Origin of the sequence: Streptococcus sanguinis (assembly GCF_019928825.1) — a bacterium.
GTDB classification, from domain to species: domain Bacteria; phylum Bacillota; class Bacilli; order Lactobacillales; family Streptococcaceae; genus Streptococcus; species Streptococcus sanguinis_L.
Window position 1 is genome coordinate 173,014 of record NZ_JAHZOP010000003.1, and the last position, 115,343, is coordinate 288,356.

Genomic DNA, 115,343 nt, shown 5'->3' on the forward strand with positions numbered 1-115,343 from the left:
GTAAAATTGGTATAGTTTTCTTTAAGGAAAGTATGCTTGGATTCTCTCTTCACTAAACAGCCTCTTGAAGCATTTAGAAAAATGGACAGATATGATAAAAATGACTTTCTATATGACTGAAAATTTGGAAAATAGAAGTACAACATACCATAGCCCTGTCTCTAATAATTCTCGCAAAACAGTGCACAGAAAAAGAGACTCAAATGAGCCTCTTTCTTTTACCATTGAATTATTTAGCGATTTTCGCGAAGTATTCAAGAGTACGTACAAGTTGTGCAGTGTATGACATTTCGTTGTCGTACCATGATACAACTTTAACCAATTGTTTGCCGTCAACATCAAGAACTTTTGTTTGAGTTGCGTCGAACAATGAACCGTAAGCCATACCTACGATATCTGAAGATACGATTGGATCTTCTGTGTAACCGTATGATTCGTTAGCTGCTGCCTTCATAGCTGCGTTTACTTCATCAACTGTTACGTTCTTTTCAAGAACAGCAACCAATTCAGTAACTGATCCAGTTGGAGTTGGAACGCGTTGTGCAGATCCGTCCAATTTACCGTTCAATTCTGGGATAACCAAGCCGATAGCTTTAGCAGCACCAGTTGAGTTAGGAACGATGTTTGCAGCACCAGCGCGAGCACGACGAAGGTCACCACCACGGTGTGGTCCGTCAAGGATCATTTGGTCACCAGTGTAAGCGTGGATAGTAGTCATCAAACCTTCAACAACACCGAAGTTGTCTTGAAGAGCTTTAGCCATTGGAGCCAAGCAGTTTGTAGTACATGAAGCACCTGAGATAACTGTTTCAGTACCATCAAGAATGTCGTGGTTAGTGTTAAATACAATTGTTTTAACATCATTTCCACCAGGAGCAGTGATAACAACTTTCTTAGCACCACCTTTAAGGTGTTTTTCAGCAGCATCTTTCTTAGCAAAGAAACCAGTTGCTTCAAGAACGATTTCTACACCGTCTGTAGCCCAGTCAATTTGTTCTGGGTCACGTTCAGCAGAAACTTTAACGAATTTACCGTTAACTTCGAATCCACCTTCTTTAACTTCAACAGTACCATCGAAACGACCTTGAGTTGTGTCGTATTTCAACAGGTGTGCAAGCATTACTGGATCTGTAAGGTCGTTGATGCGAGTAACTTCAACACCTTCTACGTTTTGGATACGACGGAAAGCAAGACGACCGATACGACCGAAACCGTTAATACCAACTTTAACTACCATTCGTGATTTCCTCCTTATGAAAATCAAAAAATTTTTATGTGAAAAGAGTAACTTGAGTTGCTACAAATCACCTTTCAACATTTCTATTATATACTTAATTGAGGTAAAATGCAACTGATTTCATTGTTATTAACAAGTATTATGAATTCTTTCACTAACTTTCATTTCGACTTTCATTGATTTGAAAAAGCAAAGCAGTATCTTTTGAAAATGCGGGAATACAACTTACAAAATCAATCATTTCCCCTTTTTATTGAGGGGCAGTTCTCCAAAAATAGAAAAAGCACCCGCAAACGCGAGTGCCAAGGTTTGCTCAAAGCTTAAGCTTCACCTTTGTTTTTCTTAATGATTTCTTCTTGTACTGACTTAGGTACATCTTCGTAGTGGTCAAATACCATCATGAAGGTACCGCGTCCTTGTGATGCTGAACGAAGAACTGTTGCATAACCGAACATTTCAGCAAGTGGAACATAAGCACGAACGATTTGGCTGTTACCATGCGCTTCCATACCATCAACACGTCCACGACGAGCTGTTACGTGACCCATAACGTCACCAAGATTTTCTTCAGGAACAGTGATTGTTACCAACATCATTGGCTCAAGGATAGCTGGTTGTGCAGTCTTAGCAGCTTCTTTCAACGCAAGTGATGCCGCAACCTTGAAGGCTGTTTCAGATGAGTCGACATCGTGGTATGAACCATCGTAAAGTTTAGCTTTCACGTCAACTATTGGGTAACCAGCAAGGACACCGTTCGCCATTGACTCAACCAAACCTTTTTCTACCGCTGGGATGAATTCACGTGGAACCACACCACCGACGATAGCATTTTCAAACTCGAAGCCTTTTCCTTCTTCGTTTGGTGTAAACTCGATCCAAACGTCACCGAACTGACCTTTACCACCAGATTGGCGTTTGAAGAATCCACGAGCTTGAGTAGAAGCGCGGAATGTTTCACGGTAAGATACTTGAGGAGCACCTACGTTTGCTTCAACCTTGAATTCACGACGCATACGGTCAACAAGGACATCCAAGTGAAGCTCACCCATACCAGAGATAACTGTTTCACCAGTTTCAACGTTTGTTTCAACACGGAAAGTTGGATCTTCTTCAGCCAGTTTTTGCAGAGCAACGCCCATCTTGTCTTGGTCAGCCTTAGACTTAGGCTCAACCATCAATTGGATAACTGGTTCTGGAACGTTGATAGACTCAAGGATGATTTTAGCTTTTTCATCTGTCAATGAGTCACCAGTAGTTGTATCTTTCAAACCTACGGCAGCAGCGATATCACCCGCATAAACAGTTTCAATTTCATTACGGCTGTTAGCGTGCATTTGCAGGATACGTCCGATACGCTCACGTTTACCTTTAGAAGTGTTCAATACGTATGAACCGCTGTTCAGAACACCTGAGTAAACACGGAAGAAAGTCAAACGACCTACGAATGGGTCAGTCATGATCTTGAAGGCAAGAGCTGCAAATGGCTCTTCGTCAGATGCTGGACGAGTTTCTTCTTCTTCTGTATCTGGGTTGATACCTTTGATCGCTGGGATGTCAAGCGGGCTTGGCAAGTAATCAATAACTGCATCAAGCATCAACTGAACACCCTTGTTCTTGAAGGCAGAACCACACAATACTGGGAAGAATTCAACATTGATTGTCGCTTTACGGATAGCAGCTTTCAATTCTTCATTAGTGATTTCTTCACCTTCAAGGTATTTCATCATCAATTCTTCATCAGTTTCAGCAACTGCTTCCACCAATTTTTCACGGTATTCTTGCGCTTGCTCAAGGTATTCAGCTGGGATATCTTCTTCCAAAATATCTGTACCAAGGTCGTTAGTATAGATTTCAGCCTTCATCTTGATCAAGTCGATAATTCCGCGGAAGTCATCTTCTGAACCAATTGGCAATTGGATTGGATGAGCGTTTGCTTGAAGACGATCATGCAAAGTGCTTACTGAGTAAAGGAAGTCAGCACCAATCTTGTCCATCTTGTTAGCAAATACGATACGAGGAACTCCGTACTCAGTTGCTTGGCGCCAAACTGTTTCAGTTTGAGGCTCAACACCTGATTGTGAGTCAAGAACGGTTACCGCACCGTCCAAGACACGAAGAGAACGTTGTACTTCGATTGTGAAGTCCACGTGTCCTGGTGTGTCGATGATGTTTACACGGTGGTTGTTCCATTGAGCTGTTGTCGCAGCAGATGTGATAGTGATACCACGCTCTTGCTCTTGCTCCATCCAGTCCATTTGTGACGCACCTTCGTGAGTTTCACCGATTTTGTGGATTTTACCAGTGTAGTAAAGAATACGCTCAGTTGTTGTTGTTTTACCAGCATCGACGTGGGCCATGATACCGATATTACGAGTTTTTTCAAGTGAAAATTCGCGAGCCATTTGGTTATTTCTCCTATTAATTTATTTTACAGTTTATTATAACATTATTTAGCAAAAACGGATAGGCAGGACCTACCCGTTCTCAATGCTTATCTTGTTTTTGTTGGTCTCAACTTGTAGATGAGTTGAATTGAACTCGGGCTAAAAGCTCGGAAAATAGATAAGCTTTTCTAGAATCTTTGATTCTGCGTCAAGTTTCCTAATTTTCAGTCGCTTTTTTAACGCCCTTAGTATCTTATTCTTACCAACGGAAGTGTGCGAAGGCACGGTTAGCTTCTGCCATACGGTGAGTGTCTTCACGTTTCTTAACAGCTGCACCAGTGTTGTTAGATGCATCCAAGATTTCTTTTGCAAGGCGGTCAACCATTGTGTGCTCACCACGTTGACGAGCAATAGTTACCAACCAGCGAAGTCCAAGTGTTGTACGACGTTCTGGACGAACTTCAACCGGAACTTGGTAGTTTGAACCACCGACACGGCGAGCACGAACTTCAAGTACAGGCATGATGTTTTCCATAGCTGTTTCAAATACTTCCAGCGCATCGTTTCCAGTTGCTTCTTTGATTTGGTCAAAAGCTCCGTAAACGATAGAAGCCGCTGTACCACGCTTACCATCAAGCATAACGCGGTTGATAAGACGAGTAACTAATTTTGAATTGTAAAGCGGATCTGGCAATACTTCGCGCTTAGGCGCTTGGTTTTTACGACTCATTTATCTTTCTCCCCTTTCCTTATGCTTTTGGTTTTTTAGTACCGTATTTAGAACGGCCTTGTTTACGATCAGTAACACCTGCTGTATCAAGTGCACCGCGGACGATATGATAACGTACCCCTGGAAGGTCTTTTACACGTCCACCACGAAGAAGCACCACGCTGTGCTCTTGCAGGTTGTGTCCGATACCTGGGATGTAAGCTGTAACTTCAATCAGGTTGCTCAGACGTACACGGGCAAACTTACGAAGGGCAGAGTTCGGTTTCTTAGGTGTCATAGTTCCGACACGAGTTGCAACTCCACGTTTTTGTGGTGAAGATACGTTTGTTTGAACTTTTTTATGGCTATTGTAACCAACGTTCAAAGCTGGTGATTTAGATTTTTCTACTTTTGATTTACGCGGTTTGCGAACCAATTGGTTAATTGTAGGCATCTACATTCTCCTGTATTTTTTTAATTTTGGTGATGATACACTTGGTGACAGCTACCATCTGCGTGTACTTTTGCAACATTTGTCAGCACGTCTCTGTACACTTTTGAGAGACCAAAAGTAAAAAGTACCGTCTATCATTATAGCATGACGATACTTCTCTGTCAATACATTTTTTCTATTTTAAGCCTATCTCTGCTTATTAGATTGCTGCTAACACTTATTGCTGCGGCTGAGCCACTGCTTCTTCTGATGCAGCAGTTGGATTTTCAGAAACAGCGGCCTGAGCTGCTTCCGGATCAATCAAGACTGCTATCGCCTGAATACGGCTTTGGAATCTAGCCTTCGTCGCTGCATCCTTAACCTTCTCTACTGCAGTCTTAGCCAGCTGCAAATCTTCCAAAGTTTGCATGGTTTCAAGCTGTTTGACTGCTTCTTCTGCGGCCTGAACTGCTTGCTCCTCTTCCTGAATTTCTTTTTCCTGCGCTTCTTTTTGAGCAGAAGATAGCTGTAAGGAAGAGCTGCTCGATGCGATGCTGGCAGCTGAACTAACTGAATTTCTGGTGGAATTAGCCTGTCCCTGTACAAAAACCATGCCGGTAATCAGAATCCCAAATAAAATCGACAATACTCCTAAACGAATCCACAGCGGACTGTGGTCAAACTTTTCTAAAACTGTTTTCATCTATAATCTCCGCCCTTTTCCCTAATCAAAAATATTTCCAATTTCCACATCAATGGTATTCGCCTTGACATCAATATTGGTTACTTTCAAGAGCGATTTATAGTCCAGATAATCGCGATTGGCCTGCGCGTTGTCCGCAAAGACCGCTACACCTGCCAGCTCCGAGTCGAACTCAGATAAGAGACTAATCATCCCTGTAATGGTCCCTCCGCCTTTGAGGAAGTCATCTACAATCAAGACGCGACTGCCAGCCTTGAGACTGCGCTTGGACAAGAACATCTTTTCAATACGATCTCCGCTGGAGCCAGATACGTAGTTGACACTGACCGTTGACCCTTCTGTAATCTTTAAATCCCGACGAACGATGACAAAAGGTACATTGAGAACATTGGCTACTGCATTGGCCAAAGGTACACCCTTAGTTGCAACCGTCATGACAGCATCAATCTGTTGACCTTTAAAGCTTTTTGCAATGATCCGTCCGATATTATTCAAAATGGATGGAGTACTGAGCAAATCAGATAGGTAAATGTAGCCTCCCGGAAGAATCCGATTACTTTCAGACAGCTGATCACAAAGACCTTGCACAATGGTCTTAGCTTCTGTATCGGAGATGGACGGGCTGAAAATCACTCCTCCACCGGCACCAGTAATCGTTTCAATGGTCCCAATTTCAATCTCTTCAAAGGCTCGCTTAATAATGACAATATCTTCTGAAATAGAAGATTTGGCAGATTCATATTTTTCTGCAAATGTATTTAAGCTCGTTAATTCATAAGGATGGTTAATCAAATAATTGGAAATAACCACCATACGCTCACTTCTTCTTAATTTCATTTTTTCACCAATTAAAGTTATTTTATTCATTATACCATAACAGAAACAAAAAAACGAACATTCTTTTCCAAGTAATGTCCATTTTTCGTATTTTACTGTTCAAGTTTTGGTTTGTAGAAGGAACGGCCTTCAAGAGCGAATATTTTATTGCTCATTTGACCTGGATCAACAAGTCCCAAGGCAGCAGTCATCATCATCATCTCCGCATCCAGATTATCAATCATGTGCAGAATTTCTGCCTCCATAATCTTAGGCCGTACAGGACTGCCATATTCCAAGAGACCGTGGTGGCTGAGAAGCACATGCCGCAGGACGATTACTTCTTCCTTGCTGTCATCAATTTTCAGCTCCATCAGGGTCTTGGTCAACTCTTCATCAATCAAAGCGATGTGACCAATAAGATTGCCTCGCACGGTGTACTCTGTATTTTCCGGACCGCTGAGTTCAATAACCTTGGCCAGGTCATGAAGCATGATCCCAGCAAAGAGCAAGCTTTTATTAAGCTGAGGATAAATGTCTCCGATAGCATCTGCAAGCTTGACCATGGTAGCGGTATGAAAGGCTAGCCCCGACTCAAAAGCATGGTGATTGGTCTTGGCAGCTGGATAAGAATAAAACTCCTTGTCGTACTTGCTATAAAGCGAGCGGACCACGCGCTGCCAGACCGAATTCTCAATCTTGAAAATCATCTGAGATAAATAATCTCGGATTTCTTTCTGGTCTACTGGCGGTTTTTCCTTGAAATCCGCTGGGTCATTGGGCTCTCCAGCCTTAGGAAGACGCAGGGTCAGTTGATTTACCTGGGGTGTGTTATTGTAGACCTCTCGTCGGCCTTGCATGTGCACAACCTTGCCAGCAGTAAATTCTTCAACATTATGTGGCTGAGCATCCCAGAGTTTGCCCTCGATTACTCCTGTATCGTCTTGGAAAGTAAAGGCCAGATAATTTTTCCCAGCCCTTGTCTGACGGACTTCTGCTGACTTGATCAGATAGAAACCTTCAAACAGTTCATCTTTTTTCATTTGATTAATCTTCATTGTTTTCCCTTTCTTCTGAAAAATCAAGTAAGTTCAAATCGAGGTCTTGGTCAGACAGCTCAATATGGCGTAAGGTTCTTTCGATAGCTCCTGTCCGCCGGGTTAATAGTTCATCAATGTTGCCCGAAGCATGCTGCAAGTGCTTTTGTGCCTTGGTCAGAATGCCACCGAACTTGTTAAACTCGGATTTGACAGAACCCAGAACCTTGCTGATGTCGTCCGCACTTTTTTGGATATTGAGCGTTTTAAAGCCGACAGACAGTGAATTAAGCAAGGCAGATAGGGTAGATGGCCCCGCTACCACAATCTGCTCCTCCCGCCGCAAACTGTCAAAAAAGGCTGGGTTGCGGACAACTTCCGAATAGAGACCTTCCGTTGGCAGAAACATAATTCCAAAATTGGTCGTAGCTGGTGGTGCCAGATATTTACTCTTAATATCCTTGGCAAAGCGTTTAACACTTGCTAAAAGAGACTTGCGGTAGAGCTCAATTTCTTCCTTGCTGCCAGACTCATAAGCATCTTCCAAACGGTAGTAATCAGCCAGAGGAAACTTAGAATCAATGGGCAGATAGACATATTCATGCTCCGTCTGTCCCGGCAGTTTAATAGCATATTCGACACGTTCGCTGGATCCGGCCACGGTCACAAACTCTCGCTCATACTGACTAGCCGTCATGATATCCTCGATAATCTGGCCTAGCTGCAACTCCCCTAGAATCCCCCGAGTCTTGGTGTTGGAAAGGACCTTGTTCAGTGTGCCGACATCTCGGGCAACACTCTGCATTTCTCCCAGACCGCGATTAACAGACTCCAATTGCTTAGAAACGGTCTCAAAAGAAGTCTGAAGTCGAGTCTGAAGTGTCTTTTCCAGTTTCTCTTCAACGGTCTGCCGCATCTGCTCTAGACGGGTTTCGTTGGACTCTTGAATCTGCCGCATACGCTCGTCAGTTTTATCCCGATTCTTGGTCAGGTTGTCACTGATTTCCAAGCGCAGGTCTGTCAAGTTGCGGTGCAAATCTGCCCTGACCTCGCTCAAACGATCTCCCAGAGCTAATTCCAGCTCTTTCTGAGCCGTTTGCTTTTTCTGACTTTCCTGCTCCAAGCGATAGTCCAACTGATCCGATAGATGATCTGCCTGATTTTCCAAGACTTGCTTTAGCGTCTCAGTCTGCTGACTAAGCTTTTGCCATAAAAGAAAGGTCAGCACTAGGTTTCCCAAAAGAATGAGGATGATTATAAACTCCATATCAGCTCCTGTCTTTGCTGTAAATGACGACTGTATAGCCGCTATCAAAGTCCAAATAAATGGGCTTATCTATAAATTCGTTAGAAGCATACACTTTTTTGAAAAAAAAGTTATCTTTATTGAGCGGATATTTGGCGCCCTCAATCGTTAAGGCAGCATCATCCGATGGCAGAAAGGCCAGATAGCGCATGCCAGATACTGGTTTGATTTCATGGCGCCCCTTGGGAACATAGGTCAGCAGATTCTGTTCGTCTTCCAGAAAAATCTTTTCCATATATGGTGCAATTTTTTCATTACTAGGCAGGAAAACATTGGCCAAGGCATGATCCAGACGGCCACCAAAGGTGCCGAAAATGGTCAAACGGGCATCTGGATACCGTTCAAAACAAGCCAGAACAGCTAACTCCAAGTCTGTATCATCCTTTTCAGGATGGGCCTGAACGACTTCCTTAGCTCTATCTTTTATACGCAGCAATTCTTCCTCGGTCACAGAGTCAAAATCCCCGACAGCCAAGTCAGGACAAACTCCCTGCTCAAGCAGAAAGAGGCTTCCACGGTCTACTCCGACTAAAACATCAAAATCTAAGCTAAAATGCTCCAAATTCCCGCCAGCAAACAGCGCAACCTTAGTCATGCAGGGCATCCCGTAAGGTCTGAACTTGATGATTGACATCGCCTTTGAAGACATAGCTGCCAGCCACGAAGACATTGGCACCGGCTTCTTTAGCAATCCCAATGGTCTTGTCGTCAATACCGCCATCCACTTCAATATCAAAATTCAGCTGATTGACTTCGCGCAGAACGACCAGTTCACGGATCTTATCCATGGTTTCTGGCAGAAAGGCCTGGCCGCCAAAGCCCGGATTAACTGTCATCACAAGGACTTGATCAACCAAATTCAAAACATTTTTGACTGCTTCGACTGGTGTTCCCGGATTAATCACAACACTAGGCTTGACTCCCGCTGCCCGAATCTTCTGCAGTGCTCCATGGATATGAGGTGTCGCTTCAGCATGGATGCTGATAATATCTGCACCGGCACGAGCAAATTCTTCGATATGGTGCTCAGGATTGGAAACCATCAAATGGCAATCAAAGACTAGCTTGCTGTGAGGACGCATACTGGCAACAACCCCAGCCCCAAAGCTGATATTGGGTACAAAATGACCATCCATAATATCAATATGGGCATACTCAGCGCCTGTTGCTTCTAACTTTTTCAGTTCTGATTCAAAATTAGCATAGTCCGCACTTAAGATTGAAGGGGCAATTTTGAATGAAGTCATAGTTCTTCTCCTTATTTAGAATTTTTTTTGGCAACTTTTTTATAGGTCTCCCGACGATTTTCAATCTCGCTGAGAAACTGTAGGTAATTATCAAAACGGAATGACGCTATCTGGCCGGACTCAACTGCTGGCTTAACGGCACAAGCCGGCTCGTGGGTATGAGTGCAAGTACGAAACTTACAGGACTGGCTGAACTCAGCAATCTCTGGAAAAGCTTGATTGAGATCTTCAGCTGTAGCCACCTCGTAATCCAAGGACGAAAATCCTGGCGTATCAGCAATCTTCCCGCCGTTTAGATTGTAAAAGCTGACAGCCCGTGTCGTATGACGGCCACGGCCAAGACTTTCAGAAATCTCTCCTGTTTCCAACTGCAGGTCTGGAGCGATTTTATTGAGCAGAGTGGATTTTCCAACCCCAGTCTGTCCCATAAAAACAGTAATTTTCCCTGTCACCAGCGGCAGCAATTCCTCAGTCGTCTTAATGACCTCATAGCCGATGGACTGATAGGCCTGCACATAGACATCCAAGCTCTGCTCATCTTCAAGCAGGTCTAACTTGCTGATGTAGATAATAGGATGAATCCTCTTATGTTCTAGAAGCACCAGAAAGCGATCTAACAGATTGGCATTAAAATCTGGCTCTTTGGCGCTCATGATTACAACTGCCTGATCAATGTTGACAATGGGAGGGCGTACAAGACTGTTTTTACGTTCTGCTATTTTTAAAATATAGCCTTCCGAGTCTTTTTCTGCTGAAAATTCGACTTCATCACCGACATAGGGTGTCTGCCCTTTTTTGCGAAAATTACCCCGCGCTCTGGTTTGATAAACCTGTCCGTCCGACTCTACATAATAAAAGCCAGCTAGAGCCTTAATGATTTTTCCTTGCAAGATTGCTCCTTAAAAGTTAATACACTCATTATAACAAAAAATGCGAGATTTAGCTTGCTTGTTTTGCATAGAAGACATTTCTTAAGGTTGGCTTGTTTTTCCATAGAAAGCAGCTGCTTTAAAATACTTGAGATGAAACCTGCATGATAAAAGCGAACAAGTCCAAAAGAACCTGTTCGCTTTTTTATATCGAATGAGATGCTCACTGTAATTTTCAGTAAGTATCAAAACAAATTAGCTGCGTTTCGCCTTAGCCATCAGCATTCCTCCTGCGAGAAGAGCTGTTAAGAAGCCAAGAATAGTAACAAGAAGACTTTCTTCCTGTCCAGTACGAGGAAGAGCTTTTCCTCCGACTTTCGGAGCTTGACCGCCTGGCTTATTATTTACCGCTCCTTCAACAGTCACTTTCTTATTAGGGATATGACTGAAGGTCAGCTGAGTACCGTTGATCTCAAGCTTGTAGCCATCTACTGGATCAGCCGCAATGCTGTAGACAATTTCCTTGCCATCCTTGTACTTAGGAAGGCCGCTAAAGTCATACTGCCAACCATTTTCTCCTGACACAACCTCTTCTTTGATTGGTTTGCCATCTGCCAAGAGGCGAACAGTAATCTTAGAAGGTCGCACCTTATCTTGATTTTCAGCATCTGACCATACCGCAGTTCCCTTAACAGCAATCTGTGTTGGTTTATAGCTATTAGTCAAAGTGAAGCTGCCATCTGTTCCTTGTTCTTGGCTGCTGCTATACCCCTCAACCGTCACTTCTTCAAGGACTGTATAGTTGATTTTCTTGCCCTTCTTATTCTTAGGCAAATCCTTGGACTCAAACTTCCAATCAGTAGCAGCTGTCACTTCCAGCTCATCTACCACCTTATCTCCGTCCAAAATCTTGACCTTGATAGATGCTGGGCGCTTGCCATCTTGATTATTAGCATCATCCCAAACCTTTTTACCAGAGACTTTAACGGTTTCTGGAGTATAGGAGTTGGTAATGGTGAACTTATCAATCTTAGTTTCATACTGAGCAACAGCATCTTCCTTAAGTGTGTAGACAATCTCTTGACCATTTCTATATTTAGGCAGGTCTTTAGATTCAAACTTCCATCCATTAGCAGCTGTTACTTCAAGTGTATCAACAATAGTGCTTCCATCCATTACTTTAACTGTAATAGATGTTGGACGTTTGCCGTCTTGATCATCTGCATCATCCCAGACTTTCTGACCAGAAACTTTAACCTGCTCTGGAGTATGAGAGTTAGTAATCGTCTGACCTTCTACTTTCGGACTGTAACCTTTTTCTTTCAAAGCGGCTACTGTTGCATCATCCTCTTTGACAGAGTAGGTAATCTCCTGCCCCTTGTCAAATTGAGGCAGATTGGTGAAGCTTGCTTTCCAAGTGTCAGCTGCTACTTCATTATTAGCCGTCAAGGTCAATGTCTTACCTGCGACAGCAACTGGCTCTTCACCATTTACTGAGCGATACAGTTGCACTGTGATAGAAGCCGGACGCTTGCCGTCTTGGTTATCAGCATCATCCCAGACCTTAGTAACAGCATACTCCGTACTTTGAGGAGTGTAAGAATTAGTAATGGTGAATTTATCAATCTTAGTTTGATAGTCCGCAACTGCTTCTTCAGTAACAGTGTAGGCAATCTCTTGACCTGCTGCATACTTAGGAAGGGCTTTAGACTCAAACTTCCAATCGTTAGCAGCTGTTACTTCCAGCTCATCTACGACAGTATCACCATTTTTTACCTTAACCTTAACAGAAGCTGGACGCTTGCCGTCTTGGTTATTAGCATCATCCCAGACTTTTTGACCAGAAATCTTGATCATCTCTGGAGTGTAAGAGTTGGTAACTGTGAAATCTTTGATTTCTTTAGTGTAGCCAGCTACATCATCTTCCTCGATAGAGTAATCAATCTTCTGACCATTTTCATAAACTGGCAGATTTTCAAATTTGGTTTGCCATTGATCAGCAGCCGTCACTTCCTTGCTAGCGACTTCTGTCTTTACACCGCCGACTGTCTTCATCAGCTTAATGCTAATCTTAGTTGGACGCTTACCGTCTTGATTATCGCTGTCATTCCATGTCTTGCTGGCAGTGATTTCTGTCTTTTCTGGTGTATAAGAGTTAGTGATATTGTAGCCGTTGAGATTAGTTGAATACCCCGGTACAGCTTCTTCTGTCACTGTATAGGTGATCCGTTGGCCATCCTTGTAGACTGGCAAGCCAGTAAAGTTGTAAGACCAACCTTCTGCTTCACTGACTGTTTGAGTATTGACTTTTTGACCGTCAGCTAGCAGATTAACTGTGATAGAAGCTGGACGTTTGCCATCTTGGTTATCGCCATCTTCCCAAGTCTTGCTTCCAGACACAGTCGTTGTCTCTGGAGTGTAAGAATTGGTGATGTTGTAACCATCCACTTTGCTAGTATAACCTGGAACAGCTTCCTCACTTACAGTATAAGTAATTTCTTGGCCTGCTGCATATTTAGGTAAAGCCTTAGACTCATACTTCCATTCGTTAGCGGAAGTCACATTTTGCTCATCAACAACCGTATCACCATTCAGAATTTTAACCTTAACTGAAGCTGGACGCTTACCATCTTGGTTGTCCTCATCTTCCCATTTCTTCTGACCGGAAACCTTGACCGTTTCTGGGGTGTAAGAGTTGGTGATGTTGTAGCCGTCCACCTTGCTCGTGTAGCCCGGTACAGCTTCTTCTGCAACAGTATAAGCAATTTCTTGGCCTGCTGCATATTTAGGAAGAGGATTGGATTCATATTTCCAACCGTTAGCAGCCGTCACTTCCTGTACATCGACAATATCTTGACCTTTCAAAATCTTGACTCTAACAGCATTTGGACGCTTACCGTCTTGGTTATCCGCATCTTCCCACTTCTTCTGACCAGAAATCTTGATTGTTTCTGGCTTGTAAGTGTTGGTCACTACAAAGCCATCAGCAGCATTGCCAGTTACCTGAGATTGATAGTGAGGGACCGCGTCTTCTTCCAGAGAATAGACAACTTCTTGTCCCTTTTCATATTTGTTCAAGTTAGTGAACTCGGTTGCCCACTGGTCAGCCTCGGTCAGAGTTCGGTTCGCAACTTCTGATTTCTGACCGCCAACTTCTTTATAAAGTTTTACAACAACATTGGCAGGACGTTTGCCGTCTTGATTCTCGGCATCATCCCATTTCTTGCTGGCTTTGATGGAGATTTTCTCTGGCGTACGACTATTGGTAACAGTGAGATTTCCCTGATCTACTTCTGGAGCATCGTAGCCATCAAGCTGATCTTCACCGATTGTATAGGTGATTTTTTGACCGCTTGCATCAAAGATTGGTAAATCAGTTGTCTGAGCTGTCCACTCCGCATCTGTACTACCGCCAGTTACGGTCACTGTCTTATCAGCCAGTTTTTGACCGTTAGCGTAGACATCTACAGCAATAGAAGCTGGACGCTTGCCGTCCTGATTGCTTTCATCTTTCCAAATTTTCTTGACTGTCAGCTTTTTGCTGGCATTTGGATCTACCGTATTCTTGACTGTTTTGACTGCACCATCAGCCTTGATAGTCACTTTCATCGGATTGCTGTCCAGTACATAGCCTTCCGGAGCTGTGACTTCTTCTACTGTAAATTGGCCTTTCTTGATTTCTTCACTTGAGAAAGGCTGTGTAGAAACCCGCCCGTTAGCATCAGTCGGCGGCAGAGTAATCTCTTGGCCGCTAGGAGTTGTCACCTTAAAGACCGCTCCTTCCAGCATTTTGCCAGTCTTAGAATCTTGTTTGTATAGAACCAGACTGTTGCTGATATCTGCTGTGATAACACCACCTTCTGTAATTCGGCTGCTACGCTCTACTGTAGAGCTCGTCTGACCAGGACGATCATCTCTGAATGGCAGTTTTGTATTATCAACTTCCATCTCAGCCGTATTGGATACCAAAGAACCATCAGCTGGTGAAGTTGTCATATAGTTCAACATAAAGGCACGATTGCCTGGGTTATTGATGGTTAGAGTAAACTCTGTATAAGTGTCATTATAGGCAACCGTATAATCTTGACCTTCTTTCAAGATAACAGAATTCGCAATACTTGACAAACTTTGCGTGTACTCCCCTTGGCGAAGGACAAGTTGCTCCGGAACGAATTGCATTGGTGCACTGCTATCTGGAATGACGTCCTTGATAACAATCGGAGAATTATAAGTCTTTTGCTGAGTATTGATACGAACAGTCCAGTTATGCGAGTAGTCACCGCTCTTGCCTAGAATAGCCGAATTATATGGCTTCTTAGCAATGACCCCTCCAATCTTAGCGTAGTTTTCACCAGCTGTTGAAAAACTGTTTTGTTTGCGCTCGTTAATGGTTACCTTATGGCTCATCGCCCCTTGAGTTTCCTCAGGCTTATAATTCCAGTCTTGATCAGCACCTACTGTCGTCGCCTGAAAATCAAAGAAGAAGCTCCCTCTTACTCCACTAGCAGTTGTCTTAGACTTGTAATCTGCCAGATTTTGAATAGTAACCGTGATCAGACCACCCTTACCCGAACCATTCGACGTCATCTTAGCCGCTCCAAGTTGGACCTGCGTTTCATTATCCGTCAGAGTAAAAGTTGTACCATCAGCAATGGTTGCACCGTTCGGTACTGTAAAGGTAAAGGTATCCCCATCCTTGAGCTTGTTATCGTAAGCAGACAAATCAAAAACTAGCTCATAGCGATAATTCCCCCCTTGGACCAAATTGTAAGCACCGTTAACCTTGGTTGCTTCGCGGCCATTAGAGTGGTCCCAAATCTTAATATCTGTGATTGCATTCTTCAAAGCATCAGCTTGAGCAGTTGCTGTAAACAGCTTCAAATCCAGCAAAAACAGAAGGGGCAGCATCAAAAATAGCAGCCATTTTTTCAGTTTCATAACATTCTCCTTTTTTATTTCGTTACCTAAATAAGTAATTAATCTAATTGTAACAAATACTTGCTATAATGGCAATATCATAGAACTATTTTAGTAAAGAAAAAATAGAAATTTTTCTGCTTTTTTCACTGTATGAAAAAAACTGATATTCTCTATTGGCATTTTCACAAAAATAAGTTATAATAGAATCTCAAGCGGAGGTGGTGGAACGGCAGACACGCATGCTTCAGGCGCATGTGCCCGTACGGGTGTGAGGGTTCAAATCCCTTCCTCCGCATAAAAAAGCAATCCTATCATGATTGATAGGATTTTTTGTTATTATGAAGTAGAATTACACTGCAGAGAAAAGACAGAAATTTCACTTTCATATGTACCTCATTAGCAAAATAGAAGACCAGCTATGTAGAGCAGATCTTCTATTTTTTTATAATCCTTCAGACTTCAAAGCATCTGCCAGGCGCGCAAATTCCTCTAAACTCAGAGCTTCTCCCCGAACACTTGGAGATAAGTCAGCTCGTTCTAAAGCTGCTGTCAGTTTGCCTTTAGTCTCCTCTGACTTCCCAAAACAACTGGTCAGGTTATTCCAGAGAGTCTTCCGACGGTGGACAAAGCTAGCCTTGGAGACCTTGAAAAAGAATTTCTCGTCCTGTACCGCAACTGCTGGCTGGTCTCTGCGCACCATCTTGAGAATAGCCGAATCCACATTAGGCGCTGGCACAAAGACTGTCCTCGGCACGATAAAGGCAACCTTGGCCGTCATGTAATACTGCACTGCAATTGACAAACTGCCGTAGGACTTGGTATTCGGCTGAGCTGATATCCGATCCGCCACTTCTTTTTGCATCATAACAACGAACTCACTAAAAGGAATTCCGCTTTCAATCAAATGCATAAGAATCGGTGTCGTGATGTAGTAGGGCAAGTTTGCCACTACCTTGATAGGCAGGTCTGGATTCTTAAACTCTGCTATGTACTGAGCCAGATCAACCTTGAGAATATCCTGATTAACCACTGTCACATTGTCAAAATCGCGCAGGGTATCCGCCAAAATCGGCACCAGCCGATCATCAATCTCAAAGGCCATGACCTCCGCGGCACTTTCGGCCAAAAATTCCGTCAAAGCCCCAATACCGGGCCCAATTTCAATGACATTGACCTTTTTGTCAATCTCGGCTGTGTCCACAATCTTCTGGAGGATGTTGGTATCCGTCAGGAAATTCTGACCGAAAGATTTTTTAAAAGTGAAACCGTGACGCTCCAGAATGGCACGGGTCACACTATGGTCCGCAATTCGCATCTTTTCTCTTTTCTAATTCGTTATTCATTATCTTTTAAGGAGGTCATTTGCTCAAGCATGGTGTAGAGTTTTTTCTGTTCTTCTTCCTCGTAAGCAAATGTATTAGTCTTAACTTCTCTGCATTTTTCATCATACAAAAAGCCCTCATGGCCATCTTCTGTAGATAAGGCTATATAGACTTTCGCCATCTCTTCAGGACTAATCGAAAATCTCGACTTAATTTTATACAGATTTTTCATAAAAGCACTGAGGTGATCATAGCGGCTCATATCTACTTTGACATTGGTCACACGGATCGCCTGAACCTTGATACCTTTCCAATATTTCCGCATATAAAGCGACAACATCAACAAGGCCAGCTTATTCTGATAATAGGTCTTAGCAGGACTGTAATGTTTTTGACCGGATAAATTTTCAAAATCAAGCTTCATGAAAGGATAAAGCACCAGCCCTTGAGAAGAAATATTAATAATCCGACCACTTTCTGACTTTTCCAACAAACCTTTCAATAAAGAAGAAAGTAAGTACGGAGCGCCCACATTGGTCGCAAACTGCTTTTCTAATCCATCTTTGGTAATCACAGGACTTTTGATTGATAAATCAAAATCAGCCGCATTATTAATTAAAACATCTAAAGTCTCTTCTTTTTGGATATACTGTTCTACCGCTTGCCTGACACTTTTCATATCAGATAAATCAACCAAGATATAATCTACATGCGGATTTTCTGTTTGTTGACGGATTTTCTCACAGGCTTGCTCAGCTGCTTCTTTTCGCCGGCAAAATAGGGTCACTGACCACCCCTTCTCAGCTAACTGTTTAGCAGCTTGGTAGCCAATACCACTATTGCCGCCCGTAATAATTACTTTTTTCATTTCTTACTCCGTTAGTCTGAATATTTGAGCATGGTTTCTTCCACTTCCGCCAAGGTCACTCCAAACAATTCCAACCGCTTGAGCAGCTGCTTGCCATTAGAATAGCCGATGCGGAGCTGATCACCCAGATACTCTCGACGCTGACGGCTGTCTCTTCCCATAAGCAGGCCTAATCGTACGAGGTCGCTTTGGGTGATGTCAAAATTATCCTCATCATCGAAATATCCGACCAGCCCAGCTAACGCCTGCTGCAAATCTGCAAACGAAGCGTGCTCTACTCCCAGCGAGCGACCTTTGTTCTTAGACTTGGGAGCCGCCTCATCTCGACGGAGAAAGGCATGCTGAGCAGTAGGCACAGCCTCCATAATCATTCGACGGATACGCTCACCGTTGTAGTCTGGATCGGTAAAGACAATCACACCTCGCAGCTGGTGGAGTTTCGCTATCCGCTCTAGGTCTTCTTCATTGATAGCGGAACCTCTCGTCTCGTAAGTGTCAACTTGGTAAAATCGCTGAAGGTTAGCTGTATCATCCTTGCCCTCAACGACGATTACCTGAGGGATTTTTATCTTCTCAGTCAAGCCCAAACACCTTCTTTGCATTGTCATAGGTCGCCTGCGCTACTTCTTCGACAGTCAGCTCACGCAGATCAGCAATTTTCTCTACAACATAGCGGGTATAGGCTGTTTTGTTTTCCCGTCCACGCTTGGGAACAGGTGCCAGATAGGGTGCATCTGTCTCGACAAGGATCTTGTCCAAAGGTAGGTTCTGCGCAGCCTCCTGAATATCCGTCGCTTTCTTAAAGGTGACGACCCCAGAAAAGGAAATCATCATTCCCAGCTCAATAAAGCGCTCTGCCATTTCCAAAGAACCCGAATAAGAGTGCATAATACCGCCTCGAGGGCCGACACCCTCACTCTTGATAATCTCATAGGTATCCTCCAATGCGTCACGTGTGTGAACGACAAAGGGCAGGTTCAGCTCTTTGGAGAGCTGGATTTGGCGTCGAAAAACCCGCTCCTGAACATCCTTGGGCGCAGTCATCCAGTGATAGTCCAGCCCAATCTCGCCTAGAGCCACCACCTTGGGGTGACGAAGTTTATCTACCAAATAGGCTTCCACCGCCTCATCATATGTCCCAGCCTCAGTCGGGTGCCAGCCAATCGTAGCATAAAGCTGATCATAGCTGTCGGCCAACTCCAAGGCACGCTCAATGGTCGGTTGGTCAAAACCGACAATATTATGTGCAGCAACACTCATTTCTTTAGCTAATTGAAGCTCTTCTGTCTCTCGACCAGCAAATTCTTCCACATTTAAATGCGTGTGTGTATCAAAAATCTTCATGTTTTACTTCCTTGTATTTCCTGTCCTTTATTATACCAAAAATGACCTAAAAAATCAGAAGTCTCTTCAAAGCAGAAAAATAAGATAGCTGCCATTCAACAGCTATCCGAATCTGTCTTCAAGTTCTCCATTGGAATAATTAAGTAAAAAGACAGTGCCAGCATTAACACAAGCGGGAGGAGAATATAAATAATTCCCATGCTGCTGGCAAGAGCTATTAACAGCATAGATAAAACACTCGGAACAGCCATGCTAAATAGATTAATAGCTGACTGGATGGCTCCCATCGCTTCTTCTGGAATCATACTGAATACAGATTTCTGCAATCTTGGACTCAGCAGACCGACTGTAACAGAGCAAGCAAAGCTTGCTATCAGTATAAGTAAAAAATTTTGCCAGAAAAAACCGCAAAGAATAAAACCTTCACATACTTGGCTACTATACATAGAAAGCTTCGTCGAAAGTTTTTTCAGCAAACTGCCACTCAAAATATTCCCTAAGATCAGACCAGCGGAACTTAGAACAATTAACACGGCAATGGACTGACCAATCTGCAGATTCCAAAAAGGCCTTTTCAGCAATAAAAGAGTCGCCACTGGCGTCAGAATATTCAGAGTGACCTGCCCAAAGGTTGAAACTAATAACAACCTCACAACGTTTTTCAATCCCAGCAAGACTTTTAGAGAATCCAATAAATGCTGCCAATAATTCTCTTTATTTAGCTCCTTGGCACTGTTAAACTCCGGTTCTAAGTCCTGTAAGCTTTTACTAATATGCCCAAAACCAAGGTAAGCTAGCAAGAATGTCAGAGCATTCAGTCCTGCCAAAGCTCCAATACTCATCCAAGCGATGAGAAAACCGCCAGCTAGATTCCCCAAAATATGAACCAGACTCATACTAGCCTGCCGAAAGCCCATAGCAGAGGTCATATCTTGCTCAATCACTTTTACATAAACTGGGGTCAGCATGGCACCTGAAAAATAACTCAGACTATCCGACAGAAAGTTAATCAAGCAAATCAAAAGCAGAATCAAGAAGGAGAAATCTTGTTCAAGCAACAAAAACGTTACCAAGCTATATAAGAGCACCTTGCTAAACTGTATAAGCAGGTATTTATGGATACGATTCTTCTGAAAGTCCGCCGCAACTCCAGTAAAAACTTGAATTAACTGGGGCAGCGTTTCAGAAAGAGAAATCAATAAAACCGCAAGTGGAGCAAAGGAGTAAGCAGAAACATAGTTCATCAAAGCCAAATAAAAAACAATGTCCCCAAAACCTGAAATCCATTGATTAATTAGCAACTGGCGAAAATTTTTGTTTTTTGCAAAAACAATCATACGACATCTCCTTTACTCTTGTTAGATTTTTGTTTAACAAATCATAACAATAAATTAGATTATTGTCAAATTATTGTTAGGTTTTCATTTTACAAAATAAAGACCTAGAATGAATCTAGGTCTTCTTAAACTATTTTAGGTCCTGTTTGAACTTCTCTATAATTTTTTGAATCAGTTCTTTATTGACCGTGTATTTAACCGAATCATCATCCACCACAAGCTCCAGCAAGCCAGAATTTAGGAGCTTTTGCGTATGGAATGAGATAGAGGCTCTTGTAAGCCCCAATTTTTTAGCTATATCTTTATTCTTGGCATGCGGCTGAATCAATTCAATCAAGACTTTATAGCGGGTTTCATCTCCAAGAGTTTTTAAGGTCAGAGCCAATGTTTCATCGTTAAGCTCTGATTCCGCCTTTGATAACTGGGAACTTCTCGTCGAAAGGACTAAGGAATAGGAAGTGAAATCAGGAACCTTTTCGAGAAAAGAGTCAATAAACATGGGTGACAGAACAAAGACTTGAGTGGCCTTTTCAAGAAGCTTAGCGTTCTGCTCTTCATCATCCATCACATCTAATAGGCTAAATTCTTGTTCAAAAGCTAGAACTTCATGCTCAAACTGCTCATAAATAGGCTGATAGAGCTCGAACACTCTTTCTAGCAAGGAAACTAATTGATCCCGAAGCTTCTCTGGATACTGAATAGCTTGGTACCAGTACCATTTATTTTCTGGAGACTTGTCACTATTCTCTATAAAATCCAGCAGATTCTCAGGACGTCGCTTGGCAACTTCTCCAGCAGAAAGCTTAAGTGATAAGCAATAGATGATTTGCTCTGCGTCTAGTTTTTTCAAACATTCTAACAAGTCATGCGGATTGGCCGGATCTTCTCCTTTTTCTAGCAAGTAGAGGTAGAGGAGTGGAGCCAGTCCCACCGTAACTCCTTCAAACAAACTAACCGCAACAAGCTCATTTTTTAAGGGAAGTAAATCTTGATAGAGCTTATCATAGTGCGGCTGTATATCAAGAAGAAGCTCCTTTTGATTCTGCCGTAAATCCTTCCACATATGTTTATCATCCCTTGAAACGATGGCAGTCACCATGAGAAATTCATATAACTTACTACGATAATGAACAAGCTTTACACCCACAGATTCTTCCCTCCTTACACATACTCCGATTTTGACCAGAAAGAGTATACAATTCCTGTTTTTCATTATACCAAAAATCAGGCGAAATATTCATCGTCTTCTGCTCTGTTCATCTCCTGATAAGAAATCCATCTCTATAAAATAAGAACTTTTTAGAAACTTTCATCTAGTCCTTAAGACCGATTTTATCTTTTTTCGATATTTTATTATTGATTATCGATAACATTCGTGTTATAGTTACTAAGAAATGAAACGTTAGTCGGAGGAAATTATGACAGACAAAATGAAAAAGACTGCTGAAGATATGAGCATTACACTTACAAAAATCAGTATCAGCCTTTTATTTATTGCTTCCATTATCCTGATAGCTCTAGGACCTTGGGTCGTCAACCTAGTTATCGAATTTCCCTCTCCATTCTTTCAAGGAGAGACACGCTTTTGGGTCTTGCTGCTGCTCGGCTATGTCCTCGGCTGCCTGGCTCTGGCCTGCATTGTCCATCTCTATCGACTCCTAAGCCGCATCGGTAAAAATCAGGTCTTTATCACACAAAATGTTCAGTACATGCGCTATCTTGGCTGGGAAGTGGGCACTGTCGCTCTTATCTCCCTCTTTATGGGACTGACAGCCTATTTGCCTATGCTCTTAGTCACTGTTTCCTGTAGCATCTTGACCCTGATTATCCGTGTCATCCGCAATGCCTTTGGCAAGGCCATTGAGCTACAGGATCAAGTGGACTACACTATTTAGGAGGTCTTATGATTCAGATAAATTTAGACCTTGTCATGGCGCAAAAGCGCATCAGCGCTGGCCGTTTAGCAGAGTTGATTGACCTAACTCCAGCCAATCTATCTATCCTAAAAAATAATCGAGCCAAGGCTGTCCGCTTTTCAACACTCAACGCTCTCTGCCGTGAATTAGACTGCCAGCCTGGCGATATTTTGGAGTATATCCCTGACGATGAGGAGGAGAAATAATTATGGAATATCCAGCACAAGAACAGATGAATGTCCAGACTTGCCTGCCCGCAGAAGCAGAACGACAGACCATCTTCACAGGCCTAGAGGACAAGCAACTGCGATTCTTTAAAATCAGCTATCTAATCCTCTATCTTTTAACCTACTTTTACTCTGCAGTATTTTTTAATTATCAAACTGCATCCTTTTTCCCTTTTGCAATCGGTCTTATATTATTAAGCGAAGCCTTAATCAGGAAATTGGCCTATCCATCGCTACAAATAAAAAATCTTGACAGCAAGTTAGAGGCTAGAAGCTTTCTGATTATGACGCTAGCTCAAGCCCTAGCTTTAAGTCTCTGGGGACTTCATCGCCAGCTAGAATTTTTTCAATTTCTGGCCATCCACATCTCATTCGCCTTCTATATTCTGTCCCGTACCGGCTGGTTAAGCCAGGGACGTTTGGGGATTCTGGTCTGGTTTGACACCATTCAAGCCTTCTGCATCCTGCCCTTTAAAAATTTCATTGCTGCCATTCTAGTCTTTATAGAAGGCAAGCAGCAGGACTATTCCGATAGCTCTGACAGTCTGTCTTCAAAGAAAGCCCAACAGCTCGCAATTATCGTTAGCAGCTTCTTTGTCGCAGGAATCTTGGTCTACTTTGTCTGGTCCCAGCTGAGTCAGGTTTCAGACAGCTTTGCCTCCTTCTTCAGCAATACCGCTGATTTCATTGAGAATCTACTTGACTCCCTCTTTTCAAGTCTTGATAGCAGCATGATTCTCTTCAAGGCCTGCCTGGCTGTTCCTGTCAGTCTCTACTTGTATGGCCTCCTAGCCGGCAGTCTGTTAGGCAAAAAAGATACTAAACTTAGCTACAAAAAATTCCAAGCAAGTATCCGCCCTTTGCGAGTAGCACCCGCTTTCGCAGCCTACATTATCATCGGCAGCCTCTGCCTGACCTATGCGCTCTTTTTCCTGACGGGTCTGGGTGAGCTCGGTCAGCTCCTAAGCGCCGGAACAGTAGCTCAGTCTATTTCTCCGCAGAATGCTTCGACTGTTGCCGTAGCTGGCTTCTGGCAGCTGGTTCGGGTCTCTATCCTTAACTTTGCAGTCCTAGGCGTCTTCTATCTGATTGCCAAAAAACCACTCTGGGACCAAAAAGGGACGCGATTCGCAGCTACTATCCTTTTTATCTTTACGGGTCTGCTGGCCTTGCTAGCTGGCTGGAAATTATTTGGCATCTACATCTATCTCTATGGACCAACACCGCTGCGCTTGATTTCAGCATGGTTCATCCTAGTTCTCTTAGTCTGGTGCCTACTGACCCTGATTCGTTTCTATAAACCTATCCAAGCTATCCGCATCGGTATCTTTTACGCCCTGATAAGCTTTACCTTACTCTGCTATCTGTATCCAATACTTTTACCAGTAGCAAAATAAGCAACTGTACTTAACTATACACAAAAAACCAGAAAGAAAATCAATTTCTTTCTGGTTTTATTCTCTTTTTATATCATTTACCGGCATTCGATAATAGATCGCTCATCTTTCTAATTCAAAGGAAAAATGATTATATTCTAAAATCACAGCTCAGCAAATGATCATTGACCATGCCAATTGACTGCATAAAGGCATATACAGTCGTAGAACCAACAAAAGAAAAACCTTTCTTTTTGAGTTCTTTGCTAATTTTATCGGATAGATCCGTTCGAGCGGGCACCTCTTCAATACTGGACCATGAATTGATAATCGGTTCATTCTTTACAAAAGACCAAATATAAGAATCCAAACTACCATATTCTTCTTTTAGTTTTAAATAGGCTTTAGCATTTTTCATAACTGCCTTTATTTTAAGCCTATTTCGTATCACTCTTTGATCACTAAGCAATTCTTCAATCTTCTGCTCGTCATAGTTGGAGACTATTTCAGGATCGAAGTTTTCATAAGCCTCTGTCATAGCATCCATTTTTGACAAAATAGTTTGCCAGCTCAAGCCCGCCTGCTGACCTTCCAAAATCAACATTTTAAAGAGTTTATGCTCGTCATGCACAGGTCGCCCCCAGTCATGGTCATGATAATTTCTCTCAAGCTCACTATTTTCAGCCCAATCGCACCTTTTTATCTCAACCATCTATTTTCTCCTTATAGTTTAATTTTCTCAACTTGATTATTATCTAAGACCAAGAAAGCATCAGAAAAAGAGACTTCAAAAAGTTGCAAGGAGTTGCTATGCTGTTCAATAATATCTTGATAATAAGGATACTTCTGGATAAAAACGCTTCTTATATCCTCAATAGAAAGCTGGCTTTCTTTGACTCTCCCTTGAATTCGGATATACCTCCCATCACCTTTCGGGATTGTTGTAAGAGCTATACGATTATTGGTTGCCAACTCTTGAATTTTTTGACTATTTTTAAATGAGATAAAGAACAATTTCTTTGTATCCTTATCATAGTAAAAATTTACAATTCTTACATTTGGTATATCCTTTACAGAAGTTGCTAGGGCCATTTCTGTCTGTTCTGCCAATAAGGCCTTAAAATATTGATTCATATTTGACTCCTTTATTATTTTCTCTAAAACTAGTATAATATAAAAAGGTATCATTTTTTGAAACCATTTAATAAAAATATGGAGTTTCTCATGAATAAATCTCAAAGAATTAACGATATGCTTATTTTCCTCAATAAGAAAAGACAATTCAATCTAAAAGATATTATGAATCGATATCATATTTCAAAAAGCACTGCCCTTCGTGATATTGCCAGCCTTGAAACACTGGGAATTCCAATTTATTCTGACTTAGGTCGGAATGGCAGTTATAAAATTCTTAGCAACGACTTGTTATCTCCTATTATTTTCTCCATAGATGAAATTTCTGCCTTGTATTTTTCCATGCTGACTCTGGAAAACTACAATATGTGTCCTTTTGATATTGACCTGCAAAAATTAAAAGAAAAATTTGAAAACTCGATTTCAGAACAGCAGTTAAGCAAGATCACAAAAATTGAAAAAATCCTTCAACCAGAAGTCGGGAAAACAATCAACAACTCTCAGTTGCGAATCATTCTTGATATTTTATTGCACAGGCAGGGAGAATTTTTTCCAATTAAGTATGAACAGCAGGCTCTTCAGGTTCAATTTATCAAACTATTTAGCCACAAAGGAGACTGGTATGTAGAAGTCCTAAATAAAGACACTGGCCAAAAATGGGAACTTTCCTGCCAGTCTATTGACTTTTACCCGTAAATTTAACGCAAAAAAACCAGCGGTCTCGAGTCTCCGCTGGTTTCTTGATAAATCGTTTGGATTAAGCAGCCAAAACTTTGCGTCCTTTACGACGGCGAGCTGCCAATACACGACGACCGTTTTTAGTTGACATACGGTGGCGGAAACCATGTTTACGCGCACGACGGATTTTACTTGGTTGATAAGTACGTTTCACGATGAATACCTCCTCTTAGATTCTTGTATTCGTTTAGCCGGCTAGTTGTGATCAGTTACTAAACATACTTTACTATTCTATATGATTCCGGGGCTTTTGTCAATACTTACTTAAATAACTTTCTCTTTGTAAACGCAATCATATAACCCGAGTCGCTTCATAAAAGGGGATCAAGGCTGTCATGGCCTCCTGCAGCTGGGACAGCACTTGCTCTCTTGAAGCAGCCTGAGAAAGGGGAATATCGTATTTGACTAAGACCTTACGAACCTGACCGGCCGCTAACTGCCGAGTAAGAAACTGGCGATTTTCCTCTGTTCCTTCAAAGCGCTGACTCACACCATCTATCTGAGCAAAATAGTAAGCTGGCGGCTGAATAGGTAGCTCCAATACCCGATTTTGCTTGCTGAGGCTGTGCTCATCTTTCTTGCGCTCCATAAAGCTCACCTCCAGCGACACCCCAAAATCTTCTGCAGTTCCATACAAGCGCAGGGCAAACATCGGTTCTGTGATTTCTCCATAGCCTTTAAGATAATTCCAAAAATGGGGCCGCAGCATCTGTGCCTGATTCATCCACTGGCTGGTTCGCTCCAAGGTCAGCTTAGGATAGAGGCTCTGAAAATCCTTGACCAAATCCGCAAACTCCTTACGTGCCGCCTGGCCCTTAGCTCTCAACTCCAACATAGACTCACGCAGCTGCCCTGCCTTGTCTGGAGATATATACTTAGCCCCTTGATGAGGCAGATAACTTTCAATAGCTGGAAAAAGTGACATAAAAAATCCTTTCTATATACAAAAACCAGCATCTCTGCTGGCTTTCTTTTTATTCGCTATCAATATCCACAACGACATAGCGGTTAGGCTCGTCGCCTTCGGAATAGCTAGTCACGCCATCGATGCGAGAAATGATGCGGTGGATAATTTTGCGCTCGCTGTTAGACATAGGGTCTGTGTGCTGACCGCGTCGGTCTTCCAAAGCCCGCTGAGCCAGTTTCTGCGCATAGCTTTGCAGTACTTCTGCCCGATGCTCAACATAGTCATTGACATTAATGGAAATATAGAAGCTCTTAGAATATTGGTTATAAAGATAGTTTTGCGCTAATAGCTGCAGAGCTTTCAAGACTTTTCCGTGGTAGCCAATCACGCGCCCCGGTTCATTGGTATCAATCTGCATGTTGATAGTTCGGCGGTTGTGGCTGCTGGAAATACCCGCTTCAACATCCATCTCATCAACGATTTTCTGAACATAGTTCGTTACGTTTTCAACTACTTCTTCAATATCGTAGTCTGCTTCGACTTGGATGCCTAAGTCAGCAAAAGAGCTTTCTTCTGTTTCTGTCGGCTCAGCCTTGTCTTTAGCCGCTTGTTCAAAAGAGATAACCTTGCTATCGTCCGCTTCTGCTTGAGCAACTGCCTCATCAATAGCTTGATTGGTCTTGAGAAGATCAATGGTGCCAGTCTCTTCTAAAATCGTATTGGCTTGCTTGTCATTTTTGAGAATTTCAGCCTTGACCTCATCCGAGATAACTTCGCCTTCTCCTTCGACCTTCTTGATAGCAGCTACCACACGACCCAAATCAACCGTTGCTTCACTGACAGACTGCACAGGCTCATTCTGAGCGTTAATCTCTTCGGGAACACCTTTTACAGCCTTTTGATTGGCTTTAACAACTGTCGTCTCAGCAATCGGCTCGACATCCACCTGAGCTGGCTTCTTGCCAAACAGACCTAAAAAGCCTTTTTTCTCACGTGAAATAACAGTGATATGCGCTCTCATACGTGGAATATCCAACGTTTTCAAACCATTTTGAATGGCTTCTTCAACACTTGCTCCTGTAAAAATAACCATTGCAAGAGTCCTCCTTCTTACTTACTTTTTCTTTTTCTGTGCTTTTTTTAGGGCACGTTTCTTTTTCTGTTCCAATTGGCGCTCTGACCGTTCCTTGGCTTCCCGCTCGGCAATGATTTTAAAAGGATTGCTCAGCAGCAAGGTCTGAACCACCTGATAAGCATTTGAGACCGCCCAGTAGAGGGCCACCCCACTCGCTGCATAGAGGGCAAAAAAGAAAATCACAACTGGCATCAGGTACATCATGACTGTCATCCCGCCATTTCTCTCAGGCAAGGCTTTGTTTGAAAGCCATGTACTGAAGAAAGTGAAGAGAGCTGCCAACAGCGGAAGAATAAAGGTCGGATCTGTCGCTCCTAGATTGAGCCAGAGGAAGTGACCTGTCTTCATAAAATCAACCCGAGTCAGGGCTTGAAACAGAGCCAAGAGCACTGGCATCTGGATAAAGAGCGGAATGAATGAGGCATAAGGATTGACACCCATTTCCTTGTAGAGCTTTTGAGTTTCCTCAGCCAAGGCTGTTCTGCTCTCCATGTCCTTACCAGGATACTTTTCCTGCAGGCGCTTGATATGCGGCTGTACTTCCTGCAGCTTGCGTGAAGAAGTCGTCTGGAATTGGAAGACCGGCAGGAGAACTGTCCGGATAATCAAGGTAAAGAGAATAATCCCAATCCCCTTGCTTCCACCAAAGGATAGAAAACGAATGGTGTCGGCAAAGAAATAGACCAGCTTCTCCCAGAAGCCATTTGAATCGGCTGTTACTTGACTGGTTCCGCAGGCTGTGAGAAAGAGCAGAGAGGCAACCAGCAAAATCCCTAATTTACTTTTCTGTTTCACAAATGAATCCTTCCTGATAAAGTTTAGCAATTTTTAATACATGCAATAAATTTTGTTCAACTTGGTGGTAGTCCAGCTCTTCCACTCCTTTGCGAGCAATAACGACGAAGTCTGCCTGGACTAACTGTTTCTGATGCTGCATCAAGACATGGCGGATTTTTCTTTTAATACGATTGCGAACCACTGCATTCCCCAGCTTTTTACTGACAGAAATTCCTACCCGAAAATGCTTTTGCTCTTTTTCTAACATGTAAACGACAAATTTTCGATTAGCAAAACTCTGTCCTCTTTTAAAAATCGCATTAAAATCTTTTTCGCTCTTGACGCGATAGTTTTTTCTCAAAACTCAACTCCATCCACCAAAATTATATCTATTATACCATATTTTTCGAAAATGCCAATAAGTCCTGCTATGACGCTGTTTTTGCAAATATTTAAAAGGTCAATTCACATTAAAAACACCGCAATTCCCTTGCGATGTCCCTTATATCCTATTCCTTTTCCAGCTGTTTCTTCGCTCTTTCCAACTCCTGACGGATCTGTGCAAATCCCGTTCCGCTAAGGGAATTCCGCTTTTGTACAGCAGTCTGCGACTCAAGAGCTTGATAAATATCTTCCTCAATCAGCGACGACACTTCCTGATAGCGGTTCAGCGGGATATCCTGTAGATAATAGCCTGCCTTGCTGCATTCCAGCACCAACTTTCCGACAATCTCATGGGCTTCCCGGAAAGGCAGTCCTTTCTTGGCCAGGTAGTCAGCCAATTCCGTCGCATTGGAGAAGTCTTGCTGAGTTGAAACCAGCATTCTTTCCTTATTGACCGTCATGCTAGACAGCATACCCGCCATAATATCCAGCGATTTTTGGATGGTATCAACTGTATCGAACATGCCTTCCTTGTCTTCCTGCAGGTCCTTATTGTAAGCTAAGGGCAGGGATTTCATAACCGTCAGAAGACTGAAGAGATGGCCATAGACCCGGCCACTCTTACCCCGAATCAGCTCCGCCATGTCCGGATTTTTCTTTTGCGGCATAATGGAAGACCCGGTGCTAAAGGTATCTGACAGGCTGACAAAGCCGTATTCATAGCTGCACCAGTTAATCAGCTCCTCGCAGAGACGAGACAAATGCATGATGAGAATGCTGCTGTTAGATAGAAACTCCAAGATAAAATCTCGATCACTGACCGCATCCAAGGAATTGTGGTAAAGTCCTTTGAAACCCAATAAATCAGCCGTCAGCTCCCGGTCAATCGGAAACGTTGTCCCCGCCAGAGCCGCTGCTCCTAAAGGAGACAAATCCGTATGCTCCAGATTAAAGGCAAAGCGCTGACTATCCCGGCTGAACATCTGATAATAGGCCAGCAGATGATGAGCAAAACTAATCGGCTGGGCATGCTGCAGATGGGTATAGCCTGGCATGATGGTCTCTACATGCTCTTCTGCCAAGTCCAGCAGCACCTGTCGCAAATTCAAGAGTTTATCCGCAATCTGACCGAGCTGATCCTTGAGATAAAGGTGCATATCTGTCGCCACCTGGTCATTACGGGAGCGAGCCGTATGGAGCTTACCAGCTACTGGCCCAATCTCCTCGGTCAGAAGAGCCTCCATATTCATATGAATATCTTCATTAGCAACATCAAACTCAAGCTCTCCAGCTTGATAGCGCGCCAACAGCTTTTCCAATCCTGCCTGAATAGCAGCCGCTTCCTCTGGAGCAATGATTCCTGTCTGCCCCAACATTTTGACATGGGCTAGGCTGCCCTGCAGATCATAAGGAGCCAGACGATAGTCAAAGCCAATGCTAGCACCAAACTCTTCTACCCAGCCTTCCAGAGAGGCTTCAAAACGTCCGCCCCACAGTTTATGATTCGCCATAGGAAAGCCCCTTTCTATTTGTCTTTGTGAGCCTGAACCTCTGCGTGAACCTTAGATGGAAGCCCCCACAGCTTGATAAAGCCAATCGCAGCATCCTGGTCAAAAGTATCTGCACTGGTATAAGTGGCCAGACTTTCATCGTAAAGAGAATTGTCAGACTTACGCGCTACGACTGTCGCAAATCCCTTATAAAGCTTCACCTTAGCTGTGCCATTGACCACCTGCTGGGTGGACTTAAGGTAGGCAATCAGGGCTTCTGTCGCTGGATTAAACCAGAGACCATTATAGATGAGATTAGACAGCTCGTTTTCGATAATCGGCTTGAAATGGGCCAGTTCTCTGACTAGAGTCAAATCCTCGATTTCTTTGTGGGCAGCCAAGAGAGTCACAGCACCAGGGCATTCATAGATTTCCCGAGACTTAATCCCAACCAGACGGTTTTCCACATGGTCAATCCGCCCAACACCGTGTTGTCCTGCTATGTCATTTAGCTCAAGAATCAAGTCCGCCAGCTTCATCTTTTTGCCATCTAAAGCAACTGGGACACCTGCCTCAAATTCAATATTTACATAGACTGGGCTGTCTGGTGCTGCTTCTGGCGCAACTGTCAAATCATAGGCGTCTTCCGGTGCTTCATTCCAAGGATTTTCCAAGACACCACACTCATTGGCTCGTCCCCAAAGGTTTTGATCGACTGAGTATGGACTATCTAGATCCGCAGGAATTGGCACACCATTAGCTTTGGCATAATTGATTTCTTCTTCCCGAGACCATTTCCACTCCCGAACCGGAGCAATGACCTTGAGACTGGGATCCAAGGAGGCGATAGCCACTTCAAAACGAACCTGATCGTTTCCTTTTCCGGTACAGCCATGGGCAATAGTCGTCGCCCCCGTCTTGTGGGCAATTTCAACCAATTTCTTGGAAATCAAAGGTCGGCTCAGAGCGGACACCAGAGGATATTTTCGTTCGTAGAAGGTGTGTCCTTGCAGAGCAACCAAGACGTAGTCTTCCGCAAACTCGTCTTTAACATCAATAACATGTGATTCGATAGCGCCGACTTTCAGCGCCTTATCATGAATGAAATCTAAATCATTTCCTTCACCTACATCCATGCAAACCGCGATTACATCGTAATCCTTGTCCAGCCAAGTAATAGCCACCGAAGTGTCCAAGCCGCCGGAATACGCTAAAATGACTTTCTCTTTAACCATGCGATTACCTCTATCCTTCTACATTTTATTTTTAAACATTCTACTGTATGAAAATGCGAATGTCAAGAGGAAATTTAATATTTATTAAAATAAAAGAGTTTTATCAATTTTTATTCAAAATCAATATATTATATACTGGACTTAAAACAAGAAAAAAGAGCCTGTCAAGACTCCTTATTTTACACGGTAAAAAACATCAGGATGTTCGGAAACGCTTTGAGTAATGATGAAACGATCTTGACTGGTATCAGTCGGATCCGTCCCATTGACAGTCTCCCCAGCTGGCAGACTCTTTCCTGCTGGAATGATGAGAAAGGCCGCACCGGTTTGGTTTTTCCAACGAATCCCTGCTCGGTAAATCCCATTTTCATCTGGCTCAGAGTAATCTCCTGTCTCAAGCTTGGCAACATCTGACGCAATACCAGACGCATCGAATGTATAACTGTTCCCTTTGGCATCCTGCCAAGTACCAATCATGCTGGAAAAATCTCCAGAAACAATAGCCTTCATATCCAAACTAGAAGTTGATGCCGTCTCTTTCTCTCCTTTGCTAGTTTCCTTGGCAGACTTTTCAGCTTCAGTTTCCGAATTCTGCTGAGAGCCTGTATCAGAAGTTTCCTGATTGTCCGCTTGACCATCAAGTTCGCTCGAACTGGCCCCTCTTTCAGACTTTTTAGAAGATGCAGAACTAGTCGAACTTGCTTTAGAATTGTTGGAAGCAGGATTCGTCTGCTCTTTCTTTTGGTTACAGGTTACTAGCACGAGTAAGGCTACTAATCCTCCAATCAAGACGATGATCCATTTTTTCATTTTTCTCTCCTTAAGGTATTTTCTTATTACAATTGTGACATAAAAATAAAAATTTGCAAAGTAAAAACCAGCTTAAAAGCTGGTTTATCTTATTGAATTTGATTCAGCATGTTTTCGATATGCTGGATGGATTTTTCACGACCTAGCAGGTAAATCGTATCTGGCAGCTCTGGTCCATGCATTTCACCAGAAACGGCAATCCGAATCGGCATAAAGAGGTTTTTGCCCTTGATTCCTGTCTCTTTTTGAACAGCTTTGATTTGCGGGAAAATATTCTCCGTCACAAAATCTGCGTCAGACATAGCTTCTAACTTTTCTTTGAAGGCTGTCAACACGGTTGGTACCGTTTCACCAGCCATGACCTCACGCTCCGCTTCTGTCAACTCTGGGAAGTCCGCAAAGAAGAGGTTTGTCAGCGGCACAATTTCGTCTACAGACTTCATTTGTGGTTTGTAGAGCTCTACAAGCTTTTCTGCCTTATCTGTCAAACGGCCAGCTTCTTCCAGGTACGGCTTAGCCAGAGCAAAGATTCTTTCAAAATCCGCATTCTTGATGTATTCGTTGTTCATCCAGTCCAGCTTCTTCTGGTCAAAGGCAGCTGGGGACTTACTGAGACGTTTTTCATCAAAGAGCTCGATCAATTCTTGACGAGAGAAAATCTCATGCTCGCCGCCAGGATTCCAGCCCAGCAGTGCAATAAAGTTAAAGACTGCTTCTGGCAGGTAGCCCTTCTTGCGATAATCCTCGATAAACTGCAAGGTATTGGTATCGCGCTTAGACAGCTTCTTACCTGTTTCAGAGTTGATAATCAAGGTCATATGGCCAAATTCTGGCGCTTCCCAGCCCAGAGCTTCATAAACCATGAGTTGCTTAGGTGTGTTGGCAATGTGGTCATCTCCCCGAATAACGTGCGAAATTTTCATCAAATGGTCATCAATAACCACAGCAAAATTGTAAGTTGGGTAGCCATCTTTCTTCTGGATAACCCAGTCACCACCGATATTGCCACCCTCGAACTCAATTTCGCCCTTGACCATGTCAGTCCACTTGTAGACACCAGCTTCATTGACAGCCAGACGAACCGTCGGAATGATGCCCGCTGCTTCGCGCTCAGCGATGTAGGCTGCCTTTTCTTCCTCTGACATACCTAGAAACTCATTGATATAACGCGGTGTTTCACCAGCTGCCTCCTGACGTTCGCGTTCAGCCGCTAATTCTTCCTCAGTTACATAGGACTTGTAAGCCAAGCCCTTGTCCAAGAGTTCATTGACATATTTTTGGTAAATATCCAAGCGCTCAGACTGGCGGTAGTTTTCGTGAGTCTCAGGACTTTCATCCCAGTCAATACCCAGCCAGCGTAAGTTTTCAAGCTGTGAGCGTTCTCCGTCTTCTACATGGCGCTTGCGGTCTGTATCCTCGATACGGATAATGAAGGTTCCACCATAGTGACGAGCATAGAGGTAGTTAAAGAGCGCAGTCCGCGCATTTCCGATGTGTAAAAGTCCAGTCGGACTTGGTGCATAACGCACTCGAATCGCTTTTGTCAAAGTTCCATTCTCCTATTTGTATTTCGGGGAATCATTCCCACTCCGATTTTCAAACGTAATCATTATATCATACTCTGAGGGCAGAATACGACTTTACAGTCTATTTTTACGACAGGCGCTCTTCCAGCTGGAAGTCGATAGGAAGCCAGGCCAGCACATTCTCCAGCTGCTTTTCCCAGTAATACCACTCATGCTTACCTGGACTGTGGCTGTAAGTAATCTCCAAACCTAAGTCTTGCAGGTTTTTCACTGCCTCCTGATTGGCCTTGTAGAGAAAATCTTCTTCGCCACACCAAGCCCAAAGCTTGGTTTTTTTATCAGATTGTTTGGCTATACTTTCCAGCGAATGAGGGCTGCTGGTCCAGTCTTTATAGTCTCCAAAAACTCCTCGCCAATAGGCTGGCGTTGCCATCTCAGCATTGTCTGGACGAGCATCAAGAAAACTCAAAGCGCCAGAAAGACTAGCTGCGTATGAAAAGCGGTTAGACTTGAGAGCCAGCTTAAAGGCTCCATATCCGCCCATGGAAAGACCCGCAATAAAATTCTTCTCCCGCTTATCCGACATATTTGGGAAAAAGCGCTTGAGCACCCGAGGCAGCTCCTCAGCGATGGCTTCGTAATAGTTAAAACCGTACTGAGTATCGGTGTACCAGCCATTGCTAGTATTAGGCATGACAACAATCAAGTTGGTTGAGCGAACCAGACGCTCAATATTTGAGCGCTTGAGCCAGCTATTGTGATTCCCGTTCATACCATGAAGCAGATACAAAACAGGAATGTCCTTATCATCCGGCTTGTCCACGCGTGCTGCATCCGGATAGAGGATATTGACACCCCATTCCATCTCCAAAGCCTCAGAATAATACTCTATTTTCATCACTGCCATTCGCATTTCTCCTTCGTATCTTCCTGACAAGAAAAAGCCGAAACCCGACTTTTCTTGTATTTGTGTTGAGATTTTTACCGCACTTCCATAACAACCGGCAAAATAGCTGGGCGACGCTTGGTTTGATCAAAGAGATATTTGGCCAGACTGTCACGGACAGCACCCTTCAGCTCACCCCAGTCAAAGCTATCCTGCGCCAGATAGTCTTCCACGGTTTTATTGATAATGTCAGAGCTTTCACGCAAAATATCTCTGCTCTTCTTGACATAGACAAATCCACGGGTGTGTACTTTAGCCTTGGAAATGATTTTCTTTTCCTTACGGTTAACCGTGAGTGCTACGATGAAGATCCCATCTTCAGACAAGACCTTGCGGTCACGGAGGACGATATTGCCCACATCACCAATCGCATTTCCATCAATCATGACATCTCCAGCTGATACTGCACCAGCAGGCACAAAATCACCATGGTCGTATTCCATAATGCTGCCACGCTTAGGAATGAAGATATTTTCCGGCAGCATACCAACTTCCATGGCAGCCTTGGCATGAGCATCCAGTCCGCGGTACTCACCCTGAATAGGGAAGAGGTACTTAGGCTGCAGCAGGTTAATCATGAGCTGCAAATCACGCGCATTTGCGTGACCCGAAACCCGCAGGTTTTGGGTAATCAACTTGACAATGCCACCCGCCTGATAAATCATATTTTCCACGCGAGCCACGACCGCTTCCTTGGCAATAGACGGTGTCGTTACGATGTAAATCAAATCGCCTTCCTTGATTTCCACATAGCGGTGACGGCCGATCGACATCTTGCGCAGGCCATTGATAGGCTCACCCATCCGGCCAGTCTCCAAAATAATCAGCTCATGGTCTTCAAACTTAGACATTTCCTTGGGCTTGATCAAGAGGCGTTCATCCACCAAGGACAGCTTCTTGAGGCGGATAGCCGTACGAACGATGTTTTCAACATCAAAGCCTGTCAAAACCACTCGGCGGCCAGTCTCTGCAGCTGCATCAAAGACCTGCTGGATACGAGACAGGTTGCTGGCAACCGCTGCAACAATCACACGGCCATCCCAGTCAGCAATCGTATCTTCGATTTCCTTGCCGACCTCGCTCTCACTAGCCACCTGAACAGTGCTGTCTGCATTGGCTGAATCACTGAGCAAGGCCAGAACACCCTCGCGGCCAATCTCAGCCAGACGGCCAAAGTCTGTCGCATAGGACGGGCTGGCAGACTGGTCAAACTTGAAATCACCTGTATAAACGATACTGCCTTTTTTGGTCTTGATGACAACTCCCAAACTCTCAGGAATCGAGTGAGTCGTCCGGAAGAAGGAAACCACGGTTTTGCCAAATTCAATCTCAGTATTTTCGTCAATCACATGGAAATCATTGAACTTCTTAACCGCATCGTTATTTTTAACAAAAAGCTTAGCCAGCTCAATCGTCAATTCTGATCCAAAAACCGGCACCTTAGCATCTGCCAAAAGATTAGGCAGAGCACCGATCGCATCTGCGTGCCCGTGCGTCAGAAAAACACCCGCAATCCGCTTCTTGTTTTCAAACAAATAGTCCATGTTGGGAACGACATAATCCACACCCAACTGCTCATTTTCTGGGTATTTCAGCCCAACATCCAATACAAAAATGGAATCATCCACTTCGGCAACGTAGAGGTTTTTACCATTTTCACGCACGCCGCCTAAAGCAATCAGTTTAATATTGCTCTTGCTCATTTTTTCTCCTATTCAATTTTCAGAATTTCACTTTTATCAAAGATTCTTTATTTTATTACTAACGGTCCTTGGCTAGCCAAGTCGAATTACAGTCTTGCAAACCTAAGGTTCGCATATCTAACCTATTATAGCATTTTTTCATGTTTTTTCAAAGTCAAGTGTGCCTTCTTAGCGCCCTTGACTACAAAAAACGACCTCTAGCTTTACTCGGCTAGAGGTCTGGTTTACTTCGCTGGTATGAGGGCAATCAGTTCATCCAAGGTGTAACTGAATAACAATTTTTTGATTTATTGTTTTTATTATTTTTTATAAACTTTCAATTCCTTCAACCGCTAATGATTTTCTTTTTATCTTAGCATTGGAAATCTCTATAACATAATAAAGCACTATTGATTGAATTCTCGAAGTTTGAAAACCATCTAAAAGCTTCTACTTTCTATACTATCGTTACAATCAGGCAAGCTAAGCAGGCCTGTCTGACAATTCAACCAATATGTCAAGTAAAGCAACTACTTATGTATTACAAACAACTATACCAACAAAGTAAACTTTAAAGCGAATGAATTTGGCTTCCTTTCTTTTTATTTCCTTAGTTCTATTATAGTACTCTATTTTAATTTTTGCAAGCGTTTACAGCCAAGAAATTAAAAAACTTTTTAGCTAAAAAGAAGTCAAGCAAAAAAAGAAAGGAGACCTTAAAATGATCTCCTTTAAACTCTAGATAATTTTTATCAGTGACTATAGCTAACAAAGACTTTTTATAAGGAAAATCGACTATTGGTATTATTTAACGTCTTTATCGTCTTTCTTAACCATATTTTTAACGCCTTCGATTGCGCCTTCAACAGCATCTTTGGCATCTTCTGCAACTTCTTTAACTTTAGAAACTACTTTTTCAGCAGCTCCTTCTTTTTCTATTTTTTTATCACCAGTTAATTTGCCTAGGCCTTCTTTAACAGAACCTTTAGCTTGGTTGAATTTTTCTTCTGTAGACATAATTGATACCTCCGTTATTAGTTTCAATTTTTAAAGCAATGAAAGAATATAAGAATTCCTAATTTTAGTGAGAGAATTAACGAACGCGAGCTTTTTCACTTGATGCAGCGTCTTTAACAGCCTCTACACCATCGCCAACTTTTTCTTGAACAGCTGAGAAACCGCCGCTAATGCCAGATTTTGCTTTTTCGAATTGCTCTGAAGCAAATTCACCTGTTGATTCAGCAACATCTGTCACTCGGTCTTGAAGGCTTACTGAATCCGCTTCGTGTTGTTCTTTTGTTTTAATATCAACAACATTGACATTTACTTCAACAACTTCCAAATCAGTCATCTTAGAAACTTCTTCTGCAACGACTTTCTTGATTTCTTTGTATAAAGCTGGAACATTCTTTTGATATTCTGCAACCACATTCAGGTCAACAGCTACTTGTTCTTTACCAACTTCAACATTGACACCATGAGTGACATTGTCAGAGTTGACCAATTTATCTTTTATGTTAGAGAAGAAGCCACCGTCAACAGCCAGCAAACCTGAAACTTTCTCTAAAGAGAGACCGATAATTTTTTGAATGACCTTATCATCATAAGTCAATTCACCTTTTACTTCGTGAGCTGCTTGAGCAACTTCTTTTTTTGCAACATCTTTAACATCTTTATTTGACATGTTAAACTCCTTTATTCTTATTTAAATATATTTTTGTTTTGAATATAATATCCGATTCCTGCCCCTAGAGTAGCGCAAATCAAGACAAATAGAGTCTTAAAGAAGCCAAAGGATAGGATAAAACACGCTATAATAATGCCTGCTAATCCAGACAAGATTGGATATTGATATTTTTTAAACCATTCCATTTTTTACTTCCTTACTTTACACGACTAGTAGTTTTTTTAGCCGTTTCTTTTGGCTTGAAGTCTGAGACAGAGATTTTAAGCTTGACATTATGATTGATTCCGAAGAATTCTGTCAATCCAGACGCAATTTCTTCTTGAATCAACTGACTTCTCTTGATGATGTTTTCCGAAGGAACAATTGCCCCTTTAACGGAAACCATGCATTTGTTTTTACGGCTATTTACTGAAACTGTAGGATCTTTAATTAAACCGTGTTCTGTTAACAGACTACGAACAAACCCTTCAATGGCTGAATTTTTCAGCATCAGTTTCCCATCCGTATCAGCTAGCTGAATTTCCAAACGTCTCTTAGGATAAAAAACTATCACTAACATCAGTAGTAAGATTAAGCTTGCTAAAACCACAGTGCCCCAGAAAACATACCTAGAAAGATAGTAGCCCACAAAAGGGATCTGCTTCCAAGTGAATAACTTCCAGCTAAATAACTGGAGTCCCAGACCGCTGACTTTATGAAAATCTAGTAAAACAGGAATCAAAATTGTCAAGATTAAAATACAGAAAATAATGGAAAGTATTTTTCTTGATTTTGACATATTGAATCCCCTCATCATTAAATTTTAAATTGTATTTTGAATATAAAAAGAAAAATTACGCCTTTTTACCCAAAATAAATGATACAACAGCTACTACAATAACTGCGCCGATTATAGAAGGAATCAGAGCCATACCAGCCAAACTAGGACCCCAAGCTCCCAAAAGTGACTGACCGACAGCAGAACCAACTAAACCTGCAACAACGTTTGCAATAACACCCATTGAACCGCCTTTTTTAGTGATTGATCCAGCAATAAGACCAATAAGACCTCCAATAATAATAGACCAAAGCATATTGATTCTCCTTTCTAATTTTTTCTAAATCAAAATTGTTTAATAATATTTTTTACTATTATTTTTTGATTAACATAATTATATAATTTTCCAACTTGGAAACATAATAATTCAACTTGGTTTTCTTCCCGTTTATTTGCACTATAGATACGTTAAAATGAGAATGCATTGTTCTATAGGCTTTTATCAGCATTTTTAGATATATTTTTGAGTTGTTAAACGAGGTTAAATGCACAAAATATGGTATAATTGCCTGATAATAAAAACACTATATAAAGAAAGATAATATTTTAATGCGAGAATTACTGTCTAAAAAGAGCCACAGACAATTAGAACTACTAGAACTACTATTTAAAAACAAACGCTGGTTTCATATTTCTGAGTTGGCTGAACTATTGAATTGTACAGAACGTTCAGTAAAAGATGATTTATCTCATGTCAAGTCTGCGTTTCCTGAATTGATTTTTCACTCGTCTACTAATGGCATACGTATCATTAATACCGATGATAGTGATATTGAGATGGTCTATCACCATTTTTTTAAGCATTCAACCCATTTTTCAATTTTAGAATTCATCTTCTTTAACGAAGGATACGAAACTGAGAGTATTTGCAAAGAGTTTTATATAAGCTCTTCCTCACTCTATCGTATAATCAGTCATATTAACAAAATTATAAAAAAACAATATAATTTTAAAATTAGTCTCAATCCTGCTCGGATTATTGGAGATGAGATTGATATCCGTTATTTTTTTGCACAATATTTTTCGGAAAAATATTATTTTCTTGAATGGCCATTTGAAGATTTTTCACCAGAACCGCTCTCTCAATTATTGGAACTAGTTTATAAAGCAACATCTTTCCCGATGAATTTATCAACTCAACGAATGTTAAAATTGCTCCTCGTTACAAATTTATATCGAATAAAGTTTGGTCATTTCTTGGAAGTTGAGAAAGATTCTTTTAACAATCAATTGTTAGAATCTTTCATGCAGGCAGAAGGAATCGAAGACATTGTAGCGAGCTTTGATTCTGAATATCATATCTCTTTGAATAAAGAAGTGATAGGCCAACTATTTGTCTCCTATTTTCAAAAAATGTTTTTCATTGATGAAAATCTATTTATGAGCTACGCAAAAACAGACAGCTATGTAAAAAATTCGTATCAATTATTAAGTGATTTAATTGATCAGATAGAAAGCAAATATAATCTAAAAATAGACAATAATGACAATCTTATTTGGCATTTGCATAATACAGCACATCTGCACCGTCAGGAACTATCTACAGAATTTATTCTGTTTGATCAAAAAGGGAATACAATCAAGAACTTTCAAAATATTTTCCCTCAATTTGTTTCAGATATTAAAAAAGGGATTGAACACTACCTAGAGACTTTGGATATCCATAGCACACCAATGAAAGTCAACCACCTATCCTATACTTTTATCACTCACAGCAAACATTTAGTGCTGAATCTTTTACAAAATCAGCCTAAATTAAAGGTTTTAGTCATGAGTAATTTTGATCAGTATCATGCAAAATCAGTAGCAGAGACACTTTCTTATTATTGCAGCAACAATTTTGAACTTGAGGTTTGGAATAAATTAGAACTATCAATTGATTCTTTAAAAGAATCACCTTACGATATCATCATTTCTAATTTTATTATTCCACCCATTGAGAATAAGAGACTGATCTATTCTAATAATATTAATACGGTCGCACTCATCTCCTTACTTAACGCAATGATGTTTATTCGCTTAGATGAGTGATTTAGACTATTTTGATAACAAAAAACCGCAATCTAGCGGTTTTTATTAATCTATGAGTGCCTTTTGAACATTAATTGTCTAACTTTGTGGGAGCAGTACATTATTTAGTACATATTCTTTCTCTTGTTTTTACAAAACTCTGAGCAAGCCTATTCAAACAAGCCATAGTAATCTGCGATGGTCATCTTGGCTTTCTCGTCTTTGTTTAAGTCCTGAATAATCTGCCCGTCTTTCATGACGATTAGTCGGTTGCCATATTTGAGGGCATCCTCCATGTGATGAGTAATCATAAGGGCTGTGAGGCGGTCACGATTGACAAACTCATTGGTCAGCTCCATCAAGGCTACACTGGTCTTGGGATCCAGTGCTGCAGTATGCTCATCCAGAAGTAAAAGTTCTGGGCGCTTGAGCGTTGCCATGAGCAGACTCAAAGCCTGTCTTTGCCCGCCAGAAAGAAATTCAATCGGTGTATCCAGATGCTTGTCCAGGCCATTGCCGATTTTCTCAATCGTCGCCTGAAACTCTTCCCTATAACTGTTGAGCCCACGGGGCGCCAAGCCACGCTTTTCACCTCGGAATTTGGCAATAAGAAGATTTTCCGCCACTGTCATCCGCGGAGCCGTTCCCATCTTAGGATCCTGAAAGACACGGGACAGGTACTTGGCCCGCTTTTCTGGTGAAAAATGAGTGACATTTTCCCCCAAGATATGAATGCTGCCGCTGGTTAGGGGGAGAGTTCCGGCAATGACATTGAACAGGGTTGACTTTCCTGCACCGTTTCCGCCTAAAATCGTAATAAAATCATGCTCGTGAATGTCTAAAGAAACATCATTTAGGATGATTTTTTCTTCATCAAAGCCGCTCTTTACAAGCTTGGTTGCATTTCTTAATTCTACAATCGCTGTCATTTGCTTAACTTGGCTCCTTTAAAGAATTTATTTTTAAGGGTTGGAATCATGAGACAGACGGCCAGAATCACCGCACTGTAGAGACGGAGATAGTTGGTATTGAAGCCGAGAGCGATGACGCCCCAGATCAAAAACTGATAGGCAATCGCACCGACTACAATAGTGATTAGCCGCTCTGCCAAGGTCAGACTCTGGAAGAGTACCTCGCCAATGATAAGACTGGCCAGACCGACAACAATCACTCCAATCCCACGGGAAACATCTGCATAGCCTTCCTGCTGGGCAATCAACGCTCCAGCAAGAGCAATCAAGCCATTAGACAGAATCAGTCCCATCAACTCCATACGGCCAGTATTGATACCAAAACTGCGAGCCATGTCTGGATTATCTCCAGTCGCGATATAGGCCTGTCCTAGCTTGGTATCCAAGAAAAAGAGCAGGGCTGCAATCACTAGACTGACAAAAATCAAACCAGTCAAGAGGTCATTGACTTCTCCTGAAAAGGGCAGAACATCCTGAATTTTACTGCTGCCTAAAAGCCCCAGATTGGCACGACCCATCAGCATCAACATGATAGAGTGGCAGGAGGTCATGACCAAAATCCCAGAAAGCAGAGTCGGAATTTTCCCTTTGGTATAAAGCATACCTGTCACGGCACCCGCAGCACAGCCCGCTAAAACAGCTGCTGCTGTTGCTAGAAAAGGATTGACTCCCTTGGTAATCAAGGTAACTGCCACCGCCCCGCCCAAGGGGAAAGAGCCTTCTGTCGTCATATCAGGAAAGCCCAGAATCCGGAAGGTCATAAAAATACCTAGACCTAGGACGGCCCAAACCAATCCCTGAGAAATAATGGAAAGAATCATAACATTGTCCTAACTAATTAAAATCGTTTCTCTATTTTAACATAAAAAAGGAGCCAATTTCAATGCCGATGCGCAGACAAAGAAATTGACTTCCCAACTATTCCTCAACAACTGTCATCCGACCAGTATCTACATCATAAACCGCTCCAGATATTTCTACATCAGCTGGAATCAGCGGTGACTGTCGCAGCAAGGCCATGTCCTCGCGCACACTTTCCTCTACATCTGTAAAGGGCAAAAAGTCCTGATTGCTGACATCGACGCCTAGTCCTTTATGAAGATAGGCCGTAAACTCCTCATTCTTGAAGGTCTGTGCTCCGCAGTCTGTATGATGCAAAACTACGATTTCCCGCGTTCCTAGCTGCTGCTGGGAAATAACCAGCGAGCGAATCATGTCCTCCGTCACCCGACCGCCGGCATTGCGCAAGATATGGGCGTCTCCTAGTGCCAGTCCTAGAGCCTGAGCCACGTGGAGCCTAGAGTCCATGCAGGTCACGATGGCTACCTTGGTCTTGGGCTTGATCGGCAGATGTGCCGTTCCATGCAGATCGACATAAGCTTGATTGGCCTTCATAAAATTTTCAAAATATGACATTTTGACTCCTGACTAATTATATTATTTGATATTCAAACGAATTAACCTTATCATACTAGGTTTTGGCTTTAGAACTTCCCTAACTTCAAAAAAGAGAGAACCTATATGAACTGCTCTCTGTGCTAGCTTTTATCACCCACTACAGTTGACAAAGAGCCGTGAGTTATAACTTCTTAAAGTAGCGAGCAACGGGCCATTGTTCAAAACCAAAGTTCTCATAGGTTTTACGAGCCGGTGCATGACCTAGATCACCACCCGTCTCAACCATGACCATTTCCATTCCTTTTTGTTTAATCTGATCACAAACATAGGTCATGAGCGCTTTTCCAATACCTTGACGCTGATATCTTGGAGCAACAGCTAGGATATAAATCTCACCCATCTTATCCTCAGGGTGCAAGCGAATGTGAATCCATCCGACTAATTCTTCCTCCAGAAAAGCTAACCAGGCAAACTGACTCTCTATTTAAGACTGCTGTTAGATCATTGATTTGCCTTTTTTCCCACCCTTGAGAATAAAAATTATCATAAACAAACTTAGGAACTCCTTTTTCCATTTTTGGAAAAACTGGAGACCAAGCTTGAATTGATAATTCTAAAACAGCCTCTTTATCCAATTTCTGATAAGGTTTTATAGTAATTGTCACTTTATTCTCCTAACGTTTCTTTAATCCGCCAAAAATGCCACGAACGAGTTAGCATCCGATGGTGCTAACAGCTAAATCATAAAGGCGGCCGTTGCCTTTTCAAGGCTTGATTGGCCTTCATAAAGTTTTCAAAATATGACATTCTTTCCCCTTGCTGGTACTTTGATATTCAAATAATTTTATATTATCTTACCATCTTTTCTGCTATTTGTCAGTTCTCGACTTTGTTACAAAAAAATAGGACAGTCAAATCCAGCATCTAGCCTGATCTTCTGTCCTAGTTTTATTTCTTATGAGCTTCTTGGAATAAACTTGCTGAGTGAGCCTGCAAAGGTTTGAAGATTGAGACTTTGAACATAGACTTCACCAGTACCTTGGAAGGTGTTGACCACTCCTTCACCTGTTCCGATAGACTGCCAGAAGCCATTTTCCAGATGGATGTTATAGTTCAAAGATTGGCTCCAAGCTACTACATGGGCATTGTCGATTGTCACTTCTTGGTTATGAAGTTCAATTTTCTTAATAGAACCAAAGGCATTAGCCAAAAGAGTGCCCTGTCCTTGGGTCGTCATAACGAAGAGACCGCCTTGCCCGCCAAAGATAGCCTTACCAACAGATTGGCGCTCCATGGTATAGTAAGCCGTACCATCAAGAGCCAAGAAAGCACCGTCATTTAGGCGATATTGCTTTTCACCTAGCTGAAGAGGAATGACTTGACCAGGAGCGTCTGGTGCCAAAGCAAGGTAACCATTATCAGACTGGGCAACAGCCTGGGTAATGAAGGTACTTTCACCAGAAACCATCGAACGCCCTACAGCCTTGACAAAACGTCCCAAGCCAGAACCGCTGGCATTGAGCTGGGTATTCAGGGTCACATTCGGCGTGTGGTAGACCATGCTGCCACGCTGGATAAAGACGGTTTCTCCTTGATTGAGCGACAACTCAACCAAAGGAAACTGCATATTACTATCCATAGAAAATCGCATAAGAAATACCTCCTTCTTATTATGACTTGATTATAACATTTTCATATATTTTGGACAAAGGAAAACTGAAGCATCAAAAAAGAAGAGACAACCTGAGTCTCTCCTAGAAATTTTCAAGAATTGTCAATATTCAGGTGTGGGCGAAGAACATTTGCAAAGGTCTCAATATTGAGACTTTGGATGTAAATTTCCCCAGTTCCATGAAAGGTATTAACCACTCCTTCACCAGTTCCCATGGACTGCCAGAAACCATTTTCTAAATGAATATCATATTCCAGCTCTCGACTCCATGCTACTACGTGGGCATTGTCAATCGTTATCCTATCATTATGCAGTTCGACCTTTTGAATCGAGCCAAAGGAATTTACCAAGAGTGTCCCCTGACCTTGGGTACTCATCACATAAAAGCCTCCTTGGCCACCAAAGAGTGCTCGACCTACCGACTGCGTCTCCAAAGTATAAGAGGCAGAGCCATCCATAGCCAGAAAAGCCCCATCATTAAGGCGGTATTGCTTTTCACCTAGTTCCAGAGCAACAATCTGACCAGGTACATTAGGTGCTAAGGCTAGACGACCGTTATTTGATTGAGCAGTTGCTTCAGTGATAAACACTCCTTCGCCAGAAGCCATAGAACGTCCTACAGCTTGGATTGCCTTGCCAAAGATTGATTGAGACTCTGCATTCACTTTAGCATTCAGGACAACATTGGGAGTGTGGTATATCATGCTCCCAGTCTGAATACGAACAGACTCTGATACATCTAAGGCAATCTCCGCCAAGGGAAATTGAGCATTATTGGTAATAGAAACATTCATACGATGATCTACCATGGTTGATTATCCTCCTAAAAAGTCTAGAAAAGCAACTTATAGATGTTTTCCAGACAAATCCTATTTTTTCTGGCAATATTATAGCATGCACAACAACTTTTCGCAATACTACTTTAATCAAGAAAATACCTTCTTTAAGACTTCCCCAATCGTCGTCACACCAATTACTTGGATATTGTCTGGAACTTTGAGGCCACTCAGAGAGTTTTTAGGAGCGTAGACTTTGGTGAAGCCCAGCTTTGCTGCTTCGTTGATGCGCTGCTCGATGCGATTGACTCGACGGATTTCACCAGTCAGGCCAATTTCACCGATAAAGCACTCTTGAGGATTGGTAGGCAAATCCTTGTAGCTGGAAGCAATGGCTACCGCTACTGCCAAATCAATCGCTGGCTCATCTAGCTTGACGCCACCAGCAGACTTGAGGTAGGCATCTTGATTTTGCAAGAGGAGCCCCGCCCGTTTTTCCAGAACCGCCATGATAAGGCTGGCTCGGTTAAAGTCCAGTCCAGTCGTGGTTCGCTTGGCATTGCCAAACATGGTCGGTGTCACCAAAGCCTGCACCTCAGCTAAAATTGGCCTCGTTCCTTCCATAGTCACGACGATGGAAGAGCCTGTCGCGCCATCCAGACGCTCTTCTAGAAAGACTTCACTCGGATTGATAACCTCAACTAGCCCGCCAGATTGCATTTCAAAAATGCCAATCTCATTAGTTGAGCCAAAGCGATTCTTGACTGCTCTCAAGATACGGAAAGTATGCTGACGTTCACCCTCAAAATAAAGCACGGTGTCTACCATGTGCTCCAAAGTTCGAGGACCAGCTAAGGTTCCTTCCTTGGTCATGTGACCAACGATAAAGGTCGCAATATTATTAGTCTTGGCCAGCTGCATGAGCTCAGCCGTCACCTCTCGAACCTGAGAAACAGAGCCTTGAACACTGGAAATCTCCGGCGACATCACCGTCTGTATAGAGTCAATAATCAGAAAATCTGGCTTGTTTTTCTCAATCTCCGTACGGATATTTTGCATATTGGTCTCGGCGTAGAGATAAAATTCACTGTCAATATCACCGAGACGTTCCGCTCGCAACTTAATCTGCTCAGCTGATTCCTCTCCGCTGACATATAGGACGGTGCCCTGATGAGAAAGCTGAGTGGACACCTGCAGAAGCAGGGTGGATTTCCCGATACCGGGATCCCCGCCAATCAGGACCAGACTGCCAGGTACTACGCCACCACCTAGCACACGATTGAACTCGTCCATTTCCGTCTTGGTCCGATTGACATCAATAGAAGTGACCTCAGCCAGCTTCATGGGCCGAGTCTTTTCGCCCGTCAAGGAAACACGGGCATGCTTGACCTCAGCAGCCTCTACTTCCTCAACAAAAGAAGACCAAGAGCCGCAGTTAGGACAGCGGCCTAGATACTTGGGCGAATGATATTCACAATTTTGACAGACAAAGGTCGTTTTTTTCTTAGCGATGGTGATTCTCCTTATTTTCTAATAATCCAAACAAAAGTTGATAAAACCTGACACACTTGCTCTATATTAGTAAAGCCAGCCTCTTCCAGCATGTCTGCAACTTCTTGAGTCGAGAGGGAATTCATCAAACCAGCTTGATTCTCATAAGTACGCTGAACTTGTTGCTGATTAGCTCCTAGCTCTGAAGCAAGTGTTTTCCAATAGCCCAGTTGCTGGTTGGAAAAAAAGCTAAGAATCAGAAGGCCACCTTCACTTAAAGAATCATAAATTTTTCGAAGAAATAAGCTGGGATTCTCAACAAACTGCAACACTAGCAAGCAAGAACAAATCTGATAAGCAGAAGGCAGCACTGCTTCTTCAAATCGATTATTAAGATACTCCGCTTGAGGCAGATGAACCTGACTTTTAAGCTCTTGTAGCATCGCCTCACTTGGCTCCACAACCGTCAACCCTGCCTCAGGAAATAAGGATGCCAAACCATTTAACTCATCCGTCTGGCTTGCCAAAGCTAACACCTTATCGACTTTTAAACTGGGTGCTAACCTGAGCAATACTCCTCGGAAAATCACATCTAGCATCACATCATAGCCTGGAATTTTCTGACGAATTTCTGTTGCATAGTCCTTGTTCTTAAATTCTTTCATATTTTCTTTTATCTCTAAATCCTTTTATTAAGATTCTTTTTACAACGAAACATTAAAACTTCAGTTCACATTCAACAAACTGGCAAAAATCAATCTGCTGATCAGCTATAAACTGGCGGATGAGCATGCGATGTGCTACAAGAGCCACTGTCTCGTAGCCTCTGTATTTACCTAGGGTACGTAAAAAGCGGGCTTTCATCTGCTCAGCCGTCTCATACCGGACAAGACTTCCAGCAGGAAGAGAACCATTATTTTCAAAAAATAACTTCCGTGCCTGCTCAAACTTTTCTGTCCCACTCTCATATACCTGCCATTCATGCAGAAAAGGCTCCACAAAAAGCGGCAGTTGGCGGTCTCGAATCAAATAGGAGGCCGTCTCCAAAGCCCGCGTCACAGAAGAAGAGATCAGAATTTCCGCCTGTTCCAGCAAAGGATTATCAGCGGCCTCTGTCGCCATCCGACGACCAGCAGCCGACAAGGGAGCCAAATCTAGTCCAAAGCCAGTATAACCAGCCTCTTCCAAAAGTGAATAATCTGGCTCTCCGTGGCGGATAAAAATGATTTTCATACTAATGTCCTCATAAAGTTATCCAATCTTGATTCCGCAATCTTGCCATTGCTTCAGTGTTTTAGAGAATTTCTTCTGGTTAGCAACTCCGATAGCGGACAAATCGATGGAAACCTGATAATTCTCCTTGACAGCTGCCAAAACGGAAGCCTTGACACAGCCATTGCCATCGATCCCAATAAACTCTATGCTTTTAGCACCGTTTCCCTCTAAAAAATCTTTTAAATCCGGATTGGTAAAACAAGAAGCCCGACGCTTCTCAAAGATGCGAGAAGATACAACCTGCAAACCAGTCGCAAATTTCTTCTTCCTATCTTTTCTCTCCCAGAAAAAACGGTTGAGAATATAGATAACCCGATTGCTGGGATAGCTGGCAATTTTGTCATTTACAGCCACAGTCAGTGCTTCATTATCATATGCTTTTCCTACAGCAACATAATCTGACTGCATATCTACAACTAATAAATAGTCTGACATTTTCTTACTCTATTTCCCTGTCGAGCCAAATCCGCCGGTCCGCACACCTTCCGCTTCATCTCCATCCGCAATTAGAAATGGTGCAAAGACAGCCTGCACTACACGTTCGCCAACTTCAAGGACGACTTCCTGATCCGTGATATTCTTCATTTGGGCAAAGATATGGCCTTCGTTTCCAGGATTGCCATAGTAGTCGCCATCAATGACCCCAACGGAGTTAATCAAAACCAGGCCTTTTTTACGAGGGTTGGATGAGCGATCGTAAAGATAAAGCACCTCGCTCGGCTGCATATAGGCCTTGACACCAGTCGGAACCAGCTTAATCTCCCCTGGCGCAATGATTGTGCGCTCTGCCACTTTCAAATCGTAGCCCGCTGCGTGAGCCGTCTCTCTCTTGGGCAACAAATCTTCATTTGTAAAGCTGGAAACCAGCTCGAATCCGCGAATTTTCATGCATTTCTCTTTTCTATTTTTGCTGTCCCTATTATACTAAATTCGCAAAGAACAAGCAAAAAAACCGCCAATTGGGCGGTTCTTATAGGGAGATTATTATGAAAAAGAAAAGTTTTAGGATTTCTAAACAAAGTTAGGAGGTCTTTGTTTATGTACTTAGTATAGAACACTTATCTTAAATTTTCCTAAAAGTAACTTAAATAATTTAAATTTATTTTTACAGCTCTTGCAAAAGGTACTGAAACAGCTCCAAGTTGCCCTTTTCTTCGTTTATTAAAAACTCCGGATGCCATTGAAGACCTATGATACGATGATTGTCAACCGATTCAATCGCTTCGATGGTATTGTCTCTGGGGTCAAAGGCTGTCGCGCGGAAATTAGGTGCCAAGTCCTTGATGCTTTGGCGATGGACCGAATTAATCTGGCTAGCTTGACCAAACAAGCGCTCCACAACGCTATCTTTCTCCGTGCGAATGGAGTGCGAAGTTCCAAATGGCAAGCCCTGCCAGTGATTTTCGATATGCTGATTAAGAGTGCCTCCAAAAGCAACATTAACCAACTGCAGACCGCGGCAAATAGCCATGACTGGCTTGTTTTGGCGCAGAGCTTCTTTCAAGAGAGCCAACTCAAACTCATCGCGAACAATATTGTAGTCGTCACTGTCGATGGTCTTTTCTTCCCCATAAAACTGCGGGTGAACATTTTGCCCGCCTGACAAGATCAGCTTGTCAATCGTTTCTACGTAATCCTGAACTAAACTTTTATCGCCAACAGGAATCACCATCGGCAGACCACCAACCATTCGTACGCCATCCACAAACTTGCGTGAAACAGAGGTGTGAATATTCTTTCCAGCTTCATCTACTGGACAAAGATTGGCTGAAATTCCAACAATTGTTCTGCACATACCGTGATTCCTCCTTATTTGATATAGTATATCTTACCACGCCTTTTCTCAGTCGTCCAATAGATTTTTTTAAAGCTGGTTATAAAAATTTTTTATCAGAATATGAAACACTATAAATCTCTTTTTTAAAATTTAGAAAAACATTTCAGAATTATCAGAAAATTATTTACTTTTGACAGAAATTTGTTATAATAAGCAGTGTAAAAACTCATGACTTGGAGGTCCCTATGAGAAAATCAAATATTCTTCTTGCCGCAGGGCTCACTCTGCTCTCTGTCGGCTTACTTACTGCTTGCTCTGGAGGCGGAAGTTCCCAATCCAGCAAAAAAATCTACAGCTATGTCTTTACGTCTGATCCAACGACTTTGGACTACATCCAGTCGGCAAAGGTGTCTACCCACGAGCTGACTACAAATGGTGTAGATGGCTTGCTGGAAAATGATAAATATGGAAACTTAGCTCCGTCTATCGCAGAAGATTGGACAGTCTCTCCAGATGGTCTCGTCTATACCTATAAGCTGCGCAAAGATGCCAAGTGGTATACCGCTGATGGCGAAGAATACGCAGATGTCACGGCTCAGGACTTTGTGGCAGGTATCAAACATGCTGCTGATGTCAAATCAGACGCTCTCCCTCTTATCCAAGATTCTATCAAGGGGCTGAGTGAATATGCAGCCGGTACCAACAAAGACTTTTCAGCTGTTGGAGTCAAGGCACTGGACAATCATACGGTTCAATATACACTCAACAAGCCTGAAACCTACTGGAACTCTAAAACAACATCAGGTGTTATGATGCCGGTCAACGAGGCCTTCCTAGAAAAGCAAGGCAAGGAATTCGGTCAGGCAACCAAAGCCGATTCCATTCTGTATAACGGTCCATTTATCATGAAATCCATTACTTCTAAATCCTCTGTCGAATTTGAGAAGAACCCTAACTACTGGGATAAGGACAAGGTCAAGATTGATGGTGTCAAACTGTCTTACTACGATGGTTCTGATCAAGATTCATTAGCGCGGACCTTTGGAGATGGCGGCTACAGTTTGGCAAGACTCTACCCAGCCACTTCCAGTTATTCCTCAATCGCTGAGAAATACAAAGATAATATCTTCATGACAGAAGCAGGAGCGGGTGTCGGTCTAATCAGCTTTAACATTGACCGTCAAAGTTATAACCACACTTCTAAAACCAGCGATGAACAAAAAGAAGCTACCAAAAAAGCTCTGCTGAACAAGGACTTCCGCCAAGCTCTAGCTTTTGCCCTTAACCGCGAAAGCTATTCAGCTCAGGTCAACGGAGAAGATGCAGCCAAGCCAGCTGTCCGTAATCTCTTTGTTCCGCCAACTTTCGTTCAAGCCAATGGCAAGGAATTTGGCACTCTGGTCGAAGAATCACTGGCTTCCTATGGTGACGAGTGGAAAGGTATCAAGCTGGATGACGGCCAAGACGGTGTCCACAATGCTGACAAAGCCAAAGCGGAATTTGCCAAAGCCAAGCAGGCTCTTGCAGATGAAGGCGTACAATTCCCAATCCATCTAGACGTTCCTGTCGCTCAGAATTCTACTAACTTCGTCAACCGCATGCAATCTCTGAAACAGTCATTAGAAGAGGCTTTAGGAAAGGACAATGTCTCTGTAGATCTACAGATGCTGGCTGAGGACGAAGCACTAAACATCACCTTCAATGCTGAAGCTGCTAGCCAGGAAGACTGGGATATCAACGGTCTCGTTGGCTGGGAGCCAGACTACCAAGATCCATCTACTTACCTGGACATTTTAGTGCCAGGTAACAGCACTCAGACCAGAACCTACCTTGGATTTGAAGACAAAGACAATGCTGCTGCTAAAGCTGTAGGACTAGATGAGTATAGCAAACTGGTCGAAGAGGCCGGAAACGAAACACAAGATGTTGACAAGCGTTATGAAAAATATGCTGCAGCTCAAGCATGGCTGACAGATAGCGCCCTCGTTGTGCCAACTATGAGCAGCAGAGGAGCAGCACCGTTCATTTCTCGGATTGTACCATTTACCAACTCTTATGCTCAGACAGGTACAAAAGATGCCAACTATCATAAATACGTGGAAATCAGTGATGAGATTGTCACGACTAAAGACTATCAAAAGGCCCAAGAAAAGTGGAAAAAAGAAAAAGAGGAATCCAATAAAAAGACCCAAGAGGATCTGGCTAAACATGTGAAATAATCACTACTTTGATGTTAATTAAAAATCCAGCAGGAACAGAAACCTGCTGGATTTTTTAACTTTTCTATCTAATATTTTAAAAGCTTGGTTGATTATCCAGCTGCAAAACAAACCATCTACTCAAACACAAACTGGTTATGATAAAGTTCTGAGTAGAAACCGCCGAGTTTGAGGAGCTGGTGATGATCGCCCTGTTCAATGACCTCTCCATCTTTGAGGACGATAATCTGGTCGGCATTGAGGATTGTCTTGAGGCGGTGAGCAATAACAAAGCTAGTTCGGCCAGCTACAACGGCTTCCATGGCCTGCTGAATCTTACTCTCCGTCACCGTATCGACATTAGAAGTCGCTTCATCCAAAATCAAGACTTGCGGATCCGTCAGCAAAGTTCTAGCAATGGAAATCAGCTGTTTCTGCCCAGTTGAGAAAATATTCTGGTCATCATCTACCAGGGTATCGTATTTGTCTGGCAGACTTTCGATATAGTCATGGATATGAGTCGCACGCGCAGCCGTTTCGACCATCTCCTGACTGGCATCCGGCTCACCAAAGCGGATATTATCCCGAATAGTACCGCTAAAAAGCACCGAATCCTGCAAGACAATGCCCACATGACTCCGTAAGCTATCCAGCTCATAGTCTCGAATGTCGCGACCGTCAAACTCAATGCTACCACTATCCACATCATAAAAGCGATTGAGCAGGTTCATAATGGTCGTCTTACCTGAACCAGTAGGGCCAACAACAGCCGTCATCTTGCCCTTAGGGGCTAAAATAGATACGTCTTTGAGAATAGGCTTGCCTTCTACATAAGAGAAGTCCACATGCTTGATCTCCACGGAGTCTGTGAGCTCTGTGAAAGCAGGCGCATTCTCTGGCCGGACTTCCTCTGGTGCATCAAACATCTCCTGAATCCGGTCAGCCCCTGTAAAGGCCAACTGCAAACTGCCCCAGCTGGCTGCAATCTGGATGATGGGCTGATAATACTGCTGGGAAAACTGAGTAAAAGTAGTAATCAGGCCAACTGCAACAGCCGTTTCAACATTAGGATCGCTCAGTAAGACAGCCGATCCAACAAAAATAACAATGGCTGTATTAATCAAATTCATCCCGTTCATGATAGGGAAGAGAAGGCCTGAAAAGGTCCGGCCTTTAAAGGTTGCCGAGCGTACTCGGTCATTCTGCTCAATGAAACCTTTGATGACCTCCTCCTGCATCCCCTGAACGATAACAGCTTTCTGACCTGAAATAGTCTCGTCCATATAAGCATTGAGGCGGCCGACTTCTTTCTGCTGAAGATTGGTGTACTTCCGAGCCAGCCTAACAATGACCACTAGGAGAAGAAAAGCAACCGGTGTGCTGGCTACCGTTATCCAGGCCAATCTAGCATTTTGAACAAACATGATAATCACGAGGCCCAGATAGAGTAAGGCATTGCTCATCACCTGGATCATACTCTCATTTAGAGCCTGCAGGATGTTGTCCAAGTCGCTGGTAAAGCGCGACAGAATATCTCCATCCTGATGGCGGTCAAAGAAAGCAACTGTCATTTTGGATAGCTTGCCAAACAGGCCCTTGCGCATCTCATTGGTCGAATGGGCAATAACTCGGGTCATCAAAACCATGTAAATTAAGCTAGAAACAGACAGGCAGACAAAGGACACCAATACACTGCCCATGACACTGCCAAAAGTCGACAGAATCTGATCAGTCTCACCCTTCTCTGCAAAAGCACGTCCCAACTCAACCAAATGCTGAACAGCCTGACCGACATAAACCGGAAAAAGGACCTGAAAAACAGTCGCTGTTATCATCATCAAAAGGACAACGACAAAGGATAATTTGTAACGCTTAAAATATTGCCAGAAAAATGCAATCGTCCGCATCTTAGTCCTCCTTTCCTTTCTGAGTTTCGTAGATTTCACGGTAAACATCGTTAGTTGCGACCAATTCCGTATGCGTTCCTTGGCCAATCAGCCGTCCTTGATCCAAGACAAGAATCTTATCTGCATGAACGACGGAGCTAATCTTTTGAGCAATGATAATTGTCGTCGTTCCTTGCAGCTCTTTATTCAAGGCTTCTTGAACCAACTTTTCTGACTTGGCATCCAAGGCTGAGGTCGAATCATCTAAAATCAAAATATTGGGATTGTTGACAACACCTCTGGCAATGGACATCCGCTGCTTCTGACCGCCAGAGAAGTTGCTGCCACGCTCCTCCACTGCACTGTCAAAACTCTCTTCCATACGGCTGATAAATTCACTGGCTTGGGCAATACGAGCCGCCCGCTCCATCTCAGGCAGCGAAGCGTTGAGCTTGCCCTGACGGAGATTGTCCGCAATGGTCCCGCTAAATAGAATCGCCCGCTGCAGCACGATGGAAACATTTTTACGAAGCGTTCCCTGACTAAGCTTTCGCAGATCCCGGCCGCCAATCTTGACAGAACCTTCCTGCGGATCAAAAAGACGGGGAATCAGCTGGGCCAAGGTAGACTTACCAGCACCTGTCGCACCGACAACGCCAATCATTTGCCCCGGCTCAACCTCAAAGCTGATATCCTTTAGCATCGGCTCGTCATCATTGGGATAGGAAAAAGTCACATGCTCAAAGCTGAGGCTTCCTTCTAGTTCTTCATCTGGTGAGTCTGGGAAAGTCATAGCTGGCTCCGTCGCCAATACTTCCTTGATCCGACGGATAGAAATGATCCCCCTCGTCACGCCATTCCCCAAGAAACCAACCATAATGATGGTGAAAATAATCTGGCTCAGATAACCGATAAAAGAAGCGATAGAGCTAACCAGTCCTGGCTCCGCCTGAATCATGCCAGATAGAGTCCAGATAGCCAAGTAAACAGAGCTGTAGCCGACCAACATCATCAGCGGCTCAATGATTGAAAAAGCGTAGCCAATATAGAGATTCTCTGACAAAAGTTCATCAGACACCTGACTGAACTTATGAAACTGGTCTTCCTCCCGAACGAAGGACTTGACCACTCGCACACCACGAAGATTTTCCTTGGCAATGGCATTAATCTTATCCAAAAGAGTCTGGAATTTCTTAAAACGAGGACCCATCATCCCCATCATGACAGCCGTTAGACCAGCTATGAGCACAATCAGCAAGAAGATAATCCACCAAAGAGAGGGCATGGTCACAATGGCCAAGATGACTGATCCGATAAAAAGAATGGGCAGCCGAAGGAGGATTTGAAAGAGCATCATGGTCACATTTAAAATCTGATTGATGTCATTCGTCATCCGCACGACTAGATTACCAGCGTTGAATTCCTCGATATTGGCATAAGAAAAGGTCTGAATCTTGCGGAAAGTCTCCTCGCGGAGATCTGATGAGACAGCCTGGGCAATGTAAGCTGCCAAGGTCACATTAATCCCTCCTGCCACCAGTCCGACAAAACCGATGCCAATTAGCCAGCCGCCCATACTGTAGATGGTCTGGCTATTTTGCTCCTGCAGAGCATCTAAGATGTGCTTTAAAAACCAGGGCAGTAAAAGAGAGCTGGCAATCATCAGCGAGGTCATCAAAAGCGAACTCAGGGCATACCATTTATACCGTAATAGACTTTTAAAAAACATGCTTCCTCCTACTTTTTTCATATTTGACTTAGTTTCCTTACTATATCACACATAAAAACAATGTCAAGCAAGAAATTTCTTATATTATATGGTAAAATGAGATATAGACTCTAAAACCGATTTAAATTCAGACTCGGAATTTCATCATAAGGAGAAGATATGGATAAACAACGAGTTGCTGTGATTGGTCCTGGTTCTTGGGGAACGGCCTTATCACAAGTGTTAAATGACAACGGACATGAGGTTCGTATTTGGGGAAATATCGCTGAGCAAATCAACGAAATCAACGACGAACACACCAATAAACGCTATTTCAAAGATATTGTACTGGATGAAAAGATCAAGGCTTATCATGATCTGGAAGAAGCTTTAAAAGATGCGGATGCTGTACTTTTTGTCGTTCCTACCAAGGTAACCCGTCTGGTAGCCAAACAAGTAGCTCAAGCTCTGGACCACAAGGTAAAAATCATGCACGCCTCCAAGGGACTGGAGCCCAATACTCATGAACGGATTTCAACTATCCTGGAAGAAGAAATCCCTGCAGAGCTACGCAGCGAGATTGTCGTTGTCTCAGGTCCCAGCCATGCTGAGGAAACCATTGTACGCGATATTACCCTGATCACCGCTGCTTCTAAGGATCTGGAAACAGCTAAGTATGTGCAGGAGCTCTTCAGCAATCACTACTTCCGCCTATACACCAATACCGACGTTATCGGAGTGGAGACTGCCGGCGCTCTGAAAAACATCATCGCAGTCGGAGCTGGTGCTCTCCATGGACTAGGTTACGGTGACAATGCCAAGGCAGCTATTATCACACGCGGTCTAGCCGAAATCACGCGTCTAGGTGTCAAGTTAGGAGCCAATCCTCTGACTTACAGCGGCCTATCTGGTGTCGGTGACCTGATTGTCACAGGGACTTCTGTCCACTCCCGCAACTGGCGGGCCGGCAATGCTCTAGGACGCGGCGAGAAGTTAGCTGATATTGAAGCCAATATGGGCATGGTTATCGAAGGAATTTCCACCACCAAGGCTGCCTATGAACTGGCCCAAGAGCTCGATGTTTATATGCCGATTACACAGGCTATTTATAAGGTTATTTATCAAAACTGTAATATCAAAGAAGCCATTTATGAAATTATGAACAATGAATTCAAGGCTGAGAACGAATGGACTTCGTTCTAATAGAAAGGAACTGATTATGTCAAAAGTTAAGAAAGCCGTCATCCCTGCAGCTGGCCTCGGAACCCGCTTCCTTCCAGCTACTAAAGCTCTGGCCAAGGAAATGTTGCCGATTGTCGACAAGCCAACCATCCAGTTTATCGTTGAGGAAGCTCTCAAATCTGGAATTGAAGATATTCTAGTTGTCACAGGTAAGTCAAAACGCTCCATCGAAGACCACTTTGACTCAAACTTTGAATTGGAATACAACCTCAAAGAAAAGGGTAAAGACGACTTGCTCAAATTGGTCGATGAAACCACTGGTATCGGTCTGCACTTCATCCGTCAAAGCCATCCGCGCGGACTGGGAGATGCTGTCCTTCAGGCTAAGGCTTTCGTAGGAAACGAGCCTTTCGTTGTCATGCTGGGCGATGACCTTATGGACATCACCAATGATAAGGCTGTGCCGCTGACCAAGCAATTGATTGATGACTACGAAGCTACTCATGCTTCTACCATCGCTGTCATGCAGGTCCCTCATGATGAAGTTTCCTCTTATGGTGTGATTGCCCCTCAAGGTGAAGGTGTCAAAGGTCTCTACAGCGTGGAAACTTTCGTCGAAAAGCCAAAGCCTGAAGATGCACCGAGTGATTTGGCTATTATCGGCCGCTACCTGCTGACACCAGAAATTTTTGAAATCTTGGAAAAGCAAGCACCAGGTGCTGGAAATGAGATTCAGCTGACCGATGCGATTGATACTCTTAACAAGACGCAGCGCGTGTTCGCTCGCGAATTTAAGGGCGATCGCTATGATGTCGGTGACAAGTTCGGCTTTATGAAGACTTCTATCGACTACGCCCTCAAGCATCCGCAGGTCAAAGACTCCTTGAAGCAGTATATCATTGACTTGGGTCATACGTTAGAGAAAAAACAAAGTAAAAAATAATTGATTCAAACAACTAACTTTGAAAATAAAATTTTAGCTATAAAAAAGAGGTTCCCAACCTCTTTTTTTGATATTTCATCAGTTATTTTCTAAAGATTCATTAAATCAAGGAATGATGAAAGCCAAGAAAAATCAGAAGGGCAGCCAAGGCTAGATAACCAAATAGGACTAGCCAGCGCTGAGTAGGTTTAAAGGCATTGCTTGAGCTTTTGACAGGAAGAATGACCGCGCAGAGTATACCACCAATCAAACCACCCAAATGCCCAGCCAGACTGATGCCAGGCATGAAACTAAAGATGATATTGACCACAATCAAGGTCATATAAGACTGCCCCAGCTGCTGAATATAGCTGTCGCGAACGACATATTGCAGGGTCACGATAGAGGCAAAAAGTCCAAACAAGGCTGTAGAGGCTCCTGCTGACAGAGTATCCGGACTGAAAAAGAAGACAAAGATATTTCCCATCAGGCCTGACATCATATAAAGCAGAAAGAAATTTCGCGAGCCAAAAATATCTTCTGCCTGCCGTCCAATAAAATAAAGAGTAATAACATTTACCACAAAGTGCTCCAAGCCAATATGCACAAAGATAGCAGAAAAGAGGCGCCATATCTGAATGGGATTCATGATAATAGTTGGAGAATACACTGCTCCAAATTCAAAGACCGTTTGTGCTTCAGCATAAGAAAAGCCACGTAAAATAAGCATCCCCACAAAGACAAGTGTTGTCAAAATTAGCAAAATACTGGTCACAGGATATTTTTTATCATAGATGTAGTTCATAAGTCAACACTTCCTTTACTGCTATATCGTGATAATCGGGTTCAAAATCAGACTGTTGAAAACTATAGATGCTGCTGATAGACGCTCCAGCAAAATCAACCAGATAACGGTCATAGTAGCCGCCGCCGTAACCAATCCGAAAGCCTTGAGAATTGAAGACCACACCCGGCACATGAATCAGATCAATCTCCGTCTTCTCCACAGCCTCTTCGCTCATCGGCTCCATAAGGCCAAAAGAGCTCTTTTGCAGGTGGCTTTCATCATAATCCACAAATATCATCCGACCTTGGCCATAGGTTTTGGGCACTAAAACCCGCTTACCATCTAACTGAGCCTGCTTGATAAAGGCTGCAGTTGAGACTTCATGTGGCATAGAAAGATAGGTAGCGATAATCTGAGCTTTTTGATAAGCTGCTGAACTGAGCAAGTGCTGGGTCAGCCAGCTATCTGCCTGCTCTTTTTCTTTTCCAGAAAGTTTCTTCATCTGGTTCAGTACAGTTTGTCTCAGCTCTTTTTTCATGCAGCTCGTCCACCTTTTCCTTATCTTTCGTTGATTTTATAATCTAGGAACTTCCCAATCTTTTCAATAGCAAAGGGCAGTGCTGCCTCATCCGGTGTCATCTTGGGATGATGAAGGGCGTAGGGACTATCCACTCCCAGCCAGAACATGACGCCCTTGACCTTACTGAGCAGATAGCCGAAGTCCTCGCCTGTCATAGCCGGCGCAATATCAATCAACTGCACTCCTTCTTCCTTCTGGAAAAAGTCCATCAATTCGTCTGCCAGGTCAGGATGATTTTCTACAGGCAGGTAGCCACCTTGTTTAAGCTCCAAGTCCAATTCCAGACCGAAACTTTGGGCTAGGCCTTCTGCTATTTCCCGTAAGCGTTTCTGGGTCAAGAGGTTCATCTCCTGAGTCAGAGTCCGAATGGTACCATGCAAAAAGGCCGTTTCTGCGATGACATTGTTGGTCGTGCCAGCATGGAGCGAACCAAAGGTCACAACCGCTCCCTCAATAGGATCTACATCGCGGCTGACAATGGTCTGCACCTGGGTAATAAAGTAGCTAGCCGCCACCAAAGCATCATTGGCTTCATGAGGAAAGGCCGCATGCCCCCCTTTCCCCTTAAAGGTCAGCTTGACTTCACAGGTACCAGCAAAAAGCGTTCCTCTATTAGTGGCAATATCGCCAACTTTGAGATCCGGCCGCACATGGAGGCCGTAAAACTCATCCGGCAGCCAGTCGCCAAAGGCACCATCTTCATACATAAGCATTCCGCCAGCTTCATTTTCCTCAGCAGGCTGAAAGAGAAAAAGCAGATTGTGGGTAGGCTGAGTGCTCACAGCTTGTTCCAGCAGACCTAGAGCCACCGTCATGTGCATATCATGTCCGCAGGCATGCATGCGACCTTCATGAGTACTGGCAAAGTCCAGTCCTGTATCCTCCACAATCGGCAAACCATCAATATCTGTCCGCCAGCCAATCGTCTTATCTGGTGAACTTCCCTTGATAAAGACCAAAATACCAGTCCGCCAAGTTCGGATTTCCACAAAGTCTAGACCTGCTGTCAGTCCATCAATGACCTGCATCAGGTAGGCATGAGTCTTGTATTCTTCCAGACCGATTTCTGGTATCTGGTGTAAATCACGGCGAATTTTCAGATAATCAAGCATTGTTTCTTTCCTTTAAAATCTTGTTAGACCAGTTAGAGCGTTGAGCCGCACCCAATCAATTCAAATTTATGCTATTTTTAAAGAGTACGCAGAGCGTCTTCCAGAGCTGTCTTCTGCTGGGTCTTCTCGTCAATGGTCTTGATAACTCGTGCCGGAACGCCAGCAACCACTACGTTTTCCGGAACATCCTGGGTCACAATCGCACCGGCCGCAACAACGGAACCACTGCCAATTTGTACACCTTCGATCACAACCGCATTGGCACCAATCAGCACATTGTCTCCAACCCGAACTGGCTCAGCACTAGCAGGCTCAATGACTCCCGCCAGAACAGCACCAGCACCGACATGACTGTTTTTGCCGACAATCGCTCGGCCGCCCAGAATAGCACCCATATCAATCATGGTCCCAGCACCAATCTCCGCACCGATATTGATAACCGCCCCCATCATGATGACAGCATTGTCGCCAATTTCGACTTGGTCACGGATAATAGCGCCCGGCTCAATACGGGCATTGATATCGCGCTTGTCCAAAAGCGGCACCGCTGAGTTGCGGGCATCCTGCTCTACGACATAGGTCTTATTCTCCTCTAAGTTCGCTAGGAGCGGCTTAATTTCTTCCCAGTCTCCAAAAAGAACATTGCCTAACTTCACAACAGACCAAGGGATGGATCCGTGCAATTCTCCATCAAAGGTCACCTTGACCGGAGTTTTTTTCTTGGCATCAGCGATAAATTTGATAATTTCTTGAGCGTTCATTTTAGTAGCAGACATAGCTTTACCTCTCTGTTCTTTCCATTTCTTTATGTAGAGAAAGATACACTCTCTCCTAGCCATCTAATATTTATCTATTATAACACAATTCAGAAGTTTAGTTTGTACTTTCTTAGAACGATATTATTATTCCCTATTCAGAGGATTGAATATTTTTTAAATGACGTCTCCTATCTTTATCCTCTGCAAATTCCAAATGACAGTGGATTCTATCTAACATAGACTCAGATTAATGTCCCTTGATTCCTACTTTGTAATAAGTATTTGGAAGCTCCAAATGTTTTAGGGCACCCTAGATACCCGATTGTGATAAGGCCCATTGCGATTGGTTCCATCTATTCCTTAGACTTTTACTTCCCCAACGCCTTTCTGATACTCTCATCAGGATTTTTTTTAGTTCTATTTTCGCAAGCCTCTTGATTTTTAAAGAAGATTCTGGCGTTTCTGGTCTATCTTCTCAGACCGTGCTAGTCAACAAACTTTTTAGACGGTAAAGCCCATTCACTTCGTCAAAATACAAAGAAACAGTCATATTGTCTGTGGTTGAGTAACTTAGACTAATTGAATTAACTTGCCCCTTAACTGATTTAGAAGCATAAATAGTCTTAGGCATCCCCAGTTCTGCTATGGCCTGTTTTACTTCCAATCCTTCTTGCTTATCTTGAGGGATAAGAGTTCGGTAATCATCGACCGATTTCGTAACTGGCCCCCAAGCATTACGGAATAGTCTAACGTATACTAATGAGAGCTCTGTTCTACCCTCAACATCCCTAAACCTTAAGGTAATATCTCCTTTCTCTCCTATTAATTTATATGTCAGTTCAACTAATTGGCTGCCTTTAACGCTATTATCTATGCTACCGGAACTAGCTTTTCCATACTTCTCGACAACATCCTGTGGAAGCACATTAGGTTCTTTCATCGTTTTTACCATCTGTAATATATCTTCTATTTGGAAGTCTATTTGTCGATTCTCTTCTATAAGGTCAGAATAATCTTCAGTCAGCTTCTTTATGTTATCTTCTGATTCATTCTGAACTGTACTAGTAGACTGCTCTGATGACTGATTTCGTACTTGCTTGGACCTTGGCCACGTATATGATACAAGGATTGCAAAACAAGTAATTAGCACTAGACCTGTAGAAATTACTAACAAAGAGGCGTATCTAGACTGACCTAAACTTGATATAAGTTTAGGTTTTCGATTCTCAGCCAACTTTTTTTGCTGTTTTTCTTTAGCTGTAGCCTCAAAGACTTCCCCTTGAGGACTGCTATCAGAGAACACACTAGTTGCTTGTTTGTTTAATCCTGGCTTCTTTGACCATTCCCGTTGAACTTTCCGTCCTCTTCCCATGCTCTTCTCCTTAAATAAACCAAATTCCTATTTTTTCTAGCAATTATTTTTTCAAAACAAAGAATACCGTCTGCCTACTTTTTCAAAATCTGACAAATACTATCCATTCAATTAAAATGAACCTTGGTCACGCAATAGAGAATAGCTTCAGTTTTCCCCAATAATAAATACTCATAAGCGTCTCCGATTATTGCCTACCGATACTTTTCGCTCTCAAGGTATCTAACATCAGGTGATATGTTTTTCGTAAAGAAGATAGTCACCAGCCTGAGAAACGGTGAACCAAAGACTTACATATTTCCCATTCTCCAACTTATAAAAAACATTCAGCTTTTGACCACTCTCGCCACCGGAATCAATTTCTATGTATTTTGATAGGCCAAACTTCTCTAAAATTTCCTGATAGCTAGTTCCATCTTCGTTTTGAAACTCTTTACCAAGGACAAGATGTTCAAAATCTTCCTCTTTTAGATCTGTTCGGCTTTGAGCATGTTGCGAACTAGCAAGATTATAAGAATAAATACCTGACAATTGATATTCATTATTTATTTTTTCAAAGTAGAAAGACAAACGCTGCCGCGGTTCTTCTCGAGAATAGAAAAGACTCATGCGCCCATCAGTCTGATTCAGGAAAGGAGCTAGATTACCTGACTGCGCTTTACCAAATTTCTTAACAATATCCTTGGGTGTTAGTCCAGACCCGCTTCGCTCATCAACATCACTTTTTTTCTGTAGTTGAAGCTGACTAATATCCTCATAAGTCCAGTCAAAATGATTGTTCCCTTCATCCACATATTCATCCAATACTCTCTGAGGGGATAAGAAATATTCAAGCTGTTTCACCAAATAAGGAACTGATAAAAGCAAGAGGATAGACAAAAAACCTACTGATAACCACAGCACTTGTTTATTAACAAGCATACGTCCAAGAATTCCTTTCCCGTCTCTCTTGACCTGAGTAGAGCTCTTGTTTTCCACCCTATTCTTCGCAAATTCTTGGTACTCTGCTTCAGTAATAGCTAGATTCTGTTCTCCTTGAACTTTTCCTGCTCTCTTCTGACCCTGTTGAAATTTAGTTTGACGCTTCTGACGCAGACTCTCCCAGTCTTTTCTTGCCATCCTTCTCTCCTTTATGAACCAACTATCATCCCCAAACAAATAATTCTAAACCATAGAATAAGAATCTTCTTATCAATAAACATACTTCCGAGTCAGTCGATAATCTCCTGTCTTTGATAAGGCAAAGTCTAAGTAAAGATAGCTTTTATTCGTCAGCTTATATTTGAGATAGACAATCGTTCTGTCTTTATAGTCTACAGACTTGTTGATAACTTGTGGCAAACCAAAACGCGACACCACATCTGGAATGTGGGCACCTTGTCCAAATTCGTCTGCTTTCAAGTCCTGGAAATCTGCTTCAGTCAGCGTTTCTGAGCCACTTGAGTAAAGCGAGCTGCTCAGTTGGTTACCACGGATTGTGCTCAGTCGGTACTTGCCATCAATTTTTTTAAACAAAAGGCTAGCTGTTTGTTGTCCACTCGATTCACTATAAAAAAGATAAAGTGTATCATCGCTACCGTTGTTATTCTCTCCTCCTGAAGTTGCCTTCCCAAACCGTTCGATAATTTCCTCAGCAGTTGGGGCGTCTTGTCCACTTACTTGCTGCTCAGATGAATAGACTTGAAGAGCGAGAACATCATCAAATGTCCAAGTGAAGTTAGCTGCTTTCTTATCAACATAAGCTGTCGCTTCTTGAGAAGTCTCATCCTCGGGAACCTCCCATGAGCGAGACGATGCTTCCGAAAAAGAGTAACTCTCACTTGCCTCACTAGAAGACCAACTAGATTGATAGGTGTTGCGTTCCTGGCTTCCCTTATTTGAAGAAACATACCGAAAAATAGAAATAAGCACCAATATCAATAAAAGAATTGCCCCGCTTCTCCAGACCCACTTAAAATTTCTTCTTCGCTTCTCTACAAACTCCCCTTGCTTCCAATTATTTTTTGTTTCAGATTTCTGCTTTCCTGTTAGTAACTGTCCTGATTCTTTCTTCGTTTCATCAATATCAGGGCTTATTTGAGGTTGTCGCTGATCTTTCTTAGCTGACACCGATTTGCCTCCTGTAAATTTAGCCTTGTGCTGTTGTCTCAATGACTCTAAATCTCTTTTTTTCATCCATTCTCCTATTGTATTTTTTATTTAAACTCTATGTTTTTAGCACCTTGAACAAAATTAGCTTCTACATCGAGCGCTAAGTGTTTGTTTCTCCTGCTCCATCCTCTAAACCAGGACTTTTTTCTAATATATAATCTTGAGAATCAGAGACTTCAAAAGAAAGATTAACTATTTGGCCATCAGATAACTGGTAACTAATAGACACTTTGCTAGAAGATATGTAATTTGTATAGATAGAAAGACTATCTGGCAATCCCAATTGACCGACAACTTCTTGGTAGGATTTCCCTTTCTCTATACCAGAAAAATCTTGACGAGTTAATTGAGAATTTCGATTTGGTAAACTGTTGCTGCTAAGATGATGACTGAACAGAGAATCTAATTTAGGCGTTCCCACACTACCGTAACTAGAAAAAGAAATTGAAACCGAAGCATTTGATCCTGCATCAGGATAATCTAAATTCAGTGTTATTATTTGATTATCATAGTTATGTTCCCTCCCAGATTTTGCTTTTCCTAACTTAGCAACCACTTCATCTACTGTTAAACGAGAGGCAGTTCCTTTAAAATCCGTAAACAAAAGTGCGATATCATCATAAGTGATATGAAATTGATATTCTTCTCCAGCAATCAATTCTGAACGATTGGTAGAAGTTAAATCCTTTTCGCTGTTAGATGACGTTCCCCCCTGATAAATATCAAAAGAATCATTATAAATATTGTTTGTTTTAGAACTCGGATAGGAAACTAGCCCTGCAGCTCCTAGTCCTATGAGTAACATGAAAAACGCCCACATAAGTTTCCAACCCATAGAACTATCCGAAGAAGACTCCGAATTTTCCTTCCAAAAAGTCTCATTCTCTTCTTTTTTAGCGAGCTCCTCAGCACTAAATCTCGGACGAAGCTCATACTCTTCTGCTTCAGATACAAGTTCTGAGTCTGGACGACTAGTTTCATCCTTAAAATAGAGTGATTCTTTCATCTTAGATTTCAAGGATTCTAAAGCAAAAATAAGGCGAGATAACTCTCTCCCCCTCAGGTGCAAGAAGTCATCTGACTCAGCCGTTGAAACTCGTTTAATCTCTGTTTCAGTTCTCAAGCCGTCTGGAGTCTCTGAAACATCCTGATAGCTTAACTGAGCTCCACTATCTTTGTCGCTTACATTAATTGCTGTATTAGAAGAGGGTTCATTGTACTCAATGTTTTCTACAGATTTTTTGGATGGGGATACAGAATGATTGACGCCCCCTCTTTTAGGCTGAACCTTGTTAAATTTTGATTTATGTTCCCGTCTTAAGGCTTCCAGATTTCTTTTTTCCATATATTCTCCCAATCATATTTTTTTAACTAATCAGCATTAATAAGATAGCATTTGTCATTCATTTCGATAGAACTACTCGGAAAGACAGACACTAACTTCTCTTTCTTCAATAAGCTAAAAATACTATATCTGTATCAATAACTTTTTTAAAATATCATTTACTCTTTAGATTATTTTGCAATAAAATAACTGATATGAGACTTAAAATGAATAGTCCCTTTAACATCTTAGTTCAGACTTTCCCTAAAGACTCTGAAAAGGCAGTTCTTCGCTAAGATAATCTTGTTCCAGTATATCATATTTTGAACAGGTTTAGCTCTAAATCTACAAGGAAAAAGGCACGAACTTCCGTCCGTGCCCAACAAAGCAATTCCAAACTATATACCAACAATATTATTTGATCTTTCGTTCAAAATGTTCCCACTGTTGGCATCAATGGTCATTTTGATCTTTTGCGTACCGTTCAGAGTTTCCAGCTTATGAGACAAGAACTCCTATTCATTTATTCTATTTAGAAAGATTACTCAATAGATACTGTCCGTTTTCCTGACGGATAAAAGTCAAAGTTATCTCCTTATTTGAAGAGGTTTCATAGTTTACAAGCATCTTCGGCTCTGATTCACCATCCCCATAAACTGAGATATGTTGATATTCTGGGTATTCCTTGATTACTTCTTTAAAGGAAGAACCACCCTCGCCTGTTTCCGCATCACCCGTCTTTAAGTTCTCCGTAATCTGGCCAGATACCTTTTTATCATAGTCGTCACTACCGGGCATAATACTCATACCCTGAAGATGGTAGCTGCCATCCTCGTGTTTCATAAAGGTCAGAGTGGTATAACTAGAGTCAGGTAACCAAGACAATGAGAGCCCTTCTTCCTGAAACGTCACACTGCTGGCCAAGCCAAAATCTTTGACTACTTGTTCAGGGGTCAATCCTTCATCATCCGCACTAACAATGCTCAGCTTTTCAAGGTCTTTCACTTCCCACTCATACACATCCTCTTTTGACGGAGCCACAAAAGAAGCAACATCGCTTTGATGTCCCTTTCGAGACAGACTTGGCACACTTCCCCCACCCATAAAATCATTTAGGAAATAGCCGCCAAGACCTCCTAGCAATAGTCCCGCTGCCAAACCTATTCCTAAAAATCCTATCAGCTTGCCCGTACTATTTTTCTTTGGCTCTGGACTTGGCTGGGCAGCGAAGTTTGCAGCTTGCTGTGGTCCGGCAAAGTTCTGACCAGCTGGATTAAATCCCTGAGGAATTGCTTCTTGAAAAGCAGGATTTCCCCAATTATCCTGCTGAGGCATCTGCTGCTGAGGAGCATCAAAAATTGGTTGCTGAACACCAAAATCTTGATTAGGATTCGGCATTTCAGGACTGCCCCCTTCTACTGGGAGAGGCTGCCCCTCTGTTGAGTTAGCTACAAATTGTCCTGAGTCTGATGACTGGACTTGCTGCGGGTACGGAGCCAATCCTTCTAAAGATTGTTCCTGCGGTTTATTTTGTTCTGACATCGTTTCTCCTTTTATTATTTGAGTTCTATTTTATTTATTGGCAGTAGTGGACAAAAGATAGTTTCCGTCCTCCTGCTGAACGAAGAACAACCTATAAGTACCATCATTAGGAGCGTCATAAGCCGCCTCCATAATGGTTTGACTAGTATCCTCACTAAAATCTTCATCTACACGAATATAGATACTCCTCGGACTGCCATATTCCTTAAAAACTTCCTTATAGGAAATGCCGTCCTTACCAGTCTTTGCATCGCCTTTTTTCAGTTTTTCAAAGTAATCAGCCGCCATCGCTTCGTCCTCAGCATTATGCTTGCTTCCTTCAAAGCGAATATTGTAGATATGAAGGCTATTCAGATAGAAACCATCTTTTTTCTTCTCGAAATGCAGAGAAGCGGTTTGATCTGTATAATAAATCGGCCACTCTTCCTCATCATCAGAAGTTTGAAACGTTCCCCACTCTAAATCCAGACTCTTGCTAGAGATCTCCTCTTTTAAGGCCTTGCCATGCTTATCGAGAATATCTTCCACAGAAGTACCATTCGTATCTGTCTGAATAGTATTGAACCGTAACTCTGACAAACTATCAATATCCCACTTGAATTCAGTAGTATCTGGGTCAATGTACTGATCTGATTGATCTCTCTTTGATGCTCCGGCATCAGCCAAAGGATGCAGCACAGGATATTCCCCTTTGATAACATCCGCTACTCCCATTCTATAGCCCCAGATTCCCCCTCCGATTAGTCCAAGACCAAGAGAGAGCAAGGCTCCGCCTATCAGGATTCCTTTCCAAGATTTATTCTTGGCCAAAGGTGGGGTTGGTCCCTGCGGACTGAAAACATGGCCTTGCTGAGATTGAAAATGTCGCGGAATTCCTTCTTCTGGCCGAACATTCTTTGACGATTCAAAAGAATGCTGTGATTGCTGTTCTGTCAATCTTCTTTCCTCTTTCTTGTTTATTTCCAATAGTTTTATCAGTTCTCTTTTAATAACGAAATGCTTTGAAAGCAGTCAGTCACAAAAGATAAACTAAATAACTAAAAACTTACATTTCCTCTGACTTTATATATAAGAAATTTCCATCTGGCTGGCCTACAAACAATAGGTATTCATAACCATCTTCTGTTTTATAAGTTACCTCAGCAATCAGACGGTTGGAGATAATCTTATTATCTACGTCACGTTCGGTTGCGATGACAATTTCTGACGGAACAGGATGCTTCTTCAGGACCTCTGATAAAGCTATTCCTCCTTCACCCGTTTCCTTGTCTCCTTCTTTCAAACGTTCAAGGTCTTTGGGAGATAATACGCTCCAATCTGTCGTTTCCTTCCCTTTTCTATATTCTTTAAAAGAATCTCCAACTACCACTTGTCTCAGATAGTAGTTCTGGTCAACTTTATCAAATTGAAAAGAAATATTTTGCTCCTTATCCCTGACAGAAGGGCCCCATCGGAGTAACAGACGATTACGATCATATTCTGCTGAACTAGCCAAGCCATAAGTTTCAACGATTTGATCAGCCGTCAGGCCTAATCCCTCATCATTTGTATAGCTCAACCGTCCCAAGTCTTTCAAAGTCCAATTAAACTGAACCGACTGCCCGTCTGTAGTAAAGCTGTAACTCTTGTCTTTAGCTTCTTCCTGAGCCTTACTCAGACGCTTAATCCTTTGTATATCCTTATTTGTCTGCGCCTGCTTGCCGATAAAATAAGCTGAACCGCTACCAATCAAAAGACCAATTATAAGAGCAAAAACTGAAAGTCCTATGACTTTTCCGATATTGCCTTTCTTATCAGGTAATTCTTGCGACTGAAGCTGCTGGAAATTCCCTTGCATTGGCTGGCTAGTTTGATTTTCTTGCCAAGCCCCTTGCACTTGACCTTGTCCATCTTTATCTGACATGGTTTTCTCCTTATAAATTTTGTTGATTTGTCATATTGCGAAAATATTGAAAAATAATGACAAATTTTACAATATTATAACATAAATTATTCTTCCAATCAAAAAGGGAGTGGGAAAGAACTTCAAACAAGTTAAAAAGTTCGTCTTCCCACCCCCGCACAGTTGATCAGGCAATCTTTGGGGCTTAAAAAGCGAAGGAAGATGCCAATCAACCACTGCGTCATCTATTTTTTCTAATTTAGACCCAAAAGCCTGGACTTTTGCCCAGGCTCTGAATCAAGTTTTTAGACTCTTATTTTTCTAGTATTCTTATTTAGATATTTTATCCTACTTGAGCTACTTCAAAAATCTGAATGGTAGAGCCTTTTTCAATTACTACTGCTTGGTCTGCTGCGACATGGAGTGTACCAGGAAGGCTCCCCTCTTTTGAACCATCAAAAGAAATCGTGATATGGCCCAGTCCAGTTAAATTTTTTTCTACTACATTTCCCACGGAACTAATCGAATATTCCTGATTATCTACCACCAGCTTGCCGCCTTCTAGTATTGAACCTAGCAGATTTTTGTTATCAATCTTAAAACAATACTCTGCTAAATCTTCCGGTGCTTCTTCTCCAAATAAAATGAGCATATTGGCATCTTGAATCATATTCTGAGCTTCAGGCCCTACTTGAATTACTTTAGCTTCAAAAATTTTCTTCATCTAATTCCTATTTATCCTTTCTCTAATTTGTCTTAAACTTATGCTTATAGATAAGTTTAACATAATAGTTGCTCTGTTTACGTGCATCTATCAAAGGTCTATTGATAAAGACCAATACTAGCTATCCAAGCTACTAGCACCCGCGGAACACCATTGAGAAAGCGTGAATAAAGCACAGAAGGGACACCAACCTCAACTGTTTCAGACTTGGCTTCAGATAGACCGAGTGCTACAGGAATGAAATCACAACCGTTTTGAGTGTTGATAGCAAATATAGCTGGCAGAGCCATTTGGGGCGGAATATTCCCTTTTCCGATTTCGACTCCAATTAAGGTTCCGATAATCTGACTGATAACAGCTCCGGGGCCTAACAAAGGAGATAGGAATGGCAAGGAACAGATAAAGCCAATCAAAATGAGTCCCCAGATGTTCCCCGCTAGGGGAACCATTAATTTTGCCAGCCAATTTCCAACACCTGAACCTTGAATAACCCCAATCAGCAAGGAAACAAAGGCCATGAAAGGAATGATTGTGTTGAGCATTGTTTGGATGGCTTCACGAGCAGCCTGGTTGAAAGTCGCAACGACCTTCCCAGCGCCCATCCCAATTCTTGCTACAATACTTGTTTCAGCTTTTTGCTCTGTAATTTTTTTACTAGTATCGTAAGTTGGCTTTTCTGTTACCACAGTTGTCGCTTTTTCGTCTTCATTAGCAGCAGAAATTTGATTAAGGCCAACTGCTGACACATAGATTTCCTCGGTGATATATTGTGCTAGAGGGCCACTTTTCCCTGTAGCGACAATATTGATTGTAGGGATCCCCTTTTTAGGATAAATACCGCAGCGAAGAGTACCGCCGCAATCCACGATTGCTAAAGCAATTTCCTCATCAGGGATAGAAGTTTTAAACCCGTTAACAGCTTCCATACCGGTCAAATCAGCAATTTTATCTACAATATCTGGCTTTTCTCCGCCGCCAGTGATATAGATAAATTTATGCTTAGCCTCACTAGGTGTAATGACCAAAGGGCCTCCGAAACCACCATTTCCTTTAACAACTTTTATACTCTTATATGACATAATTTCACTCTTTCTATCAATCAAATGTTTTACTCAAGGTAACACCTTGCTGTTTTGCAACATAGGCAGTCGTAAAATCTGTTACCCATCCACCAACAAAGTTCATGATAATTCCTACAAGCATGTAACGGATTGCCAGGTCCATCTGACTTAAACCTAAAGTTTGAATTCCTGTCGCAATTCCCATCCATACAAACAATTCCCCAGGATTGATATGTGGGAATACACCATTTGAAGTATGGCAGAACTGCATCTGAGCTGCTACAAAACTAGGTTTATAATATTCTGGCAAGAAGCGTCCCATACTGATCGCCATCGGATTCCCCAGCATAAAGGCTGAAATGAAAGGTAAAATCATATAACGGCTAACAGGATTTTTGGCAGAAATCTTAGCCAAGGAATTGACCTTTTCTTCTCCCAAGAAAGCGATAAGGGTATTCATTGCAATCAATAGCATTAAGACAAGCGGTACAATATTTGTCATCCAGCTAATAAAGGTTTCTCCACCTAATTGGAAGAGTTTCATAAAACTCTCTGCAAATTTTGTAATGTGATTCATAAGGAACTCCTTTTCTTATTTTTTTTAAATAACTGTTTAATAGATAATTGTAAGTAATTCGTATAAAAGCCGAATCCCAGAAAAGAATCAGAAGAACTTGTCTCTTTCTCAATACCTGCCTCATGCCAAAGATAGACTTTTCTAGCATCTTCTATGACTGATTGCATCAACTTATTTTCTTTTCTCACAAGAGGATTATACTTGTCAAAATAATGGATGTCTTCTCCGACATAATCATCCATATTTTGAAAACGCGCTAAGATTGTTACTCCTTGCATTTTGCTAGCTTTAAGAACCCGACCGTTTTCATCAACCGCGAACATGACAATCGTACCGGATTTTATTCTTCCGGACTTCCTGCCAATCGCTACGCGCCCCAGTTTTCGGAGCATCGTATAGGTCTTATTGAAGTCTTTGAGTTGCTGCCAGCCGAGGAACATTTGAAATATATAAGCTGCCATGACAAACACAGCGAAAATTATTAGCGAATTCATTAAAATACTCCTTTGCTCTTAGAAAATGATAGAAACTCTGTCTCTGTTTCTACAGCCCTCAATGCTTCTTTTAGAGAAGGCTCTCCTGCAATTCGAAAAATATCGTCATACAATTCCAGCAATTCACTTTCCATTTTTCTTTCAATTTCTGAGGGTATGGCGACTAGAAAGATAAATTCAATCCATTCATCTCCTTTTTGATAAGGCTCTTCTAGTTTTCCGAACATTAAAATAGTCTTTGCATAACCCTGGTTAATTGTATGGGGGAAGGCAATTCCTCCACCAAAAATGGTTGATTGCTTTTTCTCCCTATCAATTATCCGATTTCTAAAACCTTCATCAATCATCTGAAGTTTCTCTAACTCTGCAACCATATTTAGCAAGTATTGCTGATAGGTTTTTTGGGGGCTCAACCGAAGAAAACGTAAGCTGACTGTTTCTAGATTTTTTTGATGAAAAGCATTGGCCCTCTGCCATTCTTCCTGCAGCCATTGATCATCAAAAAGATGATTAACTTGAATGACTGGAGATTTAGAATCTTTATATTTTAGAGGAACTGTCGTAAAAATCGCGAAATAGTCCTGATTCAAATCCACATTAAAATCCTCTTCAGAATACTGAGTAATGTCTACATCATTTCCAAGGACTCGTCTGAGTTGCTGAATAATCATCGTAGCAGTTCCTCTTCCTGTTGTGCAAACTACAGCTATCTGCTTGCGAGAACCCTTTACAGCAGAATTTTGCTTTCTTAAAATCATTTCAAAATACAAAGCCAGATATCCGATTTCAGATAATTCCAATTCAGAACCAAAAATTGCAGATAGTTCTTCTCCAGCTATTTTTGCCATTTCAAAAGCAAAAGGATATTGAGTTTGAACCTCGCCATGAAATATATCATTAGCTTGCACATGGAAAATCAGTCGATTGATTAAGGGGCCTAGATGAGATTTGATTTCTTCAAATAATTCTTCATCATCAAAGTGAACCAACATTGTTTCTTTGACTTTCTTGACAATCCCTTGAAAAATCTTTGCAAGCTGTTCAGATTGATAAGATGTCTTGCTTAAAGTGTCAATAAAACGGACATTAAACGGAAAACACAAAAAGTCTATCTCAAACTGACTGAGGGAAATCTTATAAGTCATTTCAATATGATAGATTAATTTCTCAGCTAAAGGTGTCTCTGTTAAATCATTCCTATAGTAAGGAATAGGACAATTCAACACTCTAGATGTATGAATACGCTCCACCATAATTGAAATGGTCTTTCGAAGGAGTTCCTGTGTTTCTTTAGGGATTTTATAGTCCTGGACTAGCGTCTCCAGAAAAGAAGATGTTGCCTCAGTGAGTGTCCTTCCTTCAAAGTAAGGAGCCACTTGGTGAATATAGAGCAAGCGCAAATTCAGCTCGCTCCCCAAGACCTCCAGCCCACGGTTGGGCTTTCCTGAAATAGTGATAGAGTAACTCTCTGCCAAAGATTTTACTTGTTTTAAATCCTTATTAAGGGTACTTCTACTAACACCTACTTCCTCAGCCAAGTCGTCAATAAGAAGAGGGGAGGTTGACTCAATTAAACGTTTTAGCAAATAGGCAATTCTTTTACTGGAAGAATTGAAGTCACTCTCCTGTTTTAAACTACCAGATAAAATCCTTTCCAACTCTGTATAGTCATACACTTCTAACATTAACTGATCATCTTGTGCGATAATCTGGATATTAGGAGCCAAAACATCATTTAATTGTTGGATACTCTTTTGCAAGGTTTGCAAGCTAATATCCAGTTCTGAGCGCATATCTACCAAGGAATAAGTTGGCTGCGAGACCATTTTATCTAAAATATTATACCACCGATTTACTAAGGTCAACTCTCTTCCCTACCTTCATTGTTTTAACCGCGAGTTTTACCTCCGGCAATATTTGTAGTGACACCTGTTATATAGCTAGAACGGTCTGAAATATAGAACGCTACAAGATCAGCTACTTCCCGTAGTTTCCCACTCCGTCCCAATGGAGTCGTTGAAGTTGAAGCATAACCAGCTCGAATATCTTCTACCGTCTTTCCACGGGTATAAGCAAGAGCTTCCTCGTAAGAAAGAGTTCGAAGACCCGTAGCTTCCATAATTCCTGGAGCAATTCCAACCACACGTACACCATGTTTCCCAAGCTCTTTCGCCCATGAACGAGTATAACTATAGACTGCCGCTTTCGTTGCAGCATAGGCACTTTGTCCTTCAGAACCTTCCAAGCCTGCTTCTGAAGCCATGTTCACAATTACACCTTTCCCATTTTTCACTAAAATACGTCCTACTGCCTGACTAACCAGATACAAACCTTTTTGATTAATCATTGTTACTTTTTCGAACGTCTCATCGTCCAACTCGTAAGGACCTTTAGGATTTTCTGCATCGATTAATAATCTAGGGACATTAATCCCCGCATTGTTGACTACCGCATCAATATTGCCAAATCTTTCAACTATTTTGGCAACACCCTCTTCTACTTCAGAGCGAGAAGTTACATCAACTTTTACAAATAATAGATTCGGGTGACGCAAATCGTTGTCGCTAAGATCAAAATTCGCTACATTGACTCCTAATTCCAACAATTCTTCGACGATTGCCTTACCGATCCCAGATGACGCACCCGTCACAAGAACTGTTTTGCCTTTAATGTCTAACCAATCATTCATTTTGATACCTCTCAAATTTTATTTACAAGGCAATTATACAGCGCTTTCATAAAAGAATTAAGACACTCTTTTTTTCACTGTTCAAAAAAATAATAAACTAATTAAGAGGCTTGTACTAAAAAATCCACAAGAAATGAACTTGTGGATCTTTTTATATTCTAAATGAACTCAAAGCATATGAGAATCAAAGGCGTGCATTCAACTCAGCACCCAGCTCTTCAAAGCCTGGTTTCCCAAGAAGAGCAAACATGTTTTTCTTATAAGCCTCAACTCCTGGCTGGTCAAATGGATTGATACCATTCAGGTAGCCAGAAAGAGCAATAGCTAACTCAAAGAAGTAAATAGTATAGCCCAAAGTGAACTCATCTTGCTCAGGCAGGGTCACAAACATATTTGGCACTCCGCCGTCTGTGTGAGCTAACAGCACTCCATCTGTTGCTTTCTTATTGACAAAGTCAACATCTTTTCCTTGCAGATAGCCAAGGCCATCCAAGTCTTCTGCTAATTCAGGAATCAACACATTTTTGCGAGGCTTATCTACACGAATAACTGTTTCAAAGAGGATACGAGTTCCTTCTTGAATAAATTGCCCCAAAGAGTGCAGGTCTGTTGAGAAGTTGGCTGAAGTTGGGTAGATACCTTTTTGGTCTTTACCTTCTGACTCACCAGCCAATTGCTTCCACCATTCTGAGAAGTATTGCAAAGATGGTTCGTAGTTAGCTAGAACTTCTGTCAGATAACCTTTACGGTACAAGATATTGCGTACAACTGCATATTGATATGCTTCATTTTCAGCCAACTTATCAGAAGCATAAGCCTTGCGAGCAGCATTTGCTCCTTCCATCAACTTGCTGATATCAGCCCCTGCAGCTGCGATTGGCAAGAGTCCCACTGCTGTCAATACTGTAAAACGACCACCTACACTATCAGGCACTACAAAAGTATCCCAGCCATTAGCATCTGCTTCAACCTTAACTGCACCTTTAGCGCGGTCTGTAGTTGCATAAATCCGTTTATTTGCTTCTTCCTGACCATACTTCTTAACCAAGAGTTCTTTGAAGACACGGAAAGCAATAGCAGGCTCTGTTGTTGTTCCTGACTTAGAAATAACATTGACAGAGAAATCTTTGTCTGATACATAGTCTACCAAATCAGCCAAATAGCTTGAAGAGATAGAGTTTCCAGCATAGAGGATCTGAGGTGCCTCGCGTTCTTCTTTGCTTTGCAAGTTTACAAATGAATTATTCAAGAAATCAATAGCTGCACGAGCTCCTAAATAGGAACCACCAATACCGATTACGATCAATACCTCACTATCAGATTGGATTTTAGCAGCAGCCTTTTGAATACGAGCAAATTCATCTTTGTCATATTCTTCAGGCAAGTTCAACCAGCCAGTCATTTCTGCCCCAGGACCTGTACCATTTCGCAGAGCAGAATCTGCTGCAGTCACTTGAGGCTGCATATAATCTAGTTCATGTGGTGCTACAAATTTATCTAATACCTTTGAGTAGTCAAATTTAATATGTGTCATGTTTATCCTCCAATTGTTCTTTTCTTTTATGATAACGCTTTAAGAAAAAATAAGCAAGTGCTTTTACTATTTTAAAACGTTTACATTTTTTATTATATACTATTTTTCTAAATAAGCTAATCCTAGGACATGACTGAGAGCAATCGTTTGCATTTATCTTATGAAAACAGGGTTAGCTATTGCCATTTCTTCCGAATAAATTCTTTATAACGTTTTACTAAAAATAAAAAAGACCAGCATGTAAATTCAACTGCGTCAATGTCTCTAAACTCATCTTCCTCCTTCGGAGTTGATTCGTTAAGAGCAATAGAAAAGAGCACACAGCTTACTTCGCTTAGGGCTGCTGGATTCCTCCCCTGACCCGCTTCACGCAAAACTGTTGCTCCACTAATTAGTATAACACAAACTTTTGATTTTGGCTAATTTTATTTTTTCCTTCTCTGTCTGAAAAATTCCTGCATAATTTGAGCGCACTCTTCTTGGAGAACACCTGTCTCCACTTCTACTCGATGATTCAGACGCTCATCTGTCAAAATATCATAAAGGCTGCCAGCTGCTCCAAATTTCTGATTTGCTGCTCCATAGACAACGTGAGGAATGCGCGCTAGACCGATCGCTCCGCTGCACATGACACAAGGCTCGATGGTCACAAAAAGCGTTGTATCAAGCAAGCGCCAGCTATTTTCGTGCCGATTCGCCTCTTCGATAGCCATTATTTCCGCATGCATAACAGCCCGCTGCAGCTCCTCACGTGCATTGTGACCGCGGCCGATAATCTTTCCCTCTTTAACCAAGACACAGCCGATGGGAATTTCATCATAAGCTAGGGCAATCTCCGCCTCCTTCAAAGCTTCCCGCATAAATGCTTCTTTTTCTTCAATCGTATAATTCATCATTATCTTTCTAAATCTCTAGTCGTCTATCCCATTATACCACAAGCCTGCCGCACTTCTCAGAAAAAGTAAAAGCCACCACTAGGGTGACTTTCAGGAGATTATTATGAAAAAAGTTTAGGATTTTTAAACAAAGTTAGGAGGTCTTTGTTTATGCTGTTAGTATAAAATATATATCTTAAATGAGTCTTAATATGAAATTTTCTTACAAAAAAGCACAAGAAGCAATTTCCTTGTGCTGACTTTTTTATAAATTTGACCAGACGCTTTCCAAGATGTTTGTCTGCTCGCGGCCAGGACCGACTGAGAAGGTAGAAATACGAACACCAACCAACTCACTCACTCGGCGAACATAGTTGCGGGCATTTTCTGGCAAGTCTTCCAGACTGCGAACACCTGTGATGTCCTCTGACCAGCCTGGCAGCTCTTCGTAAATCGGCTTGCAGCGCTTGAGCTGTTCTAGGCTAGCTGGATAATGGTCAATTCGCTGACCATCCAAGTCATAGGCTACACAGATCTTGACGGTATCCAGACCGCTCAATACATCGATGGAGTTAAGCGAAAGATTGGTAATCCCTGACACACGGCGGCTATGGCGCATAACAACCGAATCAAACCAGCCTACCCGACGCGGACGGCCAGTGGTGGTGCCATATTCGTGGCCGATATCACGAATGCGGTCACCAACTTCATCGAAAAGCTCTGTTGGGAATGGTCCATCTCCAACCCGACTGGTGTAGGCCTTGCAGACACCGACTACCTTGTCAATCTTGCTCGGACCAACACCGGAACCAATAGTCACTCCCCCCGCAACTGGGTTAGATGAAGTTACAAATGGATAAGTACCTTGGTCAATATCCAGCATAACCCCTTGAGCCCCTTCAAAGAGCACTCGCTTGCCCTGATCCAGCGCATCGTTGAGGATAACAGAAATATCGGTCACATACTGCTTGATTTGCTGGCCATATTCATAATATTCTTCAAAAATATCATCAAAGCTGATTGCTATACTATCGTACAATTTCTCAAAGAGGCGGTTTTTCTCAGCTAGATTCCGCTCCAAGCGCTCTCTGAAAATATCTTTATCCAAAAGGTCAGCAATGCGGATACCGACACGAGCAGCCTTGTCCATATAGGCAGGGCCGATTCCCTTGATTGTCGTCCCGATTTTATTGTCACCTTTTGCTTCTTCCTGCAGACGATCCAACTCGATATGGTAAGGCAGGATGACATGCGCTCGATCAGAGATACGAAGGTTGTCTGTCGTCACACCCTCTTCATGCAGATAGTTCAATTCTTTGACCAGAGATTTAGGATTAACCACCATTCCATTTCCTATAACAGAGATTTTTTCTGGGAAGAAAATCCCTGACGGAATCAGGTGCAGCTTGTACTTCTTGCCATCAATCACGATGGTATGGCCGGCATTGTCACCACCCTGATAGCGGGCAATCACTTCGGCATTGGCTGAAAGGAAGTCTGTAATCTTCCCTTTTCCTTCATCTCCCCACTGGGTTCCTACAACAACTACTGATGTCATAATTTTGTCTGAGCTGAAGCAGCTCTTCCTTTCTTGAAAAGCAGGCAGGAATCTCACCTGCGATTATATTTTATACCTCATTATATGAAAAATTTAACAATTTTTCAAGATGGGACCCATTCTTGATTTGCTTTTTCCCTTTTGAAAACGAATTAAATTTTCACAAAATCTGTATTTTCTGAAATTTAGCAGTTTATTAAAAATAAAAGTTCGGAATTTTTGTAAAATCGTAGCGGAAATTTGTTTTCTTTTTCCGTTTGTAATAGACTAAAATTACTACCATAGGACGGTGAAACGATGACGATTAATCAATTACTGCAGAAACTGGATACAGCAAGCCCTATTCTCCAAGCGACCTTTGGTCTGGAGAGGGAAAATCTGCGGGTGACAACTGACGGACACTTAGCTCAAACTGCTCATCCGAGTCAGCTTGGTTCCCGCAATTTCCACCCGACCATCCAAACAGACTTCAGCGAGCAACAACTGGAACTAATTACACCTATTGCTCACTCGACTAAGGAAGCACGGCGCTTACTGGGAGCTATCAGCGATGTGGCAGGCCGCTCGATTGACCAGAGTGAACGCCTCTGGCCTCTGTCCATGCCACCGCAGCTGACTGAAGAAGAGATTGTCATCGCCCGCCTGGAAAACGAATACGAACGCCACTATCGAGAGGGGTTAGCGAAAAAATATGGCAAAAAACTACAGGCCATCTCCGGCATCCACTACAACATGGAGCTAGGAAAAGATCTGGTCACTGCTCTCTTTCAGGTCAGCTCCCACCATTCACTCAAGGACTTTAAAAATGACCTCTATCTCAAGCTGGCTCGAAACTTTCTGCGTTTCCGCTGGATTTTAACCTATCTCTACGGGGCAGCCCCTTTGGCAGAAGCTGGTTTCTACAGTCAGGACATTTCCCAGCCTATCCGCTCTTTTCGTAACAGCGACTATGGCTATGTCAATGAAGAGAATATTCAAGTATCCTACGCTTCTTTGGAGCAATATGTAACCGATATTGAAAACTACGTTCAGTCAGGCGAGCTCAGTGCTGAAAAAGAATTTTACTCAGCCGTTCGCTTCCGTGGACAGAAGCACAATCGTGCCTATCTGGAGCAGGGTATCACCTATCTGGAATTTCGCTGCTTTGACCTCAATCCCTTTGACCATTTAGGCATTAGCCAAGAGACCTTAGATACTGTCCATTTCTTTTTACTGAGCCTGCTCTGGCTAGATGATGTAGAAAATGTTGATGTAGTATTAAAAGCTGCCCATGACTTGAACCAAAAAATTGCTTGCAGCCACCCGCTGACTGCCCTGCCAGATGAGGCAGACAGCTCAGCAATTCTCCAAGCCATGGAAGAGCTCATCCAGCATTTTGAACTGCCAACTTACTACCAAAACTTGCTTGAGCAGCTTAAGGAGGCACTACTAAATCCTCAGCTAACCCTATCTGGTCAGCTCCTGCCTCATATTCAGCAGGATTCCTTAATAGCCTTTGGACTAGAAAAAGCAGAGGAGTATCACAGCTACGATTGGACAGCTCCTTATGCCCTCAAAGGCTATGAAAATATGGAATTATCCACTCAGATGCTGCTCTTTGATGCTATTCAGAAGGGGCTGAATGTCGACATCTTAGATGAAAACGATCAATTTCTCAAGCTTTGGCATGGTCACCATGTGGAGTATGTCAAGAATGGCAATATGACCTCCAAGGATAACTATGTCATCCCTCTGGCCATGGCCAATAAAACGGTCACTAAAAAGATTTTGGCTGCAGCTGATTTTCCCGTTCCGGCTGGAGCAGAATTTTCTTCCCTAGAGGATGGACTGGCCTACTACCCTTTGATTAAGGACCGACAAATTGTCGTCAAACCTAAGTCAACCAACTTCGGACTGGGCATCTCTATCTTCCAAGAACCAGCTAGCCTGGAATCTTATCGCAAGGCTTTAGAGATTGCCTTTTCAGAAGACGCTGCCGTCTTGGTGGAGGAATTCATCGCTGGAACGGAGTACCGCTTCTTTGTCTTAGACGGTCAGTGTGAGGCAGTTCTCTTGCGAGTGGCGGCCAATGTCGTAGGAGACGGTCGGCATACCGTGAGAGAATTGGTTGCCATCAAAAATGACAATCCTCTGCGGGGCAGAGATCATCGTTCACCACTCGAAATCATTGAACTGGGGGTCATTGAACTACTCATGCTGGACCAGCAAGGCTATGGACCAGATGATATCCTGCCTGCTGGAGTCAAGGTTGACTTGCGGCGCAATTCCAACATTTCTACTGGCGGAGACTCGATTGATGTCACAAACAGCATGCACCCATCTTATAAGGAACTCGCTGCGGACATGGCAAAGGCTATGGGAGCTTGGGCTTGTGGCGTTGACCTTATCATCCCTGACAGCTCTGCTATTTCCACAAAGGAAAATCCCAACTGTACCTGCATCGAGCTCAACTTCAACCCCTCTATGTATATGCACACCTATTGTGCTGAGGGGCCGGGACAAAGCATCACCCCTAAAATACTTGCCAAACTTTTCCCAGAAATGGACTGATAAAACATGAATCGCAGGGAATGCCCTGCGATTTTTGTTTGAATATTTGAGAGAAACGAAGAAACTTTCGTTTTAGAAATGACGCTTGCTTTATTGATAGGAATCAAATGTCTTTTTGAATTAAGCAAATATAAAAAATGGTCTCAATATATAAAATCATTTCAATCTTTATCCTTCAAAAACCAGCTTTTATGTTAAAATAGAGATATCACATTGAGAAGAAAGAGCAAAGTCCATGTCGAGAAAAAAGGATGATTCTAACCAGCAACCAGAATGGTTTAGCTGGATTTGGATACTTGTATTTGTATTTGGTTCTGGAGCTGTAGCCAGCTATCTAATTCCCATAGCTATTCTGGGGGCTATCGGTTACGGAATCTATCGCCACCAAAGCCAGAAAAAAGTTCGGATTGAAGCAAAGCAAGCCAGCATTGGCCGTATTGAAGATTTGAAATCAGAAATTGGTCAGGCTGACCGCCGCATAAAAAAATTGGAAGCCTACCAAGAAGATGGGGACCAAGAAAGCTATCAGAATTTAGCTCTAGAAATTCTTCCCCAGCTAACCTATATCAAAAATGCTGCTAACGACCTACGAGGAGAAATTCCTGCTTCAGTCTACCAGCGGATCCAGACCAAAATTCGTACCGTAACCGATGAAATTGATGAACAACTGAGAAAGATTGAACGAGAGAAAAAACGAAAAGAAGCTCAGCCTAAGAAAACTAGTCTAGAAGAGCTAGCCCCAGAATTGGTCGCTACGGTTCGCAATATTCAGATTGACCATGAGGCCATTCTTCAAAAAATCTCTCAATCCGAAAGCAATAATAAGGAAGAGCTGACTGCCATTCATCAGTCCCAGATGGAGCACTACGAAGATATTTTAGAAGGTTACCTCAAAATCAAAGCTTCACCCAAAGATTTTTACAATGCAGAGGAGCGGCTAGCCAAGGCCAAAGCAGCTATAGAGCAGTTTGACTTGGACCTAGACGAAGCGCTGCGCCAATTAAATGAAGCTGATTTGAGGGACTTTGACATTAGCCTGCGCATCTTAGATAAAGAAAAGCACACAGACACCGGCTTTTAAGCTAGATAAACCAAAGGAGAAACTATGAGCCAAGAATTTAATTTTGATATTGATAAAATTGCCAATAATGCTATCAGCAAAAGCGACAAAACAACAGAAATCATCGAAGCCAACACGACTCAAGAAAATGGTCAGCTAACTTTTCTGGAAAAGCTGACTCCTGAGCAACAGAGTGCGATTACGGCTAAAGCTCCGCAGCTGGTGGATAACTTCGTATCAGACCAAAATGCCTTGCTAGACTTTGGCCAATCTGCTGTAGAAGAGGTCAACGGTACTGTCAATCGTATCTTAGCCGAGCAGAAAAAATTACAAATTCCCCAGGTAGATGAGCTTTTAAAAAATACCAACAAAGAACTCAATGGCTTTGTCGCAAAATACAAGGATGCTCAAGTAGCGGAACTGGACAAAAAGCCTAATTTCCTGGAAAAACTCTTCAAACAGAGCAAAAACACCCTTCAAGAATTCTATTTCGACTCACAAAATATTGAGCAGAAAATGGACGGCATGGCTGCCACCGTCGTCAAGCAAGAGGATGTTCTGGCTCGCAATATTGTTTCTGCTGAAATGCTGATCGAGGACAATACCAAATCGATTGAAAACCTAGTCGGAGTTATTTCCTTTATCGAAGCTGCTCAGCAAGAATCTGGCAATCGAGCGCTCAAACTGCAGGCTGAAGTCGCTCAGTTAGATATGACAACCGTTGACTACCAAGTAAAATCGCAAGAATTAGCCCGAATGACAGAGGTGGTCAATACCTTAGAGCAGCAACATACTGAATATGTCAGCCGCCTCTATGTGGCTTGGGCGACGACTCCTCAAATGCGTAATCTGGTCAAGGTTTCCTCTGATATGCGCCAAAAACTTGGAATGCTCCGCCGCAATACCATTCCAACTATGAAACTGTCTATCGCTCAGTTAGGCATTCTCCAGCAATCCATGAAGTCTGGTCAGGTAGCTGACGCCATCTCTAATGCGAATAACGCTGCCCTGCAAATGCTCGCCGAAACGAGCAAGGAAGTCATTCCTCAACTGGAGCGGATTTCCCAAAGCCCTACTATCGCTGTTGAATCTGTCACTAAGCTGGCAGAAAGCCTCGTCGCACAAAATCAAGGCATTATCGAAGCCATTGATAAAGGACGAGAAAAACGCGCTCTGCTAGAAGCCACTGTTATCCAATCTGCAGAGACCATCAACAACTCTGTCAAACTGCGTGATCAAAAGATTATCCAAGCCCTGTTGGACCAAGGCAAGGAAGCCCAGAAAGAATTAACTACAGAATAAACAAAAGAGCCTAGATGGCTCTTTTACTGTTTTACTTTTTTAATGATCAATACAGTCCTGTCTTCCGATTATCCCTTTAAAACAAGCAGCTTTCCAGCAGTTCTTTATTGCGCAACTGGGCTAACCAGTTATCAGGAATCCCTTCCAAACCATAGATGATACCAGCCAAGCCGCCAGCAACTGCTGCTACTGTATCAGTGTCATCGCCCAAATTAACAGCTTTCAGGACAGTTTCCGGATAAGAAGTGCTAGTCAGCAGACACCACAGCGCTGCTTCTAAGGTATCCACCACATAGCCAGTAGAGCGAATGTCATCTTCGGTCAGCTCTGCTAAAGTTTGCAAACGAGCATAGGTCGTACTAGTCTCTAAGCCTGATAGTATTTCCGATAGTTGCTGGCCTTTTAAGAGCCTACGAGCAATATCCACATAAAGCTGGCAGGCCTCCACAGAAGTCGCATGGGCATGAGTAATACGGGAAACAGCCTCAACGTCAGATGGACCGGCTTCCGTAAAGGCAAGGGGCAGAATCCGCATCAAAGAACCATTTCCATTGGAATATTCATCAGATAGACCTTGTCCTCTTGTCAAAGCTTCGCGAGTCGCATTTCCTACATCAAAGGTCAATCCATCTGGTGTGTAAGTTCCCTCGAAGAGCCAATGTTTAAACCGCTGCTGAATATCATTAGGAACAATCTTACCTTTTTCCCTAATAGAATCACAGGTCGCCAAAACAAGGCTGGTATCATCTGACCAAGTTCCAGCAGGTTGCTGATGGCTGCCATAGCCCACCATCTCAACCGCTTCAAAACTGCCACGGGTCAAGAATTCATACGGAACTCCTAATGCATCAGCTACCGCCAAACCATAGACTGCCGCTTTCAAAGATTGGTTCATACTAGCCTCCTTTGTTTTATTATACTATTTTTAGTCTTAAAATGCTTCCTAACCCCAAAAAACAAGCGCAGTCGCGCGCTTGTTTTTCTTTTTTGTGTTAAAATAAAAGGTATGGACAAAATTATCAAAACTATCTCAGAAAATGGTTCTTTCCGCGCGTATGTGCTGGATAGCACAGAGACGGTTCGGACCGCTCAAGAAAAACATCAGACTCAAGCAAGTTCCACTGTTGCACTTGGCCGCACACTGATTGCCAGTCAGATTTTAGCTGCAAATGAAAAAGGCCAGACCAAGATTACCGTCAAGGTTCTCGGGACCAGCTCACTAGGCGCGATTATCACAGTGGCAGATACCGAGGGCAATGTCAAAGGCTATGTGCAAAATCCCGGTGTAGATATCAAAAAGACAGCTACCGGCGAAGTTCTGGTTGGTCCTTTTGTTGGCCAAGGAGAATTCCTCGTCATCACGGATTATGGTACGGGCAATCCTTACAACTCCATGACTCCTCTCATCTCTGGAGAAATCGGCGAAGACCTAGCCTTCTACCTGACCGAAAGCCAGCAGACACCTTCTGCAGTTGGCCTCAATGTCCTCTTGGATGAGAATGATAAAGTCAAGGTTGCTGGCGGTTTCTTGGTACAAGTTCTGCCTGGTGCTAAGGAAGCCGAAATCGCCCGCTTTGAGAAACGAATCCAAGAAATGCCTGCTATCTCAAAACTGCTAGAATCAGATAACCATATCGAAGCTCTGCTTGCTGCCATCTATGGTGATGAGCCATACAAACGCCTGTCTGAAGAGGAAATCCGCTTCCAGTGTGACTGCAGCAAAGAGCGCTTTATGAATGCCTTGGCTACTCTGCCAAAGGCTGACTTAGAAGAAATGCGTGACCAAGACCAAGGAGCTGAAATCGTCTGCCAATTCTGCCAAACAGCCTATCACTTTGACCAAAATGACCTGGAGGAACTGATTCGTGACAAATCTTAATACCCCTTTTATGATTGGGAAAGTCGAAATTCCCAACCGTACGGTTCTAGCACCTATGGCCGGCGTAACCAACTCTGCTTTTCGGACCATTGCCAAAGAGCTGGGAGCAGGCTTGGTCGTCATGGAAATGGTCTCTGACAAGGGCATCCAGTATAACAACGAGAAAACCCTCCATATGCTCCATATTGATGAGGGAGAAAATCCCGTTTCTATCCAGCTTTTCGGTAGCGACGAGGACAGTTTGGCGCGCGCAGCGGAATTTATCCAAGAAAACACCAAGACGGATATCGTCGATATCAATATGGGCTGCCCGGTCAATAAAATCGTTAAAAACGAAGCCGGAGCTAAATGGCTCAAGGATCCTGAGAAAATCTATAAAATCATCAACAAGGTCCAGTCAGTGCTAGATATTCCCCTGACAGTTAAGATGCGGACTGGCTGGTCTGACAGCTCACTAGCTGTAGAAAATGCTCTAGCAGCCGAAGCCGCTGGAGTCTCAGCCCTGGCTATGCACGGCCGTACCCGTGAGCAAATGTATACTGGTCATGCTGACCTTGAGACCTTGCACGACGTAGCCCATGCTCTGACCAAGATTCCTTTCATCGCTAACGGTGATATCCGTAGTGTGCATGATGCTAAACAGCGTATCGAGGAAGTCGGTGCCGATGCCGTCATGGTAGGTCGAGCAGCTATGGGAAATCCTTATCTCTTTAACCAAATTAACCACTACTTTGAAACCGGCGAAGTTCTTCCAGACCTCAGCTTTGAGGACAAGATGAAAATCGCCCACGACCACCTCTCCCGCTTGGTAAATCTCAAAGGAGAATATGTGGCCATCCGCGAATTCCGTGGTCTAGCTCCGCATTATTTGCGTGGTACTGCCGGAGCAGCCAAGCTCCGCGGTGCTATTTCACAAGCTGAAAGTCTGGCTGAAATTGAAGAACTCTTACAAATTCAAAAATAAAAACAAAAGGAAGCCAATGGGACTTCCTTTTTTGTTCTGTTTAGGGCTGAGTCACCACAACGCTTGTTACTGAGCCGTCTGCTCCTGTTGTAATCTGCAGATTGGCATTACCTTGCCCGCTTAACTGCGCATTGTATTTGCCATCATCCAGCGTATAAGAGTAGGAAGCAATGGAATAATTATCTGTCTTTCCATCTGCAGACTGGACAGTGAATTGGCCATTACCTGATACGGTCACAGTATTTCCATTGGCATCCTTCCAAGTTCCAGCAGCGGCTGAGAAATCCCCATCCACCATAGTCAAGACACCTTTATAGCGAGCATTGCTGGCTGCCTGCTTATTCTGAAGCTGGCGATTGCTTTCGGGAGCTTGGGCTGGTTGAATTGCTTGACTCTGAGTGTTTTGTCGACCTGAAGCTTGCTGTGGCTGCGTTTGTTGGGCTTGAGGCGCTTCTACAGTAGACTGTTGCTGACTGGCAGGAGCTTGGGCTTGTCCAGGCTGGCTAACTGCTCCTTCTGAAGAAGCGCTATTGCTAACCTTAGGAGAAGCGCGGACCTTACTGGATGACGCAGCTTTTGAGCTAGAGGAAGTCTGAACAGTCTTGCTAGAACTAGCACTTGTTGCACTTTCTTCTTTCTTACCACATGCCCCTAAAAGCAAACTAGAAGCCAGAACTGCAGCCGCCATCATTTTTGTATAAGTACCTGTTTTCATCTTTTGTCTCCTTGTAATATTTAGAAATCTTTTTGTAATATTATTGTAACACTGTAAATTTACTATGTCAATCATTTATGCAAGATTCTTCAAAAAATTTTTTACTCAAGCGAAGTTTTGTTTCTCAATCTGCTTCTTTTGTCATGAGAAACTTGCTCCTACTTATCTATTCGTAATTAAAAACGAAAAAACAGGACAAATTTGTCCTGCAAAGAAATATATGATCAGCTTTCTTTTAATCTGATTTTTCTGCCTTCAGCCGATACACTTTTCTCGGCTTCTTCTTTGGCACGCGCTTAACGCCTGCCTCCTCTAGGTATTCTCCAAATTTCACTAAAAAATTATTGCTGACAATAGGTCGTCTAGGCGTGATGAGATTGACCAGCTCAGTCCCTTCATAGACAGTAAACGGTGATTCCAGCAGATGGAGAAAAGTTGGATTCCAGTCCAGTCTTCCCTGAATCCGCTTGATAGATTCCAGTAAGATTTGGTAGTGGTCAAAGGCAAAGTCCTCTGCTGTCAGGAGCCGCTCACCGTCTCTAAAACTCCTTGTCTTAAAATCTACATCAAGAAAGGTGACTTCCTTGGCATCATCCCCAGCTTGTGCTTGGTCTACTGCTATGGCCGGCAGATAGACCAGATGGGCAATGGTGATGACCCAACCGCGCGGATCACGCCCTGGAGTAGATACCGTCATCAGCTGTTCCACCTTTTCCAGCGGTATCTCCAGCCCCACCTCTTCCTTGACTTCCCGAATGCAGGCCTGATAGGCATCCTCATGCTTGTCTACAAAACCTCCTACCAAAGCATATTTATTTTGATAAGGGTGAGCCTTACGCTTGATGACCAAGAGTTTTATCTGACCTTCTACGAAGCAGTAGGCCACTATATCCGCTGTTACACTAGGCGTTTCATACTTAGGTAAATCCTGTGTCTTGTACCATGCCAAAAAGGCGGACTCATCCGCCATGGTTTCATAGTACTCTTTTTCCGACATTCCCGCTGGGATATCCTGTTTGGTCATGAGTTTCTTCCTTTCCTAAGCTATTTTTTCTATCAAAAAATCTCAAATCTTAGTCTAAGCTTTCTTCACCGCCTTGGTCCACTGATACCATCCGACGATACTATTAAGGGTATAGACCCAGTACATAGCCTGGATATGAAGGTTACTACCCCACCAAAGATAGATACTGAAGAGATTGGTCGCAATCCAGAAAATCCACTGCTCGCGATAGAGACCAGTCATGAGAAGCTGACCGATACCATTGGTCGCATCTGTCACGCTATCACGGAAAGGCCGGTGACTGTGAATGCTCTTATAAGCAAAGCCCATACCAATCCAAATCAAGGCAGTCAAGGCCAAATATTTAAGCCAGCCACGCCAGTCTAACTTCTTAGCTTCAAAATGAGATGGCTCTTCCTTATCTTGTTCATTGACCCGGTTGGACAGCCAAGTATAAAGGCCGATTGGCTGCATGATAAAGAAGTAGACCGTAGTCAGCACTTCTCCATAAAAGCTAGCCTGAAAAGACAATAGGAGGTAAATTGCCGAATTAACCGCTCCAAATAGGTAATTGCTGGCCCGCCCCTCGGCTACTAGAATAACGCAGACGATGCCAGTCCAGGAAGCAAAGAGACCCAGCCAGTCATGCTGCTCCTGACCACTGGTGAACTCCAGAATGAAAGGCAGACTGGAAAGAGCAATCAAGTAGAGCCATTGAGCCAAGCTGCGCCCGCCAAATAAATCCTGCCAGAACAATTTCGCTATGCCGCTAAAACCTTGTTTTTTAGCTGCCGCACAGACATTGCGGAAATTCTGAACAAAGGTTTGAGATTTTTGTTTTAGTCCTGCGGAGAGAGCTGCAAGAGAGAGTTTTTGTTTTTTTACTACCATTCTATTTTACCACTTTCTTTTTTAATCCGCTTGATAAATCATGTCGATCGCTTCTTTGGCCGCCTGATAATTGTCCAAATAACTGCCAGCCAGATAGACAGTCGGAATATGAGCCAAGCACTGCTCTTTCAGCTTTTTCAGATAGCTGGAAAAATCACTGCGTATAGCCTCGTCTGCCATACTCATATCGCGAAAGCCATCGTTGACATAGGCCCCAACCGGCTCAGCAAAGAGAATCAAATCCCATTTTTCCTTAGACAAAATGCTTGCAAAGAGATTGTCAAAGGTATCTGTCTCTTCATCCTGAACCGGACTTTCTTTCAGATAGTAATCATAGTAAGCCTTGGTTACCAGAGAATTTGTATCAGCCACGACCAGACCACGGTTGGCGCTGCTGTCAATCAAGCGGGAAGTCTGAGCATATTGTCCTAAGAGCAGATAATAGTAGTCTTTAGGAGTCAGCTCATCGTCTCGCACGTTATTTTGAATCTGGTATTCTCGAGCATATTCTAGACTAACTGGAGCATCATAGTAACGAGCCAAATCCTTAGCCAAGGTTGTTTTCCCATTGCTGGCGCTTCCCATAATCAGCACTTTCTTAGTAAAGTGACGACGGAAAGGTTGGGCGATATATTTCCAGTAACGACTAGGATTTTCCCGAATCATCGTAGCTGAGATACCAAACTGGCGCTCTTCCAAACAGGTTTCAAAACCACGCTTTACCAGCTCCGCTTGATAGTCTGATTCTCCGACAAAGAAAATCAACTCCTCGCGTTCTGCATCATAGCCCACCAACTCCAATAAACCTGGCAACCACTTGTCCCAACCCATAGGGTAACGAGGAAAAGAAGTTTCATCTAGCTTATAAACCTGGGTCAGCTCATCATCAGCAAAAGTCTCCCGCGTATAGCGGAATCGCTTCTGCAGAGACAGACCCACTTCCTGCCCACGGTCTCCCTGATAACCAGAAACCACCACGCGTACCTTGTCGTAAGAACGCTTAGCTTTCTGAATCAAATCGATATGCCCCTGATGCAAGGGAGCAAAGGTTCCAAATACGATTGCAATTTTTTCTTTCATAGCTCTATCCTTTTTATTGTTTTTTATATTTTGTTCTTTCTATGTTTTTATTATAAACTATATTTTCTTTTTGTCAATAGTTTTTTATAAAATTTTATAAAAATATTTTAAGACACTTTAAAACTGTATCTAATGCACAAAAAAAGAACCTAATGCCTTGAGCATCAGATTCTTTTTACAAAAGATTTATTGCTGATAGACTTCTTGGTAGAATTCCAGCTTGTCTCCATCCTTGACAGTGATTTGATTGGCTGCCTTAGGAGCCATTTCTCCGTTGACCTTAAACATCCAGTAGAGACCCTTTGCTTCATCCTGAGCATGACCGTCAATAGAAGTGATAAAACCATCTTTTTCTTCGACCTTATAGGCCTTCTTCAAAGCATCCATAGCTGTCTTTCCTTCTGCAACAGCCACCGTTTTCTCGCTCTTCTCCTGACCTTCTGGTGCAATACTGATGCTAATTTTCAGTTCCTTTTTGACAGAAGAATCAGCAGAGCTAGAGCTCTTGTCAGTATTGGTCTGACTGCTGCCGCAACCAACAAGGAGAAGGGCAAAAGCAAGTGTGAGCAAACTAAAGATTTTTTTCATTATAGAGCCTCCTTAAAATAGGGTACAAGAGTGGGTAAAAAAACAAGGTCGACAGTCCGTGCGCTATATTGAAGGTCAAAGCGTTGATAATCGCATAAGACCACCAGTGATAGTTGTAAAGCAAGGCTGTCAGTGTATCGATGGCAATGCCATAGCCAAAGGATAGGAGAGCTGCTGCTATTCCCTGTCCCACTAGATTTAAGCGAGGATAGAGCAGTCGCCAAAGGCAAAGAATCAGTCCAAAGGACAGCAACTGAAAGAGGACAATCGGACTCATTCCCAAAAGAAATGCTGATGTAAACATCGTCACAGCCATCACTAGGAGTGAAGTCTGCAAATTCTCAAAGATAACTATCAGGAAAAAGATAGCTGAAATAGGCTGCACATTGGGCAAAAAGGAAAATGCATAGCGAAAGGCCACACATAGAGCCGATAGGATGGCAATTTTAGCCATTTTACGAGCGGACAAAGGTACCTCCTTTCTAATTGAGTGAATCAAGAGAAGTTGGACTAGGTATGCAGTTCAACAGCATCCCAGTCTTGGGCCGTATTCAGCCCCAACAGCCAGTCAAGGCCAGACCGCCTCTCCAGAACAACACTTTCATCAAGGCCTGCCGGTGCTGGCTGGTCATGAATCCGAGCATCAACACAGGCCCAGTGATAACGATAAATCAAATCATCTTCATCCAGTAACTCTTCTAAGCTGCGCGGTTGGCATTTACCTAGAAATTCCTGAAAGTCAACTGCACTAGCGACTGCGTCAATGGCAGCATCACAATCACAAATCTTATCTGGAAAAGGTAAAGTATCTACTAGACCCAAGGACCAAATCAAGGACCAATAGGCCTCGTATTTCCAGACCATATTGACGATAGCTGCCGGGTCGGCACGATCTTCCAAGACCGCCCTTTCTTTGGGCGTCAGCTCTTCCTGCACCCCGTATTGCTGCAGTTTATCCTGCAGCCACTGGCGGCTCTCCTCATTATAATTATTATTTTCGATATCCAAGGCCGCCTGAATAATCAAGAGGCTGGTAATAGCCCGACGCGCAATTTCTTCTAGCGAGCGCGGCCGTACCTGCTCAGCACTTTCGATAACCGGCAAGTGCTCAAGGTAAGGAATTCCCTCCTTTTTCAAGCGCTGGATACTAGCCGCCTTGCGCTCTTCTGGTGTTTTCACTCTGGCTTTCTTGCCAGCAAACAAATCTTTAAAAAACGACATATCAGTCTCCAATCCTTCAATTTTCCAGTTTCATTGAATGATGAAATAACTGTTGGGTATCTATAGGTATGCTTGCTATCAGAAATTAACCGCGAGCACTCAACTTTCCATTAAAAGACTGCACTTTCTAGGCCACTTCGAACTTGAGTTGGCCAGCCTTGACCCCGACCTTAAGAGTTTGACCCGTCATCAAATCTCCTGTCAAGAGGAGTTCAGATAGTTTGTCCTCTACCTGGGTCTGCAGAGTGCGGCGCAATGGCCGTGCCCCCATTTCCACATCGTAGCCTTCCTGAGCCAGTAGCTTAAGGGCACTAGTCTGAAACTTCAGCTCAATTCCCTTCTCGGCGAGACTGGCAATGAGCGGTTTGACCATAACCTTGACCACTTCCTGCATATCTTCTGCAGATAAGCTGTGGAAAACTACCTTCTCGTCAATACGGTTGATAAACTCCGGTCTATATGCTTTCTTGAGTTCTTCCAACATCCGTTTTTCCATATTGGCATGGTCCAAGCGAATATCACGCGCCCCAAAGCCCACCGTCTTATCATCCCGCAAACTGGTCGCCCCCAGATTGCTGGTCATGATAATAATCGTGTTGGAGAAGTCCACCTTGCGGCCCTTGCTATCAGTCAACTGGCCATCATCCAAGACCTGCAGGAGAACATTGAAAATATCTGGATGCGCCTTTTCTACCTCGTCAAAGAGCAGGACAGAATAAGGTCTATTGCGCACCTTCTCCGTCAGCTCCCCTCCTTCTTCGTAGCCTACATAGCCTGGAGGCGCTCCATTGAGGCGGCTAGCCGCGAATTTCTCCATGTACTCACTCATATCAAATCGTATGAGAGCAGACTCGTCATCAAAGAGACTTTCAGCCAAGGCCTTGGCTAGCTCTGTCTTCCCGACTCCTGTCGGACCTAGGAACATAAAGGAGCCAATCGGCCGCTTGCTGCTGCGGATACCAGACTGGTTCCGTCGGATAGCTCGGCTGATAGCTGAAATCGCCTCGTCCTGCCCAATCACGCGTTTATGCAGTTCTGTTTCCAAATTGAGGTATTTCTTCGCATCTGTCTGAGTCAGCTTCTGCACTGGAATACCAGACAAGCCACTAAGTGTTGCCAAGACATCGTCTTCTTCCACTTTCAGTTTATAGAGTTTGGGTTGCTGCTCTTGCTCAAGCAGTTGTGAAACCTTTTTAAAGTCTGCTACCATCAAGGCTTGATCCACTGGCGTCAAATCCGACTGCTCGTAATTCTGCGGTCCTCTATTCTGCACTGTTGCACTGGCTTCGTCCAAAAGATCAATGGCAGAGTCTGGCAGATGCTTGCTAGTCAGATAGCGATGGGCATATTTCACCGCCGTCTCAATCGCCTGATCACTAATCTGCACCTTGTGATGGTCCTCATAGCTCTTTCTCAGACCTTGTAAAATAGCAATGCTGTCAGCCACATTAGGCTCTTCTATGCTGACCTTGGCAAAACGCCGAGAAAGAGCCGCATCTTTTTCAATATGTTTCTGATACTCTTCCTGCGTCGTAGCACCAACTGTCCGCAGAGTGCCGCGAGCCAGAGCCGGTTTCAGAATATTGGCCGCATCCAAGGTCGAGTCAATACCGCTGCCAGATCCCATGATAGTATGTAGCTCATCGATGAAGAGAATGACATGACCATCTTCTTCAATGTCATTGATGATGTTGTTCATCCGCTCCTCGAAGTCTCCGCGAAAGCGAGTGCCAGCGACTACATTCATCAAGTCCAGCTCCAAAACCCGCATCTTAGCAAGTTCAGCCGGAACCTGACCAGCCGCTACACGCTGAGCCAGTCCTAAAGCCAGAGCTGTCTTACCAACCCCAGCATCTCCAACCAAGACTGGATTGTTTTTAGTCTTGCGACTGAGAATCTGAACTATCCGTGAAATTTCCTGATCACGGCCAATGACGGGCTCCAATCGGCCATCTCTAGCCAGCTCCGTCAGATCACGAGTGTAGTCTTCTAGCCCCCCGCTGGTAGAAGCCGGCATACCCATCATATTAGCCATGGTCTGCTTAGCGGCCATTACTCCCTTATTCAGACTGCGAATAGCCTTGATATCTTCCTTGCCCCAGCCAGCTCGCTGCTCCAAGATCTTTCGCAAATCACTGATTTTCGGTCCCTGCTCCTTGTCCTCGTAGCTAAAGCCGGTAAACTCCAGAATACGAGAGGCCAAGGTCCCTCGGTCAAATAACATGGCCAGCAGCACATGCTCAGTACCTACATGCTTAGCCCGAACAGCTTCTGCAATCTGCCCCGCCTCCTCAAACAACTCCTCTAAGCGATAAGAAAAAGGCAGCAGCTCAAAGTGACCGTCTTTCTGATAAGCCTGACCAGTAATCTGAAAAGCCGCTTCTTCAAATCCATCAACTTCCACAGGAAACTCATTGAGGACTGAGCCAGCAACGCTGTAGGGATTATTAGCCAGAGCAATCAGCAGATGCCATGATTCCAGATAATCTGTCGTAAAATGGCCGGCCAAGAGCTGAGCTGCTTCCAAGCTTTCTATTAAGGCTTTTGAGTATTTCATTTATGATTCCATTCCTTTTCTGTCTAGTTGTTGTAAAATCTTTTTTAATATCCGGGCACGAATCACCGCAGCCCCATCACCCAGAATCGAATCTGAAGCTGTTGACAAGATTAGATTGCCCTCACGTTCGGTTATAATCTTCTCGTCAAAAAGAAGCTGAATAACATCTGCGAAAACCTGCTGGCTGACACGCTCTCCCACACTGTCGTACAGGCCGCAAAGCATCTGATGCCGGTCGGAAAATTCTATCTTTCCAATCCGAATATAGCCGCCGCCACCACGCTTACTCTCAACGATATAGCCCCGACTTTCCGTAAAACGTGTCTTAATCACATAGTTAATCTGACTGGGAACCACCTGAAAAACGTCAGCCAGTTCACTGCGTTTCAGTTCAACCATTCCTGCCCGAGCCAGAATAGACTTGATATATGCTTCAATACTGTCCGATGTGTTTTTTGCACCCATGACTTCCCTTTCCAGTTGAAAATTTCAGAATAAATCTCTTCTTTTGTCGTTTCTCTAACATTGACTATCTTTGACTAATATTATACCGGAAAAGTCTCTATTTTGAAAGAAAAAGGGATGACTGAAAGGTCTGATAATTCAAACTAGTGAAAAAGCTTTGCTATGATTGTGTAACCGCTTGCTTTTTGCTTTTAAAGCGTTATAATATAGGTGGAAATCCACAAGGAAAAGACAGACAGAAACTCCTGCCTGCCAACGATCATCTAAACAAGGAGGATAATCCAATGAAAATGGATTGGCTCAACTATTCTCGTCATGTACTCAAATGGCTCTTTGCAGCTCTGAGTATTTTCACCATCTTTTCTGCTGACTATGTTGATATTCCTATCGGAGCTCTCATCGCCTGTCTTTATGCTCCCCTGCTCTTCGAACAGGAGCTGGTCAGTAACCGAGTCAAATGGTATAGCTTTCTGATTATCATGGTGGTTACTCTGCCCCTTTTGTTTATTACCAAAGTCTATCAGTTTAGCTTGACTTACCCCCAAACCACAGCTCTTCTCTTCATATTGGTAGTCTTGATTTTTACCAACGGCTTGATTGCTCATAAGGAAGAAAGAGAAAAAGCAGCTAAGTGATGCTACTCACCATTCTAAACTTGATGTTTCAAAATGCTACAAACGAAAAGGTCTGAGAAAAAATCTCAGACCTTTTATTGTTCTATTTTTAAGCTAAAAATGATTAGTTCTGACCAAGAGCAGCAGCCATTGTTGCAGCTACTTCGTTTTCAAAGTCGTTAGCAGCTTTTTCGATACCTTCACCAACTTCAAAGCGAGCGAACTCAACTACTGAAGCATTTACTGATTCAAGGTAAGCTTCAACTGTCTTGCTGTCATCCATGATGTATACTTGTGCAAGAAGTGTGTAAGCTTGGTCAACTTTAGTGTTGTCAAGCATGAAGCGGTCCATTTTACCTGGGATGATCTTGTCCCAGATCTTTTCTGGTTTGCCTTCAGCAGCCAACTCAGCCTTGATGTCTTCTTCAGCTTGAGCAACAACTGCATCAGTCAATTGAGCTTTAGAACCGTATTTCAAGTGTGGAAGAGCTGGTTTACCAACCATTGCACGGCTTTCGTTGTCTTGATCGATGACATGGTTCAATTGTGCCAATTCATCTTTAACAAATTGCTCATCCAATTCTTTGTATGAAAGAACAGTTGGTTTCATCGCAGCGATATGCATAGAGATTTGCTTAGCAAGAGCATCGTCTCCACCGTCAATAACTGAGATAACTCCGATACGGCCACCGTTGTGTTGGTAAGCACCGAAGTGTTGAGCATCTGTCTTTTCAATCAAAGCAAAGCGACGGAAAGAGATCTTTTCTCCGATAGTTGCAGTTGCAGATACGTATGCAGCTTCAAGAGTTTCACCTGAAGGCATTGTCAAAGCAAGTGCTTCTTCGTTATTAGCTGGTTTGCCTTCAGCGATTACTTTCGCAGTTGCATTTACCAAATCAACAAATTGAGCATTTTTCGCAACGAAGTCAGTTTCAGCATTTACTTCAACAACAGCGGCAACATTACCGTTTACGTAAACACCTGTCAGACCTTCAGCAGCAACACGGTCAGCTTTCTTAGCTGCTTTTGCCATCCCTTTTTCGCGAAGCAATTCAATCGCTTTTTCGATGTCACCGTCTGTTTCAACAAGTGCTTTCTTAGCGTCCATGACACCAGCACCAGATTTTTCACGCAATTCTTTGACAAGCTTAGCTGTAATTTCTGCCATTTTTCTTCTCCTATTTTTTAATGTAAATAAAGGAGCTGGGCTGAGCCCTGCCCCTTTAGGTTAGTTTACTGATTATTCGTTTGAACCTTCAACAACTTCAACGATTTCTTCGATAGAATCTGCTTGAGTTTCAGTTGCAGCCAATTCTGCTTCTACTGATTCAACGCTATCTTCACCTTGACGGCCTTCGATAACAGCATCAGCCATTTTTGCAGTGATCAATTTAACCGCACGGATTGCATCGTCGTTAGCTGGGATGATAACATCAATATCATCAGGATCAGTGTTAGTATCAACCATAGCAACCACTGGGATACCTAATTTCTTAGCTTCCTTAACAGCGATTTGCTCTTTATGAGGGTCAACTACGTACATCACATCTGGGATGCGAGGCATATCTTCGATACCGCCCAAGAATTTTTCAAGACGAGCACGTTGTTTGTTGAGAAGAGCGACTTCTTTCTTAGGAAGAACTTCGAAAGTTCCGTCTTCTTCCATGCGTTTGATTTCTTTCAAACGAGCTACACGTTTTTGGATAGTAGACCAGTTTGTAAGCGTTCCACCCAACCAACGGTGGTTGATGAAGTATTGACCTGAACGTTCTGCTTCTTCTTTGACAGCGTCAGCAGCTTGCTTTTTAGTACCAACGAAGAGGATAACTGCATCGTTAGCAGCAGCATCACGCATAAAATCGTAAGCTTGGTCAGCATACTTTACAGTTTGCTGCAAGTCGATTACGTGGATGCCATTACGCTCAGTGAAGATGTACTTAGCCATCTTAGGGTTCCAGCGACGAGTTTGGTGACCAAAGTGAACACCAGCCTCAAGAAGTTGTTTCATTGAAATTACTGCCATGAGTAAATTCTCCTTTTTGTTTTTTTCCTCTTTTAGATTTCAGCTCGCAGGACCACCCGAGGGCAACAGTCCCACAATTCATCTAAAATGAGTATTTTGCCATTTACACGGCACCCTCTATTATAACAAATGCGCAGCTCTTTGACAAGACGTTTGCCAGATTTTCTGCCACTAAGTACGAATTCCACTTCTCAGCTGAACATTTGTTCCTGAAGCGTTCAGAATGGTAGTGTCTAACATTTTCTGATTTGACTTTGAAAGACTCTTGACGAAAGCAAGTATTTACGATAGAATAATAAGAGTTGCGGCGGTATAGCCAAGTGGTAAGGCACGGCTCTGCAAAAGCTTGATCGTCGGTTCAAATCCGTCTACCGCCTTCAAAAATATATTTCTAGAAGCCCACCAAGGGGCTTTTTTAATTCCATTTCCTATTGTTTCTAGCAAATTTTGCTGATATAATATTATAAAAACATCATTCATCATCAACGAAAGGAAAAAAGATTGATTATGAAAAAAGTCAGCTTCTATGCCCTCAGCCTTCTCTCTCTGCTAGCTCTCTCAGCCTGCATGCCTGCCAAGCAGACACAGCAAAGAAAAAAGACGCCTAGCTCCCTCAAAGCTTCGAAAAGTTCATCCTCTAAGGAAACATCCAGCAAATCATCTAGCAGTAGCTCTAGCACCTATGAAAGTAGTGATGAGGTATTTCAGAAACGTGCTAGCTTTGATCCAGATGATGCTTCTGCACTACAATACATACCAGATGCAGCTTCTATTCCTGAATTAGAGAAAATAAGAAATTTTCATATTTCCACTGGCTTTGTCATTCAGGTAAACGGAGAGGATATCAATGGTGACAAACCTAAAACGTCTTACGATGAGGTAATAGCGGCTCTAGGTCAACCTACATTCAGCACTGATGAGAATGACCCTGACAACTCTGTCAACATCTGGCACACAGACAACGGAGACATTATGTGCTACTTTACCAATAATGTCCTGACGAATTTGAGTTTTAGCCTAAAAGACGCTCAGCCAGCCAAAAGCAGTTACTCTAGCATCACCACATCCGACACTCCCAAGACAGCTTTCGACAAGCTTGGTCGTCCGGAAATGATTATACGTTCAGAACGCGATACAACCTTTGTCTATAAAAATTCTAATGATGAACATTTTAATTTCTCTACCCAGAACAATCAAATCGTTGGGGTAATGTCTACCTATCAAATGAAACAAACCAAAGACATTATTGACTCTGTCATTAAGGATAAGTAATCTTACAATTGGCTCCAAAAACACAAAAATCCAAGACGTTTTTAGTCTTGGATTTTATTTTTGACGAGGATAACGGCTTCGTCAATTAAAGCTCTGCAATCTGGCTAAGATTGACTTCGGCCACGGTGTCATTACCAAACATGGAAATAATCATCTTGACCTTGTTATTATCAATCTCAGTAATCTTACCTGTATAGTCAGTAAAGGCACCATCAATGATACGAACAGTATCACCAACCTTGACATCCAAGTCAAATTCCTGCACTGTTTGGCCCATGGAGATGAGAATGTTGCGAATTTCTTCTTCCAAGAGTGGCGTTGGTTTAGAGCGGTTTCCGTGCGAACCGACAAATCCTGTTACATTCGGAGTGTTCCGCACGACAAACCAAGCTTCATCTGTCATGACCATTTCCACCAAGACATAACCAGGGAAGCGATTTTCTTCGATTTCCTTGGTCTTGCCATTTTTCTCTACTTGCACGGTCTGAGTGGGGATTTCCACACGCAAGATATTTTCCAGCATATTATAAGTCTGAGCGCGCTGCAAAAGATTTTCTTTTACCTTGTTTTCATAACCTGAATAGGTCTGCAGTACAAACCAGCCTTTGTCAAAACTGTCCATGAGTTCATCCTTTCCTAAATAAAAAAGCCTGCGGGCTTCTGCTTCTTTCTAGCCCTATTATACCATAATTTCCTCAAATGCAAAGGAATTTAATAACTATTTTCCTGACAAATCAAAGTCTTGCAATTCTGCCCAAAAATTCTTGAATCAGCGTTGTCTAGTATGAGAAATTTTTATTTCAAACGATGAATTATAGATAGATTTGATTTTTTTGAAATTGTCGGCGCGTAAATAAGGAGATGCGTCAAAAGTCCCACCTACTCACAATAGGTGGAACTTTGAATAATATGCCTGTTGTAGACTTTTTTATTTCTACTTAAATCATTAAGAGAAAATATTCAGGATCTGGAAAAGACCGCTTGCCACTACTTTGTCAAAGATATAGATGATTACTACAAAGAATGCAGTGTATTCCATGACAGAGATAAAATCTGTCCATCTTTCTTTTCGGGTAGGCCAAGTTGTATCTTTCAATAGTTTAAAAACATCTTTAAAGAATTTCACAACAATCTCCTATCTAGTTTCTTTATGCAGCGTATATTTACTGCAATGCTTACAAAATTTATTAACTTCTAAACGCGTTGGTTTTGGAGTGCTACTGAGCTTAACCGAGTAGTTCCTAGAACCACAGACTGTACACGCTAGACTCGCTTTTTTTAATGCCATAACGCCTCCATCTTTCTTATTATAGCAGGATTCTATGCTTTTGACAAGCCGTTCAGCTCTTTTAAATCCTATTGAAACCAGCTGGTAACAGTATCCCAGAGGTTTTTCGCTTTCTCAGGAATACCAGTGTCATCAATAGCCTTCTTGGCTTCATCCACCAGATTTTGAGCTCGGTCCTGAACGTCCTGCAGGAAGTCTTTGTTTTCAGTTGTAGTACCCGTTTCCTCGGTACCATAGGTGTCCACAGGGGCAATGCCGTTGGCAGCATAGGCATTCTTCTGCCCTTCAAAGGAAGTTCCTTCTGTATATGGCAGAATGCTATTGGCAACATTTCGGAAAACCGCCGAGGCTTCATTAGCGCTGGTCCCAGTCAGATAGTGGGTCTCATCAGTTTTTGGAAAACCTAGCCACTGGCTGATAACCACATCTGGTGTATAACCAATAACCCATTGGTCACCAGATAGATCTGGGTTAAAGTCCGTTTCAGTCGTACCGGTCTTACCAGCCATAGTATAGCCATACGGAGCCGCATAGATACCTGTACCGTTCGAGAAAGTCCCCAGCATCATGCTGTTCATCTTGTCAGTCGTTGAGCTATTGAGGACCCGAGTAGAGGTTTGACGATGGGTCTTGACAACCTGACCGCTGGCATTTTCAATTTTTGTAATGAGATGGGCATCATTCATCACACCGCCATTGGCAAAGACTGAGTAGGCCTGAGCCATCTGCATGGGATTGGTTGTAACTCCGCTTCCTAGCGCTACTCCCAAAGTCTTATCAACCTTGTCCATATTCAGACCGAACTTTTTCCCGTACTCAAAGGCTTTGTTAATGCCTAACTCGTCTACAGTTGAAACAGCCGGAATGTTCAGAGATTCTGCCAAGGCTTGATACATTGGCACTTTAGGGGAGCTTTGGATATTGCCGTAGTTGTTGATGGTATAGTCACCAAAGGTAGTTCTGGTATTATCTAGCTCCTTATCTGTCGGCCATCCAGCAGCAACGGCTGGACTGTAAGCAACCAAAGGCTTGATAGTAGAGCCGGGGCTGCGGGAAGACTGAGTTGCATAGTTAAAGCTTCTGAAGGTCGAACCTTCTGCACTATTGACTCGCCCTACTAGTGCCCGCACACCGCCGGTTTTTGGATCCAAGGCAACACTGCCCGACTCAGCCATAGTACCATCTTCTGCTACAGGAAAGAGAGAGACATTGCTGTAAATAACCTGCATGCTGGCTTGGTAGTTCTGATCCAATTCAGTATAAATGCGATAGCCATTATTGACAATCTCTTCTTCTGTCAAGCCGTAGTCATTGACCGCTTCATTGATGACCGCATCGAAATAGGACGGATAGCGATAGTCCTCTGACTTACCGGCATACGCATCAACCAGCTGGCCGCCGATTCCTACAGCGGCTGCCTGATCGGCTGTCCCCTGATCAATAAAGCCTGCAGCAACCATGTTTTGCAGCACCGTATTACGGCGATTGGTCGCATTTTCAACCGAATACAGCGGATTGTAGATCTCCGGTCCCTTGAGCATACCAGCCAGAACAGCCGACTGATCCAGACTGAGCTGGCTAGCCGAAACTCCGAAATATTTCTTAGAGGCATCCTCCACACCCCAGACTCCATTCCCAAAATAGGAATTATTGAGGTACATGGTCAGGATTTCTTGCTTGCTGTATTTCTTATTGATTTCCAGAGCCAGGAAAAATTCCTTGGCCTTCCGCTCAATGGTCTGGTCCTGAGACAGATAGGCATTCTTGGCCAGCTGCTGGGTGATGGTAGAACCCCCACCAGAGCGACCGGCTGTCAGGATAGCTAGGATAAAACGACTGTAGTTAATCCCGCCATTCTCATAGAAAGTCCGGTCCTCTGTCGCGATGACAGCATTCTGCAGGTCTTGGCTAATCTCGGTCAGCTCGACATAAGTCCCTTTCTGACCAGACAGACTTCCTGCTTCATTGCCATCCTTGTCAAAGATGAGCGTGGTAGCTTTAAGGGCATTCTGCAAATCCTTGACATTGGTCGTCTTAGCCACATAAAAGAGATAGCCACCGACCACCAGACCAAAGGTCAAGCCGAGAATCAGGAATATCTTGGTCAAATGAAACCTGCGCCAAAAACGACGGATAGGGTGCTGAGAGAGAGGTTTCTTCTTGGTCTTGCCCGAACGGCTGAGTCCAGACTTATCCTGCTCTTCTGTCAGCTCTACCTCCTCTGCTGCTTCTTTTTGAGGTTTCTGTATGGTAAAATAATCTACTAATTTTTCAAACAAATCTTTTAAATTCTTCATAAACCTTATTTTATCACCTTATTTAGGTGCAGACAAGAAAGTACCCTATTTCCCGTCTGATTTTTAGTTATTTTTAAGAAAAAGGGTATATTAAATAGCCTTTTAAAGCCCTCTGCAGCAAGTTTTATCCGACACTGCCTATTTCCAAAGTTATGGCTTTCTGCTACAATAAATGTATGAAATTTACACTGACTATCCCAGATGGACTGCCTGCCATGGCAGTCAAAGAGCTGCTGGAAGAACAATTTCTCATTCCGCGAAAAATTCGGCACTTTCTGCGGACCAAAAAGCATGTGTCCGTCAACGGCCTAGCTATCAACTGGCAGACTGTAGTCAAACCTGGAGATGACATCTGCCTGATATTTGATGAAGAGGATTATCCTCAAAAGACAATCTTGTTTGGAAATGGCGAACTCGTAGAGGAGCTCTATCAGGACCAACATCTCATCATCGTCAATAAACCTGAGGGTATGAAAACCCATGCTAATGAACCAACAGAGCTAGCCCTGCTTAATCATGTTTCTGCCTATGCCGGCGAGACCTGCTATGTCGTTCACCGGCTGGATAAAGAAACCAGCGGTGCTGTCCTCTTTGCCAAAAATCCCTTTGTCCTGCCCATCCTCAATCGACTGTTGGAAAAGCGAGAAATCAGCCGCGAATATTGGGCTCTGGTCCAAGGCAAGTTACCAGCTAAAAATCTTATCTATAAAGACAAGATTGGCCGCGACCGCCATGATCGCAGGAAACGGCTGGTTGACCCCCGAAAAGGACTCTATGCAGAGACCCATGTGACTCGTCTCAAGCAATTTGGGCAGGCTGCCTTGGTCAAATGCCAACTCAAGACTGGCCGCACCCATCAGATCCGTGTTCATCTAGGTCACCACGGACATCCACTGGTCGGCGATCCCCTTTATCATCCACAGCCCAAAGGGCGGCTTATGCTCCACGCCCATCGGCTGACCTTCACCCACCCTTTTACGCTAGAAAAAATAACCGTCGAAGCTCGCTCTGACAGTTTTGAAAAAGTATTGAGCAGTCTGAACCCAAGATAGACCAAGAAAAGCAACAGTATTCTCTGTTGCTTTTAGTTCGGAGTCAAAGCGAGGATAAGCTATGACAGCTTACATCACTGAGCCGGAAGTGCACTGATAAGTCTGGGCCTGATGGCTTTCTGAAAAGCTATGCTCAGCAAATAAGACAGTAAGAAAATGATAAAAAAGCCAAAACTATAAATAGTATTCCGAGGCATTATCGACCTGAAAATGAAGATAATAAAAGGATGGATGATATAAATCATGGTGGCGTACTTTTTGGCAATATTATTCAAAATCGGAATATCAATATTGGTCCCATTTCTGACCGCGTAGAAGAAAATTGCACTGGAAGACAAAAGGGTACTAGGATAGAGGTCATACTCCGTACCCATGAAACAATACTCAAGCAGAATCAAGCCTGCTATTCCCAAACCAATCGCCCATTTCCTGACAGACGACAAGTCGTAGGCTAAAATCCGATCCCGATGCTTGGCAAACTGCATCCCTAGAATGAAAAAGGGAAGACCCATAAACAGGAAGTTGCGATAGTAAAATTCGCTATCTGTATTGAACTCAATACAAAAGGCCAGGACCAACAAGAATAAAGACACACCAAAGCTAGTTAAGCGGTGAAAATGCTTATAAAAAACCAGATAAAGCGTGTAGATATAAGAAATCGCCAGCAAATACCAGGTCGGTGTAGCAGCTGAGCCAATCAAGTCTCTGGGACTGTTAAAGAGGAAAAAGTTTGTAAAATCAGACAGGTCTATAGATGCCATCTTTTCTGTTAGTTCTCTGGTCAGCACTAGGTTGACAAAATGAACAATCGTGTAAAACAGGAGGCTTGCAGCTGTCAAAAGGAGCATTTGCTTGAGACGATATTTGACCTTATCTTTGGAAATATTATAGGAAAAATAGCCCGACAGCATCATGAAAAAGGGAACTGCAAAGCGGGCCACAATTTGATAAAAAACGCCAAATTGCCCCGGCAGAAGAAAGTGTAAGGAAACAATACTAAAACAAGCTAGGGCTTTAAAAGCGTGCAAAGTTGTGTTTTCAGTCTTCATGCAGACATTATAGCATGTTTATTATTACAGCTCATCAAGACCAGATTACACACCCATTAAAAAACATATCAATTGATGACATTCTTTAAAAAGTTTTGCATCTGTAGGAGAAGACAGCTCTTATATAGAAAAACTCTTCTGCACTATTACAGAAGAGTTTTATTCACCTAACCGATATTCTACATTAGCCTTCATAGCCATTAGGATTTGAGCTTTGCCATCTCAAAGAATCTCGCATCATATCTTGGAGAGTTTTCTCAGCTTTCCAGCCCAAAATGTCATTCGCTTTGCTTGCATCAGCATAGCAAGTCGCCACATCTCCAGGTCGTCTATCCTTGATAGTATAAGGAATTTTGACACCATTGACATTTTCAAAGGCCTTAACCATATCCAGCACACTATAGCCAATTCCTGTGCCAAGATTGAAAACAGCGACTCCCTTGTTTTCTAAATTATGTTTCAAAGACAAAACATGGCCCTTGGCTAAATCGACTACATGGATATAATCCCGCACTCCTGTACCGTCATGCGTATCATAGTCATTTCCGAAAATGCTAAGCTCTTGCAATTTACCAACCGCAACCTGGGTAATATAAGGCATGAGGTTATGAGGGATTCCATTTGGGCCCTCACCAATCAGACCAGACTCATGAGCACCAATTGGATTGAAGTAACGAAGATTAGTCACAGACCAATCTGAATGTGCAAGAGCAAGATCCGTCAAAATCTGCTCCATCATCAGCTTAGTATGGCCGTAGGGATTGGTCGCTGGAATAGATAAATCTCCTGTCAAGAATGAACCATGATTCATTCCATAAATCGTGGCACTGGAGCTAAAGATGATATGTTCTACCCTGTGCTCTTTCATAACTTCAAGAAGAGCAATACCAGCACTGACATTATTTTCGTAATATTTTAGCGGTTCCCGCACCGATTCTTCTACTGATTTATAGGCCGCTAAATGAATGACTGCGTCAATGTGATTGTCTTCGAAAATCTGGTTCATCATATCTTTATCAGAAATCGAACCCTTGTAAAACGGGATGTTCACACCAGTGATAGTTTCTAAGCGCTCTAGCACTTCTGGAGAGCTATTCGAAAAGTTATCCACGATAATAGCTCCATAGCCTGCTGCGACTAGTTCAACCACTATGTGACTTCCTATATACCCCGTTCCGCCTGTAACTAAAATTTTTTTCATAGGACACCTCTTCTTGCCAATCCTAAAGTTCTCTTTAATTTTACTATTGCAACTAACAGGTATTTCTCTTTCTATAGTTGACCGCCGAATTCTGCACTTACTTAAAATACCAAAAACTAGCCCAATTTGCTATCCTAGCAGCTCTGCTCTCCTGATGCCTTTTGGAATCTCTTCATGGTAGAATAACTTGCAAAACCATTTATATTCTCAGGCATAAAGAACGGAATTATTTTAGCTAATTTCTAATTATTATCAAAAAATACCATAATCCGCAATAAGTTACTGGAAAAATTGTCTTTCATTTCCACTATATACAATGTATAGTTCAGCAAACTGATTGTAGCCAGAGTAACTTTACAAGTAGCTTTGTATGCTAACGCTACATTACAAACCTAAAAAGCCCGGACAGGGCTTAGCATTTAGATTGTTAAACTATTTATAATTTCTCGAGTATCAACGAGCCCGCAATTGCTGGAGCAGACCTTTCAAACTTTTGTATTTGTAAATGCTGTAGGTCAGATAGACAAATCCGTAAGCTGCAGCAGCTAGATAAACTGATAAAAACCAATTCGAAGCAATAAATACAAGCGTCATTAGCAACTCAACCCAGATATCTTTGACGACTTCGATCTGCATCCTCTTGGCTAAGATTAGCTCTGCCAGTATACTCCTAGTCGCCAGCAGCAGCACGATAGACAGCACTGTAGCATTCAGATTGCGCAAAGAAACTGCAAAAATCAAGGTAGTAGCAAAGCTTAAAAGCATGGCAATAACATTTACTTTAAAAATCTGCCTCTCCATTCGTAAGGCTTTTAAGTAGGTATTGATAAGCAGAGCCATCTTGCCCTCGTAGACAGACATAGGAAAGACCAGAGCCATAAATATCAAGGACTCTCTGTAAGCCGGTAGCCAGCTGTCCAAAGCTATTTTCAGGGGATAATACAGCAAAAGAACACCAAACATAAAAACCATAAGGACATTCCGCAACTGATTGTAAATCTTAGGCAACTTGCTTTCGTCCGTTCGTTTCAAAATTGGAAAGATGACCAAACCGATAGCGTTGATAAAGGTCATCAGCAGATTGGAAATGCTCAAGGTCAAGGATACTTTCCCAAATGTAGCAATGTTCCATACCTTTTGAATCCCCATTCGAACCGTCCCGATAATGAGCATACTGGCTACATTTGATAGCATCAGATTGATTCCGACAGCAATATTGCGAACAGTTTCCCGTATATCAAGCTTAAACTGATAGAGAGGTCGCAGGGCCATATCTCGGCATAGATACATGGCATAAAAAAGAGAAACAACTCTACCAATCAAATCTGCATAGACCATAATTTTGAAGTCTCGGAAACCCACGAAAATAAAGACCAGCAAAAGCAGTAAATAGAGGAGTCGGTCTCCACTGACAACATAAGAACTTTCCTTTAGTCGATTAGTCATCTGCAAAACGTACACAAAGAGAAAGCGCAGATTGGTGACCAACATAGTATAAACCAAAAGTATAAAAACAAACCGACTGCTCTCATCTCTAATAAAGGCAGAAGTTCCTAAGAAAAATAAAATTCCAATCCCTGTCAGATAGATCAAAAGCATGAGAAACTGAGAGAAAAACTTTTCTTTATCCAGATCGGCATACTCTAAACCACCGTAGCGAAGGTAGATTCCGTCCACCCAACCCAGATGAACAAAACCGGCATAAGATAAATAAAAAATATAGAGTTGCCAGTAGCCATACTCCTCTACACCCATAATCTTAGGCAAAATCAAGACAACCAGAGAAGAAACTATTACTGTCAGCAAATTGGACAAGACAACATAGGAAAAATTAGCTATTATTTTTTTAAATCCACCAGACAAATTTGCCCTCCTATTCCTTCCTATCTGCTGCCATGCTCTCAATCAAACGTAAAAACATGGTTTCTAAATCAGTATGAGCTTGCCAGCCCAAACTCTCAAGCTTGTCCGTATTGAGACGAATCTTGACTGTCGGATTATATCCTAGCTTTTCCACATCATCTGCCAAATCAAAGACCAACTTCGTTTCATTGCTACCGCTTAGTTCAATAACCATCTCCGCCATCTCACGAATGGAAATAGCCGTTTCTTTATTAGCGACATTATAAGCTTGACCTGCTTGGCCTTTCAGCAGAATGTAAAAAATGGCTTCAATGGCATCTTTGGTATAGCAGTAGTTCCGAACAGTTTCCCCTTTAGTTCGGAGAATGATATCTCTCTTTTCAAGGACAGCACGCGCAAACTGCGCAAAAACTCTGTTGTCCTCATAGCTCACACCTGGGCCAAAGGTTTGTGACAAACGAGCCATTTTCACTGGTACCTGATACTGATGACAATAGCCTACACACAAGGACTCTGCCATGCGCTTGCTTTCCGAATAACTGCTACGAACACTGGTTGGATCCAAATAACCGTAATCTTTCTCGCTAATGCTGGAAGCATCAGGATTTGTCGTCCCATAGACTTCCAGAGAAGAGAGATAGACCATACTGTGAACCTGCTTATTTTTAGCCAGCTCCAGCAGTTTTTTCGTTCCATTTACGGCTAGATCAATTGTCTCCACAGGATGCTCAACGAAAAAAGAGGAGTCCGTCGCACTGGCTCCATGGATAATATAATCCAAATCCTCCTCTATCTGCCAATCTGACAGCAAATCAGCATACACTAGCTTCAGATTCTCACTATGTAAAAAATCCTGAAATAGATCTTCCGCTTTTTTCTGATTTCGCGCCAAGGCCACTACTCTGACATTGGCATCGTACAAATCATTTAAAGCCATCAAGGTGGAAATACAGTGTCTGCCTATAAGTCCGGTTGCTCCAGTTACCAAGACTGTGACATTGCTCAGTTCTCTGAGAATAGGACTGACAGCAGCTAGGTCTTCCATATCCTTTTGTAAAATCGTATTATTTCCCATATCAACCAAAAATTTGTGCATTTTCACGCGCTTCGTAAATCGCTCTAAAAATATAAAAATCAGATGGAGTCGTAATTTTGATATTTTCACTGCCCCCCATGACTGTATGCAGAGGGAGTCCAAAATAACGAGCCAGTGTCGCAGAATCTGTCATATCAAACTGATTCTCTGCCTGAGCTTTTAAATGCAAGGAGTGAATCTTTGAAAGCGCGAAGGTTTGAGGGGCGACAGCTGTCTGGCAAGTGGAACGCTCGATAACCTGATTAATAACATCCGCCTCATCGACCTGAATAACTGTTTCGATAACCGGCTTAACCGTAATAGCTGCCCCATACTTTTTGGCTGTTTCAATATTTTTAGAAATAATTCCCCCGTCAATCAAGGGGCGAACACCATCATGAATCAAAACATAGTCGTCATCGTTCTTGTACTTTTCCCGTAAAACAGCGAGACCATTAAAGATAGACATTTGTCCAGTCTTTCCACCAGGAACCACTTGACTGACTTTTTTAATATTGAACCTAGCTAATAAATCCCTGCAGTAGTCCAGCCAGCCGTCTACACAGACAACCACAATGTCCGATACTGCTGGATGGTCTTCAAAGTGCTCAATCGTATGAATAATAATAGGCTTACCGTGCAACTCTAAAAACTGCTTGGGCAAGGTCTTAGTATTCATGCGGCTGCCTGTGCCGCCTGCAAATATCAGAGCCGATGTCGTCATACCGATACTTTCCTTCCTCTCGTTGTAAATCGTACTCTACTCAGTAAATCAGCTGCCATATAAATCACAAAAGCATAGATAATCCGATTAATATGGGTTGTCAGCAATGACAGCAAAGTTTCCTGAAAGAATGAAATGACTAAAGGATACGCAAATAAAGCGAAAACAATAACCTTTAGCGGGGTGAAATAGCGTTTTTTGATAGAATAGTAGAAACTTCCGTAAAAGAAGCCATATAAAAGCTGAAAGATAAGGACTGAGAAATAGCCAAAATCCTTGATAAAGTAGTAATAAATTGTGTAAACATTGGTTTTATCGTCGTTAAAATGAACAACAGGCAAGAAAGGTGTCAGATCATGGCTAGACAGACCGAGGGATTTCAATGTTCCATAGATAGCAATAAGAGTATTTTCTCCAAAGACTTGATTATCGCTATAAAGAGTAGGATTTTTCAGATAATAGTCTAAAGCCTGAATGGGTGAACCCATATATTTAACCAAATTATCTAAAATTCCGAACTCTGCCCGACTATCCACTCGATTGAGAACAAAGGTTCCAACCGCCATGAATAAGACAAGGAATACAAATCCAATTATCAGCAAAGATCGAAAAAGCTTCACACCATACCTGCTGTCTTTCCACGAATAATACTTCGAGAAAAACAACATATACACAATAGCATAGCCTGCAACCAAGCCCAGCAACTCCGTACGTCCGGTAGACAAGAGGGAAACACCTAAAGAAATCAGACTAACCAGCAGTAACTTTCCCTTGTAAAAAATGCCATCTTTTCCCGAAAAAAGAGACTCACAGAAAAAATAGAAGAAAACAATTCCTAAGGAAAAGTTAACCCGCAACAAATTGAGGCTAAGACGACTAAGAGAGAAATCATAATTTGTAGTCATATGCCGAGCCAATTCAATAGTTTTAAACAATCCCCCCGGTACCTGCTTACTCTGCGCCGCCAAATAAAGCAAATCGGAATAAATAAACCTGACCGCATAAGCCAAAAATAAGAGAACTAAAATAATGAAAAAATTACTCACCTTTATTTGACTAGGTTTGGCGTCCAACTTCCTCTCAGCAAACAAATTCGATGACAACAGGACTCCCATTAAAAAAATGGCATTTCCAACAAAGATAACTGTGACCGTTATCAGAGAAAGTCCCTCTCCCCATTTGGATGAATAAAATGCAGTAAAAATGCTTGCTATCATCCATATTGCCAGATATATAAAAGCCGGGTTAGCGTAGTCTCTTCCTACTGTTTTGATTGTCAAAAACAATAGGAAAAGGCCTCCCAAAATTAGTAAAAAAACCATTATCTTCCTTCTATTAATTCAACCCAATTATCTCTCAGTCTGACATGACGTTCTGTCTGTTCTTTTCTTTCAGGCGGTGTCATGTAATCACCGTAGCGATTAGTCAGATACTTGTCCGCATCATTAGGTCCATCGAACTCATAGCCTTCAAAGGAATACTTCTTAGCTGGATAGAAACTTTCATAATCGATTGTCTCTCCCAAATAGCCTTTGACACCATAAGCAATTGTTATTTTTGAAGTCTTCTTATTAGACTGGATGAGTTTTTCCATCAACTTATACATATTAGCCGGCCCCATGATAAAAGAAGGGAAGCCTATCAGTCTTCTAATCCAAAGATTTTGTCTGAGTTCTTTGGATTCTTTAGCCATATAGGTCAGATGCGGAGTAAACTTCGTATAGCAGCGCGAGCTGTTGTGTGACAAATCCAAGGCTCTGAATAGAAGACCTTTGAGCTTGCGAAGCATGTTATTCTCTGGGACAAAGTCAATTGGCAGCATATCAAGATAAAGATGTTTCTTTTTACTGAAACCTTCTCCTAAAACATCATAGTAGGTCAGTGACTTGCTCTGCAGCTTTAGAACCTTAAAGACACTGTCTGTCGCATCCGCAGGCGAGATCAGCTCGAAGTCCTCGCTGTCCGCAAAGATTTCCTGCAAACGATTGTAGTCCTCTCGGAACATCACTAAGTCGATATCATCGTCCCAAGGGATATAGCCCCCATGTCGCAAAGAACCAATCAAGGTCCCTGCAACCATGTAGGAATGAATATGATGCCGACGACACTCTGCATCAAATTTTTTATACATTTGTAAATAGGCTTTTTGCAAAACCTTTAATTTATCATCCGTAATTTTCTGATACATGGGGCTGAAGCGTTCTCCCAAAGCCAACTCCCATTCAATCTTACTGGTTCCTCTCATTTTTCTTACCTCCCAAACTTTTTCAATAATCTCCTAGCAAGTCCATTCAGTGAGTAGGTGTATACCAAATCACTGATGAAATCTTTTATTGTTCGATACTCCCTTATTTGAAACATTAGGCCCAAAGCCCAAAATGGATTTCTAGACTGTAATAATTTCAGTCTAAGATTGGTCAAGGCCAAAGCCCTAGTAACCTGGCGATGATCCGCCTCAGAAATCTGTCGCTCCTCTGCGATTTTTTTCACAGACTCATAGCGACTGATGACCTTCTGTAAATAGTTAATCCTAGATAACCTTGTTTTGTTAAAACTAAGCGACGACGCAGACTGGGTTACATTCGCCTGATGAATGCGATGCTGATCTAGAAGCTGGTCCAAGCAAACAACTTTTCCATACAATGGAGCCAGCATACCAAATAAAACGTCATGATAATCAAATCCAGGATAATCCGTATATTGCTGCTGCAAGATATCAGCCAGTACCGACTTTCTAAAAGCTGTCTGATAACCTGACGGCCATTTTTTCAGAAGCCAAGCTAGATTTCTTTCTTGCCTGTCTCCTGAAACCTTGGGCTCCTTGATGACCTGACCATTTTGATCAATCAAGTAAGACTGGCCATACACCATAGCAGCGTCTGTTTCTAACAGCACTTTCTGCAAGGCAGCTGTTTTATCAGGCAGCCATTTATCATCCTGATCAGCGAAAAAAACAATATCGTGCTCAGCTAAACTCGCTAATTTTATAAAAGTTCGATAATGGCCCAAATTTTCCTGATTTTCAATCAACTGCCAATCAGTCAGTTGGTGCTTGGTGACGTAGTCCTTGATTAGTGCCACTGTCTGATCTGTCGAACAGTCATCACAGATAATGACCTGATCAGGCTTCAGCTTTTGAGTGCGGATAGAGTCTAGTTGCTCCAAAATAAAATCCGCCCCATTATAGGTCGCCATCACGACAGAAATCATTTCTCCCTCCTTCCTAAACTTTTCATCCTATATCCCCCTAACTCCTAGCTTTCTCCCTGTCTAAGCTAGACTGCTCTGTCTGTAAAGAAGATTACTTTCTTCTAAGCAGATACTTATAAATAAACGCTTTTATCCAAATAGGCGTTCCCACAAAAGCGCGAATCATCAACATATTTTGATAATATTGCCCTTGGTTCAACATACCATGTGACAGCAAAAAAGTGTTGACTACTTTCCAGCTGGCAATCTGCTCTGTCTGGCTTCTTCTCGTATGCATGCCGTTTCCGACGCGAGCATAAACCAAGACCCGATTAAGATTGGCGAAACGACAGCCCTGAGCAGCCATTCTCGCCCAAAGATAATAGTCTTCCACTAAAGGCAAGGGCTTGTAATTGCCTGCTTTTAAAACAGATGATTTCTTAAAAAAGACCGTCATGTGACAGAAAGGATTTCTCCGTTGCAACCTTTTTATAATCTCTTCATGGGAAAGCGGCATTTGTTTCTCTGCCACTATTTGATCTGGTTCCGTGTCAAATTCTATGATATTGCCACCCAAAACATCTAACTGCGGATGCTGCTCAATATAGTCCACTTGTTGCTGGAAACGGTCCGGTGTCGCAATGTCATCTGTATCCATTCTAGCAATCCAATCATAAGAGCAAGCCTCAACTCCCCGATGCAAAGCTTCTCCCAATCCGACATTTTCCTTTAAGAGTAGAACTTTCATCTCTGGAAATGTTTCCTTGAAATCTTGAATCGTCTGATAAAGCTCTTCTGTCAGCGACCCATCCTCTACCAGGACAAGCTCATCTGGCTTTCGGCTCTGCTCTATAAGAACGCTATTTAGACTCTTTCTTAAGAAATCCGGATTCTCCCTCTGATAGACAGACATCAATACCGAAAACTTCACTAACAATCCCCCCATTCATCCTAAACTAGTTTCCCTTCTCCGTCTTCTCAATAGACCTCCTAAAATCTGCCACCTGATAAGACTGAGAATAGCTAGACATCTCTTTTTCATAAGTTAAATCTGAAAACAGCTTATTTAGAGTCGAAACATAGCGGGACAATCTTTTTAAAATCCAGTTAAATGCAGGCAGCAAGACTACTCTCTGACCATGAGTCCGTTTTATTTCTTTGACTAGCTGAGAGGTATTGACATAGTCCTGATTTTGAGGATAGAAAACACCGCTGTCTTGATTCTGAACAATCAGTCTGATAAACTCACAAAGGTTATCAATATAAATCATACTACGTTCATTCTGAACCAAAGGGAAGACTGGTAGCTTCTGAGCCAACTTTGACAGTCGCTTATAATTTCCCTTAGTTTGATGACCATAAACCATGGGCGGCCGTAAAACTGCTAATTTGAAATCTTCGCTCTCCAATTCCGCTAGAAGTTGCTCAGCAGCTAGTTTGCTTTTGCCATAAAAAGAATCAGGACTCTCTTGTGTCTCCTTTGTGATAACCCGATCTCCCAAAATTTCGCCATAGACGCTCATGCTGCTCATAAAGATAAACTGTTTGACACCTTCGCGTTTAGCCTTTTGAGCCAATTCATAAGGTAGCTGAGTATTGACTTGATTATATACCGATTCCATCTCTTTTGATGGGTTGGAGATATGGACAATCGCCGCCAAATGCAAAATTACATCAAAAGACGAAAAATCTTTCTCCTTCCAGGTTTCCCCGCGGACGTCTAGCTCATCAACCTGAACATCCTCCCGTGAGGAAACATACTTCTTAAAGCTCCGGCCGATATAGCTACCCTCTCCCGTAATTAATATTCTTTTCA

The 115,343-nt window shown here is 42.7% G+C and carries 113 protein-coding genes, 2 tRNA genes, 1 other RNA gene and 2 pseudogenes (1 of these 118 running past the window's edge); 18 read left to right on the forward strand and 100 right to left on the reverse strand.

Features of this window, described 5'->3' with window-relative positions:
* Positions 1-229 precede the first annotated feature (229 nt).
* The 12 genes from gap to K1J09_RS06990 all read right to left on the reverse strand — a co-directional run bounded on the left by gap (position 230) and on the right by K1J09_RS06990 (position 15,679).
* Positions 230-1,237 carry a type I glyceraldehyde-3-phosphate dehydrogenase gene (gene gap / locus K1J09_RS06935; protein WP_002899102.1) on the reverse strand — a complete coding sequence of 336 codons (1,008 nt, stop codon included), beginning with the start codon at positions 1,235-1,237 and terminating at the stop codon, positions 230-232.
* Between the two features lie 320 nt (positions 1,238-1,557).
* Positions 1,558-3,639 carry an elongation factor G gene (gene fusA / locus K1J09_RS06940; protein ID WP_004185285.1) on the reverse strand — a complete coding sequence of 694 codons (2,082 nt, stop codon included), beginning with the start codon at positions 3,637-3,639 and terminating at the stop codon, positions 1,558-1,560.
* 241 nt (positions 3,640-3,880) lie between these two features.
* Entirely contained in the window at positions 3,881-4,351 is a 471-nt protein-coding gene (gene rpsG, locus K1J09_RS06945; protein WP_002893865.1) for a 30S ribosomal protein S7, read from the reverse strand.
* 19 nt (positions 4,352-4,370) lie between these two features.
* Positions 4,371-4,784, reverse strand: coding sequence for a 30S ribosomal protein S12 (rpsL, locus tag K1J09_RS06950; RefSeq protein WP_002893867.1), 414 nt, complete (start codon positions 4,782-4,784; stop codon positions 4,371-4,373).
* Between the two features lie 217 nt (positions 4,785-5,001).
* Positions 5,002-5,466, reverse strand: a complete 465-nt coding sequence (locus tag K1J09_RS06955) for a hypothetical protein (RefSeq protein WP_223323646.1) — start codon at positions 5,464-5,466, stop codon at positions 5,002-5,004.
* 21 nt (positions 5,467-5,487) lie between these two features.
* The gene (purR, locus tag K1J09_RS06960; protein WP_032909974.1) at positions 5,488-6,303 is read right to left on the reverse strand and encodes a pur operon repressor; all 816 of its coding nucleotides are present in this window, start codon (positions 6,301-6,303) and stop codon (positions 5,488-5,490) included.
* 92 nt (positions 6,304-6,395) lie between these two features.
* A complete protein-coding gene (locus K1J09_RS06965) occupies positions 6,396-7,340 on the reverse strand; it encodes a 3'-5' exoribonuclease YhaM family protein (protein WP_061595329.1) in 945 nt (314 codons plus the stop codon).
* Complete coding sequence (rmuC, locus tag K1J09_RS06970; RefSeq protein WP_125410583.1) at positions 7,330-8,586, reverse strand: DNA recombination protein RmuC; 1,257 nt, start codon at positions 8,584-8,586, stop codon at positions 7,330-7,332. The genes K1J09_RS06965 and rmuC overlap by 11 nt, the downstream gene beginning before the upstream one ends.
* 1 nt (position 8,587) lies before the next feature.
* Positions 8,588-9,220: a thiamine diphosphokinase gene (locus K1J09_RS06975; protein WP_049541021.1), complete on the reverse strand. Its 633-nt coding sequence runs from the start codon at positions 9,218-9,220 to the stop codon at positions 8,588-8,590.
* On the reverse strand, positions 9,213-9,872 hold the full coding sequence (rpe, locus tag K1J09_RS06980; RefSeq protein ID WP_002893879.1) for a ribulose-phosphate 3-epimerase: 660 nt from the start codon (positions 9,870-9,872) through the stop codon (positions 9,213-9,215). The genes K1J09_RS06975 and rpe overlap by 8 nt, the downstream gene beginning before the upstream one ends.
* An 11-nt stretch (positions 9,873-9,883) precedes the next feature.
* Positions 9,884-10,762 (reverse strand): ribosome small subunit-dependent GTPase A, encoded by an 879-nt coding sequence (rsgA, locus tag K1J09_RS06985; protein ID WP_049541019.1) that lies wholly within the window; start codon positions 10,760-10,762, stop codon positions 9,884-9,886.
* Between the two features lie 234 nt (positions 10,763-10,996).
* Entirely contained in the window at positions 10,997-15,679 is a 4,683-nt protein-coding gene (locus K1J09_RS06990; protein WP_223323648.1) for a Cna B-type domain-containing protein, read from the reverse strand.
* Between the two features lie 194 nt (positions 15,680-15,873).
* Between K1J09_RS06990 and K1J09_RS06995 the strand changes: the two genes are divergently transcribed.
* Positions 15,874-15,956 (forward strand) — tRNA-Leu (locus tag K1J09_RS06995).
* Between the two features lie 147 nt (positions 15,957-16,103).
* Here the strand turns inward: K1J09_RS06995 and rsmA are convergent.
* From rsmA to K1J09_RS07025, 6 genes are all read right to left on the reverse strand, one after another.
* Positions 16,104-16,976, reverse strand: coding sequence for a 16S rRNA (adenine(1518)-N(6)/adenine(1519)-N(6))-dimethyltransferase RsmA (rsmA, locus tag K1J09_RS07000; protein WP_223323650.1), 873 nt, complete (start codon positions 16,974-16,976; stop codon positions 16,104-16,106).
* A 20-nt stretch (positions 16,977-16,996) separates the two neighbouring features.
* Entirely contained in the window at positions 16,997-17,851 is an 855-nt protein-coding gene (locus tag K1J09_RS07005; protein WP_223323652.1) for an SDR family NAD(P)-dependent oxidoreductase, read from the reverse strand.
* Between the two features lie 11 nt (positions 17,852-17,862).
* Positions 17,863-18,453 (reverse strand): ribonuclease M5, encoded by a 591-nt coding sequence (rnmV, locus tag K1J09_RS07010; RefSeq protein ID WP_223323654.1) that lies wholly within the window; start codon positions 18,451-18,453, stop codon positions 17,863-17,865.
* On the reverse strand, positions 18,425-19,195 hold the full coding sequence (locus K1J09_RS07015) for a TatD family hydrolase (RefSeq protein WP_223323656.1): 771 nt from the start codon (positions 19,193-19,195) through the stop codon (positions 18,425-18,427). Before K1J09_RS07015 ends, rnmV begins: the two co-directional genes overlap by 29 nt.
* A gap of 95 nt (positions 19,196-19,290) precedes the next feature.
* A complete protein-coding gene (locus K1J09_RS07020; RefSeq protein WP_223323657.1) occupies positions 19,291-20,532 on the reverse strand; it encodes an MFS transporter in 1,242 nt (413 codons plus the stop codon).
* A 130-nt stretch (positions 20,533-20,662) separates the two neighbouring features.
* Positions 20,663-21,745 carry an ArsR/SmtB family transcription factor gene (locus K1J09_RS07025; protein WP_223323659.1) on the reverse strand — a complete coding sequence of 361 codons (1,083 nt, stop codon included), beginning with the start codon at positions 21,743-21,745 and terminating at the stop codon, positions 20,663-20,665.
* A gap of 205 nt (positions 21,746-21,950) precedes the next feature.
* Here K1J09_RS07025 and K1J09_RS07030 point away from each other — a divergent pair, with 205 nt between their 5' ends.
* The 3 genes from K1J09_RS07030 to K1J09_RS07040 are packed head-to-tail and all read left to right on the forward strand — an operon-like array spanning position 21,951 to position 24,072.
* Complete coding sequence (locus tag K1J09_RS07030; RefSeq protein WP_002899125.1) at positions 21,951-22,427, forward strand: DUF2975 domain-containing protein; 477 nt, start codon at positions 21,951-21,953, stop codon at positions 22,425-22,427.
* Positions 22,428-22,435: 8 nt separating this feature from the next.
* Positions 22,436-22,654: a helix-turn-helix domain-containing protein gene (locus K1J09_RS07035; RefSeq protein WP_002899126.1), complete on the forward strand. Its 219-nt coding sequence runs from the start codon at positions 22,436-22,438 to the stop codon at positions 22,652-22,654.
* A gap of 2 nt (positions 22,655-22,656) precedes the next feature.
* Entirely contained in the window at positions 22,657-24,072 is a 1,416-nt protein-coding gene (locus K1J09_RS07040; RefSeq protein WP_223323661.1) for a DUF4153 domain-containing protein, read from the forward strand.
* A gap of 130 nt (positions 24,073-24,202) precedes the next feature.
* On the opposite strand, the gene K1J09_RS07045 is transcribed toward K1J09_RS07040, so the two are convergent.
* Entirely contained in the window at positions 24,203-24,763 is a 561-nt protein-coding gene (locus K1J09_RS07045; RefSeq protein ID WP_223323662.1) for a DNA-3-methyladenine glycosylase I, read from the reverse strand.
* 11 nt (positions 24,764-24,774) lie between these two features.
* Positions 24,775-25,239, reverse strand: coding sequence for a pyridoxamine 5'-phosphate oxidase family protein (locus K1J09_RS07050; protein WP_223323664.1), 465 nt, complete (start codon positions 25,237-25,239; stop codon positions 24,775-24,777).
* A 24-nt stretch (positions 25,240-25,263) separates the two neighbouring features.
* Here K1J09_RS07050 and K1J09_RS07055 point away from each other — a divergent pair, with 24 nt between their 5' ends.
* Positions 25,264-25,881, forward strand: coding sequence for a helix-turn-helix transcriptional regulator (locus K1J09_RS07055; RefSeq protein ID WP_050540592.1), 618 nt, complete (start codon positions 25,264-25,266; stop codon positions 25,879-25,881).
* A 61-nt stretch (positions 25,882-25,942) separates the two neighbouring features.
* Here the strand turns inward: K1J09_RS07055 and rpmH are convergent, their stop codons facing one another.
* The 16 genes from rpmH to K1J09_RS07135 all read right to left on the reverse strand — a co-directional run bounded on the left by rpmH (position 25,943) and on the right by K1J09_RS07135 (position 39,575).
* Positions 25,943-26,077, reverse strand: a complete 135-nt coding sequence (gene rpmH, locus K1J09_RS07060) for a 50S ribosomal protein L34 (protein WP_002893904.1) — start codon at positions 26,075-26,077, stop codon at positions 25,943-25,945.
* Between the two features lie 138 nt (positions 26,078-26,215).
* Entirely contained in the window at positions 26,216-26,848 is a 633-nt protein-coding gene (locus tag K1J09_RS07065) for a ribonuclease P (protein ID WP_223323666.1), read from the reverse strand.
* A 49-nt stretch (positions 26,849-26,897) separates the two neighbouring features.
* Positions 26,898-27,923 (reverse strand): RNA-binding cell elongation regulator Jag/EloR, encoded by a 1,026-nt coding sequence (jag, locus tag K1J09_RS07070; protein ID WP_002893912.1) that lies wholly within the window; start codon positions 27,921-27,923, stop codon positions 26,898-26,900.
* A 21-nt stretch (positions 27,924-27,944) separates the two neighbouring features.
* Positions 27,945-28,760, reverse strand: a complete 816-nt coding sequence (locus K1J09_RS07075) for a YidC/Oxa1 family membrane protein insertase (protein WP_223323667.1) — start codon at positions 28,758-28,760, stop codon at positions 27,945-27,947.
* Positions 28,744-29,103: a ribonuclease P protein component gene (rnpA, locus tag K1J09_RS07080; protein ID WP_002917781.1), complete on the reverse strand. Its 360-nt coding sequence runs from the start codon at positions 29,101-29,103 to the stop codon at positions 28,744-28,746. The genes K1J09_RS07075 and rnpA overlap by 17 nt, the downstream gene beginning before the upstream one ends.
* Before the next feature lie 148 nt (positions 29,104-29,251).
* Positions 29,252-30,637 carry an argininosuccinate lyase gene (gene argH, locus K1J09_RS07085; protein ID WP_125330806.1) on the reverse strand — a complete coding sequence of 462 codons (1,386 nt, stop codon included), beginning with the start codon at positions 30,635-30,637 and terminating at the stop codon, positions 29,252-29,254.
* Between the two features lie 14 nt (positions 30,638-30,651).
* Positions 30,652-31,851: an argininosuccinate synthase gene (locus K1J09_RS07090; RefSeq protein WP_125330805.1), complete on the reverse strand. Its 1,200-nt coding sequence runs from the start codon at positions 31,849-31,851 to the stop codon at positions 30,652-30,654.
* A gap of 174 nt (positions 31,852-32,025) precedes the next feature.
* A complete protein-coding gene (locus tag K1J09_RS07095; RefSeq protein ID WP_223323670.1) occupies positions 32,026-32,661 on the reverse strand; it encodes a DUF6287 domain-containing protein in 636 nt (211 codons plus the stop codon).
* Positions 32,662-32,750: 89 nt separating this feature from the next.
* Complete coding sequence (gene gltX, locus K1J09_RS07100; RefSeq protein ID WP_223323672.1) at positions 32,751-34,208, reverse strand: glutamate--tRNA ligase; 1,458 nt, start codon at positions 34,206-34,208, stop codon at positions 32,751-32,753.
* A gap of 106 nt (positions 34,209-34,314) precedes the next feature.
* Complete coding sequence (locus tag K1J09_RS07105) at positions 34,315-35,094, reverse strand: alpha/beta hydrolase (protein WP_002911577.1); 780 nt, start codon at positions 35,092-35,094, stop codon at positions 34,315-34,317.
* A gap of 74 nt (positions 35,095-35,168) precedes the next feature.
* The gene (locus K1J09_RS07110; RefSeq protein ID WP_223323673.1) at positions 35,169-36,836 is read right to left on the reverse strand and encodes a ribonuclease J; all 1,668 of its coding nucleotides are present in this window, start codon (positions 36,834-36,836) and stop codon (positions 35,169-35,171) included.
* Positions 36,837-37,619: 783 nt separating this feature from the next.
* Positions 37,620-37,832 (reverse strand): CsbD family protein, encoded by a 213-nt coding sequence (locus tag K1J09_RS07115; RefSeq protein ID WP_223323675.1) that lies wholly within the window; start codon positions 37,830-37,832, stop codon positions 37,620-37,622.
* 76 nt (positions 37,833-37,908) lie between these two features.
* The gene (locus tag K1J09_RS07120) at positions 37,909-38,499 is read right to left on the reverse strand and encodes an Asp23/Gls24 family envelope stress response protein (protein ID WP_002914106.1); all 591 of its coding nucleotides are present in this window, start codon (positions 38,497-38,499) and stop codon (positions 37,909-37,911) included.
* Between the two features lie 17 nt (positions 38,500-38,516).
* Complete coding sequence (locus K1J09_RS07125) at positions 38,517-38,687, reverse strand: DUF2273 domain-containing protein (RefSeq protein WP_223323677.1); 171 nt, start codon at positions 38,685-38,687, stop codon at positions 38,517-38,519.
* 11 nt (positions 38,688-38,698) lie between these two features.
* A complete protein-coding gene (gene amaP / locus K1J09_RS07130; RefSeq protein WP_223323679.1) occupies positions 38,699-39,280 on the reverse strand; it encodes an alkaline shock response membrane anchor protein AmaP in 582 nt (193 codons plus the stop codon).
* A gap of 55 nt (positions 39,281-39,335) precedes the next feature.
* Entirely contained in the window at positions 39,336-39,575 is a 240-nt protein-coding gene (locus K1J09_RS07135) for a GlsB/YeaQ/YmgE family stress response membrane protein (protein ID WP_223323681.1), read from the reverse strand.
* Between the two features lie 293 nt (positions 39,576-39,868).
* On the opposite strand from K1J09_RS07135, the gene K1J09_RS07140 reads away from it, so the two are divergent.
* A complete protein-coding gene (locus K1J09_RS07140; RefSeq protein WP_223323683.1) occupies positions 39,869-41,350 on the forward strand; it encodes a M protein trans-acting positive regulator PRD domain-containing protein in 1,482 nt (493 codons plus the stop codon).
* Between the two features lie 149 nt (positions 41,351-41,499).
* Here the strand turns inward: K1J09_RS07140 and K1J09_RS07145 are convergent, their stop codons facing one another.
* The 13 genes from K1J09_RS07145 to K1J09_RS07205 all read right to left on the reverse strand — a co-directional run bounded on the left by K1J09_RS07145 (position 41,500) and on the right by K1J09_RS07205 (position 50,707).
* A complete protein-coding gene (locus tag K1J09_RS07145; protein WP_111675219.1) occupies positions 41,500-42,258 on the reverse strand; it encodes an ABC transporter ATP-binding protein in 759 nt (252 codons plus the stop codon).
* Positions 42,255-43,121 carry an ABC transporter permease gene (locus tag K1J09_RS07150; RefSeq protein WP_125338037.1) on the reverse strand — a complete coding sequence of 289 codons (867 nt, stop codon included), beginning with the start codon at positions 43,119-43,121 and terminating at the stop codon, positions 42,255-42,257. The genes K1J09_RS07145 and K1J09_RS07150 overlap by 4 nt, the downstream gene beginning before the upstream one ends.
* A gap of 97 nt (positions 43,122-43,218) precedes the next feature.
* A complete protein-coding gene (locus K1J09_RS07155) occupies positions 43,219-43,716 on the reverse strand; it encodes a beta-class carbonic anhydrase (protein WP_223323686.1) in 498 nt (165 codons plus the stop codon).
* A 163-nt stretch (positions 43,717-43,879) separates the two neighbouring features.
* Complete coding sequence (locus tag K1J09_RS07160; RefSeq protein WP_263280856.1) at positions 43,880-44,116, reverse strand: GNAT family N-acetyltransferase; 237 nt, start codon at positions 44,114-44,116, stop codon at positions 43,880-43,882.
* Entirely contained in the window at positions 44,106-44,363 is a 258-nt protein-coding gene (locus tag K1J09_RS07165; protein WP_223323688.1) for a hypothetical protein, read from the reverse strand. The genes K1J09_RS07160 and K1J09_RS07165 overlap by 11 nt, the downstream gene beginning before the upstream one ends.
* A gap of 290 nt (positions 44,364-44,653) precedes the next feature.
* On the reverse strand, positions 44,654-45,349 hold the full coding sequence (locus K1J09_RS07170; RefSeq protein ID WP_002916622.1) for a TIGR00266 family protein: 696 nt from the start codon (positions 45,347-45,349) through the stop codon (positions 44,654-44,656).
* A gap of 113 nt (positions 45,350-45,462) precedes the next feature.
* Positions 45,463-46,179, reverse strand: a complete 717-nt coding sequence (locus K1J09_RS07175; RefSeq protein ID WP_223323689.1) for a TIGR00266 family protein — start codon at positions 46,177-46,179, stop codon at positions 45,463-45,465.
* A gap of 117 nt (positions 46,180-46,296) precedes the next feature.
* On the reverse strand, positions 46,297-47,664 hold the full coding sequence (radA, locus tag K1J09_RS07180; protein ID WP_223323796.1) for a DNA repair protein RadA: 1,368 nt from the start codon (positions 47,662-47,664) through the stop codon (positions 46,297-46,299).
* 5 nt (positions 47,665-47,669) lie between these two features.
* Positions 47,670-48,302, reverse strand: a complete 633-nt coding sequence (locus tag K1J09_RS07185) for a class I SAM-dependent methyltransferase (RefSeq protein ID WP_223323691.1) — start codon at positions 48,300-48,302, stop codon at positions 47,670-47,672.
* Positions 48,303-48,354: 52 nt separating this feature from the next.
* Positions 48,355-48,870: a histidine phosphatase family protein gene (locus tag K1J09_RS07190; protein ID WP_009660148.1), complete on the reverse strand. Its 516-nt coding sequence runs from the start codon at positions 48,868-48,870 to the stop codon at positions 48,355-48,357.
* 18 nt (positions 48,871-48,888) lie between these two features.
* The gene (locus K1J09_RS07195; RefSeq protein ID WP_009660175.1) at positions 48,889-49,347 is read right to left on the reverse strand and encodes an isochorismatase family protein; all 459 of its coding nucleotides are present in this window, start codon (positions 49,345-49,347) and stop codon (positions 48,889-48,891) included.
* A 9-nt stretch (positions 49,348-49,356) separates the two neighbouring features.
* Complete coding sequence (locus tag K1J09_RS07200; protein WP_009660190.1) at positions 49,357-49,800, reverse strand: dUTP diphosphatase; 444 nt, start codon at positions 49,798-49,800, stop codon at positions 49,357-49,359.
* A gap of 217 nt (positions 49,801-50,017) precedes the next feature.
* Entirely contained in the window at positions 50,018-50,707 is a 690-nt protein-coding gene (locus K1J09_RS07205; RefSeq protein ID WP_002893948.1) for a gamma-glutamyl-gamma-aminobutyrate hydrolase family protein, read from the reverse strand.
* A 227-nt stretch (positions 50,708-50,934) separates the two neighbouring features.
* On the opposite strand from K1J09_RS07205, the gene K1J09_RS07210 reads away from it, so the two are divergent.
* Positions 50,935-52,908: a peptide ABC transporter substrate-binding protein gene (locus K1J09_RS07210; RefSeq protein ID WP_223323693.1), complete on the forward strand. Its 1,974-nt coding sequence runs from the start codon at positions 50,935-50,937 to the stop codon at positions 52,906-52,908.
* 116 nt (positions 52,909-53,024) lie between these two features.
* On the opposite strand, the gene K1J09_RS11875 is transcribed toward K1J09_RS07210, so the two are convergent.
* From K1J09_RS11875 to K1J09_RS07220, 4 genes and pseudogenes are all read right to left on the reverse strand, one after another.
* Complete coding sequence (locus tag K1J09_RS11875) at positions 53,025-53,813, reverse strand: ABC transporter ATP-binding protein (protein ID WP_398578154.1); 789 nt, start codon at positions 53,811-53,813, stop codon at positions 53,025-53,027.
* 135 nt (positions 53,814-53,948) lie between these two features.
* Positions 53,949-54,677 (reverse strand): annotated as a pseudogene (locus K1J09_RS11880) (ABC transporter permease); the annotation flags it as partial.
* A pseudogene (locus K1J09_RS11885) lies at positions 54,656-54,794 on the reverse strand (ABC transporter ATP-binding protein); the annotation flags it as partial. The pseudogenes K1J09_RS11880 and K1J09_RS11885, both read right to left, overlap by 22 nt.
* 1 nt (position 54,795) lies before the next feature.
* On the reverse strand, positions 54,796-56,502 hold the full coding sequence (locus K1J09_RS07220; protein WP_223323697.1) for an ABC transporter ATP-binding protein: 1,707 nt from the start codon (positions 56,500-56,502) through the stop codon (positions 54,796-54,798).
* A 159-nt stretch (positions 56,503-56,661) separates the two neighbouring features.
* On the opposite strand from K1J09_RS07220, the gene K1J09_RS07225 reads away from it, so the two are divergent.
* Positions 56,662-57,684, forward strand: a complete 1,023-nt coding sequence (locus K1J09_RS07225; protein WP_002899188.1) for an NAD(P)H-dependent glycerol-3-phosphate dehydrogenase — start codon at positions 56,662-56,664, stop codon at positions 57,682-57,684.
* 16 nt (positions 57,685-57,700) lie between these two features.
* On the forward strand, positions 57,701-58,606 hold the full coding sequence (galU, locus tag K1J09_RS07230) for a UTP--glucose-1-phosphate uridylyltransferase GalU (RefSeq protein ID WP_002893959.1): 906 nt from the start codon (positions 57,701-57,703) through the stop codon (positions 58,604-58,606).
* A 100-nt stretch (positions 58,607-58,706) separates the two neighbouring features.
* Here galU and K1J09_RS07235 read toward each other — a convergent pair whose 3' ends face one another.
* The 21 genes from K1J09_RS07235 to K1J09_RS07335 form a co-directional block, all read right to left on the reverse strand.
* Positions 58,707-59,390, reverse strand: coding sequence for a rhomboid family intramembrane serine protease (locus K1J09_RS07235; protein WP_002893961.1), 684 nt, complete (start codon positions 59,388-59,390; stop codon positions 58,707-58,709).
* The gene (locus K1J09_RS07240) at positions 59,374-59,910 is read right to left on the reverse strand and encodes a 5-formyltetrahydrofolate cyclo-ligase (protein WP_002893964.1); all 537 of its coding nucleotides are present in this window, start codon (positions 59,908-59,910) and stop codon (positions 59,374-59,376) included. The genes K1J09_RS07235 and K1J09_RS07240 overlap by 17 nt, the downstream gene beginning before the upstream one ends.
* A gap of 20 nt (positions 59,911-59,930) precedes the next feature.
* Positions 59,931-61,064, reverse strand: a complete 1,134-nt coding sequence (locus K1J09_RS07245) for an N-acetyldiaminopimelate deacetylase (RefSeq protein WP_223323699.1) — start codon at positions 61,062-61,064, stop codon at positions 59,931-59,933.
* 77 nt (positions 61,065-61,141) lie between these two features.
* Complete coding sequence (gene dapD, locus K1J09_RS07250; protein ID WP_002905478.1) at positions 61,142-61,840, reverse strand: 2,3,4,5-tetrahydropyridine-2,6-dicarboxylate N-acetyltransferase; 699 nt, start codon at positions 61,838-61,840, stop codon at positions 61,142-61,144.
* Positions 61,841-62,297: 457 nt separating this feature from the next.
* Positions 62,298-63,194 (reverse strand): hypothetical protein, encoded by an 897-nt coding sequence (locus K1J09_RS07255; RefSeq protein WP_223323701.1) that lies wholly within the window; start codon positions 63,192-63,194, stop codon positions 62,298-62,300.
* A gap of 228 nt (positions 63,195-63,422) precedes the next feature.
* Entirely contained in the window at positions 63,423-64,313 is an 891-nt protein-coding gene (locus K1J09_RS07260) for a hypothetical protein (RefSeq protein WP_223323703.1), read from the reverse strand.
* Positions 64,314-64,385: 72 nt separating this feature from the next.
* The gene (locus tag K1J09_RS07265) at positions 64,386-65,369 is read right to left on the reverse strand and encodes a hypothetical protein (RefSeq protein ID WP_223323705.1); all 984 of its coding nucleotides are present in this window, start codon (positions 65,367-65,369) and stop codon (positions 64,386-64,388) included.
* 76 nt (positions 65,370-65,445) lie between these two features.
* On the reverse strand, positions 65,446-66,690 hold the full coding sequence (locus K1J09_RS07270; RefSeq protein ID WP_223323707.1) for a hypothetical protein: 1,245 nt from the start codon (positions 66,688-66,690) through the stop codon (positions 65,446-65,448).
* Positions 66,691-67,197: 507 nt separating this feature from the next.
* Entirely contained in the window at positions 67,198-68,211 is a 1,014-nt protein-coding gene (locus tag K1J09_RS07275; protein WP_223323709.1) for a hypothetical protein, read from the reverse strand.
* Positions 68,212-68,241: 30 nt separating this feature from the next.
* Positions 68,242-69,177, reverse strand: coding sequence for a hypothetical protein (locus K1J09_RS07280; protein WP_223323711.1), 936 nt, complete (start codon positions 69,175-69,177; stop codon positions 68,242-68,244).
* Positions 69,178-69,256: 79 nt separating this feature from the next.
* On the reverse strand, positions 69,257-70,114 hold the full coding sequence (locus K1J09_RS07285; RefSeq protein WP_002902109.1) for a hypothetical protein: 858 nt from the start codon (positions 70,112-70,114) through the stop codon (positions 69,257-69,259).
* A 322-nt stretch (positions 70,115-70,436) separates the two neighbouring features.
* Entirely contained in the window at positions 70,437-70,817 is a 381-nt protein-coding gene (locus K1J09_RS07290) for a PTS glucitol/sorbitol transporter subunit IIA (protein ID WP_002902105.1), read from the reverse strand.
* 98 nt (positions 70,818-70,915) lie between these two features.
* Positions 70,916-71,896: a PTS glucitol/sorbitol transporter subunit IIB gene (gene srlE / locus K1J09_RS07295; protein WP_009660130.1), complete on the reverse strand. Its 981-nt coding sequence runs from the start codon at positions 71,894-71,896 to the stop codon at positions 70,916-70,918.
* A 16-nt stretch (positions 71,897-71,912) separates the two neighbouring features.
* Positions 71,913-72,455, reverse strand: a complete 543-nt coding sequence (gene srlA / locus K1J09_RS07300; RefSeq protein ID WP_002893982.1) for a PTS glucitol/sorbitol transporter subunit IIC — start codon at positions 72,453-72,455, stop codon at positions 71,913-71,915.
* Entirely contained in the window at positions 72,452-72,949 is a 498-nt protein-coding gene (locus tag K1J09_RS07305; protein ID WP_002902102.1) for a transcriptional regulator GutM, read from the reverse strand. Before K1J09_RS07305 ends, srlA begins: the two co-directional genes overlap by 4 nt.
* A complete protein-coding gene (locus tag K1J09_RS07310; protein WP_002902101.1) occupies positions 72,949-74,775 on the reverse strand; it encodes a BglG family transcription antiterminator in 1,827 nt (608 codons plus the stop codon). The genes K1J09_RS07305 and K1J09_RS07310 overlap by 1 nt, the downstream gene beginning before the upstream one ends.
* 62 nt (positions 74,776-74,837) lie before the next feature.
* Positions 74,838-75,638, reverse strand: a complete 801-nt coding sequence (locus K1J09_RS07315) for an SDR family oxidoreductase (protein ID WP_002902100.1) — start codon at positions 75,636-75,638, stop codon at positions 74,838-74,840.
* 184 nt (positions 75,639-75,822) lie between these two features.
* Positions 75,823-77,172 carry a glucose-6-phosphate isomerase gene (locus tag K1J09_RS07320; protein ID WP_002902099.1) on the reverse strand — a complete coding sequence of 450 codons (1,350 nt, stop codon included), beginning with the start codon at positions 77,170-77,172 and terminating at the stop codon, positions 75,823-75,825.
* Positions 77,173-77,470: 298 nt separating this feature from the next.
* Positions 77,471-77,569, reverse strand: an RNA gene (gene ffs / locus K1J09_RS07325) — signal recognition particle sRNA small type.
* A gap of 28 nt (positions 77,570-77,597) precedes the next feature.
* Positions 77,598-78,068: a tRNA adenosine(34) deaminase TadA gene (gene tadA, locus K1J09_RS07330; RefSeq protein WP_002902098.1), complete on the reverse strand. Its 471-nt coding sequence runs from the start codon at positions 78,066-78,068 to the stop codon at positions 77,598-77,600.
* A 244-nt stretch (positions 78,069-78,312) separates the two neighbouring features.
* Positions 78,313-79,605 carry an adenylosuccinate synthase gene (locus K1J09_RS07335; RefSeq protein WP_223323713.1) on the reverse strand — a complete coding sequence of 431 codons (1,293 nt, stop codon included), beginning with the start codon at positions 79,603-79,605 and terminating at the stop codon, positions 78,313-78,315.
* Positions 79,606-79,902: 297 nt separating this feature from the next.
* Between K1J09_RS07335 and gshAB the strand changes: the two genes are divergently transcribed.
* From gshAB to K1J09_RS07350, 3 genes are all read left to right on the forward strand, one after another.
* Positions 79,903-82,155: a bifunctional glutamate--cysteine ligase GshA/glutathione synthetase GshB gene (gshAB, locus tag K1J09_RS07340; RefSeq protein ID WP_223323714.1), complete on the forward strand. Its 2,253-nt coding sequence runs from the start codon at positions 79,903-79,905 to the stop codon at positions 82,153-82,155.
* Between the two features lie 235 nt (positions 82,156-82,390).
* Positions 82,391-83,236: a membrane protein gene (locus tag K1J09_RS07345; RefSeq protein ID WP_002899214.1), complete on the forward strand. Its 846-nt coding sequence runs from the start codon at positions 82,391-82,393 to the stop codon at positions 83,234-83,236.
* 24 nt (positions 83,237-83,260) lie between these two features.
* On the forward strand, positions 83,261-84,517 hold the full coding sequence (locus tag K1J09_RS07350; RefSeq protein ID WP_002907849.1) for a toxic anion resistance protein: 1,257 nt from the start codon (positions 83,261-83,263) through the stop codon (positions 84,515-84,517).
* Between the two features lie 76 nt (positions 84,518-84,593).
* Here the strand turns inward: K1J09_RS07350 and K1J09_RS07355 are convergent, their stop codons facing one another.
* Complete coding sequence (locus K1J09_RS07355) at positions 84,594-85,412, reverse strand: ADP-ribosylglycohydrolase family protein (protein WP_223323715.1); 819 nt, start codon at positions 85,410-85,412, stop codon at positions 84,594-84,596.
* A 111-nt stretch (positions 85,413-85,523) separates the two neighbouring features.
* On the opposite strand from K1J09_RS07355, the gene hslO reads away from it, so the two are divergent.
* Together hslO and dusB are read left to right on the forward strand one after the other, a co-directional pair.
* Positions 85,524-86,396, forward strand: a complete 873-nt coding sequence (gene hslO, locus K1J09_RS07360; RefSeq protein WP_032910575.1) for an Hsp33 family molecular chaperone HslO — start codon at positions 85,524-85,526, stop codon at positions 86,394-86,396.
* Entirely contained in the window at positions 86,383-87,360 is a 978-nt protein-coding gene (gene dusB / locus K1J09_RS07365; protein WP_223323717.1) for a tRNA dihydrouridine synthase DusB, read from the forward strand. Before hslO ends, dusB begins: the two co-directional genes overlap by 14 nt.
* Positions 87,361-87,400: 40 nt before the next feature.
* Here dusB and K1J09_RS07370 read toward each other — a convergent pair whose 3' ends face one another.
* The 9 genes from K1J09_RS07370 to K1J09_RS07410 form a co-directional block, all read right to left on the reverse strand.
* Positions 87,401-88,150 carry a DUF6287 domain-containing protein gene (locus tag K1J09_RS07370; protein WP_223323718.1) on the reverse strand — a complete coding sequence of 250 codons (750 nt, stop codon included), beginning with the start codon at positions 88,148-88,150 and terminating at the stop codon, positions 87,401-87,403.
* A 160-nt stretch (positions 88,151-88,310) separates the two neighbouring features.
* Positions 88,311-89,099 carry an NUDIX domain-containing protein gene (locus K1J09_RS07375; protein ID WP_223323719.1) on the reverse strand — a complete coding sequence of 263 codons (789 nt, stop codon included), beginning with the start codon at positions 89,097-89,099 and terminating at the stop codon, positions 88,311-88,313.
* 54 nt (positions 89,100-89,153) lie between these two features.
* Positions 89,154-89,969, reverse strand: a complete 816-nt coding sequence (pnuC, locus tag K1J09_RS07380; protein ID WP_223323720.1) for a nicotinamide riboside transporter PnuC — start codon at positions 89,967-89,969, stop codon at positions 89,154-89,156.
* Positions 89,970-89,990: 21 nt separating this feature from the next.
* Positions 89,991-91,049 (reverse strand): AAA family ATPase, encoded by a 1,059-nt coding sequence (locus K1J09_RS07385; protein WP_002916672.1) that lies wholly within the window; start codon positions 91,047-91,049, stop codon positions 89,991-89,993.
* Between the two features lie 186 nt (positions 91,050-91,235).
* A complete protein-coding gene (locus tag K1J09_RS07390) occupies positions 91,236-91,637 on the reverse strand; it encodes a DUF4430 domain-containing protein (RefSeq protein WP_002905510.1) in 402 nt (133 codons plus the stop codon).
* Positions 91,621-92,106, reverse strand: a complete 486-nt coding sequence (locus tag K1J09_RS07395) for a hypothetical protein (RefSeq protein ID WP_002916673.1) — start codon at positions 92,104-92,106, stop codon at positions 91,621-91,623. The genes K1J09_RS07390 and K1J09_RS07395 overlap by 17 nt, the downstream gene beginning before the upstream one ends.
* A 41-nt stretch (positions 92,107-92,147) precedes the next feature.
* Positions 92,148-92,858, reverse strand: a complete 711-nt coding sequence (locus tag K1J09_RS07400; RefSeq protein WP_072074720.1) for a DUF4272 domain-containing protein — start codon at positions 92,856-92,858, stop codon at positions 92,148-92,150.
* A 127-nt stretch (positions 92,859-92,985) separates the two neighbouring features.
* Positions 92,986-95,415 (reverse strand): ATP-dependent Clp protease ATP-binding subunit, encoded by a 2,430-nt coding sequence (locus tag K1J09_RS07405; protein ID WP_223323721.1) that lies wholly within the window; start codon positions 95,413-95,415, stop codon positions 92,986-92,988.
* The gene (locus K1J09_RS07410) at positions 95,416-95,880 is read right to left on the reverse strand and encodes a CtsR family transcriptional regulator (protein ID WP_223323722.1); all 465 of its coding nucleotides are present in this window, start codon (positions 95,878-95,880) and stop codon (positions 95,416-95,418) included.
* Between the two features lie 146 nt (positions 95,881-96,026).
* Here K1J09_RS07410 and K1J09_RS07415 point away from each other — a divergent pair, with 146 nt between their 5' ends.
* The gene (locus K1J09_RS07415) at positions 96,027-96,515 is read left to right on the forward strand and encodes a hypothetical protein (RefSeq protein ID WP_223323723.1); all 489 of its coding nucleotides are present in this window, start codon (positions 96,027-96,029) and stop codon (positions 96,513-96,515) included.
* Between the two features lie 103 nt (positions 96,516-96,618).
* Here K1J09_RS07415 and tsf read toward each other — a convergent pair whose 3' ends face one another.
* Together tsf and rpsB are read right to left on the reverse strand one after the other, a co-directional pair.
* Positions 96,619-97,662 (reverse strand): translation elongation factor Ts, encoded by a 1,044-nt coding sequence (gene tsf / locus K1J09_RS07420; protein ID WP_002928238.1) that lies wholly within the window; start codon positions 97,660-97,662, stop codon positions 96,619-96,621.
* A gap of 72 nt (positions 97,663-97,734) precedes the next feature.
* Positions 97,735-98,517, reverse strand: a complete 783-nt coding sequence (rpsB, locus tag K1J09_RS07425) for a 30S ribosomal protein S2 (RefSeq protein WP_002894015.1) — start codon at positions 98,515-98,517, stop codon at positions 97,735-97,737.
* Positions 98,518-98,823: 306 nt separating this feature from the next.
* Here rpsB and K1J09_RS07430 point away from each other — a divergent pair.
* Together K1J09_RS07430 and K1J09_RS07435 are read left to right on the forward strand one after the other, a co-directional pair.
* Positions 98,824-98,894, forward strand: a tRNA-Cys gene (locus K1J09_RS07430).
* A 130-nt stretch (positions 98,895-99,024) separates the two neighbouring features.
* Positions 99,025-99,789 (forward strand): hypothetical protein, encoded by a 765-nt coding sequence (locus K1J09_RS07435; protein ID WP_223323724.1) that lies wholly within the window; start codon positions 99,025-99,027, stop codon positions 99,787-99,789.
* A gap of 85 nt (positions 99,790-99,874) precedes the next feature.
* Here the strand turns inward: K1J09_RS07435 and nusG are convergent, their stop codons facing one another.
* From nusG to pbp2a, 4 genes are all read right to left on the reverse strand, one after another.
* The gene (gene nusG / locus K1J09_RS07440; RefSeq protein WP_002894018.1) at positions 99,875-100,411 is read right to left on the reverse strand and encodes a transcription termination/antitermination protein NusG; all 537 of its coding nucleotides are present in this window, start codon (positions 100,409-100,411) and stop codon (positions 99,875-99,877) included.
* A 324-nt stretch (positions 100,412-100,735) separates the two neighbouring features.
* Positions 100,736-100,915 carry a preprotein translocase subunit SecE gene (gene secE / locus K1J09_RS07445; RefSeq protein ID WP_002894022.1) on the reverse strand — a complete coding sequence of 60 codons (180 nt, stop codon included), beginning with the start codon at positions 100,913-100,915 and terminating at the stop codon, positions 100,736-100,738.
* Between the two features lie 9 nt (positions 100,916-100,924).
* Positions 100,925-101,077, reverse strand: a complete 153-nt coding sequence (rpmG, locus tag K1J09_RS07450; RefSeq protein ID WP_002894024.1) for a 50S ribosomal protein L33 — start codon at positions 101,075-101,077, stop codon at positions 100,925-100,927.
* A 68-nt stretch (positions 101,078-101,145) separates the two neighbouring features.
* A complete protein-coding gene (gene pbp2a / locus K1J09_RS07455; protein ID WP_223323725.1) occupies positions 101,146-103,374 on the reverse strand; it encodes a penicillin-binding protein PBP2A in 2,229 nt (742 codons plus the stop codon).
* Between the two features lie 176 nt (positions 103,375-103,550).
* Between pbp2a and K1J09_RS07460 the strand changes: the two genes are divergently transcribed.
* The gene (locus K1J09_RS07460) at positions 103,551-104,426 is read left to right on the forward strand and encodes an RluA family pseudouridine synthase (protein WP_223323726.1); all 876 of its coding nucleotides are present in this window, start codon (positions 103,551-103,553) and stop codon (positions 104,424-104,426) included.
* Positions 104,427-104,500: 74 nt separating this feature from the next.
* Here K1J09_RS07460 and K1J09_RS07465 read toward each other — a convergent pair whose 3' ends face one another.
* From K1J09_RS07465 to K1J09_RS07510, 10 genes are all read right to left on the reverse strand, one after another.
* Positions 104,501-105,475 carry an acyltransferase family protein gene (locus tag K1J09_RS07465; RefSeq protein ID WP_223323727.1) on the reverse strand — a complete coding sequence of 325 codons (975 nt, stop codon included), beginning with the start codon at positions 105,473-105,475 and terminating at the stop codon, positions 104,501-104,503.
* A gap of 184 nt (positions 105,476-105,659) precedes the next feature.
* Positions 105,660-106,676 carry a UDP-glucose 4-epimerase GalE gene (gene galE / locus K1J09_RS07470; protein WP_223323728.1) on the reverse strand — a complete coding sequence of 339 codons (1,017 nt, stop codon included), beginning with the start codon at positions 106,674-106,676 and terminating at the stop codon, positions 105,660-105,662.
* Between the two features lie 453 nt (positions 106,677-107,129).
* Positions 107,130-108,539 (reverse strand): lipopolysaccharide biosynthesis protein, encoded by a 1,410-nt coding sequence (locus K1J09_RS07475; protein ID WP_223323729.1) that lies wholly within the window; start codon positions 108,537-108,539, stop codon positions 107,130-107,132.
* Between the two features lie 10 nt (positions 108,540-108,549).
* Positions 108,550-109,635 carry an NAD-dependent epimerase/dehydratase family protein gene (locus K1J09_RS07480; RefSeq protein WP_223323730.1) on the reverse strand — a complete coding sequence of 362 codons (1,086 nt, stop codon included), beginning with the start codon at positions 109,633-109,635 and terminating at the stop codon, positions 108,550-108,552.
* Positions 109,616-110,338, reverse strand: coding sequence for a 2-C-methyl-D-erythritol 4-phosphate cytidylyltransferase (ispD, locus tag K1J09_RS07485; protein WP_125330746.1), 723 nt, complete (start codon positions 110,336-110,338; stop codon positions 109,616-109,618). The genes K1J09_RS07480 and ispD overlap by 20 nt, the downstream gene beginning before the upstream one ends.
* Complete coding sequence (locus K1J09_RS07490) at positions 110,335-111,660, reverse strand: O-antigen polymerase (protein ID WP_126434985.1); 1,326 nt, start codon at positions 111,658-111,660, stop codon at positions 110,335-110,337. The genes ispD and K1J09_RS07490 overlap by 4 nt, the downstream gene beginning before the upstream one ends.
* Complete coding sequence (locus K1J09_RS07495; RefSeq protein ID WP_002907804.1) at positions 111,660-112,583, reverse strand: LicD family protein; 924 nt, start codon at positions 112,581-112,583, stop codon at positions 111,660-111,662. The genes K1J09_RS07490 and K1J09_RS07495 overlap by 1 nt, the downstream gene beginning before the upstream one ends.
* Before the next feature lie 5 nt (positions 112,584-112,588).
* Complete coding sequence (locus K1J09_RS07500) at positions 112,589-113,548, reverse strand: glycosyltransferase family 2 protein (protein ID WP_125330744.1); 960 nt, start codon at positions 113,546-113,548, stop codon at positions 112,589-112,591.
* A 91-nt stretch (positions 113,549-113,639) separates the two neighbouring features.
* Complete coding sequence (locus tag K1J09_RS07505; RefSeq protein WP_185758645.1) at positions 113,640-114,473, reverse strand: glycosyltransferase; 834 nt, start codon at positions 114,471-114,473, stop codon at positions 113,640-113,642.
* A 10-nt stretch (positions 114,474-114,483) separates the two neighbouring features.
* Positions 114,484-115,343 carry the 3' portion of an NAD-dependent epimerase/dehydratase family protein gene (locus K1J09_RS07510; RefSeq protein WP_223323731.1) on the reverse strand. 1 nt of this gene lie beyond the right edge of the window, so the window shows 860 of its 861 coding nt (coding positions 2-861); its start codon straddles the right edge of the window (only 2 of its three bases are visible, at positions 115,342-115,343); it ends in the stop codon at positions 114,484-114,486.

Excerpts from the sequence above, each read along its gene's own strand:
- gap (WP_002899102.1), bottom strand. The coding sequence starts at position 1,237 with ATGGTAGTTAAAGTTGGTATTAACGGTTTCGGTCGTATCGGTCGTCTT.
- fusA (WP_004185285.1), bottom strand. The coding sequence starts at position 3,639 with ATGGCTCGCGAATTTTCACTTGAAAAAACTCGTAATATCGGTATCATG.
- rpsG (WP_002893865.1), bottom strand. The coding sequence starts at position 4,351 with ATGAGTCGTAAAAACCAAGCGCCTAAGCGCGAAGTATTGCCAGATCCG.
- rpsL (WP_002893867.1), bottom strand. The coding sequence starts at position 4,784 with ATGCCTACAATTAACCAATTGGTTCGCAAACCGCGTAAATCAAAAGTA.
- K1J09_RS06955 (WP_223323646.1), bottom strand. The coding sequence starts at position 5,466 with ATGAAAACAGTTTTAGAAAAGTTTGACCACAGTCCGCTGTGGATTCGT.
- purR (WP_032909974.1), bottom strand. The coding sequence starts at position 6,303 with ATGAAATTAAGAAGAAGTGAGCGTATGGTGGTTATTTCCAATTATTTG.
- K1J09_RS06965 (WP_061595329.1), bottom strand. The coding sequence starts at position 7,340 with ATGAAGATTAATCAAATGAAAAAAGATGAACTGTTTGAAGGTTTCTAT.
- rmuC (WP_125410583.1), bottom strand. The coding sequence starts at position 8,586 with ATGGAGTTTATAATCATCCTCATTCTTTTGGGAAACCTAGTGCTGACC.
- K1J09_RS06975 (WP_049541021.1), bottom strand. The coding sequence starts at position 9,220 with ATGACTAAGGTTGCGCTGTTTGCTGGCGGGAATTTGGAGCATTTTAGC.
- rpe (WP_002893879.1), bottom strand. The coding sequence starts at position 9,872 with ATGACTTCATTCAAAATTGCCCCTTCAATCTTAAGTGCGGACTATGCT.
- K1J09_RS06990 (WP_223323648.1), bottom strand. The coding sequence starts at position 15,679 with ATGAAACTGAAAAAATGGCTGCTATTTTTGATGCTGCCCCTTCTGTTT.
- rsmA (WP_223323650.1), bottom strand. The coding sequence starts at position 16,976 with ATGCGAATTGCGGACCATAGTGTGACCCGTGCCATTCTGGAGCGTCAC.
- K1J09_RS07005 (WP_223323652.1), bottom strand. The coding sequence starts at position 17,851 with ATGAAAAAAGTAATTATTACGGGCGGCAATAGTGGTATTGGCTACCAA.
- rnmV (WP_223323654.1), bottom strand. The coding sequence starts at position 18,453 with ATGCAAAGAAGGTGTTTGGGCTTGACTGAGAAGATAAAAATCCCTCAG.
- K1J09_RS07015 (WP_223323656.1), bottom strand. The coding sequence starts at position 19,195 with ATGAAGATTTTTGATACACACACGCATTTAAATGTGGAAGAATTTGCT.
- K1J09_RS07020 (WP_223323657.1), bottom strand. The coding sequence starts at position 20,532 with ATGATTGTTTTTGCAAAAAACAAAAATTTTCGCCAGTTGCTAATTAAT.
- K1J09_RS07025 (WP_223323659.1), bottom strand. The coding sequence starts at position 21,745 with ATGAAAAACAGGAATTGTATACTCTTTCTGGTCAAAATCGGAGTATGT.
- K1J09_RS07030 (WP_002899125.1), top strand. The coding sequence starts at position 21,951 with ATGACAGACAAAATGAAAAAGACTGCTGAAGATATGAGCATTACACTT.
- K1J09_RS07035 (WP_002899126.1), top strand. The coding sequence starts at position 22,436 with ATGATTCAGATAAATTTAGACCTTGTCATGGCGCAAAAGCGCATCAGC.
- K1J09_RS07040 (WP_223323661.1), top strand. The coding sequence starts at position 22,657 with ATGGAATATCCAGCACAAGAACAGATGAATGTCCAGACTTGCCTGCCC.
- K1J09_RS07045 (WP_223323662.1), bottom strand. The coding sequence starts at position 24,763 with ATGGTTGAGATAAAAAGGTGCGATTGGGCTGAAAATAGTGAGCTTGAG.
- K1J09_RS07050 (WP_223323664.1), bottom strand. The coding sequence starts at position 25,239 with ATGATACCTTTTTATATTATACTAGTTTTAGAGAAAATAATAAAGGAG.
- K1J09_RS07055 (WP_050540592.1), top strand. The coding sequence starts at position 25,264 with ATGGAGTTTCTCATGAATAAATCTCAAAGAATTAACGATATGCTTATT.
- K1J09_RS07065 (WP_223323666.1), bottom strand. The coding sequence starts at position 26,848 with ATGTCACTTTTTCCAGCTATTGAAAGTTATCTGCCTCATCAAGGGGCT.
- jag (WP_002893912.1), bottom strand. The coding sequence starts at position 27,923 with ATGGTTATTTTTACAGGAGCAAGTGTTGAAGAAGCCATTCAAAATGGT.
- argH (WP_125330806.1), bottom strand. The coding sequence starts at position 30,637 with ATGGCGAATCATAAACTGTGGGGCGGACGTTTTGAAGCCTCTCTGGAA.
- K1J09_RS07090 (WP_125330805.1), bottom strand. The coding sequence starts at position 31,851 with ATGGTTAAAGAGAAAGTCATTTTAGCGTATTCCGGCGGCTTGGACACT.
- K1J09_RS07095 (WP_223323670.1), bottom strand. The coding sequence starts at position 32,661 with ATGAAAAAATGGATCATCGTCTTGATTGGAGGATTAGTAGCCTTACTC.
- K1J09_RS07105 (WP_002911577.1), bottom strand. The coding sequence starts at position 35,094 with ATGGCAGTGATGAAAATAGAGTATTATTCTGAGGCTTTGGAGATGGAA.
- K1J09_RS07110 (WP_223323673.1), bottom strand. The coding sequence starts at position 36,836 with ATGAGCAAGAGCAATATTAAACTGATTGCTTTAGGCGGCGTGCGTGAA.
- K1J09_RS07115 (WP_223323675.1), bottom strand. The coding sequence starts at position 37,832 with ATGTCTACAGAAGAAAAATTCAACCAAGCTAAAGGTTCTGTTAAAGAA.
- K1J09_RS07120 (WP_002914106.1), bottom strand. The coding sequence starts at position 38,499 with ATGTCAAATAAAGATGTTAAAGATGTTGCAAAAAAAGAAGTTGCTCAA.
- K1J09_RS07125 (WP_223323677.1), bottom strand. The coding sequence starts at position 38,687 with ATGGAATGGTTTAAAAAATATCAATATCCAATCTTGTCTGGATTAGCA.
- amaP (WP_223323679.1), bottom strand. The coding sequence starts at position 39,280 with ATGTCAAAATCAAGAAAAATACTTTCCATTATTTTCTGTATTTTAATC.
- K1J09_RS07135 (WP_223323681.1), bottom strand. The coding sequence starts at position 39,575 with ATGCTTTGGTCTATTATTATTGGAGGTCTTATTGGTCTTATTGCTGGA.
- K1J09_RS07140 (WP_223323683.1), top strand. The coding sequence starts at position 39,869 with ATGCGAGAATTACTGTCTAAAAAGAGCCACAGACAATTAGAACTACTA.
- K1J09_RS07145 (WP_111675219.1), bottom strand. The coding sequence starts at position 42,258 with ATGACAGCGATTGTAGAATTAAGAAATGCAACCAAGCTTGTAAAGAGC.
- K1J09_RS07150 (WP_125338037.1), bottom strand. The coding sequence starts at position 43,121 with ATGATTCTTTCCATTATTTCTCAGGGATTGGTTTGGGCCGTCCTAGGT.
- K1J09_RS07155 (WP_223323686.1), bottom strand. The coding sequence starts at position 43,716 with ATGTCATATTTTGAAAATTTTATGAAGGCCAATCAAGCTTATGTCGAT.
- K1J09_RS07170 (WP_002916622.1), bottom strand. The coding sequence starts at position 45,349 with ATGCGATTTTCTATGGATAGTAATATGCAGTTTCCTTTGGTTGAGTTG.
- K1J09_RS07175 (WP_223323689.1), bottom strand. The coding sequence starts at position 46,179 with ATGGTAGATCATCGTATGAATGTTTCTATTACCAATAATGCTCAATTT.
- K1J09_RS07185 (WP_223323691.1), bottom strand. The coding sequence starts at position 48,302 with ATGAAAGAATTTAAGAACAAGGACTATGCAACAGAAATTCGTCAGAAA.
- K1J09_RS07190 (WP_009660148.1), bottom strand. The coding sequence starts at position 48,870 with ATGAAAATCATTTTTATCCGCCACGGAGAGCCAGATTATTCACTTTTG.
- K1J09_RS07195 (WP_009660175.1), bottom strand. The coding sequence starts at position 49,347 with ATGTCAGACTATTTATTAGTTGTAGATATGCAGTCAGATTATGTTGCT.
- K1J09_RS07200 (WP_009660190.1), bottom strand. The coding sequence starts at position 49,800 with ATGAAAATTCGCGGATTCGAGCTGGTTTCCAGCTTTACAAATGAAGAT.
- K1J09_RS07205 (WP_002893948.1), bottom strand. The coding sequence starts at position 50,707 with ATGTGCAGAACAATTGTTGGAATTTCAGCCAATCTTTGTCCAGTAGAT.
- K1J09_RS07210 (WP_223323693.1), top strand. The coding sequence starts at position 50,935 with ATGAGAAAATCAAATATTCTTCTTGCCGCAGGGCTCACTCTGCTCTCT.
- K1J09_RS11875 (WP_398578154.1), bottom strand. The coding sequence starts at position 53,813 with ATGTTTGATGCACCAGAGGAAGTCCGGCCAGAGAATGCGCCTGCTTTC.
- K1J09_RS07220 (WP_223323697.1), bottom strand. The coding sequence starts at position 56,502 with ATGTTTTTTAAAAGTCTATTACGGTATAAATGGTATGCCCTGAGTTCG.
- K1J09_RS07225 (WP_002899188.1), top strand. The coding sequence starts at position 56,662 with ATGGATAAACAACGAGTTGCTGTGATTGGTCCTGGTTCTTGGGGAACG.
- galU (WP_002893959.1), top strand. The coding sequence starts at position 57,701 with ATGTCAAAAGTTAAGAAAGCCGTCATCCCTGCAGCTGGCCTCGGAACC.
- K1J09_RS07235 (WP_002893961.1), bottom strand. The coding sequence starts at position 59,390 with ATGAACTACATCTATGATAAAAAATATCCTGTGACCAGTATTTTGCTA.
- K1J09_RS07240 (WP_002893964.1), bottom strand. The coding sequence starts at position 59,910 with ATGAAAAAAGAGCTGAGACAAACTGTACTGAACCAGATGAAGAAACTT.
- K1J09_RS07245 (WP_223323699.1), bottom strand. The coding sequence starts at position 61,064 with ATGCTTGATTATCTGAAAATTCGCCGTGATTTACACCAGATACCAGAA.
- dapD (WP_002905478.1), bottom strand. The coding sequence starts at position 61,840 with ATGTCTGCTACTAAAATGAACGCTCAAGAAATTATCAAATTTATCGCT.
- K1J09_RS07255 (WP_223323701.1), bottom strand. The coding sequence starts at position 63,194 with ATGGGAAGAGGACGGAAAGTTCAACGGGAATGGTCAAAGAAGCCAGGA.
- K1J09_RS07260 (WP_223323703.1), bottom strand. The coding sequence starts at position 64,313 with ATGGCAAGAAAAGACTGGGAGAGTCTGCGTCAGAAGCGTCAAACTAAA.
- K1J09_RS07265 (WP_223323705.1), bottom strand. The coding sequence starts at position 65,369 with ATGAAAAAAAGAGATTTAGAGTCATTGAGACAACAGCACAAGGCTAAA.
- K1J09_RS07270 (WP_223323707.1), bottom strand. The coding sequence starts at position 66,690 with ATGGAAAAAAGAAATCTGGAAGCCTTAAGACGGGAACATAAATCAAAA.
- K1J09_RS07275 (WP_223323709.1), bottom strand. The coding sequence starts at position 68,211 with ATGTCAGAACAAAATAAACCGCAGGAACAATCTTTAGAAGGATTGGCT.
- K1J09_RS07285 (WP_002902109.1), bottom strand. The coding sequence starts at position 70,114 with ATGTCAGATAAAGATGGACAAGGTCAAGTGCAAGGGGCTTGGCAAGAA.
- K1J09_RS07290 (WP_002902105.1), bottom strand. The coding sequence starts at position 70,817 with ATGAAGAAAATTTTTGAAGCTAAAGTAATTCAAGTAGGGCCTGAAGCT.
- srlE (WP_009660130.1), bottom strand. The coding sequence starts at position 71,896 with ATGTCATATAAGAGTATAAAAGTTGTTAAAGGAAATGGTGGTTTCGGA.
- srlA (WP_002893982.1), bottom strand. The coding sequence starts at position 72,455 with ATGAATCACATTACAAAATTTGCAGAGAGTTTTATGAAACTCTTCCAA.
- K1J09_RS07305 (WP_002902102.1), bottom strand. The coding sequence starts at position 72,949 with ATGAATTCGCTAATAATTTTCGCTGTGTTTGTCATGGCAGCTTATATA.
- K1J09_RS07310 (WP_002902101.1), bottom strand. The coding sequence starts at position 74,775 with ATGGTCTCGCAGCCAACTTATTCCTTGGTAGATATGCGCTCAGAACTG.
- K1J09_RS07315 (WP_002902100.1), bottom strand. The coding sequence starts at position 75,638 with ATGAATGATTGGTTAGACATTAAAGGCAAAACAGTTCTTGTGACGGGT.
- K1J09_RS07320 (WP_002902099.1), bottom strand. The coding sequence starts at position 77,172 with ATGACACATATTAAATTTGACTACTCAAAGGTATTAGATAAATTTGTA.
- tadA (WP_002902098.1), bottom strand. The coding sequence starts at position 78,068 with ATGATGAATTATACGATTGAAGAAAAAGAAGCATTTATGCGGGAAGCT.
- K1J09_RS07335 (WP_223323713.1), bottom strand. The coding sequence starts at position 79,605 with ATGACATCAGTAGTTGTTGTAGGAACCCAGTGGGGAGATGAAGGAAAA.
- gshAB (WP_223323714.1), top strand. The coding sequence starts at position 79,903 with ATGACGATTAATCAATTACTGCAGAAACTGGATACAGCAAGCCCTATT.
- K1J09_RS07345 (WP_002899214.1), top strand. The coding sequence starts at position 82,391 with ATGTCGAGAAAAAAGGATGATTCTAACCAGCAACCAGAATGGTTTAGC.
- K1J09_RS07350 (WP_002907849.1), top strand. The coding sequence starts at position 83,261 with ATGAGCCAAGAATTTAATTTTGATATTGATAAAATTGCCAATAATGCT.
- K1J09_RS07355 (WP_223323715.1), bottom strand. The coding sequence starts at position 85,412 with ATGAACCAATCTTTGAAAGCGGCAGTCTATGGTTTGGCGGTAGCTGAT.
- hslO (WP_032910575.1), top strand. The coding sequence starts at position 85,524 with ATGGACAAAATTATCAAAACTATCTCAGAAAATGGTTCTTTCCGCGCG.
- K1J09_RS07370 (WP_223323718.1), bottom strand. The coding sequence starts at position 88,150 with ATGATTGACATAGTAAATTTACAGTGTTACAATAATATTACAAAAAGA.
- K1J09_RS07375 (WP_223323719.1), bottom strand. The coding sequence starts at position 89,099 with ATGACCAAACAGGATATCCCAGCGGGAATGTCGGAAAAAGAGTACTAT.
- pnuC (WP_223323720.1), bottom strand. The coding sequence starts at position 89,969 with ATGGTAGTAAAAAAACAAAAACTCTCTCTTGCAGCTCTCTCCGCAGGA.
- K1J09_RS07385 (WP_002916672.1), bottom strand. The coding sequence starts at position 91,049 with ATGAAAGAAAAAATTGCAATCGTATTTGGAACCTTTGCTCCCTTGCAT.
- K1J09_RS07390 (WP_002905510.1), bottom strand. The coding sequence starts at position 91,637 with ATGAAAAAAATCTTTAGTTTGCTCACACTTGCTTTTGCCCTTCTCCTT.
- K1J09_RS07400 (WP_072074720.1), bottom strand. The coding sequence starts at position 92,858 with ATGTCGTTTTTTAAAGATTTGTTTGCTGGCAAGAAAGCCAGAGTGAAA.
- K1J09_RS07405 (WP_223323721.1), bottom strand. The coding sequence starts at position 95,415 with ATGAAATACTCAAAAGCCTTAATAGAAAGCTTGGAAGCAGCTCAGCTC.
- K1J09_RS07410 (WP_223323722.1), bottom strand. The coding sequence starts at position 95,880 with ATGGGTGCAAAAAACACATCGGACAGTATTGAAGCATATATCAAGTCT.
- tsf (WP_002928238.1), bottom strand. The coding sequence starts at position 97,662 with ATGGCAGAAATTACAGCTAAGCTTGTCAAAGAATTGCGTGAAAAATCT.
- rpsB (WP_002894015.1), bottom strand. The coding sequence starts at position 98,517 with ATGGCAGTAATTTCAATGAAACAACTTCTTGAGGCTGGTGTTCACTTT.
- K1J09_RS07435 (WP_223323724.1), top strand. The coding sequence starts at position 99,025 with ATGAAAAAAGTCAGCTTCTATGCCCTCAGCCTTCTCTCTCTGCTAGCT.
- nusG (WP_002894018.1), bottom strand. The coding sequence starts at position 100,411 with ATGGACAGTTTTGACAAAGGCTGGTTTGTACTGCAGACCTATTCAGGT.
- rpmG (WP_002894024.1), bottom strand. The coding sequence starts at position 101,077 with ATGGCATTAAAAAAAGCGAGTCTAGCGTGTACAGTCTGTGGTTCTAGG.
- pbp2a (WP_223323725.1), bottom strand. The coding sequence starts at position 103,374 with ATGAAGAATTTAAAAGATTTGTTTGAAAAATTAGTAGATTATTTTACC.
- K1J09_RS07460 (WP_223323726.1), top strand. The coding sequence starts at position 103,551 with ATGAAATTTACACTGACTATCCCAGATGGACTGCCTGCCATGGCAGTC.
- K1J09_RS07465 (WP_223323727.1), bottom strand. The coding sequence starts at position 105,475 with ATGAAGACTGAAAACACAACTTTGCACGCTTTTAAAGCCCTAGCTTGT.
- galE (WP_223323728.1), bottom strand. The coding sequence starts at position 106,676 with ATGAAAAAAATTTTAGTTACAGGCGGAACGGGGTATATAGGAAGTCAC.
- K1J09_RS07480 (WP_223323730.1), bottom strand. The coding sequence starts at position 109,635 with ATGCACAAATTTTTGGTTGATATGGGAAATAATACGATTTTACAAAAG.
- ispD (WP_125330746.1), bottom strand. The coding sequence starts at position 110,338 with ATGACGACATCGGCTCTGATATTTGCAGGCGGCACAGGCAGCCGCATG.
- K1J09_RS07490 (WP_126434985.1), bottom strand. The coding sequence starts at position 111,660 with ATGGTTTTTTTACTAATTTTGGGAGGCCTTTTCCTATTGTTTTTGACA.
- K1J09_RS07495 (WP_002907804.1), bottom strand. The coding sequence starts at position 112,583 with ATGAGAGGAACCAGTAAGATTGAATGGGAGTTGGCTTTGGGAGAACGC.
- K1J09_RS07500 (WP_125330744.1), bottom strand. The coding sequence starts at position 113,548 with ATGATTTCTGTCGTGATGGCGACCTATAATGGGGCGGATTTTATTTTG.
- K1J09_RS07505 (WP_185758645.1), bottom strand. The coding sequence starts at position 114,473 with ATGGGGGGATTGTTAGTGAAGTTTTCGGTATTGATGTCTGTCTATCAG.